Consider the following 115,343-nt stretch of genomic DNA (forward strand, 5'->3'; position numbering starts at 1 on the left):
AAGACGGTAAGATGCTGACATAAGAGCTGGGTAAAGGTTTAGCTATAGGATATAGGGTATGGGCTTCTGGGGGGCGAAGTTCTTGATTTTATTCAGTGCTATTCTGTATTATCGGTGAATGATATGGAATTCACGGTTAAATGTAATTTATTGCCGTCTAATATTCGCAATTTTTAATTTAAAAATATCTAATATATCTGAGATGAAGAACCGTAAGCTGGGTATTTTGGGAGGAGGTCAGCTGGGGCGCATGCTGTTGCAGGCAGGCCTTGACTTTAATCTGTACACCCTGGTGCTGGACCCAGACGAACACGCTCCCTGCCGGTTTTTATGCGAGGAGTTTGTGCAGGGAGACTTTAAAGACTATGAGACGGTGCTGGCCTTCGGGAAGCGGTGCGACGTGCTTACCATTGAGATTGAGCACGTGAACGTGGAGGCCCTGTTTGAGTTGGAGGCAGCCGGGGTGCAAGTGTTTCCCAAGCCTTCTTCCATCAAAACTATTCAGGACAAAGGATTGCAGAAAGAGTTCTTCGCGCAGCATTCTGTGCCTACGGCAGAATTTAGGCTGATGCAAGGCAAGGAGGAACTGGAGGCGAACCAAGACTTTCTGCCGGCCTTCCAGAAACTGAGAAGAGGCGGTTATGATGGCAACGGCGTAGTGCGGCTCAGCTCTATAGCAGACGCCGGCAAAGCCTTTGAGGGGCCAACCGTTCTAGAGAAGCTGGTCAATTTTGACAAGGAGATTTCTGTGATCTGCGCAAGAAACACCCATGGCGAGGTAAAGGCTTTTCCGGTGGTGGAGCAGGTCATGCACCCAGAGCACAACCTGGTGGATTACCTGCTGGCCCCGGCCCAGATTCCGTATAAACTGCAGCGCATGGCCATAGAGATTGCCACGCACGTGACCACGGCCCTGGACATGGTAGGTCTTCTGGCAGTAGAGATGTTTGTGACGCCAGACAGGCAGATTCTGGTAAATGAAGTGGCTCCGCGGCCTCATAACAGCGGGCACCATACCATGAAAGCCAACGCCACCTCTCAATTTGAGCAGCACCTGCGCGCCATCCTGGGTCTTCCTTTAGGCGACACGGAGCCGCATTGCCCGGCCGTGTTGGTCAATGTGCTGGGTGAGGCCGGCTACTCCGGCGAGGCCGTCTATGAAGGACTGGACCAGACTTTGCAAGAGCCCGGCGTTTACCTGCACCTGTACGGCAAGAAGTTTACCCGGCCTTACCGCAAGATGGGACACCTGACCATACTGGCGCCTACCGTAGAAGAGGTGAAGCAGAAAGCAGATTTGATTAAAAACCGCTTAAAAATAATAGCATGAACCCATCACCAGAGAAAACCGTGCCGCAGATAGGCATCATCATGGGGAGCCAGTCTGACCTGAAAGTAATGGACGCCGCCGCCGATATTCTGCAACAACTGGGCATCCCGTATGAAATCACCATTGTCTCGGCGCATCGTACCCCACACCGCATGGTAGAATACGCTGAGAACGCCCGCAAAAAAGGCCTTAAGGTAATCATTGCCGGCGCCGGCGGGGCAGCTCACCTGCCGGGCATGGTAGCCGCGCTTACCACGCTGCCAGTCATTGGCGTACCTGTAAAATCCAGCAACTCCATAGACGGCTGGGATTCCATTCTCTCCATCCTGCAGATGCCTACCGGCGTACCCGTGGCCACGGTTGCCTTGAACGGGGCCGCCAACGCTGGATTGCTGGCCGCGCAGATTCTAGGCACGGCCAACGCCGTCATCACAGACGCTTTGGAGAAATACCGCACCACCCAACGCGAGAAAGTAATGCGCTCTGTAGAGCAACTGCACCGCGGCGATATTGACGTAGACTAGATTGCGCCTTGTTCACTATTGAACCTGTACTCAGTGCTGCCACGCCCGTCTTTGCGCAGGCGTGGCAGCTCTATGAAGAAGCCTTCCCCCCAGAGGAAAGACGGTCTCTGCCTCAGCAAGACACCCTTCTGCAGGAGCCAGCCTATTCGTTCAATGCCATCTTTCACAAGAAGGACTTAGTAGGTATTCTGGGATTCTGGCAGTTGCCTTCGGTTGTGTTTCTGGAGCATTTCGCTATTCATGCTGCCGGGCGGGGGCAAGGGCTGGGAGAAAAGGTATTGCAGCAGTTTCTGGCAGAGTCTTCTGCGCCTGTTGTACTGGAAGTAGAGCCACCCGCCACAGAGTTGGCTCGCCGCAGAATAAGATTTTATGAGCGGCTAGGGTTTCTCCTTCATTCTTTCCCGTACCAGCAGCCGCCTTACAGTCCAGAAAAGCCATGGGTTCCCTTGCAACTCATGTCCTTCCCGAAGGCGCTTGCATTACCTGCGTTTGAAACTATGGTACAAGACCTGTACCGCCAAGTATACAAGGTTGACCCAAGAGCATCGAATTGACTTCAAAGCTTGATTGTCATTTCCAATAGGGCCAGGGGTAAGTTAAACCTATCGAAGTGGAAGTTTCAGGAAGCTGATTTTAGCCAGTTTTCCAGAAAACAAGCCAAAAACGGCGGCAACCTTTCTGGGGCAATTGGGAGTATGGAGAACATGACCACAGAGACTATCCATATCTATTTGATTCGGCATGCCAGGCCAATGGTAGACAAGTCTGGTTTTTTTTCCAAGGAGCAGGCTACCCAGTACCTGCAGGAATATAGCCTGGCCGAAGTGGAGCAGGTCATTGAGCGCAGCGAGCATCTGCCCATTGATCGCATCAAAAAAGTGTTCTGCAGCACCCTGCCCCGTTCCAAGGCCACCGCCCTGCAATTATTCGGCCCGCAGGTAGAACTGGTAGAAGACGTCACCTTTAGAGAGTTTGAGAATAGAATCTGGGGGTTGCCCCTTGGCAAGTTTCCCTTGCTCTGGTGGCAGGTCACTTCGCGGCTGCTTTGGCTTATGGGGCTCAATCAAAAAGAAATAGAGAGTTTTAAAATGGCCAGGAAACGGGCGTCGCAAGCGGCAGACCATCTGGTTCAAGAGGCAGAAACGGCGGGCATGGCAGTATTGGTGGCCCACGGTTTCCTGAACGAGTTCATCAAGCGTGCGTTGAAAAGGCGCGGCTGGCGCGTGACCATAGACGGCGGCCGGAAGTTTGTGGGCGTCACGCAACTGGAGAAAAGCCGCTAACCGTTTTTAGCCTGTTTTCTGGAAAATATGCCAAAAACGGAAAGGCCCGCCAAATTCAACTTGGCGGGCCTTTCCGTTTTTCTAAATGGGTAGGGCTATAAGTAGATTCCCAGGGTTAGTGACACCTGCTTTGTATCTGTGAGGTAGCCATAAGTTCTTGAGTTGCCACGGTTTGTTTCATACCGTAGTTCTACGCTGGCTTTTTGGCTTCCCCAGGTTGGTACGTAAACACCAGCTCCTAGTACGTAACCCGGGAAGAATTTACCCGGGTAGGGTACAATACCACGGTCAAACGTGTTGGGCTCATTGTTGTACGTGAATTTGAACGTTCCACTGTAGCGCTCCTCCTGAGAAAGGGCATAGTTCAATACTGCGCCCGCATTAAAGAAGGGCCTCACCTTGCTGCCCGGCAACGTGTACCTGATAGAAATCGGGAATTTTAAGTGATGATAGGTAAGGTCCAGGTTGTACTCTGTATGGCCGTTGTTATGGTCAAAGGCACCTTGGTCATTGTACGTGGTATAGGCATACTGCGCCTCAAACAAAGCCGAAATCCTTTCACTGGCCCAAGGCAAGGTAATATTTAACATGAGACCCGCGTGGTACCCAATGTTAGACGAAGCCGAAACCTCTGGGGTGTCATCTGTGGTGAGCGTATAAAAACCTTTCTGGGCACCTGCCTGCACGCCATAGGTTATTTCAGACTTTCTGGCTTTTACCGCATATAAGTCTCTTGAGTTGGGAGCCACGCAATTGTTATAGGTGGCTACCATCTTAATTAAGCTCTCTTCTTTAAAGGGCAGTTTGTTGATGGCCTGTCCAGTGTTGGGGCAGTCTTTAAACGCGTTGAACAAAGTCTTTTTGTACTTATTGTCAGTCACCAGGGAGTAGCCGGTAGCCAACTGTTCTTTGGTTTTCTTTACCACCAGTTCCTGCAGGGAGTCTTGGTGCAGCAAAAAGAAATGGTCGCCGGAGTTCTGGTCTTTGTAGAAATACAAGCTGGCGGGCCCCTTCACTAAGACTCTCAGGAACAGCAGGTAGGTAGAGTCTGGGCTGCTGATTTTCTTTGCTTCATAGGCATATCCATTGGTGATGCCGTACGCGGTTACCTGTGAGGGAGAGAAGTTTTGGTGTTTGGCGTCCTGGGAGGTTTTGAAGGTAGCAAGCACCGCCTGGCGCTTATCGCCTTGTTGGTTAACCAAGCCCCGCAACGTATCTCCGTTCTGCACAATGTAGCCTGGTTGAAAATCTTTTTGCGCGAAGCCGGGGAGGGCTATCAATAGGAAAAGTAAAGTGTAAAGGTGTTTCATGGGTTTAGATGGTGGAATTAGGTATTAAATGCGTGTTAAAATTAGCTACAAGATAAGTACAAGAAACAACATACAAAGTGCGTAAAAACCGCTGTTTTTAGCCTGTTTTCTGGAAAATAGGCTAAAAACGGAAGTTTAAACGCTCTGCGGAAAGCCTAAAATGGAAAGGCCTTCTTTGGTGTAGGCGCCTTTTTAACGGAAGAGGCGGTATAGCCTCCTTCAAACAACCGGCCATAGTTGATGTTGAGTTTTTCGGCCAACTCCTCCTGATGGCTGCACTTGGCATGCTCCAAAGCTCTAAGCGTGAGTTTGGCGCAGGCGTAGGAATCAGCGGCAGCGCGGTGGTGCTTGAATTGGATGCCATGACGGTTGCAAAGCGATTTCAAGTCATATTTAGGCAATCCCTGCCACACCTGCTTGGAGAACTGCACACTGCAAGCGTATTGTAATTCAGGGAAAGGCAAGCGATAGGTATTCAAAGTGGCTCTGAGCACGCTCATGTCAAAGCTGGCATTGTGGGCAATCACCAGTTGGTTTTGCAACAGCGGTTGAATTTCACGCCAAACGCCGTCAAACTCGGGGCTGTTTTTGACATCCTGTGGTTTGATGCCATGAATGGCAATGTTCCAGCTGTTGAAATAGGGATACGACTTCGGTTTGATGAGCCAGGCCTGGGTGCCGGCAATCTGACCGTTCTGCACAAAGGTCAAGCCTATCTCACAAGGGCTGTCACGGTCTGCCGTGGCCGTCTCAAAGTCTAGGGTGATGAAATTCATAAAGTAAAGTTACGCAACTCTTTTCTACCCAAGCCCATTGACTGAAAACAAAAAAAGCCCCACCGCAAAACGGTGGGGCTTTCTCAACTAAACCTATTTTAAATTACTTAACTTCTTCGTAGTCAACATCTGTTACAGTGTCACCGCTAGAAGACTGGCCGGCATTACCTGTACCGTTGCCGCCTGGTTGACCACCAAAGTCTGCTCCGTCAGCACCTGGCTGTCCGCCGGTGGCGGCGTACATCTCTTGCGAGGCCGCCTGCCAGGCTGCGTTAATGCTTTCCATGGCGCTGTCAATGGCGGCAAGGTCCTTAGACTCATGCGCTTTCTTCAGGTCAGCCAAGGCACCTTCAATGGCAGTTTTGTTACCGGCAGAAAGTTTCTCGCCGTACTCGCTCAACTGCTTCTCCGTCTGGAAAATCATAGAGTCGGCTTGGTTAACTTTCTCCACTTGCTCTTTGGCGGTACGGTCAGACTCGGCGTTGGCTTCAGCTTCTTTACGCATTCTCTCAATTTCTTCTTCAGATAAGCCAGAAGAAGCCTCGATGCGGATTTTCTGCTCTTTGCCGGTGCCTTTGTCTTTGGCAGATACGTGCAAGATACCGTTGGCGTCAATGTCAAACGTCACCTCAATCTGCGGAACGCCGCGTTGTGCCGGTGGCAAGTCTGACAAGTGGAAACGACCAATGGTGCGGTTGTCCTTCGCCATAGGGCGTTCGCCTTGCAATACGTGGATCTCTACGCTTGGCTGGTTGTCAGAAGCGGTGGAGAACACCTCAGATTTCTTGGTCGGGATGGTGGTGTTAGACTCAATCAATTTGGTCATCACGCCGCCCATGGTCTCAATACCCAAAGAAAGCGGGGTTACGTCCAGCAAAAGAACGTCTTTCACTTCACCGGTCAATACACCACCCTGGATAGCTGCACCAATGGCTACTACCTCATCTGGGTTTACACCCTTAGACGGCTTCTTACCGAAGAACTTCTCAACTTCCTCCTGAATTCTTGGGATACGGGTAGAACCACCCACCAAGATCACTTCGTCAATGTCAGATGGCTGAAGACCAGCGTCCTGCAAGGCCTTTCTAACCGGCTCCATAGAACGACGAATCAACGAATCTGCCAATTGCTCAAACTTAGCACGAGTCAGTTTACGCACCAAGTGCTTAGGACCTGTCTGCGTAGCCGTGATGTATGGCAAGTTAATCTCCGTCTCAGAAGAAGAAGACAACTCGATTTTTGCTTTCTCAGCGGCTTCTTTCAAACGCTGAAGCGCCATTGGGTCTGTGCGCAAGTCCATGTTCTCTTCAGACTTGAACTCGTCTGCCAACCAGGCAATAATTACTTGGTCAAAGTCGTCGCCACCTAGGTGGGTGTCACCGTTGGTAGACAATACTTCAAACACACCGTCGCCTAGCTCCAATACAGAGATATCAAAAGTACCACCACCTAAGTCGTATACCGCGATCTTCTGATCGGCGTGTTTTTTGTCCAAACCGTAGGCCAAAGCGGCAGCGGTAGGCTCGTTGATGATACGCTTCACCTCCAAACCAGCAATCTGACCGGCTTCTTTAGTAGCCTGACGTTGCGCGTCATTGAAGTAGGCAGGAACCGTGATAACGGCCTCGGTTACGGTAGTACCCAAGTAGTCTTCAGCGGTTTGCTTCATTTTTTGCAACACCATGGCAGAAAGCTCCTGCGGAGTGTACTCACGGTCGCCGATCTTAACGCGTACGGTGTTGTTGCTGCCAGCCTGCACGTTATACGACACGTGGCTGGTTTCGTCTTTTACTTCTGAGTAACCGCGGCCCATGAAACGCTTGATGGACGCGATGGTATTTTGTGGGTTGGTGATGGCTTGACGCTTGGCAGGGTCTCCCACTTTGCGCTCACCGTTCCCGTTGTCCAGGAATGCCACGATGGACGGCGTTGTCCGGCGGCCTTCGCTGTTCGGAATTACCACTGGTTCGTTCCCTTCCATTACGGCCACGCACGAGTTGGTAGTTCCTAAGTCAATGCCTATTATTTTTCCCATTGTCTATAGTTTTATATTGTAGTTCCTAAATTCAAACTTGTTTGCTGTCTTATTAACAAGACCTATGCCAAGGCTTTTTTCTATGCCATTTGTGACACAATGTCATTTTTGGCACAACAGCAAAGTTGGTCTATACGCACATTCGGCAGGGAGTGACAGGGTGGGGTGCGTTTTTGGCTTGTTTTCTGGGAAATAGGCGAAAAACGGTTTTTGAATGTTGATTGCTATTTGTTGCAAGGGAGAGTATGCTCCGTCGTGGTTGGTGCCCTCACCAACCACCTTAACTGTTTTTCAAGCTGTAATTTTTCACGAATGTGTTGGGTGCACGCATTTGACTATCATTTATTAAAACCGCTTTTTCCGGTGCGCACTACCCACCTTGTTTCATTTCTCACGCTAAGCGCTCACGGCCGCGGGGCCTCGTCTTGGCCCTTCGCACTGCTGTTGTACTCTGGACCTTTGGTCCCGCCCTTGCGGGCGACGAAACAACAGAGGCGCTCAGGACCAAGACTGGTTCTGGTTCCAATTCTGCTAAGGCTTGCTTATTAATTGTCTGGTGGCAGGCAAACTCCGCTACTGTCGGTGCAGAGTCATGCGTGCTGGCGCACGGTCTGCTTTATCATCCTTCCCGTGGCCTTGGCGCAGGCTTGGGCCAAGGACGGCCCTTCCCGCAGATTCCCCCCTTGAGGGGGCGAAGGGGGAGACACCTGTCGGTTAAAACAATCGACAATCAGGAATACTTTCGTTTTTGGCCTGTTTTCCAGAAAATAGCCCAAAAACGGGCTTACCGCTTTCTGAAATGGGGTTGATACGGGGCTTTGGGTTTGGCGAAGAGCTGGAGCTGTCGTACTTCTTCTGGGGTGAGAACGCGGGATTCGCCGGGTTTTAAGTTGCCTAAGGTGAGTTTACCAATGGCCACTCTGACCAGGCGCAGGGTAGGGTAACCCACGGCGGCCGTCATCTTGCGCACCTGTCGGTTCATGCCCTGGCTAATTTTAATCTCCATCCAAGAAGTGGGAATGCTGGCCCTGAACCTGACCGGCTTGGAGCGTTCCCAGAATTTGGGGTCTTCTATTAATTTGGCTTTGGCCGGGCTGGTTTTCTTGCCTTGAATGGTAACGCCTTTGCGAAGCTGCTCCAGCGCTTCTTCTGTGGGAACGCCTTCTACCTGCACCCAATAGGTTTTCTCAATCTTGAATTTAGGGTCTGAGAGGCGGTGCTGCAGTTGCTTGTCATCAGTCAGTAACACCAAGCCTTCAGAGTCGTAATCCAGCCGGCCCACGGGATAAATGTTAGGCACCGCCACGAAGTCTTTCAGGGTTTGCCGCCCGTTTTCATCGGTGAACTGGGTGAGGACTTCAAAGGGCTTGTTGAGGAGAAGGTACTGCAAGGCAAGAGGTTCTTGGTAAGGAGCAAAGATACGGCTTTTAAAGAAGAGTCAGTTAGGCTTGTCTGGTGGAGGTGGGGCGTAAACCAAAAAAAAAGCTGAACACTGTCTGCCATAGGAGAGAGGCTGGCAGGCACAGAAACAGGCACACCGTAATGAAGGCAAATTCAGGCATGCCGCACTGGTAATCTGCTTGTTGTGGGGTAGAAAGCGATTGTACCTGCGCAAACAGGAATGGATAGCTGAAGAGTAGTACAAGCGGAATAATCCAGGAAAGTGCCTTCCAGGGCAGACAATTCTTTGCTTCTAAAACAGCCATACCCAAAGGCACCAGCAGATAAGGAGAACAAATGAGTAGAAGCATCATGAAACCGTTTTTGGGCTTTTTTCTGGAAAACAGGCTAAAAACGAAGCTTGTTTACTTCTGGAAAACGAGATGGCACTGGTGACAGGTGTATCTGTCTTTGGGCAGCAGCGGCAAGCTGAAGGTGAAGAGCGCCACCAGAAACCCCGTGAATGATTTCAACCTGTTGCTAGAATCATACGCGTACGAGATGTTCTCAGAGCCGCAGCGCGGGCAGGCGATGGCTTCGTTCTGCTCATTGGTGTACGGTTGGTCCTGCACGTAGTCCAAAACGGCAAGCGCCTGGGCACGGTCGCTTTGCAGGGTTTTGAGCTTGATGCCACCCACTGAGATATTGTAGAGCGGGTTCAGGGACACCATGTTCTCATCAAACAAGAACGCCAGAATGCCCTCGCTCTCCAGTTTGTTTTTGGCTAAATGGGCGTCAATGGCACTGGAATACGTGGAGATGGTGACTAGTTCATCTTTCATGGCTGGAATAAAATAAGGGCAAACGTTTACAGCTTGCCGTAGAACCTTCTCAACGCCCACTCAGACAGGGCCAGGCCCAAAAGCAGGTAATAGAACCAATACTGCTCCATCAGGTCTTTCTCTTCTTCCTTGCTGCGCAGAATGGTTTTGAAATTGGCTTGGAGCAGGTCTTGTTCCAAGGCCTGCAACTGGCCGGGGTAGTAGAGCCGCGTTTGCGAGCGCTGGGACAGCTGGTCTAACAACGTGTGATTGGCCAGGGACGTGATGGTCTCCAGTTGCTGCTGCTCCACAATGAATTCGCCGCTGTCCCGGTACATAGTGTTTTCAACCTTCGCCGAGGCCGCGAAACGGTACACGCCTGGGGCCAGACTTCCCAGGCGCAGGCCTTCGCCGGCCTGCACGTTCTCAAACTGATGCTGGGTCTTCTGGCCGTCTTCCCGCGTGAGGGAGAGAGACACCGTCTGCCCGAAGATTTCTTCCTGCACCGCATTGTACGCATCGGCCTGAATGACGGGCTCTTCGGCCACGCCCACCACATCTTTCACGGGATATACATGCAGGCGTTTCTGGTCTCTTTTGTTGGCAAGCAGTTGAACCACGTGGGCCATGAGGCCGTCATAAATCTGGGCGGTGCCGTGGTCGGCGGCTTCGGTGAGGCGCCATTGCCAGCTGCCGTCTGTAAGCAGTACTGCGGAGGGCGTGACCGCCGATGATCTATACACGAGCAGAGGCTTAGTAGAGCGCACGGCGCCAATCTGCTGATACAGGATGACCTCTGTGCCGGGGCTAAGCCGCCACTCTCCAAACGGCACGGGGGCAGGTGGCCAGGCCGGTATTCTGGTCTGCGCCAGCGGCTCTGTAGAAAACCGTTGGAACCGCGGGTTCAGTATCGGCTGCACCTGGTCATACTGCGTGCCTGAGCCTGCAAACTGCACTCCGGTCTGTAAGGCATTGAAGGCAGGAATATTAGTCTGCGCCCCTACAACGTAGAAAACAGGTACTTTGGCAGACCGTATTTTTTGCAGCCAGGCTTGTCCTACGCCGCTCATGCTTGGGAATTGGTGCAAAATGGCGGCGTCATAGGGCGCTGAAAATCTAGGGCTCTGAAACGGACCAACCACCACTTCTACCTGCAACAGCGGGTTGGTAGCCAAGGCCGCCCTTAATGCTTTAATGTCGGGGTGGGGAGCGGTGGCGGCCAGCAGGATGTTCAATTTGCCCTTCACCACTTCCAGATAGGCATGACGCCTGTTGTTGACCTGCGTGAACTCCTGGGCCAATGGCTGCACCACCACCTCATAATGCTTCTTGCCTAGCTGCGCAGAGGTAAGCTGAAAGGTAGTGGAAACAAAGCCGCTTCGGGGCAAGGTGACACGTTTGGTGAGCAGGGTCTTGCCGTTCTCCTGCAACAGCACCGTAGCCCCAGGTCCGGCATAACCCTGGTGCCTGAGCGTGACTTTCAAAGGAAAAGACGTGCCCGAATAATTGATTTTGTTGTATTCCAGATCTGCCAGCACCACGTCTTTTCTTGGAATGGTATCGCCTAAGGCCAAAGGGTAGATTCTGCTCCGGTAGGACTGATAAGTAGGAGTGGGGCCGAGGTTGTGCACGCCGTCAGACACCAACACGGTCGCCACCAGGTTCTGGCCACCATAGGTTTCGTCAACCCCATGTAGCAGCGCGTGCAGGTTGGTGACAGGCGCCCTAAAAGCCGATTTAGACAAAGGCACCAGCCCCGACGAATCACTGCCCGCCATGGTCTGCACCTCTACCCGAAGCCCTTTGTTTCTGAGTTTTTCCGCCAGCCCTTCCAAGCCTTGCAGTGTCTGGCTAAGTGCCGCTGCTGGCGTGAACAACTGCACCGACTGCGAATTGTCCAAGGCCAGCACTACGGTAGGTTTGAGTTCTTCCTGTTTGATGATGCGCGTGTACGGCTCCAGCAGCAGAAACGCGACTAACGTAATCAGCAGCGCCCGCAAAGTAGCCAGCACCCATTTCACCCCAAGGGGCCACGGTCCCTGGTCCTTCCGGTACAACAGCCACGCCATCCCCACGCCCAGCGCCAGGCAAAGCAGCCCGTACCAGGGAGAATAGACCGTATGAAGTTGGAACGTGGGCACAGGCAGAAGATTAGCGCAACTCTATCATTTAGCAAGATAGAACAAGTTCTATACAACGCATAAGACTTTTGAGTTGAACTTGTTTTGCGGGTGGGTTATTGCCTACCCGTTTTTAGGCTGTTTTGGTGGAAATAGGGGAAAAACGAGCATAGACACTCATCGGAGCTGCACACTCTATGAGGTCGTAAATAGTCCTGAGTCTTGAGTCGCGAGTCTTGAGTCACAGTAGATTTCCGCCCGCAGGGCGATAAAGGCATTGCAACCTCTCCACCAGCAGTCCGCCTACCCTCGACTGAGGGAAAAGAGACTGGTCAATTTAAGTCTCTTTTCACGAGGGAGAAAGTAATGTCTGTTCTAATGGCAGAGGCGTAAGTTCACCATGAAACGAATCACCTTAGCCAAGTGCAGAAAACGAAGAAAAGCTGTTTGAGCGGCAGCGAGTTTCTTTTCTTCTTGATTCTTTTGGTTACTTTTCTCATCAAGGAGAAAAGTGACAAACTCAGGCAGAAAGCAAGGAAAGTAGAAGTTGAGGAAGGACGGGGTTGAGAGATAACTGCTATTTGACAGACAGTCAGAGTCGTCGGTGAGAACACCAACAACGGCGGGGGAACCAAATCAACTGATGTAAACACCCCTCTTCTGAGCTGCCGCTCGGTGCCTCAAACTCCCGTTTAGGCAATCCTCAAGGGGAGAATCCGCATTTAGCCATGTAGATAAGGGGAGGAGAAAGAGCGGAGGGAATATGGGCGGCAGATTTGGAAAGAATTACCCACGCCTCCTTAACCCTACAGCGCAATAAAAAAGCCGATGCTCTGGTATCCACCCAAAACATCGGCTAAAAATAATCTAGAGTCTAACGTCTAGAATCTACTATTTAAAACTAGGTCAGCATCCCGCCATCCACTTGCAGGGTCTGGCCGGTCACATAAGAAGAAAGATCAGAGGCCAGGAACACGCAGGCGTTGGCAACATCCTCAGGAGAGCCGCCGCGCTTTAACGGAATGGCTTTGCGCCACTCAGCCACGGTAGCGGCATCCAGCTCATCGGTCATGTCAGTTTCAATGAAACCGGGCGCAATGGCGTTGCTCCTGATGTTTCTAGAACCTAATTCCAACGCCACCGACTTGGTAAAGCCAATGATACCGGCTTTAGAGGCGGCGTAATTGGCCTGGCCCGCGTTGCCTTTAATACCCACCACAGACGTCATGTTAATGATAGATCCGCTCTTGGCGCGCATCATGTGTTTGGTGGCGGTTTTGGTCAGGTTGAAGACAGATTTCAGGTTGGTGTTGATGACGGCATCCCACTGCTCCTCAGACATGCGCATGAGCAGGCCGTCTTTGGTGATGCCGGCGTTGTTCACCAGCACGTCTAGCTTCCCGAAGTCCTTCACCACGTTCTCCACCAGCTCTTCGGCTTGCTTGAAGTCTGAGGCGTCTGAACGGTAGCCTTTGGCCTGAATGCCGTATTCTGCCAGTTCCTGCTCCAAGGCCTGGCCTTTTTCTACGCTAGACAAATAGGTGAAGGCCACATTGGCGCCCATCTCTGCATATTTCTTGGCAATAGCACGGCCAATGCCTTTAGAGGCGCCGGTTACCAAGGCAACTTTTCCTTCCAGTAATTTCATAGGTCTTGATTTGGCGTCTGCGCGGTCAACCAGCACAGACAAGCATGTTCAGCCCCAAAGATACTAATTGCCCGCGTTTGCGAAAGCACCCGCACAAGAATTACCTACCTGTCGTTTTTAGGCTTTTTTCCAGAAAACAGCCTAAAAACGACGCTTACTTGCAGAAGCGCTGCAGCGCCGTACCCGCCTGCGGATTGCCCAGCTCATAGGAGCGCTGCCAGTCTGCGCAGGCGTCTTTGCGCTTGCGCTGGGTGTATTTGAGTACGCCGCGGTTGTAATAGGCCTCGTCCATCTGCGGGTCCAGGGCAATGGCCTGGTCATAATCGGCTAAGGCCATGGGGTATTGCTTCTGGCGCATGCGCAGGTTGGCGCGGTTCAGGTAGGCTACGCTATAGTCTTGCTGCAGGGCAATGGCCTGGGTAAAGTCAGCGATGGCGCCTTTGCTGTCGCGCAGGCGCGCTTTGTTGAGGCCCCGGTTGTTATACGCCTTGGCGTAATTGGGCTGAAAGGCAATGGCCTGGTTGTAGTCCTGAATGGCGGCTTTGTACTGCTTCTGGTTTTGTTTAATGTCGCCCCTGAACTTATATGACTCTGCGTCTTGCGGCAAAAGTGAAATGGCCTTGGTAAAATCGGCTGTGGCCCCCGTGTAGTCGCTGGACTCATATTTGGCGATGCCGCGCAAACGATACAAGTTGCCGTCGTCGGGCTTTTTGGCGATGGCCTGGTCATACTCCGTGATGGCCCCTATGTAGTCCTTCTTGCTGACCCGTTCCAGGCCTTCGCGCGAGTGAGTCTTGGCCGTGTTACAGCCCGCCAAAGAAAAAAGAATCAAGAATGCTACCAGAACGCCCCTTTGGCGCAACAGTTGGCTAGCAGAAGAAAGTACGGTGGTCATACGTCAAGAAGGTAAGATTGCTGCTACATACTCTTTTTAGCGAATATTGTTATACGAACATATAGGGATGTGCATCTGAAAACCGGCCGCAGAAGGTTTCCAGACGCCGCATTTCCACGCCAGTTCTTACAAGTTTTGCCCGACGGGTAGGATGAAAATCAGGGGAATAGCGTAATTTGGTGAACACAAGCCTGAAAACTATGAACAGACAAACCTTCTCCTTTTTATCCTTGGGCACCCTGCTCTTGGGCCTTTGCTTTTTATTCAGTTGCAGTGCCCAGACCTCGGCCACGGGCAGTAAAGCCAATCCTTCAGAAACCACCGTTTACATAGTGCGCCACGGCGAAAAGGCCCCGTCTTCTGGCGCCATGACCGATGACCCGTCTCTGTCTGAGACCGGCAAGGCCCGCGCCCAGGCCCTGAAAGCCCAGTTGGGCACCGCGCCCGTGAAAGCCTTGTACGCCACCAAATACAAACGCACCCAGGAAACGCTTCAGCCATTGAGCGAAGCCCTAAAACTTCCCGTTCAAATTTACGAAGCTTCTGATTTTGCCGGGCTGGCCGCCAAGGTAAAAGAAGCGCACGCTGGCCAGACGGTGGTCATTGCGGGCCATTCCAACACGGTGCTGTCTTTGGTAGAAGCCTTCGGGGTCCAGAAACCATTTGCCGCCGTAGCCGACCACGAATATGACTACCTGTTCAAAGTCACCTTGACCCCGGACCAACCCGCCACCGTGCAAGTCATGAAATACGGCGCGGCCTCTGTGGCACCTGCCAAGTAAGGGACTTTTACCACCTTAACATTTAAAGTCGTTTTTGGTCTGATTTCTAGAAATCAGGCCAAAAACGACTTTTGTTTTATGAGCAAGTAACAGTAGGGAAGAGGCACACATCCCTTATGACTGCAGGATTTTAGTCTGAGTTTTTACAGGACACAATCAGAAAAACAGGGCGTTCGTCCTGAGCAAACGCCCGTTGGTGTATTAGTTTTCATAGGCGTGAACAGGCATGATAAGTTTGATCATTCCTTAACGCAACGACCTATGAAAACTTCTACCATCGCCAAAATCACCGCCTCACTTTTCTTCGGATTCAACGCCCTTGCCGGTCAAGCCCAGACCCAGCCGGGCAAAGTAGCCGGCACCGTCAAAGACAGCCTCAATCAGCAGGTCCTACCATACGCCACCATTCTCCTCAAGAAGTATGAAGACGCCGCGTTCCTGCAGGCCGTAGTCACAGATGAGAAAGGTGCCTTTCAATTCAGCAACCTAGGCAAGGGCTTCTACTTTTTGACGGCAGATTACCTGGGCTACAAGAAAGTGAAAGTAGACTCTTTGCAAGTGGCCTCTTCTGCCGAGAGCAAGCGGGTGATGGTCATTATGCCGCAGGACGCGAAATTGCTGAAGGCGGTGACCGTGACGGGCTACAAGCCCTTCATTGAGCAGCAGAACAACAAGCTGGTTTTGAACGTGGAGAACAGTCCGCTGGCCGCCGGCAGCACCACCGATGAGGTCATTGCCAGAGCGCCCGGCGTGGTAGAGGCGAACGGCGGCTTTCAGGTACGCGGCAAGAACGCCCTGGTTTTGATTGATGGCCGCAGTACCAACCTCACCGGCGAGGACCTCAAGAACTACCTGAACTCTTTGCCCGCCAACGGCGTGTCTAAGGTAGAGGTAATGGCCAACCCATCTGCTAAATATGACGCAGCGGGCGGTTCTGTCATCAATATTGTCACTACCAAAAGCAAAAACTACGGCACCAACGGTACCTTGACCACCGGCTTGGGCATGGGAGAGAAAGCCCGCTACAATGCCGGCCTCAGCCTGAACCACCGCACCCAGAAACTGAACGTGTACGGCAGCCTGGACCGCACCCACAGCCAACCCTTTACTACCATCACCTCAGACCGGGCGCTTAGCGCAGAAAGCCGCGTGCAGGAAAACACGGCAGACCTGAAGACCATAGACAACAACTCCCTGAAAGCCGGCCTGGATTATGAATTCAGCAAGAAGACCTCGGCGGGTGTTCTGGTGAGAGCCATGGTGAACGAGCGCGAAAGAGAAGGCCTCACCAATTCCCGCATTGCCCAGGGTGCTGCTCCGCTGGCTTCTTCTCAGGTGAGCACCAACGGCAATAGTTTGGTGGTAAGCCCTTCGGTGAACGTGTACTACCGCACTGTTTTAGACTCTGTGGGCACAGAACTACGCCTGGCCGCCGACTACTTTAGCTACGGCAAAGACCTGAAGAACCAGTTCCAGACCAGTTACTTTGACGCCAACGGCGCCGAGAACCAACCTGACATGTTCTTGCGCGACAACTCGCCGGCGGGTAACAGCGTGCAGACCGTGACGGCAGACATCACCAGGCCTTTGAAAAACGGCACCCTGGAAGCTGGTTTAAAGACCACCTTCACCAAAACCGACAATGACATTTTCTGGGAGGGTCGCACCGCTGAGCAAGACTGGACTGTAGACGCTGGCAAAACTAACCACTTCATCTACCGTGAGAACATCAACGCCGCTTACGCTTCTTACAGCACAAAAATCAAAGACCTAAGCTTACAAGTAGGGCTTCGCGCCGAGCAAACCAACACCAAGGGTACTTCTGTCACGCTGGGCCAAACCAACCCCAACAGCTATTTCCACCTGTTCCCGAGCGTGTCTGGCCAATACAAGCTCTCTGAGAAGCAGGAGATAGGAGTATCTTACCGCAAGAAGATTGACCGCTTTCGGTTTGATATTGTGAACCCTTTTGTGACCTACATCAGCCAGTATTCTTACGCCCAGGGCAACCCAAACGTGCAGCCGTCTATCTCGCATAACTTTGAACTGTCACACAGCTACAACAATGAGTGGTTCTCTGCCCTGAGCTACGGCCGTCACCTGAACGTGCTCTCTGAAGTGGTGAAGCCGCTGGAAGGAACCAAGGCCACCATCCATTCCTTCGCCAACTTCAGCGCCGCCGACCAATGGAGCGGTTCTGTGACGCACGCCAAAGGCCTGTTCTCTGGCAAATGGAACGCCAGTAACACCGTGGGTTTCCTCTACGCCAATGTACACGGTCCTGCCGCTCAGTTCAGTCAAGCCAACGTGGCGTTCATGGTGTCCAGCAACAACACCTTCCAGCTGGGCAAAGGGTTTAAAGCCGAAGTCTTCGTGAACTACACCTCGCCGCTGACCTTCGGGGCGTTTGCCTTCAAAGCCAACTACGGCGGCAACCTGGGTCTTTCTAAGTCTGTGCTCAACAACCAAGGCACGCTTACCTTGAACGTGGCCGATGTGTTCAACACCCGCACGCAGCGCTATTCTACAGATTCTTACGGCATACAGGCCCTGACTGAGAATAAAACCGAAAGCCGCGTGGTGCGCCTGAACTTCTCGTACCGCTTCGGGAACAAGAATGTGAAAGCCAGCAAGAACCGCAGAACCGGCGTGGAGGAAGAGAAAATGCGCATGGAAAGCAACCAGTAAGATGCTGGATGTTAGACGCTAGATTCTAGACATAAGACGCAAGACACAAGATGTAAGACAAGAGACTTTCGTTTTTGGCCTGATTTCTCCAAAACAGGCCAAAAACGAAAGTCTTGTTTCAAAAAGACGAACTGCGCATGTTTAATGCAGATTCTCCCCTTGAGGATTACCCAAACGAGAGTTTGAGGTAGCGAGCGTAGCTCTGAAGAGGGGTGTTTACACAGGAGAGCAACTTTAATTTGTATTTCGCCGCCCTTGTTGGTGTTATCATCAACAAGCACCAGCCACCTCTCCAACTACCATTCCCAAGTAATCCACTAGCAAACCACCTTCGCTATGAAAACCACCATCATTGGCCCGGCTAAAAGAGTACATAGATTTACCGGTCAAGGCTTTCGTTTTTCTGGAATTGGCTCTACTTTTAAGGAAGCGGAGGAAAGCCGCAGAGCAACTTACCATCACGTACAACAAGCAGTAGAAATGGCGCTTTGGCAGACAGTTAAAAAGTACCGGGTAGTCTTAGGGCATGTGGGCGTTTGGGTGGGTTTTCTGTTGCTGTGGGCAATCACGCTGGTGTCGGCCAATCCAGGAGCCAAGGTCAATGTGCTGCGCATGCTGGTGACGTTTCTGCCGGCGGCCTTTACGTTTTACGGAAGCAATTTTCTGTTCTTTACCTTCTTGCCGCGCCGCAAACCTTTGCAGTTACTGGCCGCAGAAGTAGTATTTTTTGCCTCTTGTCTCCTGGTGCTGCTCTTGACGGTGGGCACGTTCAGGCCCATGACCTACGGCAAGCCAGCCGATTGGCCTTCCCTGACGGATTTCCTATCTACCCCTTTATGGCGGGACACCTTCTGGTTGTACATCTTGCTCACGGCGCTTTCTTTGGGCTACTATTACCTGCGGCAGAGCGGCAAGCGTTCCAAAGAACCCAAACTGACTTTAGAGCAAAAGCTGGAAGCCGAAAAAGGCAAACTGGAGGCCGAATACGCTTTCCTGAGAGCCCAGATCAATCCGCACTTTCTGCACAACACGCTCAACTTCTTCTACGCCAAATCACTGGGTCATTCAGACGAGCTCTCTGACGGCATTCTCACGCTCTGCGACATTATGCGCTATTCTCTGGAGAGCGAAGAAGACGCCAAAGGCACGGTATTGCTCACCAAAGAAGTAGAGCATCTGCACAACGTCATCAAAATCAACCAGCTTCGGTTCAGTCACCGTTTGCAAATAGATTTTAAAATAGAAGGAGAGCTGGATAGCCTCAGAATCATTCCCCTGGTTTTAATTACGCTGGTAGAAAATGCCTTTAAGCACGGCGAAATGAACGATGCGCAACACCCCATTCAAATTGGTCTGGAGGTGCAAGACAATGGCGAAATTAAGTTTAGTGTGGCCAATAAAAAGCGGAAAGGTCCTAAAGAAACTTCGCACGGCATTGGTCTGGACAACACCCGAAAACGCCTGGCCGCCGCCTATCCAAACGCCCACCAAGTGCAAGTACAAGAAGACGAAGAATTTTACGCCATCACCTTAACGGTACAACTGCCCCAATCACATTGCGCCAAAAGGTCTGCCGCTGCGGTCACCTATAGTTGATTGCTGAATGTCAATTGCTGGCCCACTCTTAATTATTAATTACCACCACCATGACTTGTGTTATTGTAGACGATGAGGAGCACGCGCTGGCTGTGATTCAGCACCATTTAAAGCAGGTGCCCAATGTCCAGGTGGTGTCGGCCACTACCAAACCTTTGGAGGCTCTGCAACTTATCAATTCTCAGCCTATTGATTTGGTGTTCATGGACATTCAGATGCCGGAGATTTCGGGGCTGGACATGGTGCGTGCCATTAACGGCAGGAGCAAAGTCATTCTCACCACCGCCTACAGTGAGTTCGCCGCCGAAGGCTTTGACCTGGAAGTGGTAGACTACCTGCTAAAGCCCATCTCTCTGCCAAGATTTTTACGAGCCGTGCAACGCGCTATGCCCACTCAACCCGCCGTGGCTTCTGAGTCCATTCAAGAGCCTAGTCAAGAACCGCTGGAGAACGACTACATCTTCGTGAAGACCGAGCTGAAAGGCAAAATGCTCAAGATTAACATAGGCGACATTGACTATGTGGAAGGCATGAAAAACTACGTGGCCCTGCACCACAACGGCACCCGTACCCTGGCCCTGCTCACCATGAAAGCCATGGAAGAGCGCCTGCCTTCCAAACAGTTCATACGCGTGCACAAGTCTTTCATCATTGCCCTCCCCAAAATCATTGCCATTGAAGGCAACCAAATCCTACTCAAGAACACTAAAGCAGACATTACCCTAGGCGATACTTACCGAAGCGCCTTTCATGAACGCATGCGCAAGAAGTTGATCCAGTAAAAGAGTGATTGTGGAAAAAGCCGTTTTTGGCCTGTTTTATGGAAAACAGGCCAAAAACGGAGTTGTTCTATCAGTTAAAATTTAAACCTGAATACCAGGGCGTTGCTATTGGACAAATGCGTATCAGGTGCTTTATTTGTCTTTCCCTTATCTGCTTCCTTTCTTTTGAAACGCCTGCTGCCTTTTTTATTGATGGTACTCTTCCTCTTCCACAGCGTGGGGAGTTCTTTGGTGCTGGTGGCGTGGCAAGGCCAGGTGCGCCGCGAGGTGAAACGCCGCATCAAAGAAGGCCTGGCCCCCGAGCAACTGCAGGTTCTCACCTTCAGTCAGGAGCAGGCCGCCGCGCTGGATTGGAAGGAGCAGGGCCGTGAGTTCAGGTACCAGGGCATGTTCTATGATGTGGTGCGCGTGCAGGAGATAGGAGGCCAACTGCAGTACCAATGCATCACAGACACCCAGGAACGCGACCTGTTCGCCGCCCTGGACCAATTGGTGCAAGACCACCTGAGCCGTTCTGCCAAACAAAAATCCCTGAAGCTGCTGGTAAAAAATCTGGCTAAAGTCTACCAGACCAGCAGAATACACTATTCCCTGGAATTCTTAACGGAGGCTCCTCCTTCAGAATTTCATGATCAATTTCCTCTTTCCACTACCTGCCAGGACATTCCCGTTCCTCCGCCAAAATTGGGGTAACCTTCTTCCTGGGCAGATTTCCATGGAAGGGAAAGTCTTTTTGCTGTCCTTCTGAAAGAACCTCTTAAGTCAGTTACAAAAGTCGGCGAGTTCCTTTTTTTGCTGTGAGGATTCTGATTGGAAGGAAGACCAAAACGAGGTTCTTCTTCTGCATTTCCTGCCAGCCGCCAGACTTGTCAATGACCGCAGGATTGACCTGGGATTTCTGTCTCTAATCTGTTTTTAAAAATTAAACCACATCAACCTTGGGAACATCGCCTGGGGCAGGGTGAAAGTATGCGCCGTTTTTGGCCTGTTTTCCAGAAAACATGCCAAAAACGGAATGGACAAAGCGCATACTGCGCTGTGTTCTGCTGTCTTGCTTCTGCTTGCAGACCGCTCTTCCCCGGGGTATTACTCTTTAAACTTCTGATGAAAAAATATATACAACTTCTGGTGGGCGTGCTGCTGTCTTTCACGGCGGCGGCGCAAAGCGGCCAGGTGCGTGGGCGCGTGTTTGACGCCTACAGCAAAACGCCGTTGGTAGGTGCCACGGTAATCCTTTCAAGTACGCAAGGCGCTACCACAGACGCCAAAGGCGAATTCTCTCTGGACTGCTCCGGCGTTACGCCCTTGACGGTGAAGTTTGTGGGCTATGAGACTTTCAACGGCTCTTTGAAAATCTGCGACCAATACCTGCAAATCGGGCTAACGCCTTCTAATACCAACCTGAACGAAGTGGAAGTAAGCGCCGCCTCCTCTGAAACCAACACCGTACTGCGTCAGCCGCAGTCCATTGGTTTATTGACGCGTAGAGAACTGAGCCGCAGCGAGGGCCTCTTCTTAGAAAGCTCTCTGAACCTGATGCCGGGCGTGCGTATGGAAAAGCGCACCATGAACGGCGGGCAGCGCATCTTAATCAGAGGCTACGGCTTGCCAGCAGCCAACGGAAACCAGCTCAACTTCAACGGCGCGGGCTACAAGGCGTATTTGAACGGCATTCCGGTAACCGATGCCGAGGGTGTGACCGTCCTGGACGATGTGGATTTCTCTACGCTGGGCAAAGTGGAAGTGGTCAAAGGGCCGGCCTCCAGTTTGTACGGCACCGGCATTGGCGGCGTGGTAAAGATGTTCACCCTGCGGCCCGAGGCGCAGACCACGCGCCTGGTACAAGAAGGCGTGGTGGGCAGCTATGGCTTGTGGAGTACCAACACCAGACTAGAGAGTGCCAACGAGCGGGCGTCCATTCTGGTTAACTACGGCCATCAGAACTATGACAGCTACCGGGTGCACACCAGCTCCAAGAAGGACTTCGCCACGTTTGTAGGTGATTTCAGAAGCTCAGACAAGCAATCCATCTCGGTGTACGCGGCCTACAACAATTCATTCAACGCCATGGCCGGCCAACTGGACAGTGCCTCGTTCTTCAACAAAGAAAACGAGGGCGAGGCCAAGTATTTGGAGAATAACGGACGGGTGAGCTATGAGAGTTTTAGAAGCGGCTTGTCGCATACGTATGCGTTCACAGATTTCCTGAGCAACACCAGCAGCGCTTATTTCAATAATTACACGCAAGAGCAGGCATCGGCGGCGGGTTTGAACAGCAACATGGCCTATAACCTGGGCGGCCGCACGGAATTCAATTTCAACTTTGCCAACGTGCTACAGGGCTTGACCGGAACCGTGGGCGGCGAATACCAGAAAACTATCTCCTTCCGGAAGACCAATGCCTTGGGAGCGGGCGGAACCTTGGGCGGTATCACGGCAGATTTAGAGGTTTCTGCCATGCAGTATTCGGCGTTTACCGAGTGGAACCTGCAACTGCCCCTGGACTTTACCTTGATTGCCGGCCTGAGCGCCAACCGCGTAGAATATGGCATCACTGACAAACTCACCAACTCCGCTAATCCTACCCACGCAGACTTGTCTGGCTACAAGAAGTTTGATGCCGTGGTTACGCCCAGAGCGGCCTTGCAGAAACTGGTGACGCCCAATGTAACGGCCTACGCCTCTGTGAGCCAAGGCTACTCGCCGCCAAGTGCAACTACCGTGGTGGTGCCTCAGGCAGGCCGCGTCCTCACCAACCTGAAACCCGAGCAAGGCACGCAATATGAGGTAGGCAGCAAAGGCAGTCTGTTGGACAAAAAATTGTCATACCAAGTGGCGCTTTTCCACCTGAAGGTGCAGGACAAAATCATGACTCAGGCCTACGCAGATCCGCAGAGCGGCTCCATTCTCTACACCATCAGTGCCAACGGGGGCGAGCAAACCAACCAGGGCCTGGAAGTGGCATTGAACTACAGCCTGCTCCAGCGCGAGGAAGGCTTGGTGACTCTGGTGAAGCCTTTCTTGAATTACACGTACTCAGACTTCACCTATGACCAGTTCACCCGCGAAAGTATTGTAAAGGTGAACAACGTGAACACCCGCGTGGTAACCGATTACTCAGGCCAAGCCGTGATTGGCGTACCCAAGCAGAATTTCAATGCCGGGGTAGATGTAGAGCTGAAGCTTGGTTTCTACCTGTACACCACCTTCCAGCACGTAGATGACATGCCCATCACCTATGACGCCAAGTACCGCGCGCCCAGCTATAACCTGCTGAACGCAAAACTTGGCTGGCGGAAAAATTTAGGCAACCATGTGTCATTAGATGTTTTTGCAGGCGGCAACAATCTCACTGGAGACCTCTACTACAACATGGTGTTCCTGGATGCTTATTCTAGCTCTAACAATCCCAACATCTACCTGCCCGCAGCCTACAAGCCCACGTACTTTGGGGGCCTGAACTTTGGGTACAAGTTTTAAACAATGCATTTCCGTTTTTGGCCTGTTTTCCCTAAAACAGGCCAAAAACGGAAACCTGTGAGGTTTTAAAAACCTCACAGGTTTATCAATAACAACTTCAGGTACTTTCTCCCGCTTTGTCATCCTGAAAGGACCTTGTGGGCGAACTAGACAGGCAGCAGCTATGAAACAGGATTACATTAAGCGTGCTAAAGAATCAGAGTGGTTCAATGGTAAATGGGCTCTCCCTCTGGCGCGAGTCTTCAGACTCGTGACTTGCAGTGGTTGGAGTCTCCAGACTCCATTTAACTCATGGTTCACGGCAAGTCTGGAGACTTGCTTCATCTTTCGTCACGAGACTGGAGTCTCGCGCCAGTGGCTGAGTACAAGATCCTTTCAGGATGACAGAAGAGGGGAGAGGAGCCTTGAAAGAGGATCGTAATTGGGAAGAAAAAGCTTAAAGCCCAGTCGCCTTTGTTGGTGTTATCACCAACAAACCCAAAGACAGTGCAATGCTACTTGTTGACAACAACAACAACAACAACAACAACAACCAACAATCACCAACCAGAAACCAATCAAATGAAAAAATACATCCTTCTTGCCTGCACAGGTCTGGCATTACTTTCCTGCGAGCGCTTCCGGAACAAAGACCAGAAACAAAACCAAACGGAGCGCATTGTGAGCGTCTCAAAACAGCACACGGAGATCATGTACGCACTGGGAGCGGTGCAGAACATGGTGGCGGTAGATGTTTCCAGCACGTATCCTGAGGCGGCCAAAAAACTACCTACCGTGGGCTACCATCGGGCCTTGAGTCTAGAGGGATTGGTGGCGGCCAAGCCTACCATGATCATTCATGACGGTCCGGCCAGCATTGGCCCCGAGCACGTGGTACGCCAACTGGAGCAACTCAAAATCCCGATGAAGCAGTTCTCTGTGAATGGTTCTACCTTAGACAGTACCAAGCTTTTGTTCCAAGAGATGGGCCAATACTTCCACCGTGAAAAACAAGCCGATTCCCTTTCCCAGAAGTTAGAAAAAGAAATGCAACAGGCCCTGACCAAGGCTAAAACCTACACCCAGAAACCAAAGGTGCTTATCATCCATTACGGCCAGGCCAACAACGTGTACCTGGTCATGACGGGCAAAAGCACCGCCGCCAAAATGGTGGACTGGGCCGGCGGCACCATGGCGGTGGAAGGCGACCGGGGCATGAAGCAACTTTCTGCCGAGGTAGTGGCCAAATCCAATCCAGACGTGATTCTGCTCACCGATTTTGGCTATGACAAACTAGGTTCCAAACAGAAAATTAGTGAACTGCCGGGCGTGTCTGCGACCAATGCCTTTAAGAACGGCCGCATCTATAGAGTGGAGGAGCATGACCTGGTGTACCTGGGGCCAAGAACGGGCCAGAACGTATTGGCCTTGCAAAAACTGATTCATGAGAATGGGGCAGTTCAGTAAAAAATACACCCGGCTGTACCCGGTGCTGTTGCTGCTGCTGGCGGTGGTGACGGTGCTGTCCATCCGGTTTGGGGCGGTGCAGATCTCCTTGCAGGAAATGAATTCGGCGCTGAGCCAAGCGTTTTCCCAACCCGAGAGTCTGACCTTGAACGAGCGCATTTTTTTGGAGATACGTCTGCCCCGGGCACTCCTGACGGTAATAGTAGGGGCTACTCTGGCGGTGGGCGGCGTCTTGATGCAGTCTTTGTTCCGGAATCCTATTGTAGAGCCGGGCTTAGTGGGAACCTCCAGCGGGGCAGCGTTTGGGGCAGCCCTTTACTTTGTGTTGGGAGGTATATTCAACTTCGGGACGGGTGAGTGGACCTTGCCTTTAGCGGCCTGCCTGGGCGGGATTCTGGCTACAGGCTTGGTTTTTATGTTGGCGCAGAGCAAAGAAACGGGCAAAAGTTCTATTGTGGGACTCCTGCTTACGGGCATTGCCATTAATGCTTTATTTCTGAGTGGCGTGGGCTTTTTGTCTTACATAGCAAGAGACCCGCAGGCGCGGTCTATCACGTTCTGGACGCTGGGCACGTTGTCTGGCGCTAACTGGCACTCGGTTGCCATTGTGGGCACGGTGTCTTTGGTGTGTCTGGGGGTGGCCTTGCGGTATACCAAGCACCTGAACGCGCTCATGATTGGCGAGGAAGAGGCGCAGTACCTAGGCATTAACCTGAAGCAACTAAAGTTTACCATTCTGCTCATCAATGTCATCATGGTAGCAGTGGCCACGTCGTTCACGGGCGTCATCAGTTTCATTGGTTTGATTGTACCGCATTTGTTGCGGCTGTTGCAGGGCTCGGACAACCGGTTTCTGGTGATTGGCAGCGCGCTCATGGGCGGTATTCTGCTGAGTCTGGCCGACCTGGTGGCTCGTCTGTTGTTAGCCCCCGCAGAACTGCCTATTGGCATCGTGACCTCGGCGGTGGGGGTGCCGGTCTTTTTGTTGTTGTTGCGGAAGAAAAACGTCTATCTCTAATGTTACAGGCAGAAAACATCACCTACGCCATTGGCAGCAAGACCTTACTGCAAGACGTCTCTACTACCTTTGAGCCCGGCAAACTCACCCTCATCCTCGGCCCGAACGGCGCCGGCAAGTCTACTCTGGTCAAGGTCTTGTGCAAGCAGTTAAAACCCGCCCACGGCGAAGTGCTTTTGGAAGGCAAGAACCTGAAGGCGTATTCAGATCTGGAGTTGGGCCAGCGACGGGCGGTGTTGTCGCAGAACGTGGATCTGGCGTTTCCGCTGAACGTTTGGGAAGTGGTCATGATGGGCCGTTACCCGCATTTCTCCATCAAACCCAGCGCCAAAGACGAACAGGCCTGCCAAGAAGCCATGCACTACTTTGATGTCTGGGAACTGGCCGAAAGGAACTACCTGACCTTGAGCGGCGGCGAAAAACAGCGCGTGCAGTTTGCCCGCGTCATGACCCAGATCTGGTATCCGGTGTCTGGGCAAAACCGTTACCTCATCATGGATGAACCGCTTTCATTCCTGGACGTGCACTACCAGTTTCAGTTTATGCACCAGGTGCAGGATTTATTGCGCCAACAGCCAGATTTGGTGGTGGTAGGCGTGGTGCATGACCTCAACCTGGCCGCCAAATTCGCAGATAAAATCATATTGATTCATGGCGGCAAGGTGCTGGCCCAAGGGAGTAAATGGGATGTGCTCAGTGCCGCCAACGTAGAGACGGCGTATAGGCTGAGGCCCGTGGTCATGGCAGACCAAGCCAAGGATTCATTGTATCTCTTTTTTGAGTAAGGCGCTGGTTCCTGGTAGAACAGGCTTTCTTAAAAGAGATGGCAAAGCCTGCCCTGCTGCGCCTGCAAATGCCTAGGATGGTTACGTTTTCCTTGCCTTCGTTTTTGGCTTGTTTTCCAGAAAACAAGCCAAAAACGAAGGTTTTTTTTAAGAGGCCTTGTGACGGGCAGGCTTTAACCAAATCAGGTGCAGCAATAGGGCCAGCAAAGAGAAGGCAAGTCCTACGCCTACCACGCCATTCCACTTCCAGAGTTGCCACGCCCGGCTGGCCAGAAACGTGCCCGAAGCGCCGCCCACAAAATAGGTGACCATGTAAATGGTGTTAAGGCGATTGCGGGCTTCTGGGAGGAGGGAGAAAATAAAGGTTTGGTTGGAGATGTGGGTAGCCTGCACGCCTATATCCAACAAGATGACACCAATGACCAACCCTGCAATGCTGCTGCTGAAAGCCCCAAATACCACGTAAGACACCACAATCAGACCAATGCAGTACGTGGTGATGGTAAAGGAATTGCCCCGGTCTGTAAGCCTACCCATATACGAGGCGCCCAAAGCCCCGGCCGCACCCACCAGGCCAAACAAGCCGGCCACGTCACTGCCGGCGTTAAAGGGAGGCTCTTGTAATAAGAACACCAGCGTGGTCCAGAATGCCCCAAAGGTGGCGTAGCAGAAGGCTCCGCGTAAAGATACTAGCCGCAGCATGGGCTCCCTTTTAATCAAGTGCAGAAGGGAGGCCATTAGGTTTTTGTAGCTGCCTTTAAATTGAGGCTGCACCTCTGGTAGCAGGAAAAACAGGATTCCCCAGAGGACGGCCATCATGCCGGCGGCAATCAAGAACATGGCCCGCCAACCCAGTTGCGCACCCACATAGCCGCTCACGGTTCTGGAGAGGAGAATGCCAATTAAAAGGCCGCTCATTACAAAGCCCACGGTCTTGCCTCGCTCTTCGGGTTTAGCCAGATGCGCTGCCATGGGTAACAACAACTGCGGTATGATGGAGGTAGCCCCAATCAGGAAGCTGGCCAGCATGAGCATCTCCACGGTAGGTGCAAAGGCTGCAAACAACAAGGCCCCAATGATAGCGGCAAAGTCTACCATGATCAGCCGCTTGCGGCGCAGCATGTCTCCCAGCGGAATGATAAAGAGCATGCCCACCGCGTACCCAATCTGGGTGAGCATGGAGATGGTGCCCGTTTTGCCTTCGGGTACATGAAACGTGGCGGCAATGCTGCCCAGCAAGGGTTGGTTGTAGTATAGGTTGGCCACCACCATGCCAGTGGCAATGGTCATAACCCACAAGTTGAGTTTAGAAAGCGCTGGTGGGGCAGGAGTCTGGGAGCTTGGCATGCAGGGAAAAACAGATGATGAAAATGTACGCTGTTGGGCAAACCCTGGCCTGTACAAAGCCTGCAGGATTTTTTCAACCTGCTAGTATACGCACGGGCTGCCCAAATAGGGCAAGTGGCACCTGAGTAGGCCAGCGCCTTCTCTTTTAGCCATGCATGGCCGGTACGGTTTCGGCCAAGGGGGGCTTTTAGCAAAAAGGAAAGAATCTTCCAAAAGATACGCCAGCGCTAGGGCATTGCCCTCCCTCTAGCTAGACTCCTTGCCGCTGCCTCCGTCTATGCCTGAGGTAGGACAACGCGCCGGTAGACCACAGTGCCCAAAGAATCAATACGGGTTGAAAGAAAAGCCGGACCAGCCGTTTGGTGTCGGTGTCCAGGCCAAAAGCGCTGATGCCGTTGGTATATTGTGAGAGGTTGCCCGGAAACACCAGAATGTAAAACAGCGCCAGTGCCAGGCCTACTTTTACTTTTTGCCTGGTCCAGAAAATCATGGCCAGGCCCAGCAGAATCTCCATCACGCCAGACGCCACTACCACGAAATCTAAAAAGGCTGGGTTGTCTGGCAGCCAGCTAGGTACCTGGGCTAAAAACTCCTTCCGCTGAAACGTCAGGTGACCAATCCCTGGCAAGACCATCAGCACGCCTAAAAGTATCCTGAAGATGTTTTGCGTGGTTGAAGTTTTCATAGGGCTTGGGCATATATTCCTGGTAGGTACAAATTACTTGAAAGGTACCGAACCGCCACGTTTAAATAGATTTATTCATCAAAAGCAAGGTGCATCTGAACAGGATTAGGCCAATAGGTGCTGCAAAGTACTTTCCAGTAAAACCCTTTGCACTGGCCTGCTATTTAGAAGAGCTTAGGGAAGGTCATGCCCGCCAACGTGAGCAGTAGCCCCAATAAGATGCTGGCGGCCACATACGTGACGGCATACCCAAACTGACCGGCACGAAGCAGGCTAACCGTCTCATACGAGAAGGCAGAAAAGGTAGTAAAGCCCCCTAGTACGCCTGTGGCCAGAAAAAGCCGCCATTCTTGAGAGAGGTTTCCTTTTTCTGCCAGCCCAAACACAACGCCAATCAAGAAACAACCCAGAAGGTTAACGCCCAAGGTCCCGATGGGAAAAGCCACCGCCCCTTTTACCTGAATGAGCTGGGAAAGCAAATAACGCCCAACACCCCCTATGAAACTCCCCAACCCTATGGCCACTATTATTTTCATTGATCGTTTTTTGTCTCTTAAGTTGTTAGCTCGTGCTAACGGTTAGTATAAACGACGGCGAAGGCCGTCGGCCGAGTTGACGTATATACCTTGTTGTACAAAGCTTTTTTTGGGTAGATTTAATTATTATTATGGTGGCTATTTATCACGTTGAATGGTCTTCAATGGACACAAGCACCCATTCTTTGTTTCTTTTTTGAAAATAGTGGTAAACAAGAACCCCTGTATCATCTACTGTGTAAATAAGATTAATCAATCCATTTTTTACTTTTTCACTGCGGATTTGTCCCGATTTCAAGTTTGAATAGTTAGTATATTCCCAGGCTTGCTTGTTTATCAGCTTTACCTCTTCCTTTTCTCCGTCCGTTGAGGTGACTTTGACAGGAAACGCTATTCTGGTTAGTTGAAAGCTTGAATCTATTGAGAAGCGTTGAAGGAAGGTATCAAATTCTTCGTCGCTTTTGTCGGCAGTAGTTTCTGAAGATTCGGCTGTATTTTTTATTGCTACAGTCGTGGATAATTTCTTTTCCTGTTGATTCTCTGCTGTATTACTGCAACTCCACAACATGAGCAATAAAGGAAGAGCTATCAATTTCATGGTTAAAGTTTTGTACAACAGACTCGTATTACCAACGTCCAAGGCCGTCGGCCATAGCATGATGTTTATACATTGTTAGGCTGCGTTTTTCTCAAATCTCCTTATACTCTCCAATTCATGCTGCTTGTTTACTTTCTCTTCTTCCAGGTCATAATCGTCCTGTAGCCCTAGCCAAAACTTTGGAGAGTTCCCGAAGTAATAACTTAGCCGGAGCGCGGTGTCTGCCGTGATTCTTCTGTTGCCCTTTATAATCTCCGACACTCTGGTTTGGGGGATACTGATGTCTTTGGCGAGTCGGTAAGCGGTAATTTTGAGAGGAATAAGAAATTCTTCTTGTAGTACTTCTCCTGGATGAATATTGGGTAGCTTCTCCATATTTTTTAATGATAGTCAACAATTTCTACTTCTGAGGCCTGTCCGTTATTCCATTGGAAAATGATTCTCCATTGGTCGTTAATCCGGATGCTATAGAACTCTTTAAGATTCCCTGATAGTTTTTCCAATCTGTTAGAAGGGGGGATCCGCAAGTCCGCGATGTTCTGGGAGTTGTGCAGCATTCTTAGTTTGCGCCTTCCAATTGTCTGAATTTCCATGGGAAGTTTAGCGACCCGTTCCCCGGTCCAAATCTTCTCTGTCTCTTTTGAGCCAAAAGATAGAATCATACTATTGCTTTACGGTAGTAACGCTAAAAGTAATCAATTGTTTCTATTCCTTATTATCCGACATGAAGTTTTTTTAAATGCAGCCTAACGTACTTGTGTAAACGACGGCAAGGCCGTCGGCCGTAGCTGACGTTTACACGTGGTTAGCAATAGTTGTTTTTCTGCTTTTTATATTCTACAACTCAACTACGAGTTGGGTTTGAAGAACTAATCTTCCTTCCTTTTATATTCCAAAACCCCGAACTCTGTTCTGAGTCTGATTTCACCATCAGAAACAGATTCTACATCATATTTAACATACTTGTATCTTGGCACACCTGAACCAGCACCTTTCAAATACTTGCCTGTTGTTAAAGAGCCAAAAATAAATTTCTTTCCTCGTTTGTTTTCTGGTGCTTGTCGGCTATAGTACATTGTTTTTGAGCAACCGTAGGTGAGGAACCCACCTAAGCTATCGGAATAGTGCTTGATACCACCCATGAAGTAAATCGGGACTTTTGTGATTTTAATACAAGAATCTGCTGTAAAATCGATTGTAACTTCATGAAACCATTTATTTGAATGCCCGAAACTAGCAGTAGTATCGGTTTGCTTCTTGGTGTATATCCCTGGGAAGAAATAGCTTACTGCTCCTTTTGATACCCAAATGCTTTCATATCCTACATACTTGCCTCGTGGGATTACTTGTCCATCACATATTTGATAAACTAAAACGAGACAAAAAAGAGATATTAATCGGATTGAAACTTTCATTCGTGGATTCAATTGTTGCTAACGGTTAGTACAGGCTGTGAACGAGGCGCAGCCGAGTATGGAGCCTGTGCCGTGTTAGCACCTGTAATTCTTATTTGTGATTCTGGTAGTATTCTCTATTTCCTAACAATTGAGCAAGCTCCTGCGCCCAAAAGGTATTAGCTCTGAGCGCATTCTTGTCTGCTGCTTCCAGTGCCTTCTTCAGTTCATCGTACTGGCTATCTGTGAAGTCTGCGTCAAGAAAAGCGTCTTCGCCATTTACTCTAATGACTTCTTCGACAAATCTTTTGTATAGAGTTAGAAATTGAAATAACTCTCTAACTGAAGAGTTCATGAATGTTGGCTCGAAGTCTTCTTCATGGTTAAAAATCAGCACTTGGCATTCATTCCCAAGGTCTATGCAAACAGGGTCACCAGCACCGTCAGAACCTATACTTAAAAAGTATTTATGCTTTTCTTCCCCCGTCTCAAAGGTGTCGGAGATGCTACTTAACTCCCTTTCTGAGTCACCAGCAAATGATAAGAATGGTGCAGCAGAAGTTGGTAGTCCGACAGTTGACAAAAAGTTTATTGTTCCTTCATATAAACCTTTACCAGAAAGGTCATACATATTAAACCTGTATAGTTCTTCAGACTCCCAATCCTTTATTAGCTCTTTATAATTCATTACTTATATGTGCTAACGGTCTCGTGTAAACAGCGTGCGAGGCCGTCGGCCGAAGGATGGTGTTTACACAATGTTGGCGTGTCGTGCTTTTTTTTAATTTAGCCGAGCTTCTCTGTTTAGGTTGGACTTGTCTATTGCTAAGTCATCGCTAAACCAACCAGTCAGGATTTTTTCAATTTCAAGGTCGTTGTAACTGTTTGGATTGCGTCGAGAATTCAAGTAATTTTCTCTTGTCATTTTTACAGCAAGTTGTCCGATAGTTTTTAAGTCAAGTTCATTTCCTTTTTTATTTGCAACCCATAGTCCGCCAATTGCAAGAACAAGTCCACTTAGCCCAAACTGCCAATTGAAAAACAGTCCAACAAAAGCTGCTAATAAGAGAAGTGTAAGGAAGCCTGTTATGAAATGAGGTGGTCTCAAAATTGACAACTTAAATTCCAAATCCTGTTCAATTCTCTTTATCGCTGTTTTTCTAGTTCTTCTTGGCAAGAAGTCCGCGAGTGAAGTGTCGGGAGTTAATTGCTCTTTGTCAACCTGTAAATTGTTAATTATTGAATTCCGTAATTTGTAAAAGGCTTGCTGTGTCGTACAGTTGTCAGCATTTTCTAGTCGAATTTTACTTTTGATAAGGTCGCACATTTCTCCGAATGTTTGCACGTGAGTAAGCTCGTTTGAAATGAATTTTATGCCAAACGACTTCTCCACTTTTACAAGCAAGTCTTCAATGTCTTCTGGGGCAGTATTTTTAAGCTCGAAGTCTTTCATTTTTTGCATGCACGCCAACGGCCTCGTATAAAAGACGGCGAAGGCCGTCGGCCGAGGTGAATTTTATACAGTGTTATCTGAAGTTATTTTTTAATTATTATTCCATGTTTTAGATAAAATATAGTATCTCCAGATGGCCTAGGAATTTGAATCGTCGCCCACCAGTCCTGCCTGTCGGTGCTTCCTCTCCTAAAGCCACCATCACTAACAGGGAATTTTATGTAGGCTGTGTCATTGAGTACTTCGGCTAAAGTCCCGTGATTGTAAAGACTGTCCCAAGGTATAGAATCCTTATATTGGTAGCGTATAATTGGTTCAATGCTGTCGCTGTCATATACAAGATGTCGATGGGCAAGGAATACTTTTGCTCTATAGTAATCCCCAACTTTCAAGCTGTCCAACTCTGTGAACGCAGTTAAGTGTCCATAGTCTAAATTGATTTCTCTCCTTTGAGGAAATTGAAACTCCTCTAAACTGTTCGCATCATTCTTTTTTTGTTTGCAACCAGCTAGTAATGCAATTAAAATAAGATATTGATACCTCTTCATTATTTTTAATTTCAGATAACGGTTAGTATAAAAGACGGCGGAGGCCGTCGGCCGACGCTGACTTTTATGCAATGTTAGGTGCTGGCATTTTTATTCTTTTATATCTTCTTGGAAAACTATTTCATCATCTTCTAAAATTTCCAAGTGTTCTTTAGTCAAGTCGAAATATGCAGGATGAAGAAAATTGATACAACAACTGTCGTATCCTAATCCAATAATTATAGTCCCGTAGAGTATTTTATAATGGTAATAGTCTGAGTCGTCAAAGTAATCGGCTAGTATTCTAAGAATTTCTTCTTTCTGGTTTTTACTTATTACTAAGTTTCTATCGGAATCCAGATAGGGCTTTATTTTTAGTGCTTTAATATTTTTGGTTATATCGTATTCCTCTTCGCCCCAAGTAGAAGAGAGATTAACAATCATATCTACTTTACTAGCATCTAGAATAGCAAGTAGTTTATTCAAATACTCAAACTCTGATTTTTTCATTTATTGTTTGCACCTAACGTACTTGTATAAACGACGCCGAAGGCCGTCGGTGACGTTTATGCGTTGTTGTATGGCGTTGTTCTTTACCGTTTGCCAACCGCATTTCTCTTTTCTGTTTTTGGCCTCCTTTTGGGAAAACAGGCCGGAAACAGGAAAACGGAGAGTTGGGCGAATTCTTTATAAATCTGTTTTTGCCCTTATTTCGGGAAAACAGGCCGAAAACCCAATCGTCCGCCTACACGCATTTTGCGTCAATCCTTGCTCAAACGCAACGTCAATTCCTCTTTTGCTTCTTCTGTTGGTCAAAATCGGGCGACATTTCCTTTCTTCTTTAGCTTAGTGCTGATAATTATTGCAGTTATTAGGAGCACTGCATTATGAACCAAGAATATTAGAGCCAAATAAAACTCCCAAACCAAAGCTCCTCCAAATTCAGAATGATAGATTCTGCCGTTGATAAAGTAGATTGAATAAAGAAGAAGTATTACAGCATTAACGATGAAAAAAGTTTTCTTATTTTTCAAATCCTGTATCAAGTAGTTTATGCCGTACCAACTAATTGATGTAAATAAAGCTATCAATATTGAATAGTTGAATATTATTTCATTTACTTCTTTAGCTGTCATTTAACCTTTTATTTTAATTTCAATGCCATACAACGGTTAGGCTAAACGACGGGCGAGGCCGTCGGCCGAAGGCTGACGTTTAGCTGTTGTTGTGGGACGTTTTTTTAATTTTCCATTATCATTGAGTTGATAATCTTCCATTTGCCATTATCCTTCTGAAATCTGAAGTTAATCATTAGCTCTTCTTTCGGATATTCTATCTGAAGCCTAAGATTCTTGCCTCCATAAGTCCAATCACCAATGGCCAAATAATCTTTAATTTTCTCTTTTTCTATAGTTTCTTCGTTTACTATTCTAATCTTATGTCCGAACTTTTCAAATCCTTCAAAACTATCTGCTGTTATAAGTCCAAATTCTTGCAAGGTCAAGATTGTTCTTGTCGTATCTGCCCCTCTGTGAAAGTATTGTTGCAGTTCTGGCAAATCAACAGCTAGTCGTATTATTTCTTTTATTTCATTGATAGGCATTGCCTCACGCTTTTGCGCTAGGGCGTTCCAAGACAGAATTAAAAGCCCAAGGGATAATATTATTGATTTAATTTTCATTTTATAAATGCCCCACAACGGTCTAGTGCATGAGGCGTGCGAGGCCGTCGGCCGTAGCATGACTTATGCACCTTGTTGGTAGTAGTGGTTTTTCATTTTTTTGCTTAGAACCAAGAAAAGCCCAATGCTAGTAAGTATTGCGCCATTAATTAACATTGTACCACTTACACCTACCACTGTCGCTAACTCCTTGAATGAGAAATAGAGTTGGTGAAAGTCGAGATGAAATTTACTTATTAATGGAGTTAATGGAATAGTCGCTACTGCAAGGAGAATAATATTTATTTTAGGAATCCCGCTTTTTTTAGCCAAAGTCCATGAGATTGCCATTGAGACCAACCAAGCTATCATTCCTGCTGCGAATAGACCTAAAAAATAGTAGAGAAATACATCTGCAAATGATTCATCATGTGCAAGTCCAAGATGTTTGTCAACCTTTTCCATATCGGTGCCATAAAGGTAATAGGCCTCGAGAATCTTGGGGTTGATTGCTATGAATAGTTGGCGGAACCCTAAAATGAGGAATAGAGTTGAAAGTAATCCAATGACAATAAACTTCCATTTCATTATAATCTATTCATTTTTGTATTTTCCATTACTACCAACGGTCTCGTGTAAACAGCGTGCGAGGCCGTCGGCCGAAGGATGGTGTTTACACAATGTTGGCGTGTCGTGCTTTTTTTTAATTTAGCCGAGCTTCTCTGTTTAGGTTGGACTTGTCTATTGCTAAGTCATCGCTAAACCAACCAGTCAGGATTTTTTCAATTTCAAGGTCGTTGTAACTGTTTGGATTGCGTCGAGAATTCAAGTAATTTTCTCTTGTCATTTTTACAGCAAGTTGTCCGATAGTTTTTAAGTCAAGTTCATTTCCTTTTTTATTTGCAACCCATAGTCCGCCAATTGCAAGAACAAGTCCACTTAGCCCAAACTGCCAATTGAAAAACAGTCCAACAAAAGCTGCTAATAAGAGAAGTGTAAGGAAGCCTGTTATGAAATGAGGTGGTCTCAAAATTGACAACTTAAATTCCAAATCCTGTTCAATTCTCTTTATCGCTGTTTTTCTAGTTCTTCTTGGCAAGAAGTCCGCGAGTGAAGTGTCGGGAGTTAATTGCTCTTTGTCAACCTGTAAATTGTTAATTATTGAATTCCGTAATTTGTAAAAGGCTTGCTGTGTCGTACAGTTGTCAGCATTTTCTAGTCGAATTTTACTTTTGATAAGGTCGCACATTTCTCCGAATGTTTGCACGTGAGTAAGCTCGTTTGAAATGAATTTTATGCCAAACGACTTCTCCACTTTTACAAGCAAGTCTTCAATGTCTTCTGGGGCAGTATTTTTAAGCTCGAAGTCTTTCATTTTTTGCATGCACGCCAACGGCCTCGTGTAAAAGACGTGTAAGGCCGTCGGCCGAAACATGACTTTTACACAATGTTGCCAGAAGGAGTTTTTTTATTTTATCACCAAACTGTATGGAGTTTTTAAATTACCGTCCGATTCTTTCTCAAATAAACTGATAACTTTATTTGGAGTATCAGCTACTATTCTCTTATTCAAAGTTTGTACTATTAGGCTTGTGAAAGGCAAATCATTTTCCAATCCAGCTATTGCCATCCCACATTCTAAGTATTCTCCTGATGGTATTTCAAATCGTACTTTGTCGGCTCCAAGTTCTATAATTTTATGTCCGTATGCTTGAAATTTATTTGTCGTAGTTGCGGTGACAGTTATTTTACTACTAGACTGATTCTCAATTCTTATCGAATATGTAGGGTCGCAAGACTGTAGCAATAGCATGGCTGTAATTGCACACAAACTAAGGAACGAGTTGAAATGGTTTATTTTCATTTTTTCTCTTACTGGCAACGGCCTCGTGTAAAAGACGGCGAAGGCCGTCGGCCGAGATGACTTTTACACAATGTTAGTGGCTGTTATTTTTTAAAGTTATCTTGATTTTTCTTAGGCTACCCTCACCTTTGTGAGTTAGCAAGATTGAATCTGCGTTAATTTTTAAAAGCCCAAAGGTTTCTTTAGTATTTCCGTCCAGTAAAGTAATGGTGCTGTCGCCGTTAATCCAGTTTCCATCCAGCACTTTTATGTTATTATGGTCGATGAAAAAGCGACCATTTTTCTCCAATCCTAAATTTATTATGGTTGTTTCTTCGGAGTCTAAACCAAGTAGGCTGTTTAGAATCTGATTATTTTCAATGTCTTGTTTATTTACTTCAAAACTACCGTTGGAGAATAAATCACCTTTCCAGCCATCAACTGTCCACATTTCTGTATCACTTAATAATTTTTCTGGAATTTCGCGGCAACTAATCAACAAGAAAGTGGAGCAAATGCCTATTAATAGATTTTTTATGTCCATTTGCTGATATCTTTTTTCGATTGTTATTCTAATTGCCACTAACGGCTAGTATAAACGGCGGCAGAGGCCGTCGGCCGATGCTGACGTTTATACATTGTTAGCCAATGTTTTTCTTATAACACTACCTCAACTTCTTTTACCCCGTCCTCGGGTGGTCCGAATCTCAATTTTGCCTTTGCGCCTTTCATAAAGTCGGTTGTTGCAAGAGTTGGCTCTACAGCTTTGAAGAGACTTTCTGCGTTTGGTCCGTACATATAGAGAAGTCCGTCGCTGTAATCAACTGCGATTTCATGTCCATCATATTCTCCTACATTTTTTTCTTTAATAACTTTTTCAAGTTTTTTCTCTAATCCATGTAAGGCGTCCAATCCTTTAATTCCATAATCGAATCGGACGATAACAGCGTGTTCTGGTTCCATATTTTTTCTTTTAATAAGCTTTAGTTAAGAGTTGGATAAGTCTTTTAAGTTTCAAATTTTGGCTAACGGTTAGGCTAAACGGCGGCAGAAGGCCGTCGGCCGAGGCTGACGTTTAGGTCTTGTTAGCGTTTGTAATTTTCTACAACTCAGATATCAAAAGATAATGGGTTGGTATATTCAGTATTAAGGCAACTATATAGTTTAGGATTGTCTTACCAATTGTCAGATTTTGAACAACCATTAAATTTCTTACTAAAAGTACAAGTGTCCAAATCGCTAGGGCTCCAATAGAAGTTTTTAACACAAGCATTAATACAACAAGAGCTATCATGTTATTTTGAATAATACTGCTTTCAAAATAATGTGCAATTGACAGGTGTATAATTATAAGAACAATAGTATAGAGATGTGGTCGGTAAGCTAGGCTAATAGATTTTAAGATATTTTTATAGGAGCCTTCCGCGTTGAACAACTTACCAGTTAGTTTTATTAGGTAGCATATTATAAGATTAGATACACAACCATACAAAAAGCCCATAATTATGAGCCATATGATGAGTGGTGGTAAATCCATTTTTAAGGCAAGGATAGCATCTTGTTTTAAGGTGAAGTATGAAAATACACCTTGGATAGTGAAAATCCATATTATCCACCTCCAGCGAACTTTCTCATGAAGCACTTCTTCAATCCTTGAATTTGCTTTGGCAAAAATTTGATTCATCTAATGATTTATTATTAACGCTAACTATTGGATATACGTACCACCTACGGTTATCTGACCTATGTGCGTAAGTGTTTTACACCGTTTTAAAGAGCTTTCTCTGCACGTATATAGGTCATTGGTTGCTACCATAGTGGTTTTTCAGGTAAGATAGGGGAATTTTTATAAGGTATCCAACGGGCTTTTTATTTTATCCATGGCATAGGTAGTGATGTGGGTGTAAATTTCAGTAGTCTTACTGGACTTGTGCCCAAGCAGAGTTTGGATGTAACGCAAGTCGGTGCCCTGCTCCAGCAGATGGGTCGCGAAGGAGTGCCGAAGCGTGTGCGGTGTGGCCTTGGTTTTGATTCCTGCCTTCTCCATCGTCAGTTTGAACACATTTCTAATGCTCTCCACTGAGTACTGTCCGCCAAACTGCCCTTCAAACAGCCACTCCTTAGGCTTATACGCCTTATAATACGCTCTAAGGCTTTCCAACAGCCGCTGTGAAAGCAGAGTAGTGCGGTCTTTCTTTCCCTTGCCACCCCTAATCAGAAGCAGGTTTCTGGCAGATTGTACATCTGTGATTTTAAGGTTGATGACCTCTCCAATGCGTAGTCCCCCGGCGTAGAGCAGCTGCAGCAGGCAACGGTGCTTGAGGTTTTCTGTGGCAGCCAGAATCTTGGCCACCTCCTGCTTGCTCAGCACTTGCGGCAGGCGCTCGGGCTTTTCTGGGCGTTCCACCTGGTTTAACTGCATCTCATGCCGCTGTAAAACCCGCTGGTAATAAAATTTAACGGCATTAATGCTTTGGTTTACAAAAGACGTTGAATACGTGCCTGCCTGTACCATGTACCGGTGGTACAGGTTAATGGCTTCTTCTGAGAAAGCGTTGATACTGGCTAGCCCGCTGTCTTTATGAGCGTTTATAAACCTGTGCAAAAGGCTATGATAGGTCCTGATGGTGTTAAGGCTGTAGTTTAAGAGAAAAAGCTTCTCTAGGTAGACAAGCGGGCAGGGTATGTAGCCGGCTTCTTTTAGATGAGTTTGCTCCCAGAGGCGGGCCTGCAAGGCCATGTCCTTTACCTGCATGGTCTGCGCAAGCCACAACTGGGCCACCGGGGCCATTTCTGTTAATAAAGTGCCCAGGCTGCCGCTGTCTGCCGAAGTGACAAAGCATTGCGCTTCTGGTAGCCACCTGGCCACTTTGCTGTGCCTGAGCCGGGCGTAAATGTCTTTGTGGTACTGGAAGCTTAGCTGCACCAGCGCGTTGTCCTGGTGCTTTAGCGGCTGCAGGCGCACTACCGGTAGCGCAGGGCCCTTTTTTAAAGGCTCTATCTGGGCCTTGCCCTGCTGCAGAATGATCGCTCCGTGGGCCGGCCTTAGGCGCTGCGCCTTATGTAAATACTTGGTATCTACCTTGGCCAGTCCTTGCACATGCTGGTGCAACTTTTCAATGGCGGTGCTGGCAAGATGCATCACAAAGCACTTGTAGGTCTTGCTATACCGTATCCAGGGAGCTTCCTTTAAGCGTTTAGAAAGCAGGGGATTGGCTTTGTGCCAGATCCGGATATACTTTTTGCCGCCGTGCTCTAGCGGATTAAGGTACAGGACAGGGAGCGTATGCGGGTAGGACATGGCAGATAGGGAAGTTGCTGTTGGTAAAAATAAAATCCTTAATTCCCGTATCCGCGTTATTACCCGCGTATACACGTGTATACGCGGGTAATAACGCGGTTAACAGATGAGCCAGTCCAGGACTTGTATGCAATGCGGTGCTGCTATTGTGGGCAGAAGCGACAAGCGCTACTGCTCAGACCCTTGCCGGCACCAGGCCAACAACGCTGTTAAGCAACAAAAGCAAAATGATAGTAGGATCAATCAGATCAATGCCGCCCTGCGTAAAAACCGCAGCATCTTAAAGCAGCTAAGCCCGCAGGGCAAGACCACCATTCCCCGGCAGTACCTGGCGCTGGCAGGTTTTGACTTCCGGTACCTCACCCAGTTGTATACTACCCAAAAAGGAAATGCCTATCACCTGTGCTATGACTATGGCTACCTGCTTTTGCCAGAGGAAAAGGTGCTTATAGTCAACTGGCAGCCGTACATGGATAAGATGGAGCTAGGGTAGGGCTTACCTGCTTTGCCTGTCTGGGTTTTCTGTTAGCCAAAGGTGGGTACACGCTCCAGACCAAAAGAGAACCTTCGTTTTTGGCCTCTTTTCCCCAAAACACCCCAAAAACGGCATCTTACTAAGAAACTTGGCAAAAGCGGGTTTATGATGTAGCTTTGTCTCAAGTAAAACCTTACATCCAGACACATGGCATCAACATATGATTTGATAGTGGTAGGAAGCGGCCCGGGTGGGTACGTGGCTGCCATCCGCGCTTCGCAATTGGGTATGAAAGTAGGCGTGGTAGAGAAAGCCGAGTTGGGCGGCATCTGCTTAAACTGGGGCTGTATCCCTACCAAAGCCTTATTAAAGAGCGCTCAGGTTTTTGAATACATCAAGCACGCGGCTGACTACGGCATCAACGTAGGCGAGGCCTCGGCTGACTTTGGCGCGGTGGTAAACCGGAGCCGCGGCGTGGCCCAGGGCATGAGCAAAGGCATCCAGTTCCTGTTCAGAAAAAACAAGATTGACCACATAGCCGGTTACGGCAAGTTAAAAGGCAAAGGCCAGTTAGAAGTAACGTCTGAGGACGGCAAATCTGAAATCTACGAAGCCAAGCACATCATCCTGGCCACCGGTGCCCGTTCGCGCGAGTTGCCGAACCTGCCTATTGACGGCCAGAAAATCATCGGCTACCGCCAGGCTATGGTCTTGGAGAACATGCCTAAGAAAATGGTAGTGGTAGGCTCTGGCGCCATTGGCGTGGAGTTCGCGTATTTCTACAACGCCATGGGCACCGAGGTGACCGTGGTAGAGTACCTGCCTAACATTGTGCCAGTTGAGGACGAAGAAGTTTCTAAGCAATTAGAGAAGTCGTTCAAGAAATCTGGTATCAAAGTTATGACCAGTTCAGAGGTATTGTCAGTAGACACGTTTGGCGCGGGTTGCGTTGTGAAGATTAAAACCGCCAAAGGCGAAGAAACCATAGAGGCAGATGTAGTACTTTCTGCCGTAGGTATCCAAACCAACCTGGAGAACATTGGTCTGGAGGAGTTAGGCATTGCCGTTGAGCGTGGCCGCGTGATTACAGATGACTTCTACAAGACCAACGTGGAAGGCGTGTACGCTATTGGCGACATCGTGAAAGGCCCGGCCTTGGCGCACGTTGCCTCGGCCGAGGGCATTATCTGCGTGGAAGCCATTGCCGGTCATCACCCAGAGCCATTGGATTACAAAAACATCCCGGGCTGTACCTACTGCTCGCCAGAGATTGCGTCTGTGGGCTACACAGAGAAAGAGTGCAAAGAGATGGGCCGCGAAATCAAAGTAGGCAAGTTCCCGTTCTCTGCCTCAGGTAAAGCTAGCGCCGGTGGCGTGAAAGATGGTTTTGTGAAGGTAATCTTTGACGCCAAGTACGGGGAGTTCTTAGGAGCCCACATGATTGGTGCCAACGTAACCGAGATGATTGCCGAGATTGTAGTGGCCCGTAAGTTGGAGACCACCGGTCATGAGATCATCAAAGCCGTTCACCCGCACCCTACCATGTCAGAAGCCATCATGGAAGCCGCCGCGGCCGCTTACGGTGAAGTGATTCACTTATAGTTCATACTTCTTTTAGATAACAAAGGCCCGAAGGAAACTTCGGGCCTTTCTGTTTTTAGGCTGTTTTCACCAAAACAGCCTAAAAACAGAAAGGCCTCTGATTGGTTACAGTTCTATAAGAGCAAGATACCTTCTACTGGGTAATGGTTGCTTAAGATTAGAAAGCCTTACCAGCTTCTTCTTCTCAGCTTTGCATAATCTCTAGAAGCAGGCCAATCTACCGGTGAGGCTAGTAAAAGGATAGAATTTAGTATTTATCTTAAAAATTATGTTAAATGAAAATTGGCTTGCTAGCACTCCGCCACTCAGGAAAGGGGAGGATATACATGTCTTTCCTAGTGGTTTCCTCGTTACTAATAAATTGACTTAGACTTTCGCGTACCCAAATTTCCCCTGCATGAAACAATTGATTGCCCTTTTACCTGCTTTCCTTTTTCTCCTTTTCAACAGTTTTTCTGCCCAGGCGCAAGGCCGCGTGTCTGGTACTTTACAAGATGCCGCCTCAGGTCAGCCGGTGGGGTTTGCTACGGCCGTGCTGCTTTCTGCCCAGGACTCCGCTATTGTGGCCAGTGCCTTGGTGGGTGCCGAGGGCACGTTTGTACTGGCGCCCGCGCCTGTGGGCAGGTACCACGTCAAGGTGTCGTTTATTGGCTACCAGACGCGGGTGGTGCCTAATATAAGCGTGACCGCCGCCAAGCCAGAAGTGAACATTGGCGTGCTTAAACTGGCTGCCGCCTCTACCAATTTGCAGGCGGTGGAGGTCATGGGCCAGCGCGAAGCCGTGGAATATGGGCTGGACCGGCGGGTGTACAACGTAGGCCAGGACCTGTCAACGGTGGGCGGAACGGCCGTGGATGTGATGCAGAACGTGCCTTCGGTGACGGTAGACCAGGAAGGAACGGTGAGCATGCGCGGCACGTCTAACATTACCATCCTCATCAACGGAAAACCGTCTGCGCTCAGCGGCCTGGGCCTGGACCAGATTCCGGCCAGTACCATTGAGCGGGTAGAGGTGATCACCAATCCGTCTAGTAAATATGATCCCAGCGGCACGGGTGGCGTGCTCAACATCATCCTTAAGAAAGAGCAACAGAAGGGCTTGAATGGCATGGCCTCCGTCACCGCCGGGCCTAACAACCGCTATAATACCTCGCTCAACCTCAACTATAGGGTGGGCAAGTTCAACCTGTTCGCCAACCATGACTTTCGGCAAGACGTCCGCAGGGGCGAAGGGCACCAGTTCAGGACCAATTATTTCCAGACTGAAGAAGGCCGGGACACCACCACTTTCCAGGAGCAGAACTCTACTAATGAGATGCAGCGGGGCAATCATAACGTGCGTTTCGGGGCAGATTATGACCTCACGGAGGACCAAAGCATCACGGCCGCCCTGTTGTACCGCTACGGCTACCGCGAGAATGAAGGCACCTTGCACTACCGTTTTCTGGAGGAAGACCTGGGCCTGAACAGTTCCTCCTTGAGAAACAGCACCGGGGAAGAAACCAGCAAACTCTGGGAATACACGCTGGGGTACCGCAAGACCTTCGCCCAGCCGGGCCGGGAGCTCACCGCCGATGCCGTCTTCAATGTAGAGCAGGAAGACGGGTTTGATGCCTTCAACCAGCAGTATTTTGACGCCGCCGGCGCGGTTTTGCCCACCAGAGCCAGCCTGCAACAGAATGATGTGCTGGAGAAAGAGCGCGAGTTCTCCCTGCAGGCCGACTACGTGCACCCCTTCCGTGAGAAAGGCAAATGGGAGGCCGGCTACCGCAGTACCTTTGAACGCAACGACGCCGATGTGCAGGCCCAGAACTTCAACCGCGCCACCAGTCAGTTTGAGAACAGCGTGGGCCGCACCAACCACTTTGTTTATGACGAATGGGTGCACGCCGTGTATGGCAACTACGGAGACGCGTTCAAGAAATTCAGCTACCAGGTAGGCGCCCGCCTGGAGCAGACCAACCTGGTCATCAACCAGATCACGCAGAAGAACAGAAACAAGCGCAATTACCTGAACCTGTTCCCCAGCGTGTTTGTGACCTATGATTTCTCTGAGGAGCAGAAAGTGCAGACCAGTTACAGCCGCCGCATTGACAGACCCGGCACCCGGCAGCTCAACCCGTTTCTGGACATTTCAGACTCTTTGAACCTGCGCCAGGGCAATCCCAACCTGAACCCCGAGTTCATCGACTCGTATGAAATCAACTACCTGCACTTCTGGAAACAGACCACTCTCACGGCTTCTGTGTTCTACCGCAAAATGACGGATCTGGTGCAACAGGTGCGCCAACTGCAACCAGACAATCAGACCACCTTCACCACGTACCAGAATTTTTCTACCGGAGAGTCTTATGGCCTGGAATTGACCGGAACCACTACGCTCACCAACTGGTGGCGCCTGAACGCCAATGCGTCTGGGTTTCAGTATAAAATCAACGGGTCTGAAGAGCAGGGCATTGCGTCCAATAGTAGGTTCAGCTGGACCAGCCGTGTCAATTCTAACTTCACGCTGCCCTTTAAAACCGAGGTGCAGCTGTCGGCCAACTATCGCTCGCCTACGGCCACGGCCCAGGGAGAACGGTCTTCCTTTTTTATGACCAGCCTAAGCTTGCGCAAGGAAGTGTTAAAAGGCAAAGGCAACATCATTCTGCGAGTGCAGGACGTGCTCAACACCATGGAGTTCAACTCTACCAGTGCCAGCGGCGATAGGTTCTTAGGTGGGTTTGAGGAGACCAGCACCTATAAACCGCAGAGCAGGCTGGTGTATGTGGGCTTCAGCTACCGGTTTGGCAACAACGGCAACCAGAAAAAAGACCGCGAAGAGCGGCAGGAAGAAAACCCAGACCAGCAGATGGGGGAGGGGATTCAGAACTAAACATATGCTTGATTTGAAAAGCCTTCGTTTTAGCCTGTTTTCCAGAAAATAAGCCAAAAACGGAACTGTTCGCCAACTAGGCAGAAACTAGAAGAGCCCGGTAGTTTGCCGGGCTCTTCTGGCGTAGGACGCAGGGGAAAGGGGTTAGTCGTTGTCTTTCTTGGTGTATTTCCTGTGACGTTTGGGGTCTTTCTTCTTGTCTTTTTTCTTCCCAATGGCGCCACCAGCCACGGTACCGGCCACGCCGCCAATGACTGCTCCTTTGCCGCCGCCAATCACAGCCCCGGCCGCCGCGCCGCCGGCTCCGCCAATCACAGCGCCTTTGGCTTTTCTACTCCAGCCCTTCTTTTCTTTTTTCTTGGTGTCTTGTGCGTGGGTCTCCGTTATGCTGCCGCCCAGAAAGAAGACGGAGCAGAGCATGATGGTCGCTATTTTTAGATTTTTCATAGTCTTAGGTTTGTGCTTGTAATTGTATTAAACGAAGCGCGACTAATGAAAGTTTTTCAACACTTTTCTGTTGGGGGTAGAAGGAAGAATGGTATTGCTGTAAATATAAATGAGAAACGCCTGCTTCCATTGGCGGGAAGCAGGCGTTTCTATTAGCTTTAATTTGAATTTTAAGTAGATCTCAGAAAGTCTTAAGCCTTAGGCGAATTTGACCTTTATGATGGTGGTGAGGTAGTCGTAAATCTCGGTGACCTCCTTGTCATACAAAAAGGTATTGTATTGGTCTGTAGACACTTTGCAGACACGGCAACCGTTCTCCACCATCTGAAACACCACCTCCCTGATTCTGAGCGGGTGCCCGGCCAGGTTGAGCATACAAGTGGAATCTGCTGCCTCTACCTGCAAAAACAGGTGGTACAGTTCATGTTCGTCAAAGGGTTGTGCTTCTGTGGTCATGGCTCTACAGGTAATGACCGCCTAACAACGGGACCGCGCGCTTAGTGCAAAATGACCTGGAAAATTATGCGGGCACCGCTCGTTTTCTGGCCGGCCTGCTCACCAGGTACACTCCCCCAAAGATCATGAGCGCGAACACCGCCTTCTGCCAGGTGAACACGTCTTTGCCCAGCCCCACGGCAATAAGAATAGCCAGCACCGGCTGCAGGTAAATGTACACCCCCAACAGAGATGGACTGGCATACGTGAGCGCCCAGGCATTGAGCAGGTACGCCATAATGGTCACCCCGATGATCATGAAGGCGATGGCCGCCCACACGTGCACGGGAAATGCTGCATAGTCTGGCGTTCCTAACTGGGGCAGACCAAAGGGCAGCACACCCAAGAAGCCTACCAGAAACACCCGGCTCACCACCGTAATGGCCTTGTAGCGTTGCATGAGCGGTTTTACCAGCACCAGGTAAATACCATACGAGGTGGCATTGATGAGAATGAGAATATCGCCGAGGGTATTGCCTTGTGATTTTGCATCGGTTTTTCCGTAGATGAGCAGAAAAGCACCCACGCAGGCCAGCAAAATGCCCCCAATGCGCTGCTTCTGCACCTTCTCCCTCAGCAACACCGCCGACATGATCAGCACCACAATGGGCGTGATGGTCATGATGAGCGAGGCATTGATGGGAGAGGTCAGGTTGAGGCCACCAAAAAACGTGAGCTGGTTGAGCGCAATCCCGAAGAATCCGCACAGAATCACTCGTCGCCAGTCGGCCCAGCCTTGGATCTGTTCTTTGGTCCTGAGCAATGACACGGCCCAGAAAAACAGCACCGCCCCACTCACCCGCAGAAGAATCAGGCCGTACGGCTGCACATACGCGGGCATCACTTCCTTGGCTATGCTGTAATTGGCTCCGTAGATAAGAGCTACCAAAAACAATGAGCCATGTACTTTCAACTGCTGATTCATCCCGCAAAGGTAGTGTGCCGCCGGCAGGATTTTTCGTTTTTGGATTGTTTCCTGAGAAACTGCCTAAAAACGGTAATCGTCCTCTGGTTTTAGTGCTTCCGCCGTTTTGGTGTTCTCATCAACAATGATCTGGATTTACATCTGTGACTTTCTGCTATTGCTTCTGCCTTTGTGCACTTCCGTTGGCTGTTCCTAGAGTAGTTTCTTTCCCTCCGGTTCGAACACACTGCTTTGTTTCATTTCTTCCGGTAAGCGCTCACGGCCGCGGGGCCCCGTCCCGGCCCTTCGCACTGCTGTTGTTTGTGGGACTTTGTCCCTGCCGCCGCTGGCCGCGGCGCACAAACACCAGAGGCGCTCAAGACCAGGACTGGTTTCGGTCCCAATTCTGCTTTCGTTTGATGGTTGATTACCTGGTTTCAGGTAATGGCGGTTCCTGTCGATGCAGAGACAAGCGTGCCAAGGCACGGCTTTTTTATCTGCTTTCCCGCGTCTGGTTCAAGTTTATGACTTGGACCCACCGTGGCGGGCAGTCTGAGACTGCCCTGGGGCATCAGCCTCCAACCTCTTCCGGTGGGGAACCTGTGCATCATCCTTCGCCAAGTGGGGATTCCTTCCTTGAGGGGGGCGAAGGGGGTGTTTACATTTGAAGATAACCCCAGTACAAGAAGGCAACGTGTCAGAGGCAAGGCGGTGCCTTTGTCTCTACATTATCTGCATTTACCATTCCTCTTTAAATGGGGTAGGGGGAGTGGCTGCGTCTTTCTTCCGCTGCCTCCTACTTTGAGCGATACCTAGCTGAATCCGCTGTCTGGGATTTACAATATGGTAGGGCTCTGAGTAAATTCTTCTCTTCTGTTTTAGAAGGAGCCGGGGAAGGTAAAACTAGCAATGCGCAGTAGTCTGTCTCCACATCTTCTTCTATTATTTGCCTCTACTTTTCGTCGGGGATTCCTCTGCATCCATCCCGTGAAATACTGATTTTATCCAAAAAATACCACCACATTGAACTAGCTGCCAATGAGTTAAGTTAAGCGACAAATTAAATCTAAAATTCTCAACTGGTATTGTATGAAGATTCAAGTTACCCGTAACAGAAGCTCTGCCGCCTTTCACGTCTGGATGTTGGTATGGGCTTTCTCTATTTTCAGGTGTGGCTCTGTGCTGGCGCAAACAACAACTCCTACCTATGTCCCCGGAGATTATCGCACTGCCACATCGGGTATGCTTGGCCAAGCGGGAGGCACTGCGTTACTGGAGCAACTGACTGCAGACAATACCTGGGCCTCGGTGGCCTACCCAATTCCGGCTAATGCCACCGTGTACGTACGGCACGCCGTGCAAATTGAAAACACCTTAGAGGTAGACAAGCTCATTGTCTCTACTCAACAAACCACCATCACTTCTTCTGCTGCGCTCATCGCTAACTCTACTTTGTCTGTAAGTGCCGGTGCCACCTTGCTCATGCAAGGCGACATCCATGTCAAAGGCACTCTCAAAGTAGAGGCAAACGCCAAACTCGTCATAAAATCTGCATCGTATCAAGGGCTGTCTACGCTTTGGGCGGGCATAGAGCAACTAGATCCAGCTTCTGAAGTTCGGTTGGAAGAGGTGGCTCCCAAGGCAGTGCTTTTCTCTCCGGCTGCCTTAACAACTCAAACGAATGGCTTTCTGCTAGGCAAACTTACCATTGCTTTCAGCAGCGGCAATACTCAGTGGCAATTAGTAGATGGCTCTGCGACCCTGGCCTCCTCTGCTGTAAGTTTCATGATTCCGTCCTCTTCTTCCTTAACGCTCGCGCCCGCCAACAGTCAGATTTCTTTTGGGCAAGGATTAGCGCTTGCAGGCGGCACTTTCTATGGGCAGAACCAAGTAAACGGAACGGTTTCCATAGCTGTGGGGCAGGACTTACAACTCACTAGCAACGCTGTTCTGCAGTTAAACCAAACGGCCAGTTCTACGGCCATAACTTTGTTTGATTTAAAAGGCAACCTCCTTCTGGACAACACTTCCTCCATCATTAACAGCGCCGCCGTGAACACTAGCTCCAGCGGGATAAAACTGAGTGGAACAGACTGGCAAACGCTCAACACGGCCGGCCCCATAAACCACGTTTCCTTGACGGTGAAAACTGGTAGCAAGGCTCGTTTAGCCAATAATCTATCGCTCAATTCGTCCAACTCAGTGTACGCCGGCACGGTTACCGTTGAGAACGGAGCCAGCCTGGACTTCGGGGCTGATGCCGCCGGAAATGGATATGCCGTTACAGGGCAAGGATATTTTAAAGCTGATTTAGGAAGCACGCTGTACATTACCAGCGCGCAAGGAATCAATGCCACCGGCACCATGGGCAACGTACAGGTAACCGATACCCGGCGTACGTTCAACCAGCTGGCCACTTTTGTTTACAGCGGGCTGGTGCCACAGCAAACCGGCAATGTCTTTACTACTACCGGAAGCGGAAAAATTGTAGTGATAGATAATCCCACGTCGGTCACCCTTACCAATAGTATCAACATCACTAGCAACACCACCCTGGCGGCAGACGGCGGAAGGCTGGAAATCCGGCAAGGCAAATTCATAGGCACTGCCACCGCAGACGTGACGGGAACTGGAAAACTGGTCATGCGCGGCGGCGTATACCAGGTACAAGTAGTAAACGTACAAGTGCCGCAGCTGACGGGCACGCATGACATCACCGCGGGAACCGTGGAACTGGCCGGCAACGGAACGCAGACCCTGAAAGGCGGTACCTATCCGGCGGTCATCATCAGTGGCAATAATACCTTGGGCACTAGCGCCAAGACCATCTCCAGCACGACGACCATTACCCAGAACCTGACCATCCTGCCCAATGCCATCTTAGATGCCAGCACTAAATCACTGAAAGGCGATGGCGGCCTCACCATGACCGGTGGCACCTTGCGCCTGGCAAGAACCACCGCCACCTTGCCAGAATTAACCGGCAACAACAACCCTTATTCCCTGACGGGAGGCACCATAGAATTTTACGGTTCTCTCAATGGTCAGTACCAAAGCATTAGAGGCACGTATGGGGCTTCCAAGAAAATCACCTACCATCATCTGCAGTTGAATGCGGCGCAGGCCAATACCACAGACGGAGGCAGCAACATCCAGTCCAGCGCCAATTTTGACGTAGCCGGCACGCTCACCCTCAATGCGCCCGCCGTCTTTCAGGTGGCCTCCAACAGAACCATTGCCGGGACGGGTAATTTCATGGTGCTCCCTGGCGCCACCCTGTTGTACGGTTCTCCGCAAGGCATCAAAACTTCTGGGACCGGCACGCTGGATGGCAACATACGCGTAAGCGGCACCCGCACTTTCTCGTCAGAGGCGAATTATGGTTTCATTGGCGCTTCTGAGATGGTCTCTGGAAACGGACTTCCTGCCACGGTCGTTAATCTGCTGGTATCCAAAACGGGAAGCGGCGTGACGCTGACCAATTCAGTAGCCGTCACTGGCACGTTCACCCTGAAAAGCGGTACCTTCAAGACAGACTCTAAGGAGTTATACATGGTTAATTCAAGCACGTCTGCGGTAGTGGTTGCAGACCCTACCTTTTACATACAGGGCAATTTAAGACGAGCCATTGCTACTACCGGTACCTATCAGTTTCCAATAGGAACCGCCACAGGTAAACGAATGCTGGAACTTACTTCCAATGAATTAACCGGAAATGGATTTCAAAACATTCTGGTGGGTTTCAATCCACTAATCAGCCACCAAGACAGCGATATGCTCTTAGAGGAAAACGGCTACTATTATACCAGCATGCAGCCCGATGGAGTATGGACCCTAGAGCCCAATGCGCTTCCAGCCAGCGGTTCTTACACGGCTGTAGCCTCTTTGCAAGGATTCTCCAACCTCACAGACAACCAGTTCGCGCTATTAGTGCGCCCCAAAACTTCTGTTTCTGGCAAAGACTGGAGAACGGGCGGTGGAATGCTGGAAGGACCCAATAAAGACGGAAGAACAGTCAGCAGCGGGTATGCCAAACGCGCATTTATGACCCAGTTCGGACAACTAGGCATTGCCAACGCCACCGCTGGCACCTTACCCGTTTCCTGGCTGTATGTTACCGGCAAGCGAACCCAACATGAAACCGTTATTGAGTGGGCAACAGCCACAGAAAAAAACAATGACCGTTTTGAAGTGCAATACTCCTTAGATGGAAAAACCTTTACCAATGCGGGCACCGTGAAAGCCGCCGGCAATAGTAATACCATTCAGAAATACAGACTTTTTCATACCTTATCTGCTGACCAGATAACTTATTACCGAATCAAACAGATTGACACTGACGGCGCGTTTGAGCTTAGTAAAGTAATTTCTGTGAATGGCTCTAAAACTACCCAGCTGGTCCAATTGTCTTTATACCCAAATCCTACGCATGAAGAATTGTTTGTGCATGGACTTACATTAGCTACCAATGCCAAAGTTGAAATCTACAATGCCACAGGCCAAAAGGTACAAGTATTCCATTTTGAAGCAGACAGCAGAGTACCCAAGCTGAAAGTAGACCATTTACCAAGTGGGACCTATTCTCTCCACCTCCAACAAGAAGGAATCACGCACCGTCTACGTTTTGTGAAACAGTAATCCGTTTTTGGTCTGTTTCCCAGAAAACAGCCCAAAAACGAAGAGAGCCGCTCCATTTGGGGCGGCTCTCTTCGTTTGAAAATCAATGGCCTCGGCGCTACAGAAAATAGCACATCAGTACATTCAAAAATTAGCACATTAATACGCTCTACCGTCGTTTTTCTCCATGTAATTCATGAACGCACGATTCACAACTTTAGTACCGCCTGGTGTTGGGTAGTTACCAGTGAAGTACCAGTCTCCCAGGTGATTAGGGCAGGCTTCATGCAAGGAATCTACCGTTTGGAAAATCACTTGTACTTCGGCCTGAATGCCTTTGGCGGTGACAATTTCTGCTACTTTGGCGCTTACCTGCTCATAGGTGAAGGCTTCATACAAGGCCTGTACAAAGTTCTGCTGTTTGAAAGCATCGGTGTCCACGGCTTGGCGGCATTGCTCGTACACGTCTTCGGCCAGGCTTTCCTGGTTATTGTCTTTGAGCAAGCCCATCAGGGCCCTGAAAGCCACAAACTCCTTCATCTTAGACATGTCAATGCCATAGCAATCTGGGTATCTAATCTGGGGAGCGCAGGAGACAATGATGATTTTCTTGGGACCCAGGCGGTCCAGCATTTTGATGATGCTTTTCTCTAGCGTGGTCCCGCGCACAATGGAGTCATCAATCACCACCACCGTGTCTACGCCTTTTTTCACCACCTCATAGGTAGTGTCATAAACGTGGGCCACCAGGTCATCGCGGTGGTCATTGTCGGTGATGAAAGTTCTGAGTTTGGCGTCCTTGATGACCAGCTTCTCTACCCGCGGTTTGAACGACAAGATGTTGTCCAGTTTCTCAGGGTCATTGCCGGCCTCGGCGATGGCCTTCTTACGGTAACTACGGAGGTAGTCCTCAATGCCGTCCATCATGCCGTAGTAAGAAGTCTCGGCGGTGTTGGGGATGTAGGAGAAAACGGTGTTCTCCAGGTCATGGTTGATGGCTTCCAGAATCTGAGGGCAGAGCAGTTTGCCTAAGGATTTGCGCTCCTGATAGATTTCTGGGTCATTCCCTCTAGAGAAATAAATGCGCTCAAAGCTGCAGGATTTCTTTTCCAGGGCCGGCAGAACCTCCCTCTCAGAAGGAATGCCGCTTTTATCAATGATGAGGGCGTGGCCCGGGGTAATCTCTTTAATCTGGCTGTAGTCTACGCCAAAGGCGGTTTTAATGGCGGGCTTTTCAGATGCCACTACCACTATCTCATCGTCGGCGTAATAGTAGGCTGGCCTGATGCCCGCAGGGTCGCGCACCACAAAGGCGGCTCCGTAACCCGTCATACCCGCCATGGCGTAGCCGCCGTCAAAGTCTTTGCATGCCCGCCGCAAGACGCGCTGCAGGTCCAGGTTTTCTTCAATGAGGGCGGTGATTTCCTGGTTGTTGTGGTCTGGGCGGTAATAGTCAAAGAGGCGTTGGTTTTCCTCGTCCAAGAAGTGGCCTATCTTCTCCAGCACCGTAACGGTGTCAATCTTCTGCTTGGGATGCTGACCCAGGTCGGTGAGGACGCCGAAGAGCTCGTCTACGTTGGTCATGTTGAAGTTACCGGCCACGGCCAGGCTCCTATTGCGCCAGTTGTTTTCCCGCAGCATGGGGTGGCAGTTGTCTACTGAGTTTTCGCCGTGGGTGCCGTAGCGCAAGTGGCCCAAATACACATCCCCTAGAAAGGGAAGATTATCGCGCAGCCAGTCTATGTTTTTGGCCGCTTCTGGGTTCTTGCGGAGCAGCTTGGCGTACTTCTCACTGATCTTCCCGAAGATGGCGTCTATGGCCTTGGTCTTGACGGAGCGGTAGCGGGCTATGTACTCGGTGCCGGGCTGGGTGTCAATCTTGATGCTGGCCAAACCTGCCCCGTCCTGCCCCCGGTTGTGCTGTTTTTCCATGAGCAGGTACATCTTGTGGATGCCGTACATGGGGGTGCCGTACTTCTGGGTGTAGTAGGCCAGGGGCTTGCGAAGACGAATCAAAGCAATGCCGCACTCGTGTTTTATTGCGTCACTCATAAGACTGAATCAATTAAAGGGAAAGCACCTGTTGCAGCACCTTCACCAACCAGTCTGCCTTAAAGAAGAAGAGCAGAACCGGAATGCAAAGTAAGGCTAAAAATAGGTAAGCCCCCAGCGGAAACTTTATTTTATCACCGCATTCCTTTCTGCGCATGAAAAGGGAGTACGGTATCTTGAGATAGTAATACAACGCCACGGCGGTAAGAAAGAGTGCCCCTGCCAGTAAAAGAAAAAATACCATTTGCCCCGTGGCCTGGTATCCCTCCCAGAGCTGCGAGAACACCAGCAGTTTGGCCACAAACCCACCCGTGGGCGGCAACCCGATCAAGCTAAGCAGAAACACCACGGCCAAGGCTCCCACATACGGCGCTTTCTTCCCCATGCCAGCCCATGCCTCTATGGCAGTAGAACCGGTGGCGTTCTGCAGCAACTGGATGACCAGGAAAAAGCCCATGTTAGAAAAGAGAAGCACCGTCACGTAGAACAAAACCGCGCTTCTGGAAGAGTCTGCGCCCAGCAGCAAGGTCAATAGCAAAAAGCCTGCGTGAGCAATAGAAGAATACGCCATGAGGCGTTTGGCGTCCTGCTGCAGCAAGGCCGTGAAATTCCCCAGCACCAGCGTGCCCACCGCCGCCACCTGCAACAACAAAAACAAAGAGGGGTTGCTCACTTGCAAATTATTCAAGGTTTCTGCACCACCCGCACAGAACCGCAGCAACACTAGCACCGCCGCTGTTTTTGGAGCCGTGGAGAAGAAGGCCACTACCCCAGTGGGCGCCGTCTGGTACACATCTGGCGCCCAGAAATGAAAAGGAAAACCGGCCAGTTTAAACAGGATCCCCGCCAGTACCAATCCCCAGACTAAGGTCAAGAACACCAATGGCACCTTTGTCAAAGAAGTCCAGAAGGCCGGCTCCAAGAATTGAAGCATCCCGCTTAGGCCATACAAAAAAGAGATGCCGTACAACATGACCCCAGACGCAAACATGCCATACAGAATGTACTTGACGCCCGCCTCTACCCGTGCCGGCGTAATAGAGGCCAACAACACCAGCAAATAAGACCCGATGGAGACCAGTTCCAACGACAGAAAAAGCATGAGCAGATTACTGGACCGCACCAATAAGTTGAGCCCCAGCACCACGGCCAGCAGCACCGCAAAAAACTCATTCTTGGTACTAGACCCGGTCTCGTGTTTCCACCCGAAACCCATGATCAGCAAAGACAACACTGCAGCACTACTGAACAGCCAACTTCCCCACAAGGCCAATCCGTCTTGGTAGAGCATGCCCATGAGGAGACTTCCCGTCACAAACGGCACTCCCCCGAAAACCTGTAAACCCTGCCATACCGCCACCGCCAATAGCACCAGAAAGGCAAACCTTGGCAACGCAGATCTAAGCTTGGGAGAAGGCAGCAAGTCCAGGCCCAGCACCAATAAAAAGCCTAACAACAGCAGACACTCAGGGCCCAGGCTACTCAGCCCTTCGGCGGTGAGCCTTATGGTGTCCTGCGGAGCGATGGGGGCTGGCATCTGCATTAGGGAAGTAGAGCTGAGGTGGGTTGCGTTGGCAGAATCAGTTGCAGGTACTGGGCCACGGTTGCGCCAGACTTATCTAGGAGCAAGGCCGGGAACAGTCCAAACAGCAAAATGAGCAGAGCCAGCGGCAACAAGAGAAGCATTTCGCGGCGCGTGAGGTCTACAAAGGACTTAGGCAGATCGGGACTCAGCCAGAACCGTCCGAAGAACATGCGTTGCAGGGTCCAGAGGTAATACGCCGCTGAAAGCACCAACCCTATGGCCGCCGCCAGGGCCATCCATCTGGGCAGATTTCCTCCGCCCGCCTTAGACCCAAATGCCCCCAGCAGCACCAGCAACTCGGCAATGAAACCAGAGAAGCCCGGCAATCCCAGGGAGGCGAAGAAAGCAATCACTACAAAGGTGGTGAATTTAGGAGCTACCATGGCCAAGCCTCTAAACCGATGGATGTCTCGGTTATGCATACGGTCATAGATGACGCCGGCAATCAAAAAGAGCATTCCTGAAATGAGCCCGTGGCTGAACAGTTGGAAGAGTGCCCCGTTCCAGCCTTCGGGGGTGAGCGCGGCCAGACCCAGCAACACAAAGCCCATATGCGAGACCGAGGAGTAGGCAATCAACTTTTTAAGGTCAGACATGGCCAAGGCACAGGCTCCGCCATACAGAATGGAAACCACGCCCAGCAATCCAATCCACCAACTCATCTCAGCGGCCTCGGCGGGGAAAAACGGGAAGGCAATCCGGAACAGGCCGTACCCTCCCACCTTCAATAAAATACTGGCCAGTAGCACAGAGATGGGCGTAGGTGCTTCTACGTGCGCATCGGGCAGCCAAGTGTGTACGGGCACCATGGGTAGTTTTATCACAAATCCCAGAAATATGGCCAAAAACGCCACCATCCGCGCCGAAAGGCCAAACAAGGAAAAGCCAGCCGCCGCATGCAAGATACTGCCCGGAATAAAGTTACGCGCCTCCAGGATGTTGGGTATGTTGAAGGCATGCACCACCTGCCCTGACGTCAATTGGCCGCTTTGCAACAGGGCTTGTACCTGGCGCACGCTTGCTTCGCCGGCAGGCAAACGCAATTGGGCCGCCGTAGCCGCTGGGTCCATCACCGATGCATACAGGCCAATAAATGCTAGCAGAATCAGCACTGAGCCCACCAAGGTGTAGAGGAAGAATTTGATGGCCGCGTATTCTCTTCTTGGTCCGCCCCAAATGCCTATCAGAAAATACATGGGCAGCAGCATGAACTCAAAGAAGAGGTAGAACAGGAACAAATCCAAGGCCAGAAAACAGCCCATCACACTGCCCAACAAAAGCAGATACAAACTTAGATAGCCTTTCAGATTTTTGGTGACCCGCCACGAGGACAAGATGCCGATCACGGAGATGAGGCCAGTGAGCAAAACCAGGGAAACGTTCAATCCGTCTACGCCCAACCAATAATAGATTTTCAACTGCCCCAAGCCACCCAGTTGCAGGGCTATCCAGTCATGCTTCTCCTGCCATTGAAACGCCTGTCCTGCTACACCTGATACCTTTCCCTGAAACTGGGTAAAAAGCAGCACTGACAAGAGCAATTCTACCAACGTAGCACCTAGGGAAACACTCTTCAGGAGGATGGTCTTTCTGGAAGGCAGAAAAAGGAGCACCAGCGCGGCTACCAGGGGAACAAAGAGGAGACTACTGAGCAGGTATGTCATGCGCTGAGAAAGAGACTACTAATAAAAAAGCCAGAAGAGCAATACCACCAGCCCCAGCAGCGAAAATAGATAATAAGATTGAATGTTGCCATTCTGGAGACTTCGGCCCAAGTGCCCTAGTTGCCGGGATAGCCAACCCACGGCCTGTACCACACCATCTACCACCCAGCGGTCTGCCCACGCGGTTAGTTTTGACAGCGCCACAAACCCTTTGCTGAAGGCGTGCAGTAGGTAATCCAGACCCTGATCTATGCGCTCGGTCATTTTTCCCAGAAACAGCGTGGGTTTCACTAAAAAACGAGAATAGGCCTCATTCATGAAAAACTGGTTTTTTAGCCAGTAGCGCCAGCCATACACAGGGAGCGTCTTTTCTTTGGACAGCACCGGATGCCGGGTAAAATAGGCCAGCGCCCCGCCTAGTAGAACCATGCCAACAGAGAGGAATGCCAGCCAAGGGAAATGCACCTTCTGCTCTCCTGAGGGAACAAAGGTATTGGCAGAAAGCGCCGCTGGAAGGTCCTGCATCAGCCAGCTCTGCTCCACTGACACCGGCGACCAGGAGAATGCTAACCAAAAGCTCAGAAGCGTCAAGACCAGCACCGGGCCCAGCATGCTCCAGGCTACTTCCTGGCGCGGGCTGTATTGGTAAGACCGAATGGGCAGCTGCAACCTGGGTCTCCCGAAGAACACCAGCAACACCTGCCGGCCCATGTAATACGCCGTGATCATGACCGTTAGAAAACCCACCGCCGGAATAAACCACCTTCCACTGCTTCCCGCCTGAGCCCATTGCACGCTTGCCTGCAACAAGGCCTCTTTAGACAGAAAACCCGAAAAGAACGGTAGGCCCACCAACGCCCCAGCCGTGATCAGGTAGCAGATAAAGGTGATGGGCAGCACCAGCCGCAAACCGCCCATGTTGCGCATGTCCTGCACATCTATGGGAGCTTCAAACAAGATTCTGTTGGAGTGATGCTGCCAGGCGTGCTGCACCGCATGAATTAATATTCCGGCCAATAAAAAGAGGGCAGCCTTGAAAAACGCGTGCGTGAGCAGATGGAACAAAGAAGCTTCAGGCGCCCCAATGCCCACGCCCATGACCATGTAGCCCAATTGGGAGACCGTAGAAAAAGCCAGCACTTTTTTGATGTCCTGCTGCTGACTGGCCGCCAACGCACCCAACAAGGCGGTGAAAGCCCCCACTAAAGCCATGGTCAACAATACCTCGGCCACGAAAAACGGAAAACAGCGTGCCAACAAATACACCCCCGCCGCTACCATGGTGGCCGCATGAATTAAAGCCGAGACTGGCGTAGGTCCTTGCATGGCATCGGGTAACCAGACCTGCAAGGGAAACTGCGCTGATTTTCCCATGGCGCCCACCAACAAGCCAAACCCCAGCAAAAGCAACAGGCCGTTTTCTGCACCCTCTGGCAAGGTGGCTAACATGCCTTGGGCGTCTTGCAAACTAAAGGAGTGAAACAACCCATAAAAGGCGAACAAGGCCCACAAAAAGCCCACGTCTCCTATTCTATTCACCAGAAAGGCCTTGGTGCTAGCCTTCGCCGCCGCCTGCCGCTGGTACCAAAACCCAATCAAAAGATAGGACAGGAACCCTACCAGTTCCCAGCAAATGAACAACACCAGCAAGTTGTCGGCCAGCAAAAGCCCCAGCATACAGGCCGTGAACAAACTCAGATAGGCATAATACCGGGCATACAGCGCATCTCCCTTCATATAGCCAAGGGAGAACACCATCACCAGGAAGGAGATGAACGTGACCACCACCAGCATCACCACTGTCAGGTTATCCAGGTACACGCCAGCGTCAAAAGCCAAAATGGTGCCCTGAGAGCCGGGCAGCGTGAACCACGTGAATTGGGAGTGCAAAGGTTCCTGCCCCCAGACCTGCCCGAACAAAAACAGCGCCCCGGTCAAGGATAAGAACATGAACCCAATGGCCAGCCAGTCACCGTGCCGGGGAAGGCGTTTGCCTAGCAAGAACAGCGTAAGAAACGAAAGCAGAGGCATTACCAGCAAACCCGCTACCGTGACCCTCTCCAGCAAAGAAAGGGACTGCCCCAACACTGGAGCCGCCAGAAGCAAGGTCTGCAGACTAGCCATTCAGTTGGTCTATGTCTTGTACATGCGCGGTTTTAAACCACTTGAATACCTGCAACACAATGGCCAAGGCCACGGCGGTTTCAGCGGCCGCAATAAGCATCACAAACAAACTGTACACCTGGCCCTGCAAGCGCTCTGGGTCATATTGCGCGAAGGCTACCAGATTAAGATTTGCCGCGTTGAACAGCAATTCAATGCCCATTAACACCGCAATGGCGTGCCGCTTGGTTAACACAATGGCCAGTCCCAGGCAGAACAAAACAGCGCCCAGCACTAGCAGATGCAATAATGGTACGGCTGTCATCATTTGCGCGAGGTTTGTTTGGTGATGGCCGCCGCGCCCACCAGGGCCACCAACAGCAGCACGGAGGCAACCTCAAAAGGCAGCACATAGGTAGAAATCAATTGCCGCCCCAAACTATGCAACGACGTATATTTTCCCAACGCCGCTTGCTCTGCCAACGCTGGTACAGCCGGGTACTTCGAAAAAGCTTCGGAAAAGGAATGGACTAGTATCCAACCGCCGCCGCCTAACAAAGCTGCTGCCAGCAGCAGTCCCAGCCATCGGTTCACGGGTTCCTGCACCAAGAAATTACCAGTACTATTGGAGCTCAGCAGCAGCCCGAAGAGAATCAAGACCAACACCCCGCCCACATACACCATAATCTGCGCCACTGCTACAAAATCGGCGTATAACAGCACGTAAATGGCCGCCAACCCCAACAGTGTTAGAAGCAAGGCAAAGGCCATGTGCAATAGGTTTTTACTCAGCAGCAACCATACCCCTCCAGTCACCGACAAGGCAGCGAACAAATAGAACAGCAGTTGGGGCAATGACAGCATAGACGCGGGCGAAGTCAACGGGAGCCAAGTTCGGAAAAGACGCTGGAACGGCCAAGCATCTGCCCGGCAAAGTGCACCACCGCGTTTTTGGCCGCTTTCTTGGAAAATAGCCGAAAAACGGGGTATAGGGAGGAGTTGTGAATCTAGGGCGCGACTTTTAACTGTCCAAGCAAGCATTACCTTTTTGTATATTTTCACCACTCAGCTCCTTCTATAAAAGGTAGGTAGCTTAATCTGTTTATGTCAACAGTTCCCTTCGCTCTCTTCAAGGGGAGAATCTGCGTTTGGTAAAGCATTTTGTGGACAGTGGCGGGAAAAAAGAGAGGAGAAAGAGCCGCATGTCCAGAAACTCACACCAGTGAGAGTGGTGAGACCGCCTGCTTCCTACAACCAACCCTCAGCAATTAGCCATCAACAACCAGCAATTACAAACCAACCATCAGCAACTGACTCCCCTCGTTTTTCGCTAAATTCCCAGAAAAACACTCCAAAAACGATAAAACAACGGTTCACGAAAGGACCACTTCTCCAAAAAACTCCTTACAACCCATCCACAAAAAACAAACTTTGGCGGCAGCATTTTTCCATGCTCCCAGATAAAATCTGTAGGTTTGCAGGTAGACAGGCGCAAGGCAACAACGGGTGGTCGGGCACGCAATAGACAGGCGTATGATTAGATGTTTCTATTTAAAAGGAGGGGAGCTGACCTGGGAGAAAAACCCGGAGTCGTTTCAGCAGGAAGAGGAGAAGGGCCGCATTATCTGGGTAGATTTGCAGGCTCCCTCAGACCATGAGCAGCGGCGGGTAGAAGAAGCCTTCGGGATAGAGTTGTTCACCCAGCAGGAAGCCGCCGAGATTGAAAGTTCTTCGCGCTATTTTGAAGACGAGGGCGGTTTCTTTGAAGCCAACACGGCCTTTGTCATGCACCAGGAAGGAAGCTACATCACGCGCCAGGTGTCCTTTATCTTGCAGAGAAATATCCTTTTCACCATGCGCCGCACAGAGCTGAAATCGTTTGGCGAAACGGTGCGCAAAATGAAGACCTTTAAGGGCACTACCATCCGGGCCATTCAGGTGTGGCTGTTGCTCTTAGAGACCCAGATTGACAACGACGCCGACTTCATCGAGCACCTCACCCGTACCACCAACGTCATCAGTAAGCGCCTGGTCAAAGAGCAGTCCATTGAAGAAGAGGTCCTGATCAGAATCACCGAACTTCAGGAAAACACCATTCTTATTAGAGAAAGCATCGTGGATAAACAGCGGCTGGTGTCTTCGCTGCTGCGGTCTTTCTCCATTGATGAGCCAGAGAAGGAGCGGTTGCGCATTGTCATCAAAGACATTAACTCGCTCTTGCAGCACACGCAGTTCAGCTTTGAGCGTCTGGAATATCTGCAGAATACCTTTCTGGGTTTGGTGAACATAGAGCAGAACAAGGTCATCAAGATATTCACGGTAGTGACGGTGGTGTTCATGCCGCCCACGCTCATTGCCAGCATCTATGGCATGAACTTCAAATTCATGCCTGAACTGGATTGGGTAGGCGGGTATCCGTTTGCCCTGGTCTTGATGGTGCTGGCCTCCATGGGCTTTCTGTGGTACTTCAGGCGGAAGAAGTGGTTGTAGGTTTAGCCTTGCTTTACACAATCCCAGCCTTAGTTACAGCCGTCTAAGTGAGCTTTGTGCATACACGTAGTGGTGTGGCCGCCTGCGTGGTAAGGACTATGATCACATGGGATGATGTCTTGCTCATGCATTTTATGTACACAGTCTTTCTTCTGGGCAACCTGCGGCGGAATGCTGAGCCGCTGCATGATCAAATTAATAAGGTGAATCCTTTCTGGGGTGGGAACAGACGTGAGCTTTCCATGTTCTCCTTCAGATTCAAGGTAGTGTAACGTGGCGAATAGGTAGGACCTGTCCACAGAGAAGAAGGTCTCGCAGGCAAAGGCATCTGCGGCAATTTCAAATTCGCGGGTAAGTTGCAGCATGCCCTTAGACGCTTTATTCAAACGCTTTTTATTGACATGGGCCCTGTAAATGTGGCCGTACTCATGGGCCTGGAAAAACGCCGTGACAAAAGGACCCACCTCTAAGGCCATCACAGGATTGTACTCAATTACATACGATTGCAGGCTGTCATTGTAGTTGGCCTTGACAATGTCTTTAAGGGCTGAGTTAGGAAGCAAGGGGATGGGAGCCTCCCAGACTTGAGAATAAGCCGGCGATGCCAGTGCGCAAAGGGCTATGAAAAACAGGAATGGTATAAATTTCTTCATTGAATATTTTATATAACTTAAACCTAATATAACGGAAGGGCTTTTATAAACAATGGCTTCTAGTCTATTTCCTCTTCCTCTGATAAGGCATCCGTCTATTCGTCAAACTCCTCGTCCTCTTCTTCCTCTGTTCCGTTCACACCCCGCAACAGCTCCTTCATCAGGTCTTCCTGCGCAGGTTCATAGATAAGTTCGCCTTTCTGTAGGAAGCGGTTGATGTTGAGCAGGACCTCGTAGATGGGCGTGTGCACGTGCTTAGGTATTTTGAAGATACGGGCGTCGCGCTTGTCAAAAGGCGTAGGCACCTGCGAGTCATAGAGGTAGGGCACCAGAATCTTGGAGACGCTTAGGCAGATGCGGTGCACCTGGTGGTCTTTAAAATACTCCTGCAAACGCCCGTTGATGTTCTCAAAGAATTCCAGGGTCTCTCCCAGTCGCACGCGTGAACCGGCGCGTGACTTGCCCTTGGTCTTGAGGTGCTTGATCTGGCTCTTGCCTTGTTTCTTGCGCACCATGTAGGCCCTGAACACCTTGTGGTTCAGATGGAGGCCGTCCTCAAAATAACCCATGGCACAACTTCCGCTCTGCACCAACAGAATCACGTAATGCACTCCGCACGTTTCTTCTTCCAACTCCTGGCCGGGAGGCGGCAGGGTGATGGGTAGCCGGAAAAATGCCAGTTCGTTTTGGTGGGCGTCTAACAAAACCATGCGGTGCTTCTCCTGCTCATACACAGACTGCACGGCTATCTTTTGAATGTTCTGCAGAATCTGGAGAGAGGCGTCTCTGTGGAATAAGCGGTTCATGGCGGGCGATGGAAGAAATGCGTTTTTGCCCTAATTTCCGGAAAATACCCCAAAAACGCCCTATGTACCCAGAGATCAGAGAAAGGCAGCCGCTTAAAGGACTAGCGCCTAATGGCTAGGGAAGAGCTTTGGCTATGACAGAAACCCTTTCACCAGGGCAATGGCGGTGATGAGCAGCCAGATGGAGTTGAGCACCCAACTGGCGTGCGCTTTCTTATTGACGGCGTAAATGATCAGGAAAAAACAGCCGAACACGTTTAAAAGCAGGTACTCCTTAGACTGGCTGCCAATCACGTTGAGGCTGTTCATGCCAAAGGCCAGCAGCGAGCACAACGCGCCGGCCCACCCGATGGCTTCCTTCAGGTGTTTGCGGGGTAGAGATAAGCTTCTTTCCATTTTACAAAGGAAGAGGACGCAGACTTGGCAAAAAATGCTAATCTTGGATTGACTAATGCACAAACCAAATCACCGAGGGTGGAACTACAGCAGATAAAATACTTTCTGGCGCTGGCGCAGGAGCTTCATTTCTGGAATACCGCAGAAAAGATGTTCATCACACAGTCGGCTCTAAGCCGTCAGATCAAAGCCCTGGAAGAGGAGTTGGGTGTGCGTTTGTTTGAGCGCAGTAAGCGCAACGTAAAGCTCACCGAGGCCGGCGTTTTCCTGCGCGACCGCTGGCTGCCGCTGCTGGAGGAGATTGCCCGCACGCACCGGCAAGCCAGAAAGATCCACGAAGGCGCGTTTGGTTCCATCTCCATCGGGTACCCGGGCTCGGTGGCCTATGGCTTTCTACCCGAAGTAGTCTCCAGAATTTCTCAACAGCTGCCCGAACTCAAAGTGGCGCTGGTAGAACCCGTGGATGCAAGTTTTGAGGAGCTGCTCCTTAATTTTCAGATAGACTTGGCCTTTAGGAGAGACCCCGCCGAAAACCCTTCGCTGCAGTCCTTGTGCCTGTACTCAGAACCGTTTTCCTTGATTGTGCCGGAGCATCATTGGGTCACCCAGGAGAACTTTAAGAGCCTGCAAGACCTGCACCAGGAGAAGTTCATTCTCTCTGCCTTGCACCAGAAGACGCATTACGTGAACACCCTCAACCACATGTTCAGGGAGTACGGTCTTACGCCCAACGTGTACATTGAATCTGATTTCGGGGCGATGATTCTGGGTTTGGTGGCGCGGGGCTTAGGCATTTCTGTGATGCCCAGTTCCTACGCCATCGGGGCGCCGCCCAACGTGCGCTTCATTCACCTGCCGCAGCACGTGAACCTGTACATGACCTGGCGCAAAGACGACAACAGCCCCGTGCTCAAGAACGTGCTGGAACTGGTGCACCTGGTGGCCAAAGACTTTTCCCAAGGCAAAGGCATGGAGCTATAGAACTGTCGTTTTGGGCTATTTTCCAGAAAACAACCCAAAAACGGAGGCTCTGCCTTTTGCAACCTCAGGCTTCGGCTTCTAAAAAACCTTCACCTTGACCCTTCTTGTGGATTTGTATTCCTTCGGATTTATACTCCCATGCCAAGACGTTTTCTCGTTCTACCGCTTTAAAGGGTCTTCAGAGTATCAGCTACGGTGACGGAAAGGGGAGTGGTGGGGCGGCCAATCAGTTTGGAAAGCTGGTGGCTGTCATCATATAAGTCTCCCTGTGACGCCGACACATCCCAACCGGCAATGGCTTGGGCAAGGTCTTCGGGTAGGCCAAAGCTGCCCAGTGCGGCGGCGTAGTCTTCTTGGGGCAGGTTCGTGTAAGGTATGTCCTTGCCGGTCTGGCGGGAAATCTCGGCGGCTAGGTCACGTAAAGTATAGGCGGAGTCGCCGGCCAGTTCATAGACTTTTCCCTGGTGGCCATTGCCGGTGAGGACGGCTACGGCGGCGGCGGCATAATCGGCGCGGGCCGCTGAAGAAATCTTGCCTTCGCCGGCGCTGCCTATGAACGCGCCGCCCGCCAGAGCGCCGCCCAGGGAGTTGGTGTAGTTCTCAGTGTACCAACCATTGCGCAGCAGCGTGTAGTCAATGCCTGAATCTTTTAAAAGCTGCTCGGTGGCACGGTGCTCGCCGGCCAGGCTCAAGGTAGACGTGTCTGCGTGCAACAGGCTGGTGTAGACAATCCATTTTACGCCGGCTTTCTTGGCGGCCGTAATCACGTTCTGGTGCTGAACGGCCCGTTTGCCCACTTCACTCCCCGAGATCAGCAGCAGCGTGTCAATGCCTTGCAGGGCTCTGTCTAAGGTGTCTGGTTTTTCATAGTCAGCCTCGCGGGTCTCAATGCCCAGGTCTGCGGCCTTCTGGGGCGAGCGCACCAGGCCAATGATGTCGTCTGTGGTTCCTTTTTCTTTTAGTTGCTGGATGACCAATCTGCCCAGGTGGCCGGTGGCTCCGGTAATGGCTATTCTCTTCATGGTGTTCATTTAATTTACTTAATCTGTGTATGTACGTAACTGAAAGGGAATGCTCAATGAAAGAGTAAAAGATTGCTGCGATACGTTCCCTTATTGCGGCACCAGAAACCCACCAGATCCGGCTACTTTCTGCGCCGGAAGAGAAGAGTATAAAACATGCGCCCTGTATGACGTTTACCATTGAAGAATTATTGCTGGGAGCCTCAGTGCTTCTGTTCCTGAGCATCTTGCTGAGCAAAAGTCTGGGCCGTTTCGGGATTCCTGCCTTGCTTCTGTTTCTGGGTGTGGGCATTCTGGCGGGCTCTGAGGGCATTGGCGGCATCTACTTTGATGATTTTGGCACGGCGCAGTCTCTGGGTACTATCGCCTTGACCATCATCTTGTTTTCGGGTGGGTTGGACACGCGCTGGGCAGCCACCAAACCCGTGCTCTGGCGGGGCATTGCCCTGTCTACGCTGGGCGTGTTCATCACGGCCATGCTGGTGGGTCTCTTTGCGACGTACGTCATGGACTTCACCCTTCTGGAGGGGCTGCTACTTGGGGCCATTGTGTCTTCTACAGATGCGGCGGCGGTGTTCTCCATTCTCAGGTCCAGTAAAATAGGCCTTAAGAACAACCTGGGCCCCACGCTGGAACTGGAATCTGGCAGCAATGACCCCATGGCCTATTTCCTGACGGTGAGCTTTACCTTTCTGATCACCAGCCAGGGCGCCAGCATCTGGCAGTTGGTGCCCATGTTTTTCCTGCAGATGAGCATTGGTGGCGTGGCGGGCGTTGTCATGGGCCGGACCATGGGCTGGGTCATCAATAAAATTAAGCTGCAACAGGAGGGTTTGTACCCGGCCCTCACGCTGGCCATGCTATTGTTTACGTTTTCCTTCACCAACCTCATTCAGGGCAACGGCTTTCTGGCAGTGTACATTTCGGCGGTGCTGCTGGGTAACAGCAATTTTCTGCACAAGGGAAGCCTTACGCGGTTTTATGACGGCCTGGCCTGGCTCATGCAGATTGTCATGTTCTTAACGCTGGGGCTGCTGGTGTTTCCGTCGCACATTGTGCCGGTGCTGGCGTCGGGGCTTTTAATCTCGCTGTTCCTTATTTTCGTGGCGCGGCCCATCAGCGTGTTTCTGGGGATGGCGTTTTTCAAAGCCTCTTTCCGGGACAAGGTGTATGTGTCCTGGGTAGGTCTGCGTGGCGCGGTGCCCATTGTGTTTGCCATGTACCCGCTGCTGGCCGGCGTTGAGAATTCTGAGATGATCTTTAACATGGTGTTCTTCATTGTCCTCACCTCTGTCATGCTGCAGGGTACTACGCTTAAAGTGGTGGCAGACTGGTTGCACCTGAGCGAGGAGGACCATTCGCTGAAGATGCTGGCCCTTGGCGCCGAAAGAGGGTACGCCTCCAAGAACTCACTGGTAGAGCTGGAGATGGACCGAAACTGGCGCTCCGTAGGCAAACCCATTGTAGAACTGGACCTGCCTAAAACAGCGCTCATCGTACTCATTGACAGAAGCGGCTCCTTCGTCACGCCCAACGGCGCTACCGTGCTGCAACCCGAGGACAAGCTCATGCTCATGGTAGAAAATGAACAGGAACTGGACCGCGTACGTGCAGCTTTGCAGTGAGAGAAAGTAGCAGCCTCGTTTTTGGCTTGTTTTCTGGAAAATAGGCGAAAACGGCGGTTCTCCTTATATGGTCAATAAAGCAATTCCTTATCACCGCATTAAGGCTGATCTAACAAGCGAGCTAACTCGCTCCGCATTAATACTGATTTTCATCTACAGAACATAAATATTTATAATCTAATAGCAGATATTAATTTAAAAATATATACCTTTTATAATGTAGATAGTTATCAGTCACTTAATTAATTTAATAATGGATTTTCAAGATGTAATTAAAGCACTTGGTGAGAAGGTTTCTCGCATGCAAGATTCAATTCAAACCGAGGAAGCAACCAAGATGGCATTTGTGATGCCCTTCATCTCTGCCCTGGGGTATGATGTTTTTAATCCAATGGAAGTAGTGCCTGAGTTTATTGCTGATTTGGGTATTAAAAAAGGAGAGAAGGTTGACTATTGCATCTTCAAGGATGGCGCAGCATCTATCATTATAGAGAGTAAGCATTAGAAGGAGAAGCTAGACGTTCACAACTCGCAACTGCATAGGTATTTTCATGTTACGGCGGCCAGGTTTGGGATTCTGACCAACGGCATCACCTATAGGTTCTACACTGATTTGGTAGAGTCAAATAAGATGGATGATAAACCCTTCTGGGAATTTAATATCACAGATTTAAATGAACAGGCAACGTTTGAGCTCAAGAAATACCACAAATCGCATTTTAGTGTAGAGAACATTCTGAGCTCAGCCACTGAATTGAAATATGCTAAAGAGATTAAGCGCATCATGTTAGAGGAAATGGCAAATCCAACAGATCCGTTTGTAAAGCACTTCGGCAAACAGATTGTGTCTGGGCCTATGACTGCAAAAGTGTTAGAGCAGTTCACTGGATTAGTAAAGAAATCTCTGAATGGTTTGATTAGTGAAATGATTAGTGATAGGTTAAAATCTGCTTTGGCTTCTGAAGAAGACAGAAGTTTTGTGCAGACTAGAGTGGCAGAAGATACTACCGTACACCCTGTAACTACAGAAGCGGTAAGTAAAGTAACTACCACCGAAGCAGAGAAAGAAGCTTTTTACATTATCCGATCTATTCTAAGAGCCAAATTAGACGCAAACCGAGTCTGCCATAGAGACACCCAAAGTTATTTTGGCGTGCTATTAGATGACAATAACAGAAGGCCTATCTGCCGCCTAAATTTAGAAGGTGCCAAAAAGACCATAACGCTGTTTGATGAAGCTAAAAAGGAGTCTAGGCACGAGTTACAAAATCTAGATGATATCTACGCCCACTCAGATCAGTTAATCAATACAGCTTTGAGTTATGACATAAAGACAATTTCTGTCAATTAAATTTTTAGTTCAAGAGCCAGATTTATGAAAGTCTGGCTCTTTTTTTTATGAATAGTATTAGTCCACAAATTTACTTCAGCACCTTTCCAAAACTGCCTTTCTGCCTCCCTTTGACATCAATCACCCCCTAAACTGACCTCCGTCATCTTTTTGGCGCCGCCTTCTGGAGAACTTTGTAACATCTCAAAAAGGAAAGGTTAGCGCCATTGCTACTTTTTTATTGCTCAGTGCAAAGCCTGCCTCCAGAGAGAAAACAACACAGGCAGCGTCATGAACATTATCTACTTACTTATCTGCATCAGCTTGGTAATGGCCATCATCTTCCTGAGTGCCTTCTTGAAGGCAGTCAGAAGCGGCCAGTTTGAGGACGACTACACGCCCTCTGTCAGAATTCTGTTTGACAATGAACTGACGCATACCCCTGCACAAAACAACACTAAACCACTTACTATTTCTACTAAACCGATGGAGGACACCGCACATGTTAGCTGAGGTTCTAAAAACACCCGGGCAGGCGCTCAAGAACAGCGTCAAAACCGTGGAAACATTCTACTATGACAACAAGATTGTCAGAGACTTTGCCTACGCCACCATTTTCTGGGGTGTGGCGGGCATGCTCATTGGGGTGATCATTGCGTTCCAGCTGGCGCGCCCCGAAATGAACATGGGCACCGAGTACACCACCTTCGGGCGGGTACGGCCTTTGCACACCAACGCCGTGATTTTCGCGTTTGTGGGCAACGGTATCTTCATGGGCGTCTACTACTCGTTGCAGCGCCTTTGTAAGGCCCGCATGTACTCAGATGTGTTGAGTAAAATCCACTTCTGGGCCTGGCAGCTCATCATTGTCTCTGCCGTAATCACGCTTCCATTGGGTTACACTACTTCTAAAGAGTACGCCGAGTTGGAATGGCCGATTGACATTGCCATTACCCTCATCTGGGTGGTATTTGGTTGGAACATGTTCGGGACCATCATCAAACGCCGCGAGCGCCACATGTACGTGGGGATCTGGTTCTACATTGCCACCTTCTTAACCGTTGCGGTGCTGCACATTGTCAACTCCTATGAGATACCGGTAACGTTCATGAAGTCGTATTCTGGCTACGCCGGGGTGCAAGATGCGCTGGTGCAGTGGTGGTATGGCCACAACGCAGTTGCGTTCTTCCTGACCACGCCTTATTTGGGGATGATGTACTACTTCCTTCCTAAGGCCGCTAACCGTCCGGTATACTCTTATAGATTATCTATCATCCACTTCTGGTCCTTGATTTTCATCTACATCTGGGCCGGTCCTCACCACTTGTTGTACACCGCCTTGCCAGACTGGGCTCAGTCTCTGGGAGTTGTGTTCTCTGTGATGCTGATTGCCCCAAGCTGGGGAGGTATGATCAACGGTCTCTTGACGCTAAGAGGCGCCTGGGACAAAGTACGCGAAGAACCAGTGTTGAAGTTCATGGTAGTGGCCATCACTGCCTACGGTATGGCCACCTTTGAAGGACCGCTGTTGTCTCTGAAAAACGTGAACGCCATTGCCCACTTTACAGACTGGATAGTTGCCCACGTGCACGTAGGCGCTCTGGGCTGGAACGGCTTCCTGACCTTCGGGATCATCTACTGGTTGATGCCGCGCATCTTCAGAACCGAGCTGTATTCTAAGAAACTGGCCAACTGGCACTTCTGGTTAGGCACGCTGGGTATCTTGTTCTACGCCATCCCTATGTACTGGGCAGGTTTCACCCAAGGCTTAATGTGGAAACAGTTTAGCCAGGACGGTCTTCTGCAGTACCCTAACTTCTTAGAAACCGTGTTGCAGATTGTACCTATGTACTACCTGCGCGGTGTTGGCGGATTGCTGTACCTGAGCGGTGTATTCATCATGATCTACAATGTGGTGAAAACTGTGAAAAGCGGTAACCTGCTGGCCAACGAAGAAGCGCAAGCTGCTCCTTTAATGCCTGCCGCCGTGATCTCCACGCCAGGTGAGCACAAAGGCCACTGGCACAGAGTGATTGAGCGTCGTCCGGTGCAAATGGCAGTGTGGGCTACCGTAGCCATCTTGATTGGTGGTATTGTGGAAATGGTGCCAACCTTCCTGGTAGAGTCTAACGTGCCTACCATTGACACCGTCAAGCCTTACACCTCGCTTGAATTGCAAGGACGTGACGTGTACATCAAAGAAGGCTGTGTGAACTGCCATACGCAAATGGTACGGCCGTTCCGCTCAGAGACTGAGCGCTACGGAGAGTACTCTAAGGCTGGTGAGTTTGTCTATGACCGTCCATTCCTGTGGGGCTCTAAGCGTACCGGTCCAGACTTGCACAGAGTGGGCGGTAAGTACCCAGACTCCTGGCACTACCACCACATGATGGACCCTACCTCTATGTCGCCGGGTTCTATCATGCCAGTCTATCCTTGGTTGATTGAAAAAGACCTGGATATCTCTACCACCAAAGCCAAGATTGAGGCCATGCAGAAAATGGGCGTGCCTTATGAGCCTGGCTACGCCGACAAGGCCAACGAGGACCTCATGAAACAAGCCCGCGCCATTAGTGCTGGTTTGAAAAAGGAGAACATTGAGGTGAAACCAGAGAAAGAGATCATTGCCCTCATTGCCTACCTGCAACGCCTGGGTACTGACATTAAAGTACAAGAGCAAAAATAGATACTAGATGTTAGACGCTAGATAGTAGATGTACACTAAGGATTCTTTTAAAAAGAATAGTCTAACATCTAGTATCTAGCCTCTAGCATCCCAAAAAACAGAGCCATGTATAAGAACATACTTCAATCCATAGCCGGCATAGAGATTTACCCCATCATTTCCTTCGTTATCTTCTTCGCCTTTTTCATAGGGTTGCTGGGATACGTGCTGGTGGTGAGCAGAGAGCACATACGCGCCATGAAGGCCATGCCCCTGCAGAATGAAAACGGATTCAACACATTAGAAACAGAACTACGGTCATGAAACGCCTCACCAAAAGCTTCTGGCTGGCCGCTTTAGTAAGCGCCCATACCTTGTGGCAGCCTGCCCAGGCGCAGGACGCCGTAAAAGGGAAAGCCGTCTTTGACACCAACTGCGCCGTGTGCCACAGCGTGACCGAACAAGTGGTAGGCCCCGCTCTCAAAGACGTGCACAAACGCCGCGATGAGAAATGGATCACCAGCTTTGTCAAGAACTCCACCAAAATGGTTGCCTCTGGAGACAAGCAGGCGGTGGAAGTGTTTGAGAAGTTCGGGAAAGTGCCCATGACTACCTTTGAAGGCACTCTTTCTGACGGTGACATCAAAGACGTGATTGCCTTTGTAAAAGCAGAGAGCGAAGCCCCGGCTGTAGCTGAGACACCCAAGACAGAGATCACTACCGGCGGAGACCCTGCCAAAGAAACTACTGCCACGCCGGCCAGCTTCAGCTTGAAAGACATGCCCGCCACTACCATTGTGTTGCTTTCTCTGGTGGGCTTCCTGCTCTTTATTGTGATGGCCGTTTTGATTGTCACTTTCTTCCAGGCCCTGCCCATCCTGAGCCAGTTATATGACAGACCAGGCATGCGCAATACCAGCATGGCCCGCATCATTGCGCTCCTGCGCGGGGACACTTCTACGCTCACTGGTCAGCACAAAGACGTGCTCATGGCAGACCACACCTATGACGGCATCTTTGAGTTTGACAATGACCTGCCGCCTTGGTGGAAGTACATGTTCTATGCCACTATTGTCTTTGGCGTAGGCTACCTGTTGCACTACCACGTGTTCAACAGCGGTCAGCTGCAGGACGCAGAATACCAGGCAGAGATCCAGCAGGCCTCTCTCCTGAACCCTAAGAGCAGCGAAGGCAATGCCAACGAAGTAACCCACTTCACCGCCTTGAAGGAGGCGCCTAAGTTGGAGGCCGGTAAAGCCGCTTTCATCCAGAACTGCGCCGCCTGCCACGGGCCAGAAGGGCAGGGAACCGTTGGTCCTAACCTAACAGATGAGTTCTGGTTGCACGGCGGTGACGTAAACGACATCTACAAAACCATCAAATACGGGGTAACCAGCAAAGGCATGGTGGCCTGGCAGAAAAAGCTGTCTGATGACCAAATCCTGGAAGTGGCCAGCTACATCTTGAGCATCCAGGGTTCTAAACCCGCCAACGGCAAAGCCCCGCAAGGTGATAAGTACGAGCCTAAGAAATAAGGTTTTTGTTAGTTTGTTTTTCCCCAAAAAGCCCTTTCTGCCAATAGAAAGGGCTTTTTCTTTGTAGAGATAATTGTTGCCCGTTTTTAGCTTCTTTTCCAGAAAACAGGCCAAAAACGACATCACCTAATCCTTCCTGCCTCTATTAGTTAGTAGCAGGAAGCCCCAACCCATGCAGTAGCGTCGCGGCACCCATACGAGGTGGCCCTTCGCAGCGATGGCCGGTTCAATTTGCCAAAGTCCTTCTCTGCCACAGAAATGCACTCTTTAATACCGGCTTCCTCAAAAGATGAGCAAAGTCATTATCTGCAGTGACCATTGCAATGGGCCAGGGGAGAGGGTTCTGGTAATTTTACATCAGTTTCAAAGCGGGGGAAACACTCTTGCTTCTGATTCTGAAAAGCTCGCTGCCGGGCGCACAACCGGTATGAGACCAATGAGTACTATTCTAAAAGATCCTGAAGCCTTCCGGGATACCATTTCTACGGTAGACAAAGACGGAAAACGGGTATGGGTGTACCCCAAAAAGCCCAGCGGAAAACTTTACCAGTACCGCAAATATGTGAGCTACATGCTCTTGACCATGCTTTTCACCGGACCCTTCTGGAAAGTGAACGGGTTGCCGGTGCTCATGCTCAATTTCCCGGCGCGCAAGTTCATCTTGTTCGGGCAGATTTTCTGGCCGCAGGATTTCTTCATTCTGCTGCTGGGGTTCATGGCCCTGGTGGTCTTCATCATCCTGTTCACGGTGGTGTACGGGCGCGTTTTCTGCGGCTGGATTTGTCCGCAGACCATCTTTATGGAGATGGTGTTTCGGCGCATTGAGTACTGGATTGAAGGAGACGCTCCTCAACAGAAAGCACTGGACCGGGCACCGTTATCCTTTGAGAAACTCTGGAAGAAGACTGCCAAGCATACCCTTTTTATAGGAGTATCGTTTGTAATTGCCCATACGTTCTTGGCCTACATTATTGGGGTGGAAGACCTTTGGCAGATTGTCACAGACTCGCCGGCCAACCATATAGGTGACCTTGTTTCACTTGTTATGTTTACCGGGGTGTTTTACTTCATCTTTGCCAGGTTCAGAGAGCAGGTGTGTACCATCGTTTGTCCGTACGGCAGGCTGCAAGGCGTCATGCAAGACAAGCAGACCATCACGGTGGCCTATGACTACCAGCGCGGCGAGCCCAGAGGCAAACTGCGTAAGAACCAGGAGCGCACCGAAGGCGACTGCATTGACTGCCACCAGTGCGTGCAAGTGTGCCCGACGGGCATTGACATCCGGAACGGTGCCCAGCAGATGGAATGCATTAACTGCACCGCCTGTATTGATGTCTGCAACAACATCATGGACCTGATCAACAAGCCCCACGGCCTCATCAGGATGACGTCTGAGGAAAGCATTGAGCAGAAGAAGCCCTGGAAGGTTACGCCCCGCGTGAAGCTGTACACCACGGTGCTGGTGCTGTTGATGACCGCCTTCGGGACGCTGTTGGCTACCAGAAGCAATGTAGACGCCACCATCCTGCGCACGCCGGGCATGCTGTACCAGCAAACCGACAAAGGCACCGTAACCAACCTCTACAACATCACGCTCATCAATAAGACAGATTCCCAACTTCCCATCACCTTAAAGCTGATCTCGCCTAAAGGAACGATCAAGGTGGTGCAGACAGAGCTGGTGCTGCCGCGCCAAGGTTTGGTGGAAGGCGTGTTTTTCGCTGAAATCCCAAAAAACAGCCTAGAATCGGCGAGTTCAGAAATTAAGATTGGCGTGTACAGCGGTGAGCAACTCATCACCACCGAGACTACCAAGTTTCTGGGACCCGGTAAGTAATGTGCTTATTTCTTGATGCGAAAATTTGGAGATGTGGAGATGTGAAAATGTCTCTGGGTCATTCGTCAAAGTAGAGAAGCAAATCAGAAATAGAAGTACTTAAAAGATGTCTTATGTCTTGTGTCTGACATCTTGCGTCTTCTAAAACATCTAACGTCTTATAAAAATGTCAACTCATATAAATACCGCCCCAGCCAGTAAGAAGTCTTTTTTGCCTTACATCATCATTGCGGCGTTTTTACTATTCATCGGGTACATTGGCATGTTGGTGTATGGCACCATGCAGTCTGATGTAGACCTGGTAAGCAAAGATTACTACGCCAAAGAACTGGCCTATAACCAGCGCATGCAGCAGTTGAGCCACGCCCAGAACCTGGACCAGCCCATTCAAATCATAGCCGCGCAGGCCGCTGGACAGTTGGTGGTGCAGTTTCCGGCAGAATTGCAGAAGGCCACGGGCTCTGTGCTGTTTTTCAGGCCGTCTAACGTGCAGCTTGATTTTGAAGTGCCTCTGAAACTGAACGCCGACGGCTTGCAGCATTTCTCAACAGACTCTCTGCAGAAAGGCCTCTGGCGCGTGCAGGTGCTGGGTAAAGTAGGCGACAAAGAATATTTTCAGCAACAAGACATAACGCTCTAGTACCATGTGGTGGGCAGGGTTAGTCATAGGCTTTATCAGTAGCTTTCATTGCGTGGGGATGTGCGGTCCTATCGCGATGGCGCTACCAGTTGGCAGGGGATCCGGCGCTTCCTTTCTGGGAGGCCGGCTCCTGTACAACGTAGGCCGAATGACCACTTACATATTATTGGGTGGCGTGGCGGGTGCCATTGGCCAGACGTTGAACCTGGCCGGCTGGCAGCAGTCGCTCTCCATTGCCTCTGGCGTCATGATGCTGTTGCTGGTGGCCTTGCCGGCTACTGTATCTGGTAAACTGAGCCGTTGGCTGGGCACTGAGAAATGGTGGCAAGCGCTAAGGAAGGCCATGGCCAAACACTTCGGGAACGGTTCACCAAGGGCCTTGTACCAGATTGGTGTTTTGAACGGGCTATTGCCGTGCGGCATGGTGTATTTTGCCCTGGCCGGGGCCGTGAGTGCGCCCGGCGTAGGAGGGGCCATGTTGTACATGGCCATGTTTGGTCTGGGTACCCTGCCTTTGATGTGGCTGGTGTCCCTGTCTGGTAAATTGTTACAACCCAAGGTGCGGTACTACATGCGCAACGCCGTGCCTTACGTGGCCGGTTGCCTGGCCGTGCTGTTCATTTTAAGAGGCCTGAATTTGGGCGTGCCGTATGTGAGCCCTCAGCTGCCAAGTACTACGCAAGAGGCGGCCGTGTGCCATGTCCCATAAAAATACATAGACCAACCAGACCTATCCAACTAACAGACTATGAGTACTCCCAGAATCCTGCTTCCGTTTAACTTCACAGATGCCTGCGTGACCGCCCTGCGGTACGCCTACCAGTTTGCCGCACACCTAAACGCAGACATCACCTTGTTGCACTGCACCGGCGACCTGCAACTAACGCCTACCTTTGAAAGCCGGTTGCTGTTGCGCCTCAGAAGTTTTTCTCAACGTCACGCCAGCGCCTTCAGCAAGGGACTTGGCACAGAACCATTCATTGATTGCGTGATTAAAAGCGGTCATCTCAGAGAACAGTTGGCCCAAGCGGTGGAAGAGTTCCAGATAGACATGCTGGTGTCGCCGGCGGGTTATCTTTTGGCGGGCCTGGCGCAGGAAGAAGTGGTGGCCTTGCCAGACCTGGTAGCGCGCCCCATCTTGCTCATACCGCCCAAAGCCCAATTTACGCCGCTGCGGGAGATTGTCTTCACCCTGGACGTGACAGACACAGACCCATTGGTACTAGAGAGAGTGCAGAAACTGTCCCGTACGTTCAACGCACACCTTACCTTGTTGCACTTACACAGCCAGTTGGACGGCGTAAGCTTCTGCCAGGTGCAGAAAGCTGCCACCGCTCTTCAAAGCCAGCTGGAGTATTCTAACAAAGCCATCATCTGCCAGGAAGAAGATGATTTGGTAGAAGGCTTGAATAGCCTGGCTGGCAGCATGACGCCAGATTTATTTGTGCTGGCCACCCAAGACACGCATTTGCTGCAAGAGTATTTCTCCGGCGAATTTAAGAAGACCAACCCTTGCCATCTGCACACGCCGCTGCTCAACCTGTACCAAGCCAGAAGAACCGCTTGTTCAGCCAGTTGCCGCCACTGCAACCAGACCGTTTCAAACGCAGAAGCCACTGAGCAAAATGCGGTAATCAGCTAAAAAGATTGAGGCATCGTTTTTGGGCAGTTTCCCAGAAAATAAGCCAAAAACGGAAGGTGCCGGCAGAAGAGATTCTGCCGGCACCTTCCGTTTTCAAGGGAGCATCTCCGAGGAGAAGTTTTTAGCTGCGAGATTTGCCTTTCAGGGCATCGGCGTCATAGGCCATTTTCATGTAATGCAGCACTTCTTCATTGAGGTCTTCCTTGTCATAGATGCGCACGTAGTGGTTGATGTCCTGGTCGCCCACGTGGCCAATCTTATGGAAGCAGAGCGTGTTGTCATATACTTTGTTAAGAGGCAGGCAAACATCTATAAAGTTTCTGCCCAGCTGGTGCACAGAACAGAAGCGTGTGTTTTTGGCCAGGGAAATCATGGTCTTGGCCGGATGTACCCTGAACTCACCAATGGTGCGGTACTGCTCCAGAAAATGGCGATACAAACCCACGGTCACTTCAGACTTGCCCCGCAGGAAATCCTCTTCGGTTTTGTCCAGGCAGGAGTGGGTTTGGTTGGTTCTCAGGAACTCTTGGGCGCAGGTGGGGCAGGTCCACATAAAAGAAAGATAGGCGTTTTTGGCTTGTTTTCTGGAAAATAGGCCAAAAACGGAAATTCCGCAAACAGACGTCTGCTGAATTTCTGAAGGCTTTGGGTTGACTGAATTAATTGACGAAACACAAGACCCGGTTCCACCTGATTCTATCTGTGAAACTGGCCGTAGAGTCAGTAGACATTCCTATCAACACGGGCTTGCCCACCACGTATTCTTCGGGCACAAACCCCCAGTACCTGGAGTCATGCGAGTTATGCCGATTGTCTCCCATCATGAAATAATAGTCCTGCTGAAAGGTGTAGTGGGTCATTAGTTTCCCGTTCTGGTACAGCAGACCGTTGTTCAAGGCCACGTTTTCATTACGTTCGTACACGCGTATGATCTTCTCATACAGCGGCACCGTTTCTGCGGTAAGCGCCACCGTGGTTCCTTTTTTGGGAATGTACAGCGGCCCATAATGGTCCTGGTTCCAGGCATAGGTGGCCGGGGCAAATGGAAATACCCGCTCCTCGGCCTGTCCGGCCGGCATCTTTACTGGCGTCACGGTGGCAACGAAGTCAAATTCCTGTAATAGCCGGGCTTTTTCTGCCGAGGTAAACATGAGATATCCGCCCTCCGTCTGGTACAAGTCGGTGATGCCCTGCTTCTGGAAGAATTTTTCCTGCACATACTCCTTGGTCTGCACAAAGTAGCTGAACTGGAGGCCCGCCGGATTCTCTGCCTGTTTGCCATTGATGTACACCTGCCCGTCTTTTATCTGGAAAGAATCACCGGCCACGGCCACGCAGCGCTTCACCAAAAAGGTCTTCAGATCCAGGGGACGTTCAACTTCCTCTGGGTGGTTGAAAACGACGGCGTCATTGCGCTTCACCTGGGAGAGGCCGGGTAACCGCCAAGAAGGAAGCTGCACCAAGTCTGAGTAGGAGGAAAGTTTGGTGCCCCAGATGGTCTGGTGAGTCAAAGGAACCTGCAACGGGGTAATGGGCGTACGGGAACCGTAGTGGAGCTTGCTTACAAACAGGTAATCGCCGGTCATGAGGGAGCTTTCCATGGAGGAGGTGGGCACGGCGAAGGCTTCAAAGGTGAGCCACCTGATGACCATGGCGCAGAGAATGGCAAACTTGAGCGCATCTCCCCACTCGCGGAGGGCAGATTTCTTAACGGCTGGCGCAGAGCGCTGCTGTTTATTTCTTTGAAAAGGTAACCGCATAGTTTCAAGGAAGTTAGGCGAAGGAGAGAAATATAGACTTAAACTATATTCAGCCCTTGCATATTGTGTTCTTCCCTGAAAAAACTAGAGATGGAGATGCGCGGCTTTCTCTTCTTTTATTCCATGACGTACCTGCCTTCTGGGGTTGCCAGCAAAGAAGGAACCGTTTTGGACTGTTCAAACGCCTGGTACCCCGCCTCCAGATTTTTCCAGAAGGCCAGGAGTTGAGGCGCCTGGGTGTAGGCTGATTTTAACTGGGTATACGCTGGCGTGTTAAACCTCACCGGAAAGAAATGCACGGGAATCTGAGTCTGGCCTTGTTCAAAGGCTTCTACTGCCAGCACATACAGCACCTTGATTTTATCATCAGTGATGGACACGCAGCCCACCGTCTGGCAGTCGCCGTGCAGGAAGATGTCGCCGCCCAGTTTACCGGTGGGATTGCGGGCCTTGTCTGCAGCGTTGGGGTAGTTGACACCCAAAGACAGGTAGAAATTACTCTTGGGGTTAAAGCGGTCAATGAAATAGAAGCCTTCGGGTATCTGGCCGTCTCCCTCCCTGCGCTTGGGACCCACCGTGCCAGACATGGCGCAGAACGGATACGTAAGCAGCAACTGGAATGGCGTGTCTTCCTTTTTCTTCGCCCAAATCTCCAGCGTTTGCTCCTGCTTGAACACCCTTAGGTAGAGCTCCAGATTGGTCATGGCCAGCCCCTTGTTCTTTAGAAACTTGTCTAAATCTGCGTACTTCTGGGCATAAGCGGTGCGCACCCGCTCATACTGCATTTGCTGTTGCTTGAACCGGTCGGGCGCTAGCAACAGCACCAGGCTGAACGCCAGAAGGAGATTTTTCATGAAACCGTAGACCTGTCAATTGGAGAAAAGGAGGGAAGGGCAAAGATGCGGAAATCTCCTGAACCGGCAATGGCCTGAGCATGAGGCCGGTGTGCATTTCTGCTTTGGCCTTGAACGGGCAATCTGCAAGAATGGTCGTTTTTGGCTTATTTTCTGGAAAAGAGGCTAAAAACGGAAAACCACAGCGCTGGGGCTGTGGATTCACGGTTATCTTTTGTCTTTGAAAGGCCTTCGGTCATCAGGTTGGTTTCTGTCTCTGGACTGCTCTCGGTCCCTTGAATCTTCCCGGTCCCGGCCGCCATCCCGGTCTCTGGAGGTAGAAGTACTTGGCCGCTGAGCCTTTTCTGATGACAGGCCTTTCTTTGGTTCCATGGGGCCGCGCATGTGAATGACCAACCCGTTCAGGAAGTTGCGCAGGAGTTGGTCGCCGCAGGGTTGGTAGTTAGGGTGGTCTTCTTTTCTGAAGATGGCGCCCAGTTCGCTTTTAGACACGTTGAAGTCTACCAGCTTAAGAATGTCAATGATCTGGTCGTCGCGCAGTTGCAAGGCCACGCGCAGTTTTTTGAGGATATCGTTGTTGGTCATGGAAACGCTTGGTTTGACTGTGCCTATTCTACGAAGTTGAGGCGGCACGGTATTCAAAACCCTAAATTACTGTTTCTTTTTGGAGTTTGAACGGCGGGTTTTCCCCGTAGCCGGCGCTTTGGGATCGGTGACCTGGATTTCTCCGGCTTTTTCCTTGTCTTCGTTCACTATGCCTTTCTTTTCCTGGCCGGGCTTGAACTCCATCTTCCCGAACTTATAATTAAAGCTCAGCCGCACCACGCGGTTGTAGTTGTTCTGCCAGCTGTTGCTGTGGTAGCGGTTCAGGAGGTCTTGCACATAGGTCTCGGTGTACACAGAGTTACGCGTAGTGAGGTTACCGCCAATAAAGTTTTCAATGTTTAGGCTAAGGCCCGCCTTCTTGTCCCAGAACTCTTTGCGCAGGCCCAGGCTGTAGCTGTAGGAGGCGGTGCTTCGGCTTTGCAAATCAAATTTTCTGGAGTTGAACGAGCCAGACACCTGCACGCTGTACGTCTCCAGGAAGCGGTAAGAAGCGTTTGAATTGAGCGAGTACATCCAGCCCGCAGAGGTTTTTTGCAGGGCATTGCTCTGAAGGCTGGTGTAGTACAGATTGCCGTTCACGCCCACCTGGCCCTTCTGCTTGAACCGCGTGGTGGTGGACAGGCTCAGGCCGTAGACCGCATTTCTACCAATGTTGCGCTGCGTGGTGTTCCTTCTGATGATTTGCTCGCCGTTACGGGTCACCAGTTCCTCAAACTGAAAAGCGCCTATGTCATTGTTGGTCTGCCGCCAGTAAACAGAGGCGTTCACGGTGGTGGTTTTGATGGGATGCGTGTAGTTCACCTCTGTGTTGTGGGTGAGTTCTGCGTCCAGGTCTGGGTTGCCGTACCGGATGTTGTACACGTTGGTGGAGTCAATGTAGGGGTTCAGGAGCTGGATCTGGGGCCGATGGATGCGGGTGGAATAGCTGAGGCGCAGCCGTTTGCCCTGCTCAAAAGTCCGGGACAAGGTGACATTGGGCATCAGGTTTTTGAACGTCTTCTCAATGGAGTTCTGGGTGGAGATGAAGTCACCGGCCACGTGGGTGTATTCATACCGGGCCCCCAGCCGCATCACGTATTTGCTTTGGACCCTGAGCGTGTAGGAAAAGTAGGTGGAATACACGTTCTGGTCATACTGGAAGATGTTGGAACGGCGCGGATTGGGGTCCAAAGGACCTTCTGCGGTGCTGGCAGAAAACAACTGGTGGTTGCTCTCAGACTGGCGCAGAATGGCTTTGGTGCCCACTTCCAACTTCCCCCATTTCTCAAACGGATGGGTGTAGTCGGCCTGCACGGTGGCTTCTTTGTTGGCTACCAGATTGTCGGCTTCTTCGCGGTAATTGACGGTAGTGGCTTCTTCTAGCTGCGTAAGGTGGTTTTGGCTGTTATTGCGGTTAGTGCTGTACAGCCCCAGAACTTCCAGTTCCTGGCCCTTCTTCTGAAACCGCCGGGTATAGTCCAGGTTGGCCTCCAGGCTCTGATTCCGGCCCTCTGTTAGAATGTCACGCTGAAACTGGCGCTGAAACTGGGTGGTATAGTTGTTCTCCTCTGAGGTAAGCACGCGCTCATTGTCAGAAAAAGATTTGTTCAGGCGCAGGTTGGCGCTCAGGTTGTTCTTGTCATTGAAATCATGGTCGCCGCCCAGTTGCAGGAAGCCGCTCTGGTCCTGGTTATCAAATCGGCTGGCCTGCTCAATCTCCCGGTTTTCTGTGTAGAGATCACCGGAGGTAGAAAGCTTGTCCCTAAGATAGAGTTGCTCTGTCTCAGAGTCGCCGTGTCGGTTGTTCAGGTTGCCGCCAGCGCTGGCGCGGATGCCGGTTTTGCCTTTTCTGCCGTTCAGGCTGGCGTTGAGGTTGCTGGTTCTGTTACCTACTGAGGCATTGACCGCACCCGTCATGCCCTGCATAAGAGTGCTTTTGGTAACGATGTTGATGACCCCGGCGCTGCCTTCGGCGTCATGCTTGGCAGATGGGTTGGTGATCACTTCCACGCTCTTGATCATGTCTGCCGGAATCTGCTGCAGGGCTTCGGCCAGGTTGGCCGCCATCATGGAAGAGGGCTTGTTGTTGATGAGGACTTTAATCTTGCTACTGCCCCGCATCTCCACATTCCCGTCTATGTCCACGGACAGCATGGGCACTTTCTTGAGCACGTCTGCGGCGGTACCGCCAATGTTGGTGATATCTTTTTCGGCGTTATAGACCAGCCCGTCATCCGTGTCCTGGATTAAGTCCTTCTCCGCTGATACCACCACTTCTTTCATGGTCTGGTCTGCCGCAGAAAGTGAAAGAGTGCCTACGTCCAGTGCGGTTGCTTCTGCTGAAACGGTGAACGCATGAGTAAGCGGCGCATACCCAAGATAGGTGACCACCAACTGGTAACTGCCCGCCGCCACCTTAGGAAAAGTGAATTTGCCCCGGGCATCGGCGGAAGTCCCGGACAGCACCTTGCCACTGGGGGTCTGCAAGGCGATGGTGGCAAACTCTACCGGCTGCTGGGTTCCCTTGTCTACCACCGTGCCCGTAAGTAGAACCACTTGTGCCTGCTGCCAGCCATGAGGGCGCGCCAGAACCTCAGCCTTCACCGATGTGTTTGCCAAAAGAAGGCTATAAAAGCAACTGAGCAAGCTCCAGAAGAAGAAGTGTTTCACGCAGAAGGAATGAAAATACCGGATTAGGGGACTATTGTTTCGGGCAGGCAATCTAAACGATTTCTGTTTGATTTACCTGGCCGCAAAAGCTTCCTTTGGACACCTAATTGGGGCGTAGGTTTAAAAGGTGAACCAGGTATATTTTGTGAAGGTGCTTCGTCGTCTTGCCTGGCATGGATTTGAACTCACGCTCAGAGTTTCTTTTTAACAAGCGCCTCTTTTTGCCTACTTTTAATTTTCTAAACAGCACTAACTTTATGACACAATACCTGGTAACCGGCACAGATTATACCTCAGAAGGCGCGTTAGACAACCGTATGGCCGTGCGTCCTCAGCATTTAGAGATGGCCAAGAAGCTGAAGGCGAGCGGCAACTTTATCATGGGCGGTGCTTTCTTAGATGAGCAAGGCGTGATGAGAGGCTCTTCATTGGTGCTTCAGTTTGAGACCAAGGAAGAATTGCAAAAATGGATGGACGAGGAGCCGTACATTCTCCAGAAGGTTTGGGAAACCGTGGATGTGAAGACCTATAAAATCGCGCAGATTTAAATTGCTTCTTTTGCTTGACTTCAGTCGTTTTTGGCCTGTTTTCTAGAAAACAGGCCAAAAACGATTCCTTGCATAAGGAACTTCAGTACCTACCTATTCATTAAAATCATCACAATAACCATCACCGCCAAGATGATGTGCGGGATGAAGGTAACGCCGCCGCGTTGGCTCAATTTGGCCAGGGCGGTTTCTTCATCTGGAGAAGTGGCGATGGCTTTTTCTACCTCACGGTGGGCTTGCCGGATGTAGGCGAAATTGGCCAGGCCGCCCGTCACCAGTCCCCAGAAAATCATGGCTACCCGTTCTACCGCGACAATGTAGTTCTCTGGGATGAGCCCTTGTTTGATTAAAACGCCTTCCAGCAAAGTCTGGGAAAGCACGGCCAAAATCAGGAACAGGGCAAAACGGTTCATCTTGCGGTAGAGCAGCCAAGGCAAACCCAGAAAGAAGGCGTAGAAGTTAAACGTGAACTTATGACCGGCCTGATATTGCTCCAGCTTGTCATAGTAATAGTCGTGGCTCTGCCCAAAATAGGTGCGGTAGTAAATCTCTTTGTCTTCTGCCAACATGCTAACGGAATTCTGAACGCGTAAAAGGGCTGGGCCTGTAAAATATTAACTCACCAGGGAGGGTATAAAGGTAGTGAGAAAGCATCGGTTTCTTCTGCGTTCAGGCTCAGGAGTTGGCGTCTTATGGGATTCCAGGTCAAGTCTAACTAACCAGGTGCAGCAAGTCTTGCCGGGAAAAGGTGCTCAATACCGAACTATCCGTTTTCACCAGGTTGCCGGCCAGTTCTTTTTTAGAGGCCTGCAGAGTCATGATTTTTTCCTCAATGGTGTCTGGGCAGATGAGGCGCACGGCCACCACGTTCTGGTGCTGGCCAATGCGGTGCGCTCGGTCAATGGCCTGGTTCTCCACGGCAGGGTTCCACCAAGGATCTACTAGGTACACGTAATCTGCGGAAGTAAGATTAAGCCCGGTGCCACCCGCTTTCAAACTGATCAGAAATACGCGTACGTCAGGCTTGGTCTGGAAGCTTTCTACTTTCTGGCCGCGTTGGGTAGTCTGCCCCGTGAGGTATTCATAGGCTATGCCGCGTTTTTCCAGCTCTGGCCTGATCAGGTCCAGCATGGACACGAACTGAGAGAAGACCAGTATTTTATGGTAAGGCGCCTTGTTCTCAATCTGCTCCAGCAGGGCTTCCATCTTGGCGGAAGACTCTCCATAAGAAGCCTCGTCTGGCAGCAGGGCGGGGGAGTTGCAGATCTGGCGCAGTTTGGTCAGCCCCTTGAGCACATGCATTCGGCTCTTGGGCAAGTCGTCTTCCTGCTGCGCCAGCAGAAAATCCCGGACGTCCTTGGCGTGACTTTCATAAATCTGCCGCTGCTCCAAGCCCATCTCACAGTAAATGACCATCTCGGTTTTCTCGGGCAGCTCGGCGGCTACCTGTTCTTTGGTACGGCGCAACAGAAACGGCTGTATCTTCTTCTGCAGTTCGGCGGCGCGCTTGGTCTCCTTGAACTTGTCAATGGGCGTGGCATAATGATCCCTGAAATAGCGCTTGTCGCCCAGCAGGCCGGGACAGGCGAAGGACAGCTGCCCATACAAATCTATGGTGTTGTTTTCTACGGGCGTGCCCGTGAGGACGATGCGGTTGCGGGCCTTCAGGAGGCGGGCTGCCTTGTACCGCTGGGACTCTGGGTTCTTGATGGCCTGCGACTCGTCCAGGAAGATATAATGGAAAGTGATTTCTTTGAGCGCCTTGATTTCAGACAGCAACGTGCCATACGAGGTGAGGACTATGTCTACCAAATCAAATTCTTTGCGGCCGCGCACAGCCCCGTAGAACGTGTGTACTTTGAGACTTGGGGCAAACCGCGCCAGTTCCTGTTGCCAGTTGAACAGCAGTGACGTGGGTACCACCACCAGGTGAGGGCCAGCCGCTCTCTTCTCTTTGAGCACCAGCAGAAAGGCGATGACCTGCACGGTCTTTCCCAGGCCCATGTCATCGGCTAGGCAGCCGCCAAAATTGAGGTCGTCTAGCTGGTGGAGCCAGTTGAGGCCTTGTTGCTGGTACGGACGCAGGGTGGCTTGCAGCGTTGCGGGGGCCGGTATCTGAGGCAATTTGGCCGTGGGCTGCATTTTCTTCTGCAGCGTGGCCAGTTCCTTTTTAATCTCGTTGGGCAGCACTTCGTCTTCATACAGCTCGGCTACGTGCGCGAAGTGTATTTTAGGCGTACGCAGCTGCTCTTCCACCACATCTGCCCACCTGAAATAGCGGGCCAGCCGGTCCATCCATTCCTGGGGGAGAATACCCAGGGTGCCGTCATCCAGTTGCACGTATCTGGTTTTGTTCTTGACGGCCTTGGCCACTTGCTTTAAAGAGGCTTTCTGCTTGCCGTACAACAGGTCAATGTGGGTGTCAAACCAGTCCAGGCCGCTCTCCATGGAAATAGAAAGCGTCCCTTTGAAAGGGCTGAACTTCTGGCTTTTAAGTTGGTCAAACCCCAGAATGGTAATGCCCTGCGCACGCCAGGCGTCAAAGGCTTCCAGAAACCAATCCTGGTCCAGAAACTGGTCTTTGTGCAAATAGAAACTGGTCTGGCTAATCTGGTTTTCCAGGTCTGGGTGCTCCTCCAGGATGGCACGCGTAAGCGCCAGTTCTGCGGCTTCTTCTCGGTTGAGGGTAAAAGCTCTGCCCTGAGCGTCTGTAGCGTATATCTGTTTCCTGGACAAAACGGGCACTTCATTGGCCCCGTATTTCATGGCGGGTGTGAGGAGGACGTAAGGCGTTGACTCAGAGAGATAGAGGAGCTTCTGTGCCGGCTGGTCAAAGCCTTGTTCTTTCACCTGTTGGGCAGTGGCTGGCCGCAAAAAAGAATACGTGATATTAATCTGGTCTTCCAGCGGTGCCAGCACCTGCGTCCTGAACTCTTCAAACTTGGAGCTGTGCAGAACCAGTTGGTGGTGGTGTTTTTTGAAAAACTCAATGACCCGCAGCATTTCTTCGCGCTCTACCAGATAGAGGGTGTTTTTGAGGTGCAGGAAGTAGTTAAATTGAACGTCCAGGTCAGAAAAGGCGTAGGCCTGGCCTTCTAGCTGCAAATGCCCGCTCACCTCATAAAAGTCATTCTGCAAATGAACGGTCAACTGCACGTCTACGGGCAGGGCCTTCACCTGTACCGGAGAAAGCGCACTGGCCGTTACATTCACTGATTTCTCTGGATTGTGCCAGTAAAATTCCAGTCGCAGCGGGTTTTTGAGCAGCGCTTGCAGAGCGGCCAGGTCGGCGGGGGTTCTGGTGGTATTGTAATTGCCCTGAAACTTAGAAATGCCGCTGTAGAACTTAAGCTCCTCTGGGTCCTGAGTCTGCCACAGAAAGTCAAACGGGGCCAGCGCCTTAAGCGGATTCTTGATCTTGCCTTCTCGGGTGAGCGGGGCTTCCATCAGGTCCAGGTGCAGGTTGTTGTAAAACCGGTGCTTGCCTATCACCACAATGGGTTTGACACCATCTACGGCCAGTGGGGCGGCCGGCAACCGAGGCCCGGAAGGGGAGAGTTCTTCGGCAATGAAGGCACTGGTGAACGTATGAATGGGGAACAGTTCTTTGCGGCGCGGTTCAATATGCAGGTTTTTGTTGCTGTACTCCAACTCAAAGAAGGTGTCCAAATCGGGTTCATGTTCAAGCCCATACGGCGCGGCGGCTTTCTGCATTTTCTGTCTCCGCAACGTTGGGTCAAAGAACACCCGCACTTCCTCGCGGTACAAGACGCACTGCAATACTTGCACCTGGTGAGTACACATTTTGTTTTTTGGTGCGGCACAGGCACAGTCTAGCCGCAAAGAGCCGCCCAACTGCCGCACCACCACTGGCTGAAACACAATGCTGCTAAACGGATTCACAAAAGACCCGAAGTCTACCTGAATGGACAAGGGATGGATGTCTGCATACCCCCGGGCCTCTGGCAGAAGCCTTTCTGCGCAATGTGCCTCCAGCCAGTCAAACGTGATGGCTCCCAGGTCTACGTGGTCAATCACAAATTCTGTGGCAGAAGGAGAACCAAGTAGGTTGTGGGCCTGTGGGGCGGGGGAAGTGGTCATGCAAACGGTACTACAGGAAAATTAAGCGTTCTGCGGCAAGGCCGCCAGGTTGAGTTCTTCGGCGTGCGCCTGCAAGGTCTCTATGATAAAGGTGATGTGCTCGGTTAGATCTACGTTCAATAACTCAGCTCCTAGGCGTACCTCGTTGCGGTCCACTGAGGCGGCAAAGCTGGCCTGCTTCAATTTCTTGAGCACCGATTTGGCTTCCAACCCTTCCAGCCGCTGGGGTCTAACCTGGGCGCAGGCCACCACAAAGCCGGTTACCTCGTCGCAGGCCAGCAGCGCCTTGTCCAGCAGGGTATTATACGGCACACCCCAATGGCTGTAATGCGCCGAGATGGCGTGCGCCATTTCTTCTTCAGACTGTTCTCTTAACAATTGAACGATGACGTTTGGATGCTGGTGAGGGTGCGCCTCATAATCCGCGTCATGCAGCAAACCGGTGTTTCCCCACAGTTCAGGATCCTGGTTTAGTTTCTGAGCGTAAGCACGCATGACCAGTTCCACGGTGCGGGCATGACGCAACAGGCTCTCGCCTTTGGTATAGCTATGTAAAATCTGGAGCGCTTCTTCTCTTTGCATACCTTCTTCTTAATGAATAATGACGAATGGCCAGTGAATAATATTCTGGGAGGAATGAACAATGAAAATACTAATTATTTGGTCACTGCTCTAAAATTTATCATTTCCTCACATACTTTTTACTGGCTTCTCAACACTCAATCACAACTGCTCACTCTTATATTCATCATTAGGCACTCATCATTATTCATTATTAATGATGGTGGTGATGGTCGTCTTCGGGGTTGTGTCTGAGGTTTTGGATGGAGCCGAAAATGAACAACACAGCCCAGCACAGATAGAGGTAATTGAAGGAGGAGATTTCTTTGCCCAGAAAATGAAGCAGCACGTGGGCCAGCAAAGACATGATGATTCCCGTAAGGGCAATGAATTGAAAGGAATTCATTGCTTTGGGATTGAAAATTTTAGACCATTCCATAGGCTGCTTTTTGAGAAGGTGAGGCAAGTAGCAAGATTCTGTATACGTGTTTCTACCTTGTGGAGAGATGCGGTGCTACCGGGCTGCAAAGGTAGACAAATAGCGACAATTCCTGAGGTAGGTAAACTTAGAAGGCCTCTGAGTTTGAAGGCGCTTTTAATGGAAACGTCGTTTTTGGCTTGTTTTCCGGAAAACAAGCCAAAAACGACGTTCAAAGGCGAAAGTGCTTGGTTAACGGGCGCTGGCTAGGGCTTGGCCAGGATTGGTAAACTCGCGGCGATTCTCTCTAAACCGTTTGTACTGCACGTACTGCTGCGCGTTCAATATCCCGAAGATGCGTTCATGGTACTGTTGCTCTAGTTGGCTTCTCTGCAGGTCTTCCTGGCGTTGGGATAATTGAGAGGCTTGCTGTTGCAGGGCGGCTAGTTTCTGGAATCGCTCTCTGTTGAACTTAGAAAGCTTCACAACTTCTGCTTCGTTCAAGCGCAGGGCGTTGGCCATTTCTTTGGTCAGTTTGTCAGCGGCTTTGTGGGCAGTCGTAGGCATTTGCTGGCTATAGCTAACACCGGTGAAAAGAAACATGACTAGAAGAAATGAATAGAAGACGGATGTTTTCATGGAGCGGAAAAAAGGATTGAGCCGTTCGCCAGCTATTGAAAGTAAGGCGATTTTATATACGGCAGATTCTATATAACGGTTGGTGAATGTTGATGTATTCGCTTGATAAATAATAGGTTGCAGCGCTGGTGCAGTAAGGCCAAATGTTGGGAGAGTTGTAAAAGGCCCAAAAAAAAGCCCTGTCTGTGGAGGCAGGGCTTTTAAAAATTTGCTGGCGCTTATTTTTTGGGGGACGACTTTAGCTCCTGCACAATGGCCAAAAAATTCGCTTCGGGCTTTTGTTTGAACTCAGCGTAAGCAGTAATCTGGCGGGTGTTGAGCATGTTGAATAGTTTTACCTCAAACTCGTCCTCAATTTCACGAAGACGCACGTCCCGTTGTTCGGTATCATCGGCGTAAAGCTTATCTGCTTCGGTGGCTTTGGCCAAACGTTCCTGATTTAACGTTTTCAGCTTGATGTACTCATCTTCGTTCAAGCCCATGGTCTGCATCATAGACCTGGTCAGGTTGCTAGAAGCTTGGTCTAAGGCTGGGTTGGAAGGAGATTTTTGAGCGGCGGCAGAAACTACCAAGGCAAAAAAGAAAAATACGGAGAGAGTAAAGTTTTTCATATTCTTATAATTCTTTGTAAACAATGAGGATGTATGCGTTGGGGGTTGGGATTGATTATTCTTGGAATCTATCACTTTTGATATATGGTGTTTAACGGTTATTTAAATCCATGGTTGTGGGCATTGTGCTCTTAGATAGCATTTATGGGATTTTTATAATTATCTTCTTCATAATGTTCAAGAATTCCTGCTGGCGGGGATTTGTAAATATTCAAGTTTCCTAGTATTTAGTTTTTCAAATACTACGGAACTTGAATATTGGAAGTAGCATCTCAGCACTTGACCGAATCTGCCTGTAGTGATTGTTTTAATATCTTTTACAGATTCTAACGGAAACAGCCTTAAAGCAGAAGCGCCGTTTTTGGCTTGTTTTCTAGAAAACAAGCCAAAAACGGCGCTTCATTCCTGGTCAGGAGCGTGCGTATTACTTTACCATAGCCACTGCGGACAAATCACCTTGTTCTTGTTCAGCAGTTTTATCCCTACAATGAGCTCATGGCTGCCGGCAGTGGCAGTGCTCAATTCAGAGGTGGTCAGGTCATAGGAGTAGCCAATGTCCAGGAGGTGATTTACGTTCATGCCTGCCAGGGCTGCCACGGCATCGTTATGTCGGTAAGAAACTCCCGCCCAAATGCGACTCATATAAGTAGTCTTCAAGTTGAAATCCACTGAAACCGGACTTGGCTGTGCGTACTTTACCATGATGGATGGCTCCAGAGACAGGTCATAGCGAATCTTTAGCCGGTACCCCGAGGTCAGGAAGAAGTGGGGCTGTAGTTCTTGTTGGGCTCCTTGCAAACCCTCTGAGTTGGCCGCTTTCTTAGACACCAGCTGCGCGGCAGAGGCACCCACGTAAAAGAAGTCTGAGTAAATCCAGGTGCCCAGGCCCAGGTCAAACTTGGTTCTGGCCATCTGCCCCGGCTGCAGGGTAGGATCATTGCTGTGGTTGAGCCTAAGGGCGTTTCCGTCCAGCCTGGTCTGTTGCACTCCCCCAGAAATCCCCACTGACATATTCACCCGTCTGGTGAGGGGGTGGTGGTAGGCGTAAGTGGCAGTCAGGTTGCTGGTGCTCAACGGACCCGTTTTGTCTGATTGCGCCATGGCCCCAAACCCGTGGTGCGGTCTTGATTTGTGGTACTTGGTGGTTCTATTATTACCTGCCGCCATTCGGGGAATGAAGCCTTTGGGCGCTGCCACTGAAGACTGACGGTCACTGGTACCCAAAGAGGTGTGCCCACTTATATAATAGGTAACCGGAGCCCCTTCAATGCCCACCCATTGGCGGCGCGTACCCATTCTAATGTCTGTGTAGCTTTCAATGCCAGAAAGGGCGGGGTTCAACAGGTAATTGTTGAACAGGTATTGGCTGTACTGCGGTTTCTGCTGGGCAAAGCCGGGCGCGGCCACCAGTAGCAGGAAAAACAAAGGTGCAAGCTTTTTCATGTGGGCTTACTTAATAATAGTTACGTTTCCAGATAGAGGTTCCTCTTTGCCGCCTAACCGGATGAGGTAGTAATAGGTGGCTGCCGGCAGCGGCTGCCCTTTCATGGTTCCGTTCCACGGGGTTTGGTAGCCTTTAGACTCAAACACCTTGTTGCCCCAGCGGTTGAACACCTCCACCTGCACGTCTGGGTACCCTTGCAGGGTGGGAATGTCCCAGTTGTCGTTGATGCCGTCATTGTTAGGTGTAAAACCGTTCGGGATTTCCACGGCCGCCAGAACGGTGATGGTCACATCGTCAGTGGAGGTACAGCCATCTGCAGTGGTTACCGTCACTTTATAAGTAGTGGTGGTTTTCGGTTTGGCCACCGGATCAGCTACTTTGTCATTGCTCAAGCCCAGGCTTGGTGACCACTGGTAACTCACGCCACCCGTAGCAGACAACTCGGTAAACTTGCCATAGGCAATGGTCACGTCTGGGCCAGCGTTGGCCGTTGGCGCCGGAATGTTCACCCGTACAGGTACCCGCTCACTGGCACAGCTTTGTGATACAGTTTGCACATAATAGGTAGTGGCGCTTTGCAAAACAGGCGTGGTGAAGGTGAGGCCGGTGTGTACCAGCTTGCCGCCTTTCTCCTGGTTGTACCATTCTACCACCGTACCGCTAGTTGAGCTGCTAGGTAAACTGGCGGTCAAGGTCACTGTGTTGCCGGCGCACAAGAACACATCCTGCGTTACCGGAGCTTTTGGCAAAGGCGTGGCTGTTACTTGTACCACATTGCTTACATCGCTGGTACAGTCACCCGAAAGGACTACTCTTCTAAACCAGGTGGTTCTTACCAGTCCACCTGGCTCATAGTGCTGCCCAGAGGTGATGCCTGTGGCCGTGTTGAACCCGGTGGCGGCATTGGTAGTGCTGCTTTCCCATACATAGGTGTAAGTGCCGCTTCCGCCGGTAGGCAATGAACCGTTTAGTTTGGTTGGCGCTGAGCCCACGCACACTGTTTGGCTAGAAGAAATGGAGTTGTTGGCTACGCGGTCAAAGACTTCTACCTTCACCTCATTAGAGAGCGTGGCAACTCCATTTACTACTACTTTTCTGCGGTACCACGTTGTGGCTTCCAGCGCAGGTACCTGGAAATCTTTGGCCGTGGCCGGTGAGGCATTATTAATGAGTACATACTCAGAATTCTGCGTTCTCTTCTCCCAGTAATACTGCACGTCTGGCAAATTGCCATCTGGCGCATTGCCTTTGATGACTAGGTTGGACGGCTGCTTGTAGCATACCTGTCCGCCACCCGCAATGGTGTTCTCCGTGAAGGCCTTGAAAATAGTCACTTTGGCCGTGTCTGAGAAACTAGAGCAATCCACGTATTTAGACTTGGCCTGGCGCAGGTACAGCGTGGTCTCGGTTAAGACATTGGGCTGGTAGTCACGGCTGGTGGCACCCGTAATAGGCTCAAAGTCGGGCATGTCTGCCGTTTTGTACCACCACTGGATAAGGTAGTCTGCCGGAATGGTGCTGCCTTTCAACAGGGACGGTTTGGTGCCCGCCGCCTTGAACTGCGCCATGGGCGAGATGTAGTTGGAACCCTCTGGCAATGGCATGTTCACCTTGATTTCAATCTCCTGGCTGAAATCTTCGGCACACTCGCCGGCTTTCACGCTGCGCTTGAATTTGGTGTCCAGCAACAAGACCTGCGCATGCTGGTAGTCTTTGCCAGTAGCCCCCGGAATTTCCTGGAATGTGGTTTTGTTTTTCGCTTTGATGTACCACTGGTACTCATATTGACCATTTCCGCCCGCAGGCGTGCTGCCCACCAGCAGGTTGGGCGTGGTGGCATAGCAAACGTCTGCCACTCCCTGAAGGGTGTTCTGGCTTATTTTCTCTTCTACCAACACCGTCACCGTGGCTATTGGGCCCACGCAAAGTGCCGGCGAGGCAATGGCTCTTACATGGTACACCGTAGTGGCCGTAAGCACTGGCGTTTCAAACACAGACCCTGCTCTACCCGTGAACAGAATGTCCCCAGTTTTAGCATCTAGCCATTGGAGGGTGCCTTCGCCGGTGGCGGTCAGTTTGGCTTTGGTGCCTGTGCAGATGGTTACGTTCTGCGCAACGGGCGCTGCCGGAATAGGATTCACAAACAGTTCCACCAAATTAGACACCGCTGCGGCACAAGCGCCAGAAGTAACTACTCTTCTGAATTGGGTATTGCTGGATAAGGCACTTGGACTGTAAGTGATGAGGGTGTCTTTGGCAGAAGTGTTCACAAACGGTTGAGTGGCATCTGTTCTGTACTGCCACTGGTACCGGTAATTCTTGCCGTCTCCGCCCGTCGGTTGCCCGCCAAGTGTGATGGCAGGGACCACGCCGAAGCATACTTCAGGAGAGCCCTGGGTGATGGCAATGTTGTTGTTTACCGGTACGTCTACCGTGATCTTAACTGCATTGGAGTATTTCTCACAGTCAGCAGATTTTAATACTCTCCTAAACCAGGTATTCACATATAGTTCGTTGAGCTGGTAAGTGGCCATGGTGTCTTCAAACGAAGTGTTCCTGAACGGTTTGCTCAAGTCAGTAGTGAACTGCCATTGGTACTGGTAGTACCCATTGCCACCCGCTGGGGCAGAGGCTGAAAGCTTGGTGGCAGGCGCTGAACCCGTACATACAGACTGCTCACCGTAGGCAATAGACTCACTCAGCAAAGGCAGAACCTTTAAGGTAATGGCCACTCGCTCAGAAGAAAGACAGGCATCCGTAGATTTGCTTTCAACGGTATAGGTGTAGGTTCTGGCTTCGGTCAGGTCTGCCGGGGAAATAGATAAACTGTTGCCAGAGGCCAGGAAGGTTCCCTCTTGGTTGTACCACTGGTAGACGACGCCAGTTTTCGCGGCGGCTTGCAAGGTCGCACCACCACCTACGCACACTTCCAGGTACGTTTTGGCCAATACCGGCAAGGCAGGTTTAGGTGACATTTGCAGCACCAGGGTGTTGCTTTCCAGCACGCAGCTACCTGAAAAAGCCACTCTCCTGAACCAGGTGTTGGACTGGGTGATGTTGGATGGTTGATAGCTGGCCTGGGTATTGTCTCCCGGGGCTGACTCAAATGAATCGCCTAGGGAAGTTTTCATTTCCCATCTGTATTGAATGCCTTCCACGGGGTCACCACCGCTGATAACAGTTCCAGCACTTTGTTGTAATACCGGTGGTGTGGTGCCTTCGCAGAATTTAAGGCTGGCAGGCAGGGTATTATTGGCCATAGCTGGCGTCACTTCAACGCGCATGATGTTAGAGTAAGACTCGCAGGCGCCCAATTTTACCTTGCGTCTAAACCAAGTGGTTTGAGCAAGGTTGCTGGCCGTGTAAGAAACGCTGTTTTTGGTAGTGCCTGATGCGTCTTTGAAGGTCTTTTCTTCGCCTTCGTCCACGCTGAACTGCCAGGTATACACCGGTGAGCCTGACCCGCCCGTAGGAACGGTTCCTTTGATCACCGGAGACTCGCCGGCGCACACACGGGCCACAGGCAGTAGCGTATTGTTTGCAATTTCTGGCTCAACGGTGATTTTTACGGCCGTGCGGCTCACGGTACATCCACCGGTGGCTTCTGACTGCACATAATACGTCACCGTGATGGCGCTTTCTGTATAGTTGGTAAGCACCGGGGTGGTAAAGCTGTTGCCAGTGTATAGCAGGTTTCCATCAATGGCTGCGTCATACCAGGTGTAAGGGCCGCTAGGGGCGGTGGCCGTCAAAACGGTGGTAGAGCCGCTGCAAATGGTGCTTCTAGAGGTTGAAACCGTTGGAGGCAAAGAAAGCGGATTTACCTTGATCTCCACTGGCGCAGAAATATCCTCGCAACCGTTTATGATGACCTTGCGGCGGAACCAACGGCTATTAGGCAGGGCGTCCGGCTGGAAAGACATGAGCGTTCCGGTTCCCTTGGCCGTAGCGTAGGTGCCATTTTTGGTGGTGCTGCTTTCCCAGACGAAGGTTGGCTCAGAGCCATCGCCGCCTAACAAAGGTTCTGCAGAAAGAGCCGGCGGTACGGTGCCCGCGCAAATGAATTCAGTGGGCGCGGTCAGGACGTTCTGCGTGATGGGCGGAACCACGGTTACCTTAATGCTTTGAGTAATTTCTGTACAAGCGCCCAAGGTCACCGATCTTCTGAACCAGGTTGTAGTGGACAGAGCTCTTGAAGGCAGGTTCTGGGTAGTGGAAGACACCAGGTCTTCAAAATTTTCACCGTCTGTGCTCATCTGCCACTGGTACTGCGGTGCGCCAAAGCCTCCCTTGGGCGCGCTGGCAGAAATGACGCCGGTCTGAGCGCCCTGGCAGATGCCTTTGTCCTGGGTGGTGATAGTGTTGTTGCTGATGGCCGGGTGAACCGTCACGGTTACCTTGGTTCGGGTCAATGACCGGCAATCACCTAGCTCAGTCACGCTGCCCACATAAAAGGTGGTGGTAGCCGTAAGAAGGGTGTCTAAGGTGTTTCCGGTGAAGAAAGGAGTTGCCTCAGTGGCAGAAGTAAACCATTCAATTCTGGCATTGGCCACCGCCGTTTGCAAAGAAGCTGTGGTGCCAGCGCAGATGGCAGGATTGTTGGCTACCACCGGGGTCGCCGGAGGATCCTGAACGGTTACCAACACCGCCGTACGCGTAGAGCTGGCGCAGCCATTATCAGAAACTGCTTCTACATAATAAGTGGCAGATTCCTGCAGCGCCGGAGTTGTGAAAGTAATGCCCGTATGCAAGGCCGTAGTGGCGGTGGCCGAGGCGTACCATTTGTAGGTGGCTCCATTGCCTTCGGCTTCTAAAGTAGCTGTGGCACCTTTGCACACCAGAACCGGCGTTACCGCAGGGGCGACAGGCAGAGGATGGATGGTGATAATTTGTACAGTCGCTACAGATTCCCCACAACCATTCCAGGCTTGAACTTGCACCCGGTAGGTGCCCGGCTGAGTAAGTTGTACCGAAGGATTTGACTGCGCAGCTTGATCAGCATCCAATAATTGTTGGCCAGCCTCATCCGTCACGCTCCATTGGTATCTGCTGATAGGAGTGCCATTGGCTGCGTATATGGGATTGTGCGCGGTATTTTCTGGACCGAAGACAATGGTCTGCGGGCCGCAGTATTGAGCCGCCGCGGGTAGAGAAACGCCGGGCCGGGCCAGTATGGTCACATCTTCAAAAGCGGTGGTGGTGCCGCAGGAGTTCTTGGCCGTCAAGGTGATGCGGTAGGTGCCGGCCGTGTTGAACAGGAACGTAGGGTTATCAGAAGTAGAGTCGCCGGAAACGTATTGCACGCCGGCCGCCGGTGAAACCGACCACCGGTATGCTGCATTGGTGCCGGTGCTCAAGTTCTGCGCCGCAATGGTGTTGGGCGCACAGCTGCCAATATCCTCAGGACGCAAGGTAAAAGCGGCTTTGGCCGGGTCTTCAATCACAATGGGTGCACTGTGTTCATCTCCTGGACAAACCGCACTGTTCCCCACCGGTGTGATGGTAATGTTAATGTTGTAGGTGCCAGAGACGTGGAAAACCACTTCGGGCTCTTCAGAATACTCATCTGTACCATTCACAAAGCTCCAGCCGGTAGAGGGTTCTATGCTCCATTTGCGGTTGTAGCCGCCGCTGTTGTTGGGGTTGTAGGGGTTGAAGCCGCCGGTAGATTTGTCTTTTAACTTAATGGGACTGTTCACGCACCGCGAAGGCGACACGATGGCAAAATCTGCCAGTGGGTTGCCAGATACCACAAACCCGCTGATAGTAGCAGGCGTCTTGCGGTTGTAACAGTCAATGGCCACCCCAAAAATAGTGAAACCGTTCTCCTTTTTAGAGGATGAGGTCTCAAATACGTGGTCAATGCTGGATGGAATGTTGTTCTGGTTGAAATACAGCGTGTCACTGCCGTCATCAAACCAGATTTTGTACGTGGTGGTGGGAGAGTTGTTGGTGGTACCGGTAATGTTGAACGTGTAGGTGGCAGGGGCGCAGGAAGACGTGTTTCCGCCGTTCTGTAAGCCAAACCCGGGATTGCTGCCATTATACACTGCGTAGGTCTTGGAAGACGTGCAACCACTCTGGCTGGTCACGGTCACCTTCAGGTCATACTTTCCTCTGTCTTTGTACTTGTGCGTAGCCGCCGTGAAGGTGTTGTCATAGACATTCTGCGTGCCATCACCCCATTCCACCAAATAAGATTGGTTGGTGGCCTTGGTGGAGGAGGAGTTCTTCACAGAAAGGTTAAACTCAAACGGCCCAAGGACCGGGCTGCATTTAATGAAGTTCTCCTTGTTTACATCCTCCAGGGCAGCGTCTGGCAAATCTGGGCAGGTTTGGCCAAAAGAAACGAAAGACAGGAGAAATAAAAATAAGAATAGGCTATACTGTTTTGTTTTAGACGCCATGGTGCCAGCTAAATCGGTCACGGTAAAAACTATATTGAATTGGGGTGGCAGCGGACAAGCCCTGCCTATATATAATCTGGTATAAAATTGCTTTTAGCTGGTGCGCACCCAAGCGGGCAACTTTCCAAGAAATGGTAAGTCAAAGCCAAGCTTTACAAGGAGGGAAAACTGCTCAGAAGAAGCAGCTTGTAGTAGAAGGAGAAGGGTGCTGGGTGTAAAGATTGTTTTCATAGATAGCTTGAATTGTACTGTTTCATTTGAAATACCACCCAGAAAAATGGTCTTAGCGTCTGTTTAAATTAGAAAAGTGATGCTAAGTGAAGGTATTTGAACGAGTTAACGCGTAAAAATGAAACTAAAGTTCAAGGAGATTCGTAAAAAACCAGATTTTTTTAATTCTATAGAAATAGGATAATTGCAGTATGGTTTTGGTGGCGATTTCCTGTGAAAAAAAGTTGGAGCAGGTATTGGAAAAAACAAGGGAATATGATAACTTTCAGGAGTTGCCACGGAAAAAGAGAAAGAAACTTTGGGTGGCTATTTTGGTTTAACAGGTAAAAGAGTTCTTTTGGCTAGAAACCAGACCAGCTCACCGAATTTCAAAGGCAGACTCAAAGCATGTAGCTACCTTTGACACAGTTAAAAGAGAAAAAACGTATACAACAGGTAGCGTTCAAGATATAAAGGAGCAGCGGGGCACTTTTGCCTCGGCAAAAGAGACAAAGGTTCTGGCGCTTATTGGGGGATATGCTACAGACACTGATGACATTTGTTCCGCTGGCTCCTGTTTTCACAGCCCTTCAGATATCCCTCTGAAGGGCTTTTTTTGTCCCGCCCATTCTTCCCTTCCGTGCAGAACATCCGCCGCAGTTTCCCCTGTTTTTGCTATCTTTGAGAAGAAAACAATGACGCCCCAATGAAGCAGAACCTGACAGAGAACGAACGCGAAGTGATTAAACTCATCACTTTCTTTAAGAAGCGCGGGGAGCGCCTGGCGCAGGAGGGCGCCCTGACCCAGGAGCACGAGGAACTCAATACCGCCTGCGAGCGGCTCACGGAGAAAATCTACGCCCATGCAGATTTCAGGCAGCAGGTGCAGGAAAAAACCGAGACTTTGCGCAACATCATCCAGGACCAGGCCCAGTGCCCCACCTGCAGCAAAGGTGATATGCTCAAGAAAGTAAGTGTGGCCACCAATGAACTGGGCTGGAAGTCTAACCGCTACAAATGCCGCCGCTGCAACGTAGAATTCACCTGGAACCGTCCCAACAATCCCTGGGACATGATTCCTTTCCTGGAAGTATGCCTGCATGAACTGGACAAGAACATGGAGTCTGAAGCCATGGACCAAGGCCTGAAGGAGCGCGCCCAGGGAGCCCGCGACCACATGGCCGTAAGCCTGGAGCAATTGCGCACCGCCATAGAATCAGCAGACGCAGAGCGCGCCAAGATGGAAGAACAGGACCAGGAGATGAACAAAATGCTCCACGAGTTCAAGAAGTACCTTATGATTGAGAAAATCAAGATGGAGCCGTTCAGCGACAACTAACACTGCTTTTTAGCAGCTACTCATAAGAACCCCGTTTTTGGGCTGTTTTCCAGAAAACAGCCCAAAAACGGGGTTCTTTCTTTTAATGCATGTCTGAGTGTTAGAAGCGTGCAGCATAAAAGTGGCTTTCCTGAGGGGTTCTCCGTATAAACCCTCACAAACTTTCACTTAAAGCCGTAGAAACCATGCCCATTGACCAAGACATGATCACCAACTCAGACGAAAGCAAGAAGCTGCCAGATGACACGCCATCTCCTACCACCGGCAACCAGTCTGAAGACCAGAACATAGCCAAACCAGACCTGGGCGGCAACCCATTGCAAGCCAAGGAAACCGACATCCTGGACACAGAGCCAGAAGGAGAAAAGGCAGAAGGCAACGTAGCCGCCAGCAATGAAGAAGACACCCATCACTTGGACGGAAGCAACGCCAACAACCTGAGAACCAAATAAATCAGGATGGACAACCTTGGGCTGAGAACCGTTTTTAGCCTGTTTTCTGGAAAATAAGCCAAAAACCGGAAGCGCGTTGACCTCGTTAACTATACTATTCATGTAAACTAAACTGTTTGAGCTATGAATAGAAATGAGCAGCAGAACTACGGCCGCCAGGGAAACCAGCGCCGTACAGACGAAGACCAATACCGCGGTTCCAACCGCTATAACGCCCAAGATAGCTACCAGGACCAGAACAGACGCCACCCGTCAGAGGATGACCGTGGGGCTGGCCTGCCCGGACGTGATGGGTATTCTACCTACTACCAGGATCAATCAGATTCCATGCGTTGGGAAGGCAGCCATCAAGACTATGCCCGCAATCCACAACGCCAGGGAGAACGCTATGACCACCCCCGGCAGTTGTCCAATGAAAGCAACAGCAGCTTAGAGGGGGCCAGTCGCAACTATGGCAACATGGGCAGCTACGGCGGGGCGCAAGGCTGGGGATCCTCCAGAAACGGGTCGCATGCTAATTCCTCTACGGGATTCAACTCCACCAGCGGTCACGGTGGCCAGTCGCAACAGCAGCAGGGGCAGCGCCAGTTCTATGGGGCCTATCGTGATCACAACAGCTTCGCGCAAGGAGAAAGAGAGCAGTATGACGGCACCAGCCGGTACGGCTCTCAAGGCGCAGATAACACCAGAGGCTGGCGGCCGTCAGAGCATGCCGGTTCCAATGGTGCGGTGAGAAACATTGGCACCAATGATGTGTCCAGAAGAAATGATGACAGCCAGTATGAAATCTATGACAGCGCTTTGCCGCATTACAATAGAGGTGAGTACGGCAACATGATTGGCGGTGGTTCTTACATGAGCAGTGGCTATGACCGCCGCGCCCAAAGCGAGAACAGCGGCATGATGGACTACAACGCCCCGCGCCGTGAGCACCAGGACCAGCAGGGAGAAGGTGCCCGAAGCGAGAATTACGGCAACATGGCGGGAACCCTTAGCTATGGTTACTCAGAGGACTTCCGGAGGCAGGACGGCAGAGACCGCCGCTATGATCCCATGACCGGGCATGTGCGCGGCCAAGGATCCCAGCCGCCTTCCAGAGAAGACTTCTCCTGGTAAAAGAAAAGCAAGAAAAAGAGCCTCTAAAGACAGAGGCTCTTTTTTTAGGCACTTGCTGCAAAACAGGACAACCAGGGATGGTCGTTTTTGGGCTGTTTTCTAAGAAAAAACCCAAAAACGCTCCAGCCTCTACCACTAGACACATAATCTGTTCAAAGGCCGTGCGTTCTAGGATAGAAGGTTCTACCTTTGCGCACGTATGTTATCTCATTTGACGGCATTGAAGATGAATAGGGCAAAATGGCTACTGGTTTTCGGGCTAATGACAAGCTTGGGCTGCGACTCCGGGGGCGTGAAGGTGGAGAAGGTCCCCGATAAAACGCGGGTAGACCTCCTGAAAGACCAGGTGATGGCGAAGCATGACTCGGCCATGGCCCGCTACGGCGACTTGTATGTACAACGCAAGCGACTCTCCCAGCAGGCAGACTCCCTGCCAGATACCAGCGTAGCATTGAAAGAACAGTACGGCAAGACCATCCTGGAGCTGATAAAGGCAGATGACGCCATGATGCAGTGGATGCGCTCCTACAAGGCGCCAGACTCGCTCTCCCAAGATTCTGCCATGCAGTACCTGCGCCAGGAAATGCAGGAAATAACCCTCATTCAAAAGCAAATCTCCAGTGCCTTAACCCAGGCCAAGGCTTTACCGCCCACTCAAAAGTAATCCCATGACCAGATCACTCTTATGCGCCGGCGTTCTAGCGCTGGCCCTGGCTAGCTGCCAGAGCAACCCCGAAGAAGAAAAAACGCTTCCTATCCTGGGGCCGCGCGAGCCGCAGGTAACCATGGCCAACGGCCAGCCCAAGGTAGACACGCTGTATCATTCCATCCCAGACTTCGGGTTCCTGGACCAGGACAGCCAGATGGTGACCCAGCAGACGGTGGCTGGCAAGATTTACGTAGCCGATTTCTTCTTCACCAGTTGTCCTTCCATCTGCCCCAAGATGAAAAGCCAGATGCTGCGCGTGTATGAGAAGTACAAAGACAATCCGGGCGTGGTGCTGCTGTCTCATTCCATTGATCCTACCCATGACACCGTGGCCGTCCTAAGAGAATATGCAGGCCGCCTGGGTGTGAAAAGCGCCAAATGGCATTTCTTAACCGGCGACAAAGACACCATCCTGGGCATGGCCCAGAACCACTACATGACCAGTGCGCTGGAAGACAAAGAAGCGCCTGGCGGTTTTGCCCACAGCGGTGCCTTTTTGCTGGTAGATCAGAACCGCCACATACGGGGGCACTATGACGGCACCGTGGCAGAAGACGTGGACCGGCTCATGAAAGACATGGACCTGTTGCTAGCTGAGAAAAAGAAATAGCCATGCTTTTGTACAGAACGTTGCAGGTAGTTTGCGTGCTGGGATTGGGTGCCGTACTGGCTGGGTGTTTCACAGAAAGAGGAAAGGAGGGCAAGTTGCTGTACGGCCGTCATTGCTCCAGTTGTCACCTTGAAAACGGAGAAGGACTTCGCGGCGTCATCCCACCCCTGGCAGACTCAGATTACCTGGACAAGCACCGTGAGGAACTGGCCTGTCTCATCCGGAACGGGCTAGACGGTCCCATTCAGGTGAACGGCAGAATATACAACCAGGCCATGCCCGGCAACAGAAGCCTGTCTGAGGCAGACATTACCAACATTCTCAACTACCTGCACCAAGAGTTTAAATCGCCGGCCACGCGCGTATCACTCGCCGAGGTGAAACGTCAATTGCAGAACTGTCCGTAATGCGATTAAATATATTAAGTAAGTTTGGTTAAAAAGAAAAGGGGCGCTCCTGGTACAGGAGCGCCCCTTTTCAATTCAGAGACTTCTAGTTAGGGCCTGTGGTACCGGAAGTGGTAGTGCCAGACGTGCCGGTAGAGCTGGTGGTGGTTCCGGTAGTGCCGGCTGTTCCAGTAGTGGTCATACCTGTTGTTCCGGTGGTGCTGGAGGTAGTACCTGTAGTGCCAGTTGTTCCCATGGTTGTTCCTGTGGTAGTGCCGGCAGTAGTTCCCGTAGTGGTAGTGCTGGTGCCTGTGGTAGTGGAGTTCATGGTATCCATGCCTGTGGTGGTAGTGCCTTCCATGTTGGTGGTGCCGCTAGGGCCATCGTCAAAAACGCCGTTTTCTACGGTTGGGTTGTTGGGGGTGGTGCCATTGGCCTGGTCCTCCTTGTTGCTTCCGCAGGAAGAAAGAAGTAGGGTGGAGGTAAAAACGCCGGCGGCCAATAAATTCAGTTTGGTATTTTTCATAGGAGTGAAAGGTTTTGGTGAAATAAAATCATACCTCTTCTCTTACGGCAGTGAGCAGGTTCAAGCCAATACTTTCTCTATAAATTAAGATTACCCCGCAGGAGGCCTTATGTAAACTAACCTACCAGCTCACGCGATTCTGCCAGAAAAGGTCCAGTCTTCTTTCATACTAAAAAGTAGGATAGGGAGTTTGGCGTCAAATAGCCCTAATCCTGTAACTGGTTGATTTAAAGTATACTTCTTCATTGGCTAAAATAATTAGTTGAAAAGTGCTTGTCTTTGTTCTTTTAAGCTAATAAATTTAGCTATGATAGAGATAGGGAGACAAGTTTCTTCTTTTCCGTTTAAAGGGGCAGAAGGCAAGAAGGGTAGAGGGGCACAATACAATCCAACCAATCCCTACCTGAAACAGGAGTACGTGGTGGCACATACCGAGGGGTTAGATGAAGAGTGGGTGCCTCCGCAGAAGACCCAGTTCCTGTCTGAGTACCCTAAGAAGATCGTCAATGAAGTGACCTCCCCGGACCTGGGACTGAGCTACTCCATGAACCCGTACCAAGGTTGTGAACACGGCTGTGTTTACTGCTACGCGCGCAACACCCATACTTACTGGGGGCTGGGTGCCGGCCTGGACTTTGAGCAGAAAATCATTGTCAAGGAGAATGCCCCGCAGGTCTTGAAGCAGCAGCTGGAAAACCCCAGATGGAAGGTGCGGCCCATCATGCTGGCCGGCAACACAGACTGCTACCAACCCATAGAAGCCAAGAAGAAAATCACCCGTGAACTGTTACAGGTTCTGCTGCAGTACAGGCACCCGGTGAGCGTGATCACCAAGAACTCCCTCATCTTGCGCGACCTTGATATATTACAAGAATTGGCTGCACTGAATCTGGTACACGTGAACGTGTCCATTACTACGTTGCAGGAAGAACTCAGGCAAAAACTGGAGCCGCGCACGGCTACCGGCATCAGAAGATTGGCCGTAGTGAAGACTCTGGCAGAGGCCGGCGTGCCCGTAAATGTGATGGTGGCTCCGGTGATTCCGGGGTTGAACGACCAAGAGATTCCAGCCATTTTGCAAGCCGCCGCCAATGCCGGAGCGCTGTCTGCCGCCTACACGGTGGTGCGGTTGAACGGGGCGGTGGGAGAGATTTTTGAGGACTGGGTTACCCAAGTTTTCCCAGATAGAGCTGCCAAAGTTCTGGCCCAAATTAAGTCTTGCCACGACGGTAATTTGAATGACAGTACGTTTGGAAGACGCATGCAGGGAGAGGGGCAATGGGCGGAAACCATTCAGTCACTCTTCCAGATTTATCGCAAAAAGTGCTTCGCGGGGAGGGCCATGCCGCCCTATGACTTCTCTAAATTCACTCCCAGCATCGGCAAGCAACTCACCCTATTCTAAAATATGTCAGATTAGGGGATGGTGTAGGACGTTAAAAGTAACTTAAAGTGAATTTATAAGTAAGATGCTGCTAGTGCCTGAAAACTAATTTGTATATAAACCCAGTATGACACCCTGTCATGCTGATGCTAGATTAGCTGGAGCGTTTGGTGGGCGGTAAAAACAGAGATTGGAATCGGGGAAAGGGGATTTAAAGCAAATTCCTCTTTTTTCAGACCTTAAAGGCCTGTTATACGGCTCTGTTTGCCTAATTAATGCACGCTGCTTTTACTGGAGTAAGGTATAATTTGCCCCTAAAAGCCCCCAGAAAATGTTCCACGGCAATGGGAGAAATCATATGGTGATACTTATATCAGTCTACAAACCAAATTTATAAATTGGCCTTATGGAAGTGATGGTTTAAGTAGTAATAAGATCTTCGTTCTGGGAGAACATAAATTCAAGCGCTAGCCGTTTATATAATATACGATAGCAGGTAAGGGAGGTTAAGAAGTAGGGTAGCCGGGAAGGCGGTTGTCTTCGCAGATTCTCAGGAGAGATTTTCCTTCCCAAGACCTGTCTTTGTATCTTTAAGCTTGAGAGTTTTGTCTAAACCAGGCGCGGTGGCTACCTATAAAACCAAAAGGAGTTTTCTTTTTAAACTGATCGTCTTCCTCAATATGGGGGCTGCGCTCTGGCTGCTGGTGGCACATGCCTGCTCATACATAAACCCTGCGGTTGTATGGCCGGCCAGCCTGTTTGCCCTCACCTATTCGGGAGTGCTGCTCGTCAATTTTTTGTTTGTGCTCTTCTGGCTTCTGGTGAAAAGCCGGGCCGTGTTCATCTCCTTGTTTGTCCTGCTCCTGGCGTTTGACAACCTGCGCACCCAAGTGCAGCTCAATCTGTTTCCGGCCAAGGTACCCGAAGTGGCGGAGCGCGTACGGGTGCTCAGCTTTAATGCCAGGCTATTTGATTTGTACAATTGGACGGGTAACCCGCTTACCCGCGAAAAAATCTTTAAAATGGTGCAGGACGAGGCGCCGGGCGTGGTGTGTTTTCAGGAATTCTACACCTCTACCAAGGCCGGCCGCAACAACCTGGACACGCTCCTCCACCTGCAAAAAACTACTCAAAAGCACGTAGCCTATACAGAGACTAAACGCGAAACCGACCACTGGGGGATAGCCACTTTTAGTACGTACCCTATTGTTAGAAGGGGGAATATTATGTTTAATGAAGAGACCAACAACCTCTGCATTTACACAGACATATTGGTGAAGGAAGATACGGTGCGGGTCTACAATGTCCACCTGCAGTCTAACCGTTTCAAGCGGGAAGACTATGAGTTCTTGGGCAACCCCAACGCCCGCCCCACCAATGACGAGAAGCTGGAAGCCTCCCGGAACATCATCATGCGTCTGAAGGTAGGAGCTGTGAAGAGAGCCCGGCAAGTAGAAGTGGTGGCCCGGCACATCCAAGAGTCACCGTACCCCGTCATTGTCTGCGGCGACTTCAATGATCCACCAGCCTCCTTTACGTATAATAAAATTAGCAAAGGCCTGAAAGACGCCTTCGTGGAGAGCGGCTGGGGAATGGGAAATACCTACAACGGCCTGTTCTCTATTCTGCGCATTGATTACCTCCTGCATGACAAACGCATGGTGGGAAGCGGCTACCGTTCCATCCGGCAGAACTTGTCAGACCATTATCCCATAGTGGCAGACCTGTGGCTTACCCCCAAAGAAAAGACCCGCTAAAGCTTTTGTTTCTAGTTTGCCGGTTTTGGATTAATTCTTGAAAAAGACGGCAAAAACGGTTGGCCAATTAGCGGGGCTAATTTCCACAGGTATAGCTTCCATCTAATTAAATTAGAAAGAGGCTTCACGGCCTCTCACTGGTTCTGGCGGTAAATTGAGGAGGTGTAAACCCAAAGTTTTGCCTTTCCAAAAGGCCAACCTGCAAGCATGCATTTAGCCATCTTTCTGCGGCTACTACCCTCAGATCTACTCCAGCAGATAAAGCAAACCGTGCGCAGCACGTATGACTCTGCATCGACAGCCAAGGCCATTTGCCAGCAACAAGCCAACCAAGCATCAAACCCAAGCAGGATTGGAACCCAATCCAGTCCTGGTCCTGAGCGCCTCTGGTGTTTGTGCGCCGCGGCCAGCGGCGGCAGGGACAAAGTCCCACAAACAACAGCAGTGCGAAGGGCCGGGACGGGGCCCCGCGGCCGTGAGCGCTTACCGGAAGAAATGAAAAAAGGCAGGTGGTAAGCACCGGAGGGAAGAGGCTACGGAGGAAAAGCCACCTGCATGCACCCTGCGTGTGAAAGAAAGAAGACTTAATAAGCAGTTGAGGTGGTTGGTGAGGGCACCAACCACGGCTGGGTCGTTGGTGAGAACACCAACAACGGCGGAGGAATGGGAAGAAAGAAATATGAGGCCTCCCATGAAAACAATTATCCTCGTTTTTAGCCTATTTTCTGGAAAAGAAGCCAAAAACGAAAAGGAAACTAATCCTTTGAGAGCGATGAGCAATCCAGAAATGCGTGCGGACACAAACGGCGCTTGCGCCAAGGTAAATAACTGAATACGGCTTCCGGCGAGTCTGGAGTTACGTTTCATCCCACGTCTCCTGAAAGCCTTCGGAAAAATTACAACCACGTCAACAAGAAGGATGAAGCAGCTTGAACCTTGCAATGAAGTAATGACCATCTATAATCACTGGTCAAAGTGGCCTTCTGCATATTCCTATAGACAGCAATCGACAATAAGCAACCCATAACCAAACTGCCGTTTTCAGGCAATTTCCCTTAAAACAGTCTAAAAACGACCACTACACCAGCACGTGCTTCTGGTTTTCAATCACGTTATCCAGCGTCCATTCCACACGGCCTACAAAGGCATGCTCGCGTACCTTGCAGTCGGTTTTGGTGCAGAGCTGGCAGCTGTCCGGCGGAAGGCAGGGGTCCAGGTGTACGAAGAGCTCCACCACATCGCCTAGCTCCTCTGTAATGATCTCCTGGAGGGCATCCACTTCAGCATGCGACTCCACCAGGTTAAAGTACCAAGGCAGCGTTAGATGACAGTCAATGTGCAACTGACTGCCGTATTTAATGACGCGCATGTTGTGCAGGTCTATCCAGTTCTGGCTGCGGCGTTGGTTGAGCACGGCAATAATGCGGGTGATGAGCTCATGGTCGGCCTCATCCATCACCCCAGAGATGGAGTTGCGCACCAGTCCATAGCCGGTATAAGTAATGAAAGACCCAAAAATGACGGCCACAATGGAATCTAGCCAGACGTACCCGAAGAAGTAGATGGCGATCAGGCCAATGACCAGGCCAAGACTGGAGTAGGCATCAGAAAGCAGGTGCTTGCCATTGGCGATGATGGTGAGCGAATGCTGATGGGTGCCTGTTTTCACTAAGTAACGGCCCGCCACGTAATTGGCGGCTCCCGTGAACACCGTGAGAAGGATACCAACGCCCATCTGTTCAATGGGCTGGGGGTAGATTAAATTGTAGATGGATTTGATGATGATGGCCACGCCTGCCAGAAAAATGAGCGTGCCTTCAAAGCCCGAGGACAGGAATTCAATCTTGCCATGCCCGTAGGGGTGATCCTGGTCTTTGGGTTTGGCGGCCAAATACACGCTGTACAAGGCAAACCCACCCGTCACAAAATTGATGATGGATTCCAGGGCATCGGTGAAGATGGCGTTGGAATGGGTAATGAAGTAGGCGGCAAACTTGACGGCCAGTAGCGCAAAGGCCACGGCCAGCATGAAGACCATTAAACGGATGGGGGACGTAGGTTGCTTGGTAGGCATAGGTGCAGCGGGGAAAGCCATTCCAGCCTATCAAACGGATGCCGGGCAATGGGGGTACAAAAGTACTGTGTTTTTTTGCAACACCCGGCACGCTAAAGAAAAGAACCACCCCTGCCATCACCTAAAAGTGGCAGCGCCACCCTGGGCCGGCGGTTACCCGAAGATGAGAGCCAGAAGCCAGCTCACCAGAGACGCCAACAGCCCTAGGAAAAAGAAGATAAAACTCAGAAGTGGCTGCATGTCAATTACTTTTAAGTACAGAGTAAAGATAGGGAAAATTTTTGCTTCGGCAACAAAAAAGCTTGAAATAATCATACAAAACCTATTGTGTGGCATGGATAGTTGACGTAGTTTCGCCCTTTGTACATGTATGTGCTTTCCAATATCCTCTTGAACAGACTCCTATGAGTATTACCGTAAAGAAAAAAGCGGCTGCACAGCCCATTGAGAAGCTGTTAAAAAATAACATGCTCCTGGCCACAGACGCCTATACCATCAAACAATCTGTCTGCCGGCTGCAGGAGCTTAGACAAGCGTATATTGCCCATGCAGAGGCCGGTGAGAATGTCTTGCACCTGCCTGCCCGCAAAAAGAAATAATTGCCTGTACTATCCCTAAGCCGGTAGGCATGGCAGCGCCTATCAACAGAGAAGCCAGCACCGTACGGTGCTGGCTTCTCTGTTGATAGGCGCTGAGGTATGATTAGTCAATCAAGCCCTGCTGGATGGCGTACTTAATGAGAGTAGCCGTGTTCTTGGCCTTGGTTTTCTCAATCAAATGCTGTCTATGTGATTCAATGGTGCGCTTGCTGGCAAATAGCTTGTCGGCAATCTCGGCGTTGGTGTACCCTTCGGCAATGAGGCGCAAAACCTCCATCTCCCGTTTAGACAAGTCAGAAGGTCCTTTGCTGTTGGCTTCGGGCTGGTCTCCAGGGCCGTTGTTCACCCGGTTCAGTAAATTGAGGGCCACCTCAGAGCAGATATAGGAGTTGTCCTCAGCCACTGTTTTAATGGCATGGATAAGCTCAGTGCGGCCCGCGGTTTTGAGCACGTAGCCCAGCGCCCCGGCCGTTCTTACCTTGGTCACATAGCTGTCCTGGTCCAGCATGGTGAGCACCAATACCTTTACCTGGGGGTACTTTACCTTCAGCTGCTCCAGGGTCTTGAAACCGTCCATGACGGGCATGTTCAAATCTAGCATGACTACGTCTGGGGTAAGCGTTTCCAGGAGTTCCAACAGTTGGACCCCGTTCTCCGCCTCGCCAATGACTTGAATGGACCGGTCTGACTTTAGAAGCGACTTTAACCCGTCTCTGATCAGGGTGTGGTCATCTGCTAAAATTACTTTTATCATATTACTCTGTGTTACGGTAAGGCTTTATACAAAAGAAGCGGCGCCTTAAAGACGCGCGAGTTCATTATTTAAAATTACAGCTAACTGTCTACTTAACATACTACCTGCATACGTAAATTCGGCCAGAATGTGCAGAAAGAGTATTAATACGGGTATTTACAGTATTTACACATATGTGATAAAAAATGATTATACTTATGTTTGAAAACCAGGGACTGCAAAATGTAAACGAGGGAGAGAAATGGAGAGCAGAAGTGATAAAAACGTGCAGGCAACACTGCTGGCGGGCCATACGCCCCTCATCATCTTGCAGGGGTGCCTGGACGAGGCCTACGCCACCCTTCTGATCAACTCTTTGGACAAATCATCTCCCTGGCAGGCTTCTTTTATACTGGTAGATTTTGGCAAGGTAACCCAGGTCACCCCCGCCGGGTTGAGGCATCTGCTGCCGCTTATCTCCCAATTGCAGGACCAGAAAAAAGAACTGGTTTTGTTTAACCTCAGAACAGACATAAAGCAAACCGTCTGCAGTTCTGGGTTTGACTCACTGGTCATGATTACGCCTACCTTACAAGACGCCATTCTGTACGCGCAACAACCTAAGAATACAAACAAAGGGCTTGCACGGTGAACATTTGATGAATAGCTGTTTCTTCATTTAAAGAAGCAATTCCATGAAGATTGAAATTGAAAAAGAGCCGCAGGCCTACATTCTGCGCTTGGAGGGGGAGATGGATGCTTCAACTTGTCTGGAGGTAGACAAGGCTATAGAAGAAGCCTTGCTTTCTCCCATTTCACAGCTCTGGATTGACTGCCAGAGACTTACCTATATTTCCTCTGCCGGTTTGGGGGTCTTCATCTCGCACCTGGGCACCTTAGAAAGCCTGCACATACCACTGGTGTTGTACGGCTTAAATGACCATGTGCGGAACATATTTGAGCTGCTGGGCCTGCACATGATTATGACCATTGTACCTTCTAAGCAAGAGGCGGTCCTGCAACTAAGGTAAGGCGCTCTCGGCACCTGGTCGTTTTTGGGCTATTTCTCGGGAAACAGGCCAAAAACGCATGCTCAGGTGTTGGGAATCTCAATGGTAATAATGGTGCCCCCGTTTTCTGAGGATGTGACGGCCATCTCTCCTTGTAATAGCTTGAGCCGGTTCTTGATTGTTTTGAGGCCCATGCCTCTGGTGGCAGACGTGGCCGGTTCTTGTTCTGCCATTCCTTTGCCGTTGTCCTCTACCCGTATGCGTACCGAAGTACCCTTGTCTACCACCTGCACCAGGGTCTCAGTGGCTTGGGCGTGCTTCATGACGTTGTTCAGCAATTCCTGTACCGTCCGGAAGATGTGGGTCTCCAGGGCATAGTCTGTGGGTTGGTCAAAGCCGGTCACTATGCACTGAATGGTCAAAGATTTGGAGGTGAGCCGCGTGGTGAGGTCCTTGAGGGCAGACTTGAGCCCCAGGTCTTGCAGCACCCTGGGAATGAGTTCATGGGCCAGCGTGCGCGTTTCTTTGATGGCTTCTTCCAGGAAACCAGAGATGCGGGCCACGGGTTGGGTAAGGTCAGCGCCAGAGCTGAGTTCTGCCTGTACCTCCTCCAGGTTGAGCCGGGCGGCGTACAGCAACTGCGCCAGGCTGTTGTGCAGGGCTTCGGCAATGCGTTTCCGCTCCTCGTTCTGGGTGGTGAGCACGGCTTCCATCACGGCCTTCTGCTGCGATAGCTCATATTGAGTTTCTGCCTTCTGCAAGGCCTTTTGAATGGTCACGTCCCAGACAATGCCCAGCACGCCCACCACTTCCTTGTCTGGCCCGTACAGGGGAGTCAGGTTAATCTCAAACTCCTTGCCCTTGGGTAGAAAAGGCAGGTGCCGCATGGTCACCTGCACGCCTTGTAAGGCTTTCTCCAGTTTGCGCTTGAGGGTGGTCTGTTTTCCTTTCAACAGAAATGCATGGGCAGATTTACCTAATACCTGAGTCCTGGGTATGCCTGTGAGTTGCTCCATAGCTTTGTTCCAGGCGGTCATGGTGAAGTCCCTGTCCAAAGCCAGAATGCCGTTCACGTGGGTTTCTAGCAGGTTCTCAGAAAACTCTTTTTCTAAGATGAGCTTCTCCTGGGCCTCATGTAGGTTGGTGATGTCTATGCCAAAGGCAATGCCCCTTTGGTGTAGCTCGTCCAGGAACCCAAAGTTCTGAAAATACACTTCTTTGCCTTGGTGCGTGAAAGAGGCAGTGAAGCTGGTCACGTGGCCGCTGAGCACCTCCTGGATATTTTTTCTGAGATGCGGGAAAACCTCAAAGATGTTCTTTCCTTTTAAGACTTTGTCCTCCACGCCCACGGCGCGTAGTCCTGCTCCTTTAATTTCCTGGTAGTTTCCTTTAAGGTCCAGGACGGCCAGTACCAGAGGCAGGTGATGCAGCAGCTGGTCCAACACCATGGTGCGGTGCTGGGCCTCGGCTTCGGCGTTCTTCTGGTCTGTTACGTCCAGGCAGAAGCCAAGCCCGTCTTTGCTCTCTGGGTCATAGACAAAGTAGTTCTGCTTGTATATTTTTTTGCCGTTCATCTCAGACTCGCCTAAGAAGATGTCTGAGTTACCGGCCAGTACCGTCTCAATGTTAGGCACAATGCTGGGGTTGATCTCTGTGATGAGCTTGCCTTCCAGTTCATGGTCCTGGTAGCCCAGGCTCTGCAAGCCAGAACCCATGGATTCCAGAATGCGGCCCTTAGCGTCAATGCGCCAGATAATGATGGGAAGGCTGTCCAGAATGGCACTGATGGTCCTGTGCATCTGGCGCAGTTTCTGGTCTGCCTTCAGCTTTTGGGTGAGGTCCTGGGCGGTGCCCACCAATTGCACCGGCATGCCAGCGGCACCGCGTTTGAACACCGTCTCCCTGAACTGGATGTTGCGCCAGTCGCCTTGCTTGTCTTTAATGCGCACCAGGTACTCCAGAAACTGCCCGTCTGCTACCTTGTTAAAACGGTTGCGCCTGTCTAACAGCAGGTGGGCGTCTTCGGGGTGGTAGAGGGTGTCCAGCAGCTCGCGCGGGTGCCCGATGATGTCCTGGTCTGTGTAGCCCAGAAAATGCAGGAAGTTCCGGTTGTTGTAGACATTGCGGCCCAGTTGTAAATCTTCTACGTACAGGAAATCGGGCATGGCCTCTGCCATCTTCTTGACCAGGAGCTGGCTTTCCTGCAGTTTCTCATTGGCAATGCGCTGCTTGGTCACGTCCTCAGAGGTGAGCACCAGGCCGTCGCCAAGCTTCACGGCCACACAGTTAATCCAGCGCTCCTGCTTCTGCCAGGGCAGATGGGCGGAAAAGGTGGCGGGTTGCTCTCTTTCCACTACCTCTGCCAGCGTTGAGAAGGTGGGTTCTTCCAGCAAACTAGGCAGAACCTCAGAGAGGCGCTTCTTGCCTAGCTGCTCCAGCGTGTAGTCCAGAAAGACTTCTGCCGTTCTGTTGAGCAGCACCCATTCAAAGTCTATGAGACGGCCACTGGCATTGCGTACGGCTTTGAGAACCTGTATGGAGTTAAGCGAGTTGTTGATGATGGCAGACAGCAGGGCTTCTTTGTTGAAAAGCTCTAGGTGCGCCTCTTTGCGCTCGGTCACGTCTACAAACGCCAGGCGGCATTGGTCTGTGTCATTGGGGCGCCGCAGCAGCAAACCTTCCACCTGGGCGTAGAAGGCACGGGCGTTGCCCACCAGCAGTTGCAGTTCAATGGTCTGCGGCTTGTCAGAGAGCAGCACGTTCCGGAAGAAACCATAATAGACATCCAGGCTGTCTGGGTGGACGAACTGACTGAACCGGCGGTCTATGAGCTGTTCTCTGCCGGCCTCCAGCAAGAGGTTGCCCTTGGCATTCACTTCTTCTATGATGCCGTGCTCGTCCAGGGTCACGTACCCGAAGGGCGCATGGTGGTACAGGTCCCGGTATTTGAGAGTGGCGGCTTCCAGTTCCTGGGTGGCCAGGTGGAGCTGGTGGTTCTGCATTTCCAGCTCTACCTGGTGTATCTGCAGTTCCTGGATGAGCTGGCGTATCTCATGCGCAGGCATGTTCTGGACATCCTCTTCGCTCACGGGTTTCTGCAGCTTTTCTGCCTCATGCCGCAGCAGAGTGTAGTCTGCCTCATGCCGCAGCAGGGAGTAGTCATGCGTCTTGCCGGTAGGTATTTTCCTCTCTTCACTCATGTTGCCTTCGTTCAGAACCTAATAAGAGGGGAAACCGCCCCCTTCACGCTTTATTTCTCAAAAACCTCCATGGCCAGCAGAATCTTGAACGGTTTGCTTTCCGTCTGTTCTACCCGGCGGGAGTTTAAAATCATTCTTCGGTACCCCAGCACCGGAAACTCGTGTTCTATTACCTCGTTCTTGATGTCCTCATGGTCTTGCACTACCCTGGACATCATTTGTCTGAGCGCGGGAATGTCCCATTGGCCATTGCCCAGATGGTACAGCAGCTGTCCTTTGAGTTGCTCTGGAATCAACTGGAACGTGTCTGTGAAGGCGTTGCTGGCGCATTCCACGCGCAGATCTCCCTCCAGCACCAGCAGCGGCTGCTGAATGACGTCTATGATGTTGGCGGCGTACAGGCTGGTGGCGGCCACGCTGGCTTCCAGGGTTTTAAAACTGGTGATGTTGGTGAAGGTGACCACCGCGCCGTCAATGAAATTGTCTAGCGTGCGGTAGGGCAGTATGCGCATAGAGTACCAGTTCTTCTCATCTACGGTTTGCAGGTGCACTTCTTTGCTGCGCAGACGCTCCAGCACCTCCTGCACGTCTTCTGTAATGTGCTGGTACTTAAGGTTGGAGACAATGTGGGTGATGGACCGGCCAATGTCTGCCCGTATCAGGTTGAATATCTTGGTAGCCTGCGGCGTGAAGTTTTTGATGTTGAGCTTATTGTCCAGGAAGATGGTGGCCACCTCTGTGCTGTCCAGCAGGTTGCGCATGTCATTGTTGGAGTTGGTGAGCTCTTCGGCCTTGGTCTGGAACTGCAGGTTGATGGTCATGAGCTCCTCATTGAGAGACTGCATCTCTTCTTTGTTGGTCATGGCCTCTTCATTGGTGCTCTGCAGCTCCTCATTGGCGCTCTGCAGTTCCTCGTTGGTAGACTTGAGCTCTTCCAGCGAGGAGTTCATTTCTTCAATGACCGTTTGCAGACGCTGCTTGGTGTAGAGCAAATCCTTTTCCAGTTCCTGTATGCGCGCGTCTTTGACCGAGGCTTCTTCTGGACTGTCTTTGCGGCCTTTGCGGGGCTTGGGAGCGGGCTTATCTTCCATGACCACCATGAGCATGCCGTGCAGCGCGTCTGGCTCCTGGAGCGGGGTCACGGTTAAGGTGATGTATTTAGGCCCGGCGTCTGTCTTTACCTGAACGTCTTCTGTTCGGACGGACTCATTGAGCACGCAGGCCCTGGTCACCAGGTTGTCCAGCTCAAAATGGAGGCCTTCGCGGGCCATGTCAAAAATGTTGAGCGTGGCTTGGCCCTGGGCGGGCTCTAAGAACCTGCCGGTGCGCCCGTGCACGTAAAAAATATCACCTTTGGGGTTGATGATGACGGTGGGCGGGGCAAATTGTTGTAAGAGAACGCGCTGGATGACACCGTTCATATTAGATTCTTTTTTCACGGTGACAGGCGGTTCTGGGTGGGGTTTAACGGTTTCAAAGGAGCTGAAGGTGAAGGGGAACTCTACCAGCCGGGCCAGGGGGATGTTGCCCTCTGTGCGGCGGGAGATTTTCCATTTGGTGTCTAGGGTGGTGAACATGTCTGGGAAACCAGACAAGGTCTCTGAAGAACCCAAAAACAACAGCCCGTTGGGCTTTAACGAATAATGGAACACAGGGAACAGCTTCTTCTGCAATTCTGCTGAAAGGTAAATGAGCAAATTGCGGCAGGTGAGCATGTCCAGCTTGGTGAAGGGGGCATCACGGTTCACGTTGTGCACGGCAAACACCACCATCTCCCGCAGCTCTTTCTTGACATGGTAGTAGGTGTCCATCTTGTTGAAGAACCGCTTTAAACGATCTGGGCTCACGTCTGCCGTTATATTCTCCAGGTAGCAGGCTTCACGGGCCTTTTCAATGGCCGCTGGGTCAATGTCTGTGGCAAAGACCTGGATCTTTAAATGCAGGTTGAGCTTGTCTATGGTTTCCTGCAACAACATGGCAATGGAGTAGGCTTCTTCACCGGTAGAGCAACCAGCCACCCACACCCGCACCGTGTCGCCCTCCTGCTTGGCTTGCAGCAGTTCTGGCAGGTATCTTTCCTGCAGAAGAGAGAAGGCCTCTGCGTCTCTGAAAAACTTGGTCACGCCAATGAGCAACTCTTTGAACAGCAGGTCCAC

At 50.6% G+C, this 115,343-nt stretch carries 103 protein-coding genes (2 of these 103 cut by a window edge); 43 read left to right on the forward strand and 60 right to left on the reverse strand.

Going from position 1 to position 115,343, the window contains the following annotated elements; genetic code table 11:
- Positions 1–21, reverse strand: partial view of a hypothetical protein gene (locus GU926_RS17485; RefSeq protein ID WP_160694177.1) — the beginning only. 486 nt of this gene lie to the left of the window's left edge; only the first 21 of its 507 coding nucleotides appear in the window; its start codon is at positions 19–21; its stop codon lies beyond the left edge, outside the window.
- 181 nt (positions 22–202) lie between these two features.
- Between GU926_RS17485 and GU926_RS17490 the strand changes: the two genes are divergently transcribed.
- The 4 genes from GU926_RS17490 (at position 203) to GU926_RS17505 (ending at position 3,137) form a co-directional block, all read left to right on the forward strand.
- Positions 203–1,330 (forward strand): 5-(carboxyamino)imidazole ribonucleotide synthase, encoded by a 1,128-nt coding sequence (locus GU926_RS17490; protein WP_160694179.1) that lies wholly within the window; start codon positions 203–205, stop codon positions 1,328–1,330.
- On the forward strand, positions 1,327–1,854 hold the full coding sequence (gene purE / locus GU926_RS17495; RefSeq protein WP_160694181.1) for a 5-(carboxyamino)imidazole ribonucleotide mutase: 528 nt from the start codon (positions 1,327–1,329) through the stop codon (positions 1,852–1,854). Before GU926_RS17490 ends, purE begins: the two co-directional genes overlap by 4 nt.
- An 8-nt stretch (positions 1,855–1,862) precedes the next feature.
- Positions 1,863–2,408: a GNAT family N-acetyltransferase gene (locus tag GU926_RS17500; RefSeq protein ID WP_160694183.1), complete on the forward strand. Its 546-nt coding sequence runs from the start codon at positions 1,863–1,865 to the stop codon at positions 2,406–2,408.
- 150 nt (positions 2,409–2,558) lie between these two features.
- The gene (locus GU926_RS17505) at positions 2,559–3,137 is read left to right on the forward strand and encodes a histidine phosphatase family protein (protein ID WP_232058373.1); all 579 of its coding nucleotides are present in this window, start codon (positions 2,559–2,561) and stop codon (positions 3,135–3,137) included.
- Positions 3,138–3,232: 95 nt separating this feature from the next.
- Here the strand turns inward: GU926_RS17505 and GU926_RS17510 are convergent, their stop codons facing one another.
- The 9 genes from GU926_RS17510 to GU926_RS17550 form a co-directional block, all read right to left on the reverse strand.
- A complete protein-coding gene (locus tag GU926_RS17510; protein ID WP_160694187.1) occupies positions 3,233–4,447 on the reverse strand; it encodes an outer membrane beta-barrel protein in 1,215 nt (404 codons plus the stop codon).
- Positions 4,448–4,602: 155 nt separating this feature from the next.
- The gene (locus GU926_RS17515; RefSeq protein WP_160694189.1) at positions 4,603–5,223 is read right to left on the reverse strand and encodes a 3'-5' exonuclease; all 621 of its coding nucleotides are present in this window, start codon (positions 5,221–5,223) and stop codon (positions 4,603–4,605) included.
- A gap of 103 nt (positions 5,224–5,326) precedes the next feature.
- Positions 5,327–7,258, reverse strand: a complete 1,932-nt coding sequence (gene dnaK, locus GU926_RS17520; protein WP_160694191.1) for a molecular chaperone DnaK — start codon at positions 7,256–7,258, stop codon at positions 5,327–5,329.
- A gap of 784 nt (positions 7,259–8,042) precedes the next feature.
- Entirely contained in the window at positions 8,043–8,648 is a 606-nt protein-coding gene (locus GU926_RS17525) for a pseudouridine synthase (RefSeq protein ID WP_160694193.1), read from the reverse strand.
- Positions 8,649–8,700: 52 nt separating this feature from the next.
- Positions 8,701–9,012 carry a hypothetical protein gene (locus tag GU926_RS17530; RefSeq protein WP_160694195.1) on the reverse strand — a complete coding sequence of 104 codons (312 nt, stop codon included), beginning with the start codon at positions 9,010–9,012 and terminating at the stop codon, positions 8,701–8,703.
- A 51-nt stretch (positions 9,013–9,063) separates the two neighbouring features.
- Positions 9,064–9,480: a putative signal transducing protein gene (locus tag GU926_RS17535; RefSeq protein ID WP_160694197.1), complete on the reverse strand. Its 417-nt coding sequence runs from the start codon at positions 9,478–9,480 to the stop codon at positions 9,064–9,066.
- A 26-nt stretch (positions 9,481–9,506) separates the two neighbouring features.
- Complete coding sequence (locus tag GU926_RS17540; protein WP_160694199.1) at positions 9,507–11,600, reverse strand: VWA domain-containing protein; 2,094 nt, start codon at positions 11,598–11,600, stop codon at positions 9,507–9,509.
- 880 nt (positions 11,601–12,480) lie between these two features.
- Complete coding sequence (gene fabG, locus GU926_RS17545) at positions 12,481–13,227, reverse strand: 3-oxoacyl-[acyl-carrier-protein] reductase (protein ID WP_160694201.1); 747 nt, start codon at positions 13,225–13,227, stop codon at positions 12,481–12,483.
- Between the two features lie 154 nt (positions 13,228–13,381).
- Positions 13,382–14,122 (reverse strand): tetratricopeptide repeat protein, encoded by a 741-nt coding sequence (locus GU926_RS17550; RefSeq protein WP_160694203.1) that lies wholly within the window; start codon positions 14,120–14,122, stop codon positions 13,382–13,384.
- A 200-nt stretch (positions 14,123–14,322) separates the two neighbouring features.
- Here GU926_RS17550 and GU926_RS17555 point away from each other — a divergent pair, with 200 nt between their 5' ends.
- The 9 genes from GU926_RS17555 to GU926_RS17595 all read left to right on the forward strand — a co-directional run bounded on the left by GU926_RS17555 (position 14,323) and on the right by GU926_RS17595 (position 26,699).
- Positions 14,323–14,904, forward strand: coding sequence for a SixA phosphatase family protein (locus GU926_RS17555; RefSeq protein ID WP_160694205.1), 582 nt, complete (start codon positions 14,323–14,325; stop codon positions 14,902–14,904).
- A 261-nt stretch (positions 14,905–15,165) separates the two neighbouring features.
- Positions 15,166–17,592, forward strand: coding sequence for an outer membrane beta-barrel protein (locus GU926_RS17560; RefSeq protein ID WP_160694207.1), 2,427 nt, complete (start codon positions 15,166–15,168; stop codon positions 17,590–17,592).
- Positions 17,593–17,928: 336 nt separating this feature from the next.
- Positions 17,929–19,188, forward strand: coding sequence for a sensor histidine kinase (locus GU926_RS17565; RefSeq protein ID WP_160694209.1), 1,260 nt, complete (start codon positions 17,929–17,931; stop codon positions 19,186–19,188).
- A 50-nt stretch (positions 19,189–19,238) separates the two neighbouring features.
- Positions 19,239–19,970: a LytR/AlgR family response regulator transcription factor gene (locus tag GU926_RS17570; protein WP_160694211.1), complete on the forward strand. Its 732-nt coding sequence runs from the start codon at positions 19,239–19,241 to the stop codon at positions 19,968–19,970.
- 189 nt (positions 19,971–20,159) lie between these two features.
- A complete protein-coding gene (locus tag GU926_RS17575) occupies positions 20,160–20,663 on the forward strand; it encodes a hypothetical protein (RefSeq protein WP_160694213.1) in 504 nt (167 codons plus the stop codon).
- Between the two features lie 411 nt (positions 20,664–21,074).
- Complete coding sequence (locus GU926_RS17580) at positions 21,075–23,450, forward strand: TonB-dependent receptor (RefSeq protein WP_160694215.1); 2,376 nt, start codon at positions 21,075–21,077, stop codon at positions 23,448–23,450.
- Positions 23,451–24,011: 561 nt separating this feature from the next.
- Positions 24,012–24,896, forward strand: a complete 885-nt coding sequence (locus tag GU926_RS17585; protein ID WP_160694217.1) for a heme/hemin ABC transporter substrate-binding protein — start codon at positions 24,012–24,014, stop codon at positions 24,894–24,896.
- Positions 24,880–25,914 carry a FecCD family ABC transporter permease gene (locus GU926_RS17590; RefSeq protein WP_160694219.1) on the forward strand — a complete coding sequence of 345 codons (1,035 nt, stop codon included), beginning with the start codon at positions 24,880–24,882 and terminating at the stop codon, positions 25,912–25,914. The genes GU926_RS17585 and GU926_RS17590 overlap by 17 nt, the downstream gene beginning before the upstream one ends.
- Positions 25,914–26,699 (forward strand): heme ABC transporter ATP-binding protein, encoded by a 786-nt coding sequence (locus GU926_RS17595; RefSeq protein ID WP_160694221.1) that lies wholly within the window; start codon positions 25,914–25,916, stop codon positions 26,697–26,699. The genes GU926_RS17590 and GU926_RS17595 overlap by 1 nt, the downstream gene beginning before the upstream one ends.
- 147 nt (positions 26,700–26,846) lie before the next feature.
- On the opposite strand, the gene GU926_RS17600 is transcribed toward GU926_RS17595, so the two are convergent.
- The 19 genes from GU926_RS17600 to GU926_RS17690 all read right to left on the reverse strand — a co-directional run bounded on the left by GU926_RS17600 (position 26,847) and on the right by GU926_RS17690 (position 40,043).
- Positions 26,847–27,989, reverse strand: coding sequence for an MFS transporter (locus GU926_RS17600; protein WP_160694223.1), 1,143 nt, complete (start codon positions 27,987–27,989; stop codon positions 26,847–26,849).
- A gap of 307 nt (positions 27,990–28,296) precedes the next feature.
- Complete coding sequence (locus GU926_RS17605; RefSeq protein ID WP_160694225.1) at positions 28,297–28,731, reverse strand: DoxX family protein; 435 nt, start codon at positions 28,729–28,731, stop codon at positions 28,297–28,299.
- A gap of 164 nt (positions 28,732–28,895) precedes the next feature.
- On the reverse strand, positions 28,896–29,267 hold the full coding sequence (gene crcB, locus GU926_RS17610) for a fluoride efflux transporter CrcB (RefSeq protein WP_160694227.1): 372 nt from the start codon (positions 29,265–29,267) through the stop codon (positions 28,896–28,898).
- Positions 29,268–29,412: 145 nt separating this feature from the next.
- Complete coding sequence (locus tag GU926_RS17615) at positions 29,413–29,865, reverse strand: DUF4348 domain-containing protein (RefSeq protein WP_160694229.1); 453 nt, start codon at positions 29,863–29,865, stop codon at positions 29,413–29,415.
- Between the two features lie 75 nt (positions 29,866–29,940).
- The gene (locus tag GU926_RS17620) at positions 29,941–30,240 is read right to left on the reverse strand and encodes a HigA family addiction module antitoxin (RefSeq protein WP_160694231.1); all 300 of its coding nucleotides are present in this window, start codon (positions 30,238–30,240) and stop codon (positions 29,941–29,943) included.
- A 5-nt stretch (positions 30,241–30,245) separates the two neighbouring features.
- Entirely contained in the window at positions 30,246–30,527 is a 282-nt protein-coding gene (locus tag GU926_RS17625; RefSeq protein ID WP_160694233.1) for a type II toxin-antitoxin system RelE/ParE family toxin, read from the reverse strand.
- 207 nt (positions 30,528–30,734) lie between these two features.
- Positions 30,735–31,280, reverse strand: a complete 546-nt coding sequence (locus GU926_RS17630) for a hypothetical protein (RefSeq protein WP_160694235.1) — start codon at positions 31,278–31,280, stop codon at positions 30,735–30,737.
- Positions 31,281–31,371: 91 nt separating this feature from the next.
- Positions 31,372–31,947, reverse strand: a complete 576-nt coding sequence (locus tag GU926_RS17635) for an SUKH-4 family immunity protein (RefSeq protein WP_160694236.1) — start codon at positions 31,945–31,947, stop codon at positions 31,372–31,374.
- Between the two features lie 93 nt (positions 31,948–32,040).
- Entirely contained in the window at positions 32,041–32,712 is a 672-nt protein-coding gene (locus tag GU926_RS17640; RefSeq protein ID WP_160694238.1) for a hypothetical protein, read from the reverse strand.
- 83 nt (positions 32,713–32,795) lie between these two features.
- Positions 32,796–33,260 carry a hypothetical protein gene (locus GU926_RS17645; RefSeq protein ID WP_160694240.1) on the reverse strand — a complete coding sequence of 155 codons (465 nt, stop codon included), beginning with the start codon at positions 33,258–33,260 and terminating at the stop codon, positions 32,796–32,798.
- Between the two features lie 90 nt (positions 33,261–33,350).
- A complete protein-coding gene (locus GU926_RS17650) occupies positions 33,351–33,749 on the reverse strand; it encodes a hypothetical protein (protein ID WP_160694242.1) in 399 nt (132 codons plus the stop codon).
- A gap of 730 nt (positions 33,750–34,479) precedes the next feature.
- Positions 34,480–34,920, reverse strand: coding sequence for a hypothetical protein (locus tag GU926_RS17655; protein ID WP_160694244.1), 441 nt, complete (start codon positions 34,918–34,920; stop codon positions 34,480–34,482).
- A 63-nt stretch (positions 34,921–34,983) separates the two neighbouring features.
- A complete protein-coding gene (locus GU926_RS17660; protein ID WP_160694246.1) occupies positions 34,984–35,487 on the reverse strand; it encodes a hypothetical protein in 504 nt (167 codons plus the stop codon).
- Between the two features lie 115 nt (positions 35,488–35,602).
- Positions 35,603–36,274 carry a hypothetical protein gene (locus GU926_RS17665; RefSeq protein ID WP_160694238.1) on the reverse strand — a complete coding sequence of 224 codons (672 nt, stop codon included), beginning with the start codon at positions 36,272–36,274 and terminating at the stop codon, positions 35,603–35,605.
- Positions 36,275–36,367: 93 nt separating this feature from the next.
- Complete coding sequence (locus GU926_RS17670) at positions 36,368–36,763, reverse strand: hypothetical protein (RefSeq protein WP_160694248.1); 396 nt, start codon at positions 36,761–36,763, stop codon at positions 36,368–36,370.
- A 73-nt stretch (positions 36,764–36,836) separates the two neighbouring features.
- Entirely contained in the window at positions 36,837–37,325 is a 489-nt protein-coding gene (locus GU926_RS17675; protein WP_160694250.1) for a hypothetical protein, read from the reverse strand.
- A 74-nt stretch (positions 37,326–37,399) separates the two neighbouring features.
- On the reverse strand, positions 37,400–37,705 hold the full coding sequence (locus GU926_RS17680; RefSeq protein ID WP_160694252.1) for a hypothetical protein: 306 nt from the start codon (positions 37,703–37,705) through the stop codon (positions 37,400–37,402).
- A 139-nt stretch (positions 37,706–37,844) separates the two neighbouring features.
- Positions 37,845–38,426, reverse strand: coding sequence for a YIP1 family protein (locus GU926_RS17685; RefSeq protein WP_160694254.1), 582 nt, complete (start codon positions 38,424–38,426; stop codon positions 37,845–37,847).
- 162 nt (positions 38,427–38,588) lie between these two features.
- The gene (locus GU926_RS17690) at positions 38,589–40,043 is read right to left on the reverse strand and encodes a tyrosine-type recombinase/integrase (RefSeq protein WP_198001439.1); all 1,455 of its coding nucleotides are present in this window, start codon (positions 40,041–40,043) and stop codon (positions 38,589–38,591) included.
- 106 nt (positions 40,044–40,149) lie between these two features.
- On the opposite strand from GU926_RS17690, the gene GU926_RS17695 reads away from it, so the two are divergent.
- From GU926_RS17695 to GU926_RS17705, 3 genes are all read left to right on the forward strand, one after another.
- Entirely contained in the window at positions 40,150–40,536 is a 387-nt protein-coding gene (locus GU926_RS17695) for a hypothetical protein (RefSeq protein ID WP_198001440.1), read from the forward strand.
- A 189-nt stretch (positions 40,537–40,725) separates the two neighbouring features.
- On the forward strand, positions 40,726–42,120 hold the full coding sequence (gene lpdA, locus GU926_RS17700; protein WP_160694256.1) for a dihydrolipoyl dehydrogenase: 1,395 nt from the start codon (positions 40,726–40,728) through the stop codon (positions 42,118–42,120).
- A gap of 397 nt (positions 42,121–42,517) precedes the next feature.
- Positions 42,518–44,995 carry a TonB-dependent receptor domain-containing protein gene (locus tag GU926_RS17705; protein WP_160694258.1) on the forward strand — a complete coding sequence of 826 codons (2,478 nt, stop codon included), beginning with the start codon at positions 42,518–42,520 and terminating at the stop codon, positions 44,993–44,995.
- 144 nt (positions 44,996–45,139) lie between these two features.
- On the opposite strand, the gene GU926_RS17710 is transcribed toward GU926_RS17705, so the two are convergent.
- The 3 genes from GU926_RS17710 to GU926_RS17720 form a co-directional block, all read right to left on the reverse strand.
- Positions 45,140–45,442 carry a YMGG-like glycine zipper-containing protein gene (locus GU926_RS17710; protein WP_198001441.1) on the reverse strand — a complete coding sequence of 101 codons (303 nt, stop codon included), beginning with the start codon at positions 45,440–45,442 and terminating at the stop codon, positions 45,140–45,142.
- Between the two features lie 198 nt (positions 45,443–45,640).
- Positions 45,641–45,898: a hypothetical protein gene (locus GU926_RS17715; protein WP_160694260.1), complete on the reverse strand. Its 258-nt coding sequence runs from the start codon at positions 45,896–45,898 to the stop codon at positions 45,641–45,643.
- A 64-nt stretch (positions 45,899–45,962) separates the two neighbouring features.
- Positions 45,963–46,862: a DMT family transporter gene (locus GU926_RS17720; RefSeq protein ID WP_160694262.1), complete on the reverse strand. Its 900-nt coding sequence runs from the start codon at positions 46,860–46,862 to the stop codon at positions 45,963–45,965.
- Positions 46,863–47,930: 1,068 nt separating this feature from the next.
- Between GU926_RS17720 and GU926_RS17725 the strand changes: the two genes are divergently transcribed.
- Positions 47,931–51,479 (forward strand): T9SS type A sorting domain-containing protein, encoded by a 3,549-nt coding sequence (locus tag GU926_RS17725; RefSeq protein WP_160694264.1) that lies wholly within the window; start codon positions 47,931–47,933, stop codon positions 51,477–51,479.
- A 138-nt stretch (positions 51,480–51,617) separates the two neighbouring features.
- Here GU926_RS17725 and GU926_RS17730 read toward each other — a convergent pair whose 3' ends face one another.
- The 6 genes from GU926_RS17730 to GU926_RS17755 are packed head-to-tail and all read right to left on the reverse strand — an operon-like array spanning position 51,618 to position 59,726.
- The gene (locus GU926_RS17730; protein ID WP_160694266.1) at positions 51,618–53,510 is read right to left on the reverse strand and encodes an amidophosphoribosyltransferase; all 1,893 of its coding nucleotides are present in this window, start codon (positions 53,508–53,510) and stop codon (positions 51,618–51,620) included.
- Positions 53,511–53,523: 13 nt separating this feature from the next.
- Positions 53,524–55,047: an NADH-quinone oxidoreductase subunit N gene (locus GU926_RS17735; protein ID WP_160694268.1), complete on the reverse strand. Its 1,524-nt coding sequence runs from the start codon at positions 55,045–55,047 to the stop codon at positions 53,524–53,526.
- A 5-nt stretch (positions 55,048–55,052) separates the two neighbouring features.
- Entirely contained in the window at positions 55,053–56,759 is a 1,707-nt protein-coding gene (locus tag GU926_RS17740) for a complex I subunit 4 family protein (RefSeq protein WP_160694270.1), read from the reverse strand.
- Between the two features lie 18 nt (positions 56,760–56,777).
- Positions 56,778–58,883: an NADH-quinone oxidoreductase subunit 5 family protein gene (locus GU926_RS17745; protein ID WP_160694272.1), complete on the reverse strand. Its 2,106-nt coding sequence runs from the start codon at positions 58,881–58,883 to the stop codon at positions 56,778–56,780.
- The gene (gene nuoK / locus GU926_RS17750) at positions 58,876–59,187 is read right to left on the reverse strand and encodes an NADH-quinone oxidoreductase subunit NuoK (protein ID WP_394350783.1); all 312 of its coding nucleotides are present in this window, start codon (positions 59,185–59,187) and stop codon (positions 58,876–58,878) included. The genes GU926_RS17745 and nuoK overlap by 8 nt, the downstream gene beginning before the upstream one ends.
- The gene (locus GU926_RS17755) at positions 59,187–59,726 is read right to left on the reverse strand and encodes an NADH-quinone oxidoreductase subunit J family protein (protein WP_232058374.1); all 540 of its coding nucleotides are present in this window, start codon (positions 59,724–59,726) and stop codon (positions 59,187–59,189) included. The genes nuoK and GU926_RS17755 overlap by 1 nt, the downstream gene beginning before the upstream one ends.
- A 669-nt stretch (positions 59,727–60,395) precedes the next feature.
- Here GU926_RS17755 and corA point away from each other — a divergent pair.
- A complete protein-coding gene (corA, locus tag GU926_RS17760; RefSeq protein WP_160694276.1) occupies positions 60,396–61,352 on the forward strand; it encodes a magnesium/cobalt transporter CorA in 957 nt (318 codons plus the stop codon).
- A gap of 29 nt (positions 61,353–61,381) precedes the next feature.
- Here the strand turns inward: corA and GU926_RS17765 are convergent, their stop codons facing one another.
- From GU926_RS17765 to GU926_RS17775, 3 genes are all read right to left on the reverse strand, one after another.
- Positions 61,382–62,005, reverse strand: a complete 624-nt coding sequence (locus GU926_RS17765; protein ID WP_160694278.1) for a M48 family metalloprotease — start codon at positions 62,003–62,005, stop codon at positions 61,382–61,384.
- Between the two features lie 95 nt (positions 62,006–62,100).
- Complete coding sequence (locus GU926_RS17770; protein ID WP_160694280.1) at positions 62,101–62,811, reverse strand: hypothetical protein; 711 nt, start codon at positions 62,809–62,811, stop codon at positions 62,101–62,103.
- A gap of 132 nt (positions 62,812–62,943) precedes the next feature.
- On the reverse strand, positions 62,944–63,207 hold the full coding sequence (locus GU926_RS17775; RefSeq protein WP_160694282.1) for a CBU_0592 family membrane protein: 264 nt from the start codon (positions 63,205–63,207) through the stop codon (positions 62,944–62,946).
- 48 nt (positions 63,208–63,255) lie between these two features.
- On the opposite strand from GU926_RS17775, the gene GU926_RS17780 reads away from it, so the two are divergent.
- Complete coding sequence (locus tag GU926_RS17780; RefSeq protein WP_232058375.1) at positions 63,256–64,188, forward strand: LysR family transcriptional regulator; 933 nt, start codon at positions 63,256–63,258, stop codon at positions 64,186–64,188.
- 167 nt (positions 64,189–64,355) lie between these two features.
- Here GU926_RS17780 and GU926_RS17785 read toward each other — a convergent pair whose 3' ends face one another.
- Positions 64,356–65,210 (reverse strand): SDR family oxidoreductase, encoded by an 855-nt coding sequence (locus GU926_RS17785; RefSeq protein WP_232058376.1) that lies wholly within the window; start codon positions 65,208–65,210, stop codon positions 64,356–64,358.
- Positions 65,211–65,377: 167 nt separating this feature from the next.
- On the opposite strand from GU926_RS17785, the gene GU926_RS17790 reads away from it, so the two are divergent.
- The 11 genes from GU926_RS17790 (at position 65,378) to GU926_RS17835 (ending at position 76,484) form a co-directional block, all read left to right on the forward strand.
- On the forward strand, positions 65,378–66,835 hold the full coding sequence (locus GU926_RS17790) for a potassium/proton antiporter (RefSeq protein ID WP_160694286.1): 1,458 nt from the start codon (positions 65,378–65,380) through the stop codon (positions 66,833–66,835).
- Positions 66,836–67,088: 253 nt separating this feature from the next.
- Positions 67,089–67,340 carry a hypothetical protein gene (locus GU926_RS18540; protein WP_232058377.1) on the forward strand — a complete coding sequence of 84 codons (252 nt, stop codon included), beginning with the start codon at positions 67,089–67,091 and terminating at the stop codon, positions 67,338–67,340.
- Between the two features lie 126 nt (positions 67,341–67,466).
- Positions 67,467–68,186, forward strand: a complete 720-nt coding sequence (locus tag GU926_RS17795; protein WP_232058378.1) for a hypothetical protein — start codon at positions 67,467–67,469, stop codon at positions 68,184–68,186.
- 270 nt (positions 68,187–68,456) lie between these two features.
- On the forward strand, positions 68,457–68,678 hold the full coding sequence (gene ccoS, locus GU926_RS17800; RefSeq protein ID WP_160694288.1) for a cbb3-type cytochrome oxidase assembly protein CcoS: 222 nt from the start codon (positions 68,457–68,459) through the stop codon (positions 68,676–68,678).
- The gene (ccoN, locus tag GU926_RS17805; RefSeq protein WP_160694290.1) at positions 68,668–70,851 is read left to right on the forward strand and encodes a cytochrome-c oxidase, cbb3-type subunit I; all 2,184 of its coding nucleotides are present in this window, start codon (positions 68,668–68,670) and stop codon (positions 70,849–70,851) included. Before ccoS ends, ccoN begins: the two co-directional genes overlap by 11 nt.
- 105 nt (positions 70,852–70,956) lie before the next feature.
- The gene (locus GU926_RS17810; RefSeq protein WP_160694292.1) at positions 70,957–71,154 is read left to right on the forward strand and encodes a hypothetical protein; all 198 of its coding nucleotides are present in this window, start codon (positions 70,957–70,959) and stop codon (positions 71,152–71,154) included.
- Positions 71,151–72,365: a c-type cytochrome gene (locus GU926_RS17815; protein WP_160694294.1), complete on the forward strand. Its 1,215-nt coding sequence runs from the start codon at positions 71,151–71,153 to the stop codon at positions 72,363–72,365. Before GU926_RS17810 ends, GU926_RS17815 begins: the two co-directional genes overlap by 4 nt.
- A 436-nt stretch (positions 72,366–72,801) precedes the next feature.
- Positions 72,802–74,202: a cytochrome c oxidase accessory protein CcoG gene (ccoG, locus tag GU926_RS17820; RefSeq protein WP_160694296.1), complete on the forward strand. Its 1,401-nt coding sequence runs from the start codon at positions 72,802–72,804 to the stop codon at positions 74,200–74,202.
- 166 nt (positions 74,203–74,368) lie between these two features.
- The gene (locus GU926_RS17825) at positions 74,369–74,842 is read left to right on the forward strand and encodes a FixH family protein (RefSeq protein WP_160694298.1); all 474 of its coding nucleotides are present in this window, start codon (positions 74,369–74,371) and stop codon (positions 74,840–74,842) included.
- A gap of 4 nt (positions 74,843–74,846) precedes the next feature.
- Positions 74,847–75,551 carry a sulfite exporter TauE/SafE family protein gene (locus GU926_RS17830; protein ID WP_160694300.1) on the forward strand — a complete coding sequence of 235 codons (705 nt, stop codon included), beginning with the start codon at positions 74,847–74,849 and terminating at the stop codon, positions 75,549–75,551.
- 39 nt (positions 75,552–75,590) lie between these two features.
- The gene (locus tag GU926_RS17835; protein ID WP_160694302.1) at positions 75,591–76,484 is read left to right on the forward strand and encodes a universal stress protein; all 894 of its coding nucleotides are present in this window, start codon (positions 75,591–75,593) and stop codon (positions 76,482–76,484) included.
- Positions 76,485–76,605: 121 nt separating this feature from the next.
- Here GU926_RS17835 and GU926_RS17840 read toward each other — a convergent pair whose 3' ends face one another.
- The 5 genes from GU926_RS17840 to GU926_RS17860 form a co-directional block, all read right to left on the reverse strand.
- Complete coding sequence (locus GU926_RS17840; RefSeq protein WP_160694304.1) at positions 76,606–77,037, reverse strand: DUF5655 domain-containing protein; 432 nt, start codon at positions 77,035–77,037, stop codon at positions 76,606–76,608.
- A gap of 106 nt (positions 77,038–77,143) precedes the next feature.
- Complete coding sequence (lepB, locus tag GU926_RS17845) at positions 77,144–78,244, reverse strand: signal peptidase I (protein ID WP_160694306.1); 1,101 nt, start codon at positions 78,242–78,244, stop codon at positions 77,144–77,146.
- 116 nt (positions 78,245–78,360) lie between these two features.
- Positions 78,361–79,098, reverse strand: a complete 738-nt coding sequence (locus GU926_RS17850; RefSeq protein ID WP_160694308.1) for a L,D-transpeptidase family protein — start codon at positions 79,096–79,098, stop codon at positions 78,361–78,363.
- Between the two features lie 207 nt (positions 79,099–79,305).
- Positions 79,306–79,683, reverse strand: a complete 378-nt coding sequence (locus GU926_RS17855) for a DUF1456 family protein (protein ID WP_160694309.1) — start codon at positions 79,681–79,683, stop codon at positions 79,306–79,308.
- A 66-nt stretch (positions 79,684–79,749) separates the two neighbouring features.
- Positions 79,750–82,302 (reverse strand): TonB-dependent receptor domain-containing protein, encoded by a 2,553-nt coding sequence (locus GU926_RS17860; protein WP_160694311.1) that lies wholly within the window; start codon positions 82,300–82,302, stop codon positions 79,750–79,752.
- A gap of 308 nt (positions 82,303–82,610) precedes the next feature.
- On the opposite strand from GU926_RS17860, the gene GU926_RS17865 reads away from it, so the two are divergent.
- Complete coding sequence (locus tag GU926_RS17865) at positions 82,611–82,901, forward strand: YciI family protein (RefSeq protein ID WP_160694313.1); 291 nt, start codon at positions 82,611–82,613, stop codon at positions 82,899–82,901.
- An 89-nt stretch (positions 82,902–82,990) separates the two neighbouring features.
- Here the strand turns inward: GU926_RS17865 and GU926_RS17870 are convergent, their stop codons facing one another.
- From GU926_RS17870 to GU926_RS17905, 8 genes are all read right to left on the reverse strand, one after another.
- Positions 82,991–83,470: a DUF2628 domain-containing protein gene (locus GU926_RS17870; RefSeq protein ID WP_160694315.1), complete on the reverse strand. Its 480-nt coding sequence runs from the start codon at positions 83,468–83,470 to the stop codon at positions 82,991–82,993.
- Between the two features lie 142 nt (positions 83,471–83,612).
- Complete coding sequence (locus tag GU926_RS17875) at positions 83,613–87,002, reverse strand: DEAD/DEAH box helicase (protein WP_160694317.1); 3,390 nt, start codon at positions 87,000–87,002, stop codon at positions 83,613–83,615.
- A gap of 21 nt (positions 87,003–87,023) precedes the next feature.
- A complete protein-coding gene (locus GU926_RS17880) occupies positions 87,024–87,584 on the reverse strand; it encodes an HD domain-containing protein (protein WP_160694319.1) in 561 nt (186 codons plus the stop codon).
- A gap of 193 nt (positions 87,585–87,777) precedes the next feature.
- The gene (locus GU926_RS17885) at positions 87,778–87,969 is read right to left on the reverse strand and encodes a hypothetical protein (protein WP_232058380.1); all 192 of its coding nucleotides are present in this window, start codon (positions 87,967–87,969) and stop codon (positions 87,778–87,780) included.
- Positions 87,970–88,233: 264 nt separating this feature from the next.
- Positions 88,234–88,548 carry a hypothetical protein gene (locus GU926_RS17890; protein WP_160694324.1) on the reverse strand — a complete coding sequence of 105 codons (315 nt, stop codon included), beginning with the start codon at positions 88,546–88,548 and terminating at the stop codon, positions 88,234–88,236.
- Positions 88,549–88,838: 290 nt separating this feature from the next.
- Positions 88,839–89,231, reverse strand: a complete 393-nt coding sequence (locus GU926_RS17895) for a hypothetical protein (RefSeq protein ID WP_160694326.1) — start codon at positions 89,229–89,231, stop codon at positions 88,839–88,841.
- 429 nt (positions 89,232–89,660) lie between these two features.
- Positions 89,661–90,674 (reverse strand): PorP/SprF family type IX secretion system membrane protein, encoded by a 1,014-nt coding sequence (locus tag GU926_RS17900; RefSeq protein WP_160694328.1) that lies wholly within the window; start codon positions 90,672–90,674, stop codon positions 89,661–89,663.
- Positions 90,675–90,680: 6 nt separating this feature from the next.
- Positions 90,681–96,998, reverse strand: a complete 6,318-nt coding sequence (locus tag GU926_RS17905; RefSeq protein ID WP_160694330.1) for an Ig-like domain-containing protein — start codon at positions 96,996–96,998, stop codon at positions 90,681–90,683.
- A gap of 1,000 nt (positions 96,999–97,998) precedes the next feature.
- Between GU926_RS17905 and GU926_RS17910 the strand changes: the two genes are divergently transcribed.
- From GU926_RS17910 to GU926_RS17935, 6 genes are all read left to right on the forward strand, one after another.
- Positions 97,999–98,631 carry a hypothetical protein gene (locus tag GU926_RS17910; RefSeq protein WP_160694332.1) on the forward strand — a complete coding sequence of 211 codons (633 nt, stop codon included), beginning with the start codon at positions 97,999–98,001 and terminating at the stop codon, positions 98,629–98,631.
- A gap of 185 nt (positions 98,632–98,816) precedes the next feature.
- On the forward strand, positions 98,817–99,083 hold the full coding sequence (locus GU926_RS17915; protein WP_160694334.1) for a hypothetical protein: 267 nt from the start codon (positions 98,817–98,819) through the stop codon (positions 99,081–99,083).
- A 123-nt stretch (positions 99,084–99,206) separates the two neighbouring features.
- Positions 99,207–100,199, forward strand: a complete 993-nt coding sequence (locus GU926_RS17920) for a hypothetical protein (protein WP_160694336.1) — start codon at positions 99,207–99,209, stop codon at positions 100,197–100,199.
- Positions 100,200–100,461: 262 nt separating this feature from the next.
- Positions 100,462–100,863: a hypothetical protein gene (locus GU926_RS17925; protein ID WP_160694338.1), complete on the forward strand. Its 402-nt coding sequence runs from the start codon at positions 100,462–100,464 to the stop codon at positions 100,861–100,863.
- Positions 100,864–100,867: 4 nt separating this feature from the next.
- Positions 100,868–101,518, forward strand: coding sequence for an SCO family protein (locus tag GU926_RS17930; protein WP_160694340.1), 651 nt, complete (start codon positions 100,868–100,870; stop codon positions 101,516–101,518).
- Positions 101,519–101,520: 2 nt separating this feature from the next.
- On the forward strand, positions 101,521–101,925 hold the full coding sequence (locus tag GU926_RS17935; protein WP_160694342.1) for a c-type cytochrome: 405 nt from the start codon (positions 101,521–101,523) through the stop codon (positions 101,923–101,925).
- Positions 101,926–102,010: 85 nt separating this feature from the next.
- Here GU926_RS17935 and GU926_RS17940 read toward each other — a convergent pair whose 3' ends face one another.
- Positions 102,011–102,430 carry a hypothetical protein gene (locus tag GU926_RS17940; RefSeq protein ID WP_160694344.1) on the reverse strand — a complete coding sequence of 140 codons (420 nt, stop codon included), beginning with the start codon at positions 102,428–102,430 and terminating at the stop codon, positions 102,011–102,013.
- Between the two features lie 307 nt (positions 102,431–102,737).
- Here GU926_RS17940 and GU926_RS17945 point away from each other — a divergent pair, with 307 nt between their 5' ends.
- The 3 genes from GU926_RS17945 (at position 102,738) to GU926_RS17955 (ending at position 106,403) form a co-directional block, all read left to right on the forward strand.
- Positions 102,738–103,835, forward strand: coding sequence for a PA0069 family radical SAM protein (locus tag GU926_RS17945; protein WP_160694346.1), 1,098 nt, complete (start codon positions 102,738–102,740; stop codon positions 103,833–103,835).
- Between the two features lie 659 nt (positions 103,836–104,494).
- Entirely contained in the window at positions 104,495–105,571 is a 1,077-nt protein-coding gene (locus tag GU926_RS17950; protein ID WP_160694348.1) for an endonuclease/exonuclease/phosphatase family protein, read from the forward strand.
- Positions 105,572–106,262: 691 nt separating this feature from the next.
- Complete coding sequence (locus GU926_RS17955; RefSeq protein WP_160694350.1) at positions 106,263–106,403, forward strand: hypothetical protein; 141 nt, start codon at positions 106,263–106,265, stop codon at positions 106,401–106,403.
- A gap of 246 nt (positions 106,404–106,649) precedes the next feature.
- On the opposite strand, the gene GU926_RS17960 is transcribed toward GU926_RS17955, so the two are convergent.
- Positions 106,650–107,645: a cation diffusion facilitator family transporter gene (locus GU926_RS17960; protein WP_198001442.1), complete on the reverse strand. Its 996-nt coding sequence runs from the start codon at positions 107,643–107,645 to the stop codon at positions 106,650–106,652.
- A gap of 404 nt (positions 107,646–108,049) precedes the next feature.
- On the opposite strand from GU926_RS17960, the gene GU926_RS17965 reads away from it, so the two are divergent.
- Complete coding sequence (locus GU926_RS17965) at positions 108,050–108,244, forward strand: hypothetical protein (RefSeq protein ID WP_160694352.1); 195 nt, start codon at positions 108,050–108,052, stop codon at positions 108,242–108,244.
- Positions 108,245–108,347: 103 nt separating this feature from the next.
- Here the strand turns inward: GU926_RS17965 and GU926_RS17970 are convergent, their stop codons facing one another.
- Complete coding sequence (locus tag GU926_RS17970) at positions 108,348–108,998, reverse strand: response regulator (RefSeq protein ID WP_160694354.1); 651 nt, start codon at positions 108,996–108,998, stop codon at positions 108,348–108,350.
- Between the two features lie 241 nt (positions 108,999–109,239).
- Here GU926_RS17970 and GU926_RS17975 point away from each other — a divergent pair, with 241 nt between their 5' ends.
- Both GU926_RS17975 and GU926_RS17980 read left to right on the forward strand, forming a co-directional pair.
- Positions 109,240–109,629, forward strand: a complete 390-nt coding sequence (locus tag GU926_RS17975) for an STAS domain-containing protein (protein WP_160694356.1) — start codon at positions 109,240–109,242, stop codon at positions 109,627–109,629.
- Between the two features lie 43 nt (positions 109,630–109,672).
- A complete protein-coding gene (locus GU926_RS17980) occupies positions 109,673–110,008 on the forward strand; it encodes an STAS domain-containing protein (RefSeq protein WP_160694358.1) in 336 nt (111 codons plus the stop codon).
- A gap of 62 nt (positions 110,009–110,070) precedes the next feature.
- Here GU926_RS17980 and GU926_RS17985 read toward each other — a convergent pair whose 3' ends face one another.
- Together GU926_RS17985 and GU926_RS17990 are read right to left on the reverse strand one after the other, a co-directional pair.
- On the reverse strand, positions 110,071–113,187 hold the full coding sequence (locus GU926_RS17985; protein WP_160694360.1) for a PAS domain-containing sensor histidine kinase: 3,117 nt from the start codon (positions 113,185–113,187) through the stop codon (positions 110,071–110,073).
- 50 nt (positions 113,188–113,237) lie between these two features.
- A protein-coding gene (locus GU926_RS17990; protein ID WP_160694362.1) for a CheR family methyltransferase crosses the window boundary here: on the reverse strand, positions 113,238–115,343 show its 3' portion. 876 nt of this gene lie beyond the right edge of the window; the window shows 2,106 of its 2,982 coding nt (coding positions 877–2,982); its start codon lies beyond the right edge, outside the window; its stop codon occupies positions 113,238–113,240.

Origin of the sequence: Nibribacter ruber (assembly GCF_009913235.1) — a bacterium.
Lineage (GTDB): Bacteria > Bacteroidota > Bacteroidia > Cytophagales > Hymenobacteraceae > Nibribacter > Nibribacter ruber.

Bases quoted from the DNA above. Each gene is read 5' to 3' on its own strand.
- GU926_RS17615 (WP_160694229.1), bottom strand. From the start codon at position 29,865: ATGAAATTGATAGCTCTTCCTTTATTGCTCATGTTGTGGAGTTGCAGT.
- GU926_RS17970 (WP_160694354.1), bottom strand. From the start codon at position 108,998: ATGATAAAAGTAATTTTAGCAGATGACCACACCCTGATCAGAGACGGG.
- GU926_RS17840 (WP_160694304.1), bottom strand. From the start codon at position 77,037: ATGTGGACCTGCCCCACCTGCGCCCAAGAGTTCCTGAGAACCAACCAA.
- dnaK (WP_160694191.1), bottom strand. From the start codon at position 7,258: ATGGGAAAAATAATAGGCATTGACTTAGGAACTACCAACTCGTGCGTG.
- GU926_RS17795 (WP_232058378.1), top strand. From the start codon at position 67,467: ATGGATGATAAACCCTTCTGGGAATTTAATATCACAGATTTAAATGAA.
- GU926_RS17940 (WP_160694344.1), bottom strand. From the start codon at position 102,430: ATGAAAAATACCAAACTGAATTTATTGGCCGCCGGCGTTTTTACCTCC.
- GU926_RS17745 (WP_160694272.1), bottom strand. From the start codon at position 58,883: ATGGCTAGTCTGCAGACCTTGCTTCTGGCGGCTCCAGTGTTGGGGCAG.
- GU926_RS17685 (WP_160694254.1), bottom strand. From the start codon at position 38,426: ATGAATCAAATTTTTGCCAAAGCAAATTCAAGGATTGAAGAAGTGCTT.
- GU926_RS17815 (WP_160694294.1), top strand. From the start codon at position 71,151: ATGAAACGCCTCACCAAAAGCTTCTGGCTGGCCGCTTTAGTAAGCGCC.
- GU926_RS17505 (WP_232058373.1), top strand. From the start codon at position 2,559: ATGACCACAGAGACTATCCATATCTATTTGATTCGGCATGCCAGGCCA.
- GU926_RS17855 (WP_160694309.1), bottom strand. From the start codon at position 79,683: ATGACCAACAACGATATCCTCAAAAAACTGCGCGTGGCCTTGCAACTG.
- corA (WP_160694276.1), top strand. From the start codon at position 60,396: ATGATTAGATGTTTCTATTTAAAAGGAGGGGAGCTGACCTGGGAGAAA.
- GU926_RS17950 (WP_160694348.1), top strand. From the start codon at position 104,495: ATGGGGGCTGCGCTCTGGCTGCTGGTGGCACATGCCTGCTCATACATA.
- GU926_RS17935 (WP_160694342.1), top strand. From the start codon at position 101,521: ATGCTTTTGTACAGAACGTTGCAGGTAGTTTGCGTGCTGGGATTGGGT.
- crcB (WP_160694227.1), bottom strand. From the start codon at position 29,267: ATGAAAATAATAGTGGCCATAGGGTTGGGGAGTTTCATAGGGGGTGTT.
- GU926_RS17655 (WP_160694244.1), bottom strand. From the start codon at position 34,920: ATGAAAATTAAATCAATAATATTATCCCTTGGGCTTTTAATTCTGTCT.
- ccoS (WP_160694288.1), top strand. From the start codon at position 68,457: ATGAACATTATCTACTTACTTATCTGCATCAGCTTGGTAATGGCCATC.
- GU926_RS17535 (WP_160694197.1), bottom strand. From the start codon at position 9,480: ATGAAAGATGAACTAGTCACCATCTCCACGTATTCCAGTGCCATTGAC.
- nuoK (WP_394350783.1), bottom strand. From the start codon at position 59,187: ATGACAGCCGTACCATTATTGCATCTGCTAGTGCTGGGCGCTGTTTTG.
- GU926_RS17605 (WP_160694225.1), bottom strand. From the start codon at position 28,731: ATGAAAACTTCAACCACGCAAAACATCTTCAGGATACTTTTAGGCGTG.
- GU926_RS17565 (WP_160694209.1), top strand. From the start codon at position 17,929: ATGAAAACCACCATCATTGGCCCGGCTAAAAGAGTACATAGATTTACC.
- GU926_RS17925 (WP_160694338.1), top strand. From the start codon at position 100,462: ATGACAAGCTTGGGCTGCGACTCCGGGGGCGTGAAGGTGGAGAAGGTC.
- GU926_RS18540 (WP_232058377.1), top strand. From the start codon at position 67,089: ATGGATTTTCAAGATGTAATTAAAGCACTTGGTGAGAAGGTTTCTCGC.
- GU926_RS17740 (WP_160694270.1), bottom strand. From the start codon at position 56,759: ATGACATACCTGCTCAGTAGTCTCCTCTTTGTTCCCCTGGTAGCCGCG.
- GU926_RS17695 (WP_198001440.1), top strand. From the start codon at position 40,150: ATGAGCCAGTCCAGGACTTGTATGCAATGCGGTGCTGCTATTGTGGGC.
- GU926_RS17620 (WP_160694231.1), bottom strand. From the start codon at position 30,240: ATGGAGAAGCTACCCAATATTCATCCAGGAGAAGTACTACAAGAAGAA.
- GU926_RS17710 (WP_198001441.1), bottom strand. From the start codon at position 45,442: ATGAAAAATCTAAAAATAGCGACCATCATGCTCTGCTCCGTCTTCTTT.
- GU926_RS17650 (WP_160694242.1), bottom strand. From the start codon at position 33,749: ATGAAAAAATCAGAGTTTGAGTATTTGAATAAACTACTTGCTATTCTA.
- GU926_RS17665 (WP_160694238.1), bottom strand. From the start codon at position 36,274: ATGAAAGACTTCGAGCTTAAAAATACTGCCCCAGAAGACATTGAAGAC.
- lpdA (WP_160694256.1), top strand. From the start codon at position 40,726: ATGGCATCAACATATGATTTGATAGTGGTAGGAAGCGGCCCGGGTGGG.
- GU926_RS17635 (WP_160694236.1), bottom strand. From the start codon at position 31,947: ATGAATTATAAAGAGCTAATAAAGGATTGGGAGTCTGAAGAACTATAC.
- GU926_RS17775 (WP_160694282.1), bottom strand. From the start codon at position 63,207: ATGGAAAGAAGCTTATCTCTACCCCGCAAACACCTGAAGGAAGCCATC.
- GU926_RS17720 (WP_160694262.1), bottom strand. From the start codon at position 46,862: ATGAATCAGCAGTTGAAAGTACATGGCTCATTGTTTTTGGTAGCTCTT.
- GU926_RS17870 (WP_160694315.1), bottom strand. From the start codon at position 83,470: ATGTTGGCAGAAGACAAAGAGATTTACTACCGCACCTATTTTGGGCAG.
- GU926_RS17725 (WP_160694264.1), top strand. From the start codon at position 47,931: ATGAAGATTCAAGTTACCCGTAACAGAAGCTCTGCCGCCTTTCACGTC.
- GU926_RS17785 (WP_232058376.1), bottom strand. From the start codon at position 65,210: ATGAAGAGAATAGCCATTACCGGAGCCACCGGCCACCTGGGCAGATTG.
- GU926_RS17885 (WP_232058380.1), bottom strand. From the start codon at position 87,969: ATGAATTCCTTTCAATTCATTGCCCTTACGGGAATCATCATGTCTTTG.
- GU926_RS17570 (WP_160694211.1), top strand. From the start codon at position 19,239: ATGACTTGTGTTATTGTAGACGATGAGGAGCACGCGCTGGCTGTGATT.
- GU926_RS17625 (WP_160694233.1), bottom strand. From the start codon at position 30,527: ATGATTCTATCTTTTGGCTCAAAAGAGACAGAGAAGATTTGGACCGGG.
- GU926_RS17765 (WP_160694278.1), bottom strand. From the start codon at position 62,005: ATGAAGAAATTTATACCATTCCTGTTTTTCATAGCCCTTTGCGCACTG.
- GU926_RS17755 (WP_232058374.1), bottom strand. From the start codon at position 59,726: ATGCTGTCATTGCCCCAACTGCTGTTCTATTTGTTCGCTGCCTTGTCG.
- GU926_RS17930 (WP_160694340.1), top strand. From the start codon at position 100,868: ATGACCAGATCACTCTTATGCGCCGGCGTTCTAGCGCTGGCCCTGGCT.
- GU926_RS17790 (WP_160694286.1), top strand. From the start codon at position 65,378: ATGACGTTTACCATTGAAGAATTATTGCTGGGAGCCTCAGTGCTTCTG.
- GU926_RS17865 (WP_160694313.1), top strand. From the start codon at position 82,611: ATGACACAATACCTGGTAACCGGCACAGATTATACCTCAGAAGGCGCG.
- GU926_RS17555 (WP_160694205.1), top strand. From the start codon at position 14,323: ATGAACAGACAAACCTTCTCCTTTTTATCCTTGGGCACCCTGCTCTTG.
- GU926_RS17640 (WP_160694238.1), bottom strand. From the start codon at position 32,712: ATGAAAGACTTCGAGCTTAAAAATACTGCCCCAGAAGACATTGAAGAC.
- GU926_RS17690 (WP_198001439.1), bottom strand. From the start codon at position 40,043: ATGTCCTACCCGCATACGCTCCCTGTCCTGTACCTTAATCCGCTAGAG.
- GU926_RS17715 (WP_160694260.1), bottom strand. From the start codon at position 45,898: ATGACCACAGAAGCACAACCCTTTGACGAACATGAACTGTACCACCTG.
- GU926_RS17645 (WP_160694240.1), bottom strand. From the start codon at position 33,260: ATGAAGAGGTATCAATATCTTATTTTAATTGCATTACTAGCTGGTTGC.
- GU926_RS17580 (WP_160694215.1), top strand. From the start codon at position 21,075: ATGAAAAAATATATACAACTTCTGGTGGGCGTGCTGCTGTCTTTCACG.
- GU926_RS17945 (WP_160694346.1), top strand. From the start codon at position 102,738: ATGATAGAGATAGGGAGACAAGTTTCTTCTTTTCCGTTTAAAGGGGCA.
- GU926_RS17670 (WP_160694248.1), bottom strand. From the start codon at position 36,763: ATGAAAATAAACCATTTCAACTCGTTCCTTAGTTTGTGTGCAATTACA.
- purE (WP_160694181.1), top strand. From the start codon at position 1,327: ATGAACCCATCACCAGAGAAAACCGTGCCGCAGATAGGCATCATCATG.
- GU926_RS17955 (WP_160694350.1), top strand. From the start codon at position 106,263: ATGAAAACAATTATCCTCGTTTTTAGCCTATTTTCTGGAAAAGAAGCC.
- GU926_RS17515 (WP_160694189.1), bottom strand. From the start codon at position 5,223: ATGAATTTCATCACCCTAGACTTTGAGACGGCCACGGCAGACCGTGAC.
- GU926_RS17600 (WP_160694223.1), bottom strand. From the start codon at position 27,989: ATGACCATTGCCACTGGCATGGTGGTGGCCAACCTATACTACAACCAA.
- GU926_RS17530 (WP_160694195.1), bottom strand. From the start codon at position 9,012: ATGATGCTTCTACTCATTTGTTCTCCTTATCTGCTGGTGCCTTTGGGT.
- GU926_RS17825 (WP_160694298.1), top strand. From the start codon at position 74,369: ATGTCAACTCATATAAATACCGCCCCAGCCAGTAAGAAGTCTTTTTTG.
- GU926_RS17880 (WP_160694319.1), bottom strand. From the start codon at position 87,584: ATGCAAAGAGAAGAAGCGCTCCAGATTTTACATAGCTATACCAAAGGC.
- GU926_RS17680 (WP_160694252.1), bottom strand. From the start codon at position 37,705: ATGGAACCAGAACACGCTGTTATCGTCCGATTCGATTATGGAATTAAA.
- GU926_RS17490 (WP_160694179.1), top strand. From the start codon at position 203: ATGAAGAACCGTAAGCTGGGTATTTTGGGAGGAGGTCAGCTGGGGCGC.
- GU926_RS17920 (WP_160694336.1), top strand. From the start codon at position 99,207: ATGAATAGAAATGAGCAGCAGAACTACGGCCGCCAGGGAAACCAGCGC.
- GU926_RS17915 (WP_160694334.1), top strand. From the start codon at position 98,817: ATGCCCATTGACCAAGACATGATCACCAACTCAGACGAAAGCAAGAAG.
- GU926_RS17550 (WP_160694203.1), bottom strand. From the start codon at position 14,122: ATGACCACCGTACTTTCTTCTGCTAGCCAACTGTTGCGCCAAAGGGGC.
- GU926_RS17850 (WP_160694308.1), bottom strand. From the start codon at position 79,098: ATGAAAAATCTCCTTCTGGCGTTCAGCCTGGTGCTGTTGCTAGCGCCC.
- GU926_RS17595 (WP_160694221.1), top strand. From the start codon at position 25,914: ATGTTACAGGCAGAAAACATCACCTACGCCATTGGCAGCAAGACCTTA.
- GU926_RS17875 (WP_160694317.1), bottom strand. From the start codon at position 87,002: ATGACCACTTCCCCCGCCCCACAGGCCCACAACCTACTTGGTTCTCCT.
- GU926_RS17810 (WP_160694292.1), top strand. From the start codon at position 70,957: ATGTATAAGAACATACTTCAATCCATAGCCGGCATAGAGATTTACCCC.
- ccoG (WP_160694296.1), top strand. From the start codon at position 72,802: ATGAGTACTATTCTAAAAGATCCTGAAGCCTTCCGGGATACCATTTCT.
- GU926_RS17965 (WP_160694352.1), top strand. From the start codon at position 108,050: ATGAGTATTACCGTAAAGAAAAAAGCGGCTGCACAGCCCATTGAGAAG.
- fabG (WP_160694201.1), bottom strand. From the start codon at position 13,227: ATGAAATTACTGGAAGGAAAAGTTGCCTTGGTAACCGGCGCCTCTAAA.
- GU926_RS17835 (WP_160694302.1), top strand. From the start codon at position 75,591: ATGAGTACTCCCAGAATCCTGCTTCCGTTTAACTTCACAGATGCCTGC.
- GU926_RS17895 (WP_160694326.1), bottom strand. From the start codon at position 89,231: ATGAAAAACTTTACTCTCTCCGTATTTTTCTTTTTTGCCTTGGTAGTT.
- GU926_RS17730 (WP_160694266.1), bottom strand. From the start codon at position 53,510: ATGAGTGACGCAATAAAACACGAGTGCGGCATTGCTTTGATTCGTCTT.
- GU926_RS17660 (WP_160694246.1), bottom strand. From the start codon at position 35,487: ATGAAATGGAAGTTTATTGTCATTGGATTACTTTCAACTCTATTCCTC.
- GU926_RS17585 (WP_160694217.1), top strand. From the start codon at position 24,012: ATGAAAAAATACATCCTTCTTGCCTGCACAGGTCTGGCATTACTTTCC.
- GU926_RS17770 (WP_160694280.1), bottom strand. From the start codon at position 62,811: ATGAACCGCTTATTCCACAGAGACGCCTCTCTCCAGATTCTGCAGAAC.
- GU926_RS17890 (WP_160694324.1), bottom strand. From the start codon at position 88,548: ATGCCTACGACTGCCCACAAAGCCGCTGACAAACTGACCAAAGAAATG.
- GU926_RS17590 (WP_160694219.1), top strand. From the start codon at position 24,880: ATGGGGCAGTTCAGTAAAAAATACACCCGGCTGTACCCGGTGCTGTTG.
- GU926_RS17910 (WP_160694332.1), top strand. From the start codon at position 97,999: ATGAAGCAGAACCTGACAGAGAACGAACGCGAAGTGATTAAACTCATC.
- lepB (WP_160694306.1), bottom strand. From the start codon at position 78,244: ATGCGGTTACCTTTTCAAAGAAATAAACAGCAGCGCTCTGCGCCAGCC.
- ccoN (WP_160694290.1), top strand. From the start codon at position 68,668: ATGTTAGCTGAGGTTCTAAAAACACCCGGGCAGGCGCTCAAGAACAGC.
- GU926_RS17900 (WP_160694328.1), bottom strand. From the start codon at position 90,674: ATGAAAAAGCTTGCACCTTTGTTTTTCCTGCTACTGGTGGCCGCGCCC.
- GU926_RS17705 (WP_160694258.1), top strand. From the start codon at position 42,518: ATGAAACAATTGATTGCCCTTTTACCTGCTTTCCTTTTTCTCCTTTTC.
- GU926_RS17830 (WP_160694300.1), top strand. From the start codon at position 74,847: ATGTGGTGGGCAGGGTTAGTCATAGGCTTTATCAGTAGCTTTCATTGC.
- GU926_RS17735 (WP_160694268.1), bottom strand. From the start codon at position 55,047: ATGCCAGCCCCCATCGCTCCGCAGGACACCATAAGGCTCACCGCCGAA.
- GU926_RS17630 (WP_160694235.1), bottom strand. From the start codon at position 31,280: ATGAAAGTTTCAATCCGATTAATATCTCTTTTTTGTCTCGTTTTAGTT.
- GU926_RS17975 (WP_160694356.1), top strand. From the start codon at position 109,240: ATGGAGAGCAGAAGTGATAAAAACGTGCAGGCAACACTGCTGGCGGGC.
- GU926_RS17510 (WP_160694187.1), bottom strand. From the start codon at position 4,447: ATGAAACACCTTTACACTTTACTTTTCCTATTGATAGCCCTCCCCGGC.
- GU926_RS17960 (WP_198001442.1), bottom strand. From the start codon at position 107,645: ATGCCTACCAAGCAACCTACGTCCCCCATCCGTTTAATGGTCTTCATG.
- GU926_RS17560 (WP_160694207.1), top strand. From the start codon at position 15,166: ATGAAAACTTCTACCATCGCCAAAATCACCGCCTCACTTTTCTTCGGA.
- GU926_RS17985 (WP_160694360.1), bottom strand. From the start codon at position 113,187: ATGAGTGAAGAGAGGAAAATACCTACCGGCAAGACGCATGACTACTCC.
- GU926_RS17980 (WP_160694358.1), top strand. From the start codon at position 109,673: ATGAAGATTGAAATTGAAAAAGAGCCGCAGGCCTACATTCTGCGCTTG.